At 67.3% G+C, this 112,340-nt stretch carries 105 protein-coding genes, 1 tRNA gene and 1 other RNA gene (2 of these 107 running past the window's edge); 60 read left to right on the forward strand and 47 right to left on the reverse strand.

Going from position 1 to position 112,340, the window contains the following annotated elements:
• Positions 1 to 598, reverse strand: partial view of a DUF7064 domain-containing protein gene (locus tag ACSUZC_RS02035; protein WP_439031277.1) — the 5' portion only. It extends 371 nt beyond the left edge of the window; 598 of the gene's 969 nt are visible here — the first part of the coding sequence; the start codon lies at positions 596 to 598; its stop codon lies beyond the left edge, outside the window.
• Between the two features lie 184 nt (positions 599 to 782).
• Between ACSUZC_RS02035 and ACSUZC_RS02040 the strand changes: the two genes are divergently transcribed.
• Positions 783 to 2,507: a PEP-utilizing enzyme gene (locus ACSUZC_RS02040; protein WP_439031278.1), complete on the forward strand. Its 1,725-nt coding sequence runs from the start codon at positions 783 to 785 to the stop codon at positions 2,505 to 2,507.
• A gap of 47 nt (positions 2,508 to 2,554) precedes the next feature.
• Here the strand turns inward: ACSUZC_RS02040 and ACSUZC_RS02045 are convergent, their stop codons facing one another.
• The 8 genes from ACSUZC_RS02045 to ACSUZC_RS02080 form a co-directional block, all read right to left on the reverse strand.
• The gene (locus ACSUZC_RS02045) at positions 2,555 to 3,169 is read right to left on the reverse strand and encodes a histidine phosphatase family protein (RefSeq protein ID WP_439031279.1); all 615 of its coding nucleotides are present in this window, start codon (positions 3,167 to 3,169) and stop codon (positions 2,555 to 2,557) included.
• Between the two features lie 13 nt (positions 3,170 to 3,182).
• Entirely contained in the window at positions 3,183 to 4,439 is a 1,257-nt protein-coding gene (locus ACSUZC_RS02050; RefSeq protein WP_439031280.1) for a response regulator transcription factor, read from the reverse strand.
• Positions 4,440 to 4,586: 147 nt separating this feature from the next.
• The gene (locus ACSUZC_RS02055; RefSeq protein WP_439031281.1) at positions 4,587 to 5,492 is read right to left on the reverse strand and encodes a DUF7064 domain-containing protein; all 906 of its coding nucleotides are present in this window, start codon (positions 5,490 to 5,492) and stop codon (positions 4,587 to 4,589) included.
• 29 nt (positions 5,493 to 5,521) lie between these two features.
• The gene (locus tag ACSUZC_RS02060) at positions 5,522 to 6,295 is read right to left on the reverse strand and encodes a FadR/GntR family transcriptional regulator (protein ID WP_439031282.1); all 774 of its coding nucleotides are present in this window, start codon (positions 6,293 to 6,295) and stop codon (positions 5,522 to 5,524) included.
• Position 6,296: 1 nt separating this feature from the next.
• Positions 6,297 to 8,021: a PEP-utilizing enzyme gene (locus ACSUZC_RS02065; RefSeq protein WP_439031283.1), complete on the reverse strand. Its 1,725-nt coding sequence runs from the start codon at positions 8,019 to 8,021 to the stop codon at positions 6,297 to 6,299.
• Between the two features lie 224 nt (positions 8,022 to 8,245).
• Positions 8,246 to 9,355 carry an NAD(P)-dependent alcohol dehydrogenase gene (locus ACSUZC_RS02070; protein WP_439031284.1) on the reverse strand — a complete coding sequence of 370 codons (1,110 nt, stop codon included), beginning with the start codon at positions 9,353 to 9,355 and terminating at the stop codon, positions 8,246 to 8,248.
• A gap of 32 nt (positions 9,356 to 9,387) precedes the next feature.
• Positions 9,388 to 10,629, reverse strand: a complete 1,242-nt coding sequence (locus ACSUZC_RS02075; RefSeq protein WP_439031285.1) for an NAD(P)/FAD-dependent oxidoreductase — start codon at positions 10,627 to 10,629, stop codon at positions 9,388 to 9,390.
• Positions 10,626 to 11,957, reverse strand: a complete 1,332-nt coding sequence (locus ACSUZC_RS02080) for a cytochrome P450 (RefSeq protein WP_439031286.1) — start codon at positions 11,955 to 11,957, stop codon at positions 10,626 to 10,628. Before ACSUZC_RS02080 ends, ACSUZC_RS02075 begins: the two co-directional genes overlap by 4 nt.
• Before the next feature lie 276 nt (positions 11,958 to 12,233).
• Here ACSUZC_RS02080 and ACSUZC_RS02085 point away from each other — a divergent pair, with 276 nt between their 5' ends.
• Positions 12,234 to 12,551: a 2Fe-2S iron-sulfur cluster-binding protein gene (locus tag ACSUZC_RS02085; RefSeq protein WP_439031287.1), complete on the forward strand. Its 318-nt coding sequence runs from the start codon at positions 12,234 to 12,236 to the stop codon at positions 12,549 to 12,551.
• A 5-nt stretch (positions 12,552 to 12,556) separates the two neighbouring features.
• Here ACSUZC_RS02085 and ACSUZC_RS02090 read toward each other — a convergent pair whose 3' ends face one another.
• The 3 genes from ACSUZC_RS02090 to ACSUZC_RS02100 form a co-directional block, all read right to left on the reverse strand.
• Positions 12,557 to 13,270, reverse strand: a complete 714-nt coding sequence (locus ACSUZC_RS02090) for a response regulator transcription factor (protein ID WP_439031288.1) — start codon at positions 13,268 to 13,270, stop codon at positions 12,557 to 12,559.
• Entirely contained in the window at positions 13,267 to 14,142 is an 876-nt protein-coding gene (locus ACSUZC_RS02095; RefSeq protein WP_439031289.1) for a response regulator transcription factor, read from the reverse strand. The genes ACSUZC_RS02090 and ACSUZC_RS02095 overlap by 4 nt, the downstream gene beginning before the upstream one ends.
• Before the next feature lie 68 nt (positions 14,143 to 14,210).
• The gene (locus ACSUZC_RS02100) at positions 14,211 to 15,665 is read right to left on the reverse strand and encodes an aldehyde dehydrogenase (protein WP_439031290.1); all 1,455 of its coding nucleotides are present in this window, start codon (positions 15,663 to 15,665) and stop codon (positions 14,211 to 14,213) included.
• Positions 15,666 to 15,943: 278 nt separating this feature from the next.
• Between ACSUZC_RS02100 and ACSUZC_RS02105 the strand changes: the two genes are divergently transcribed.
• The 3 genes from ACSUZC_RS02105 to ACSUZC_RS02115 are packed head-to-tail and all read left to right on the forward strand — an operon-like array spanning position 15,944 to position 19,410.
• The gene (locus tag ACSUZC_RS02105; protein WP_439031291.1) at positions 15,944 to 17,638 is read left to right on the forward strand and encodes an AMP-binding protein; all 1,695 of its coding nucleotides are present in this window, start codon (positions 15,944 to 15,946) and stop codon (positions 17,636 to 17,638) included.
• Between the two features lie 32 nt (positions 17,639 to 17,670).
• On the forward strand, positions 17,671 to 18,429 hold the full coding sequence (locus ACSUZC_RS02110) for a PaaI family thioesterase (protein ID WP_439031292.1): 759 nt from the start codon (positions 17,671 to 17,673) through the stop codon (positions 18,427 to 18,429).
• A gap of 3 nt (positions 18,430 to 18,432) precedes the next feature.
• Positions 18,433 to 19,410 carry a quinone oxidoreductase family protein gene (locus ACSUZC_RS02115; RefSeq protein WP_439031293.1) on the forward strand — a complete coding sequence of 326 codons (978 nt, stop codon included), beginning with the start codon at positions 18,433 to 18,435 and terminating at the stop codon, positions 19,408 to 19,410.
• 91 nt (positions 19,411 to 19,501) lie between these two features.
• On the opposite strand, the gene ACSUZC_RS02120 is transcribed toward ACSUZC_RS02115, so the two are convergent.
• On the reverse strand, positions 19,502 to 19,924 hold the full coding sequence (locus ACSUZC_RS02120; RefSeq protein WP_439031294.1) for a MaoC/PaaZ C-terminal domain-containing protein: 423 nt from the start codon (positions 19,922 to 19,924) through the stop codon (positions 19,502 to 19,504).
• Positions 19,921 to 20,382: an FAS1-like dehydratase domain-containing protein gene (locus ACSUZC_RS02125; RefSeq protein WP_439031295.1), complete on the reverse strand. Its 462-nt coding sequence runs from the start codon at positions 20,380 to 20,382 to the stop codon at positions 19,921 to 19,923. The genes ACSUZC_RS02120 and ACSUZC_RS02125 overlap by 4 nt, the downstream gene beginning before the upstream one ends.
• Before the next feature lie 67 nt (positions 20,383 to 20,449).
• Between ACSUZC_RS02125 and ACSUZC_RS02130 the strand changes: the two genes are divergently transcribed.
• From ACSUZC_RS02130 to ACSUZC_RS02175, 10 genes are all read left to right on the forward strand, one after another.
• A complete protein-coding gene (locus ACSUZC_RS02130) occupies positions 20,450 to 21,631 on the forward strand; it encodes an acyl-CoA dehydrogenase family protein (RefSeq protein ID WP_439031296.1) in 1,182 nt (393 codons plus the stop codon).
• A gap of 13 nt (positions 21,632 to 21,644) precedes the next feature.
• Positions 21,645 to 23,597 carry an AMP-binding protein gene (locus ACSUZC_RS02135; RefSeq protein WP_439031297.1) on the forward strand — a complete coding sequence of 651 codons (1,953 nt, stop codon included), beginning with the start codon at positions 21,645 to 21,647 and terminating at the stop codon, positions 23,595 to 23,597.
• An 11-nt stretch (positions 23,598 to 23,608) separates the two neighbouring features.
• Positions 23,609 to 24,664, forward strand: a complete 1,056-nt coding sequence (locus ACSUZC_RS02140) for an acyl-CoA dehydrogenase family protein (protein ID WP_439031298.1) — start codon at positions 23,609 to 23,611, stop codon at positions 24,662 to 24,664.
• Positions 24,665 to 24,739: 75 nt separating this feature from the next.
• On the forward strand, positions 24,740 to 25,906 hold the full coding sequence (locus ACSUZC_RS02145) for an acyl-CoA dehydrogenase family protein (RefSeq protein WP_439031299.1): 1,167 nt from the start codon (positions 24,740 to 24,742) through the stop codon (positions 25,904 to 25,906).
• Positions 25,906 to 26,709, forward strand: coding sequence for an SDR family NAD(P)-dependent oxidoreductase (locus ACSUZC_RS02150; protein ID WP_439031300.1), 804 nt, complete (start codon positions 25,906 to 25,908; stop codon positions 26,707 to 26,709). The genes ACSUZC_RS02145 and ACSUZC_RS02150 overlap by 1 nt, the downstream gene beginning before the upstream one ends.
• Positions 26,709 to 27,908 carry a thiolase family protein gene (locus tag ACSUZC_RS02155; protein WP_439031301.1) on the forward strand — a complete coding sequence of 400 codons (1,200 nt, stop codon included), beginning with the start codon at positions 26,709 to 26,711 and terminating at the stop codon, positions 27,906 to 27,908. Before ACSUZC_RS02150 ends, ACSUZC_RS02155 begins: the two co-directional genes overlap by 1 nt.
• The gene (locus ACSUZC_RS02160) at positions 27,908 to 29,137 is read left to right on the forward strand and encodes an acetyl-CoA hydrolase/transferase family protein (RefSeq protein ID WP_439031302.1); all 1,230 of its coding nucleotides are present in this window, start codon (positions 27,908 to 27,910) and stop codon (positions 29,135 to 29,137) included. Before ACSUZC_RS02155 ends, ACSUZC_RS02160 begins: the two co-directional genes overlap by 1 nt.
• Positions 29,138 to 29,175: 38 nt before the next feature.
• The gene (locus tag ACSUZC_RS02165) at positions 29,176 to 29,934 is read left to right on the forward strand and encodes an SDR family NAD(P)-dependent oxidoreductase (protein ID WP_439031303.1); all 759 of its coding nucleotides are present in this window, start codon (positions 29,176 to 29,178) and stop codon (positions 29,932 to 29,934) included.
• A gap of 6 nt (positions 29,935 to 29,940) precedes the next feature.
• A complete protein-coding gene (gene menB / locus ACSUZC_RS02170) occupies positions 29,941 to 30,798 on the forward strand; it encodes a 1,4-dihydroxy-2-naphthoyl-CoA synthase (protein WP_439031304.1) in 858 nt (285 codons plus the stop codon).
• 25 nt (positions 30,799 to 30,823) lie between these two features.
• Positions 30,824 to 31,870: an LLM class flavin-dependent oxidoreductase gene (locus ACSUZC_RS02175; RefSeq protein WP_439031305.1), complete on the forward strand. Its 1,047-nt coding sequence runs from the start codon at positions 30,824 to 30,826 to the stop codon at positions 31,868 to 31,870.
• A gap of 49 nt (positions 31,871 to 31,919) precedes the next feature.
• Here ACSUZC_RS02175 and ACSUZC_RS02180 read toward each other — a convergent pair whose 3' ends face one another.
• Positions 31,920 to 32,696 carry a FadR/GntR family transcriptional regulator gene (locus ACSUZC_RS02180; protein ID WP_439031306.1) on the reverse strand — a complete coding sequence of 259 codons (777 nt, stop codon included), beginning with the start codon at positions 32,694 to 32,696 and terminating at the stop codon, positions 31,920 to 31,922.
• 201 nt (positions 32,697 to 32,897) lie between these two features.
• On the opposite strand from ACSUZC_RS02180, the gene ACSUZC_RS02185 reads away from it, so the two are divergent.
• The 5 genes from ACSUZC_RS02185 (at position 32,898) to ACSUZC_RS02205 (ending at position 37,567) form a co-directional block, all read left to right on the forward strand.
• Positions 32,898 to 33,680 carry an enoyl-CoA hydratase/isomerase family protein gene (locus ACSUZC_RS02185; protein ID WP_439031307.1) on the forward strand — a complete coding sequence of 261 codons (783 nt, stop codon included), beginning with the start codon at positions 32,898 to 32,900 and terminating at the stop codon, positions 33,678 to 33,680.
• A 70-nt stretch (positions 33,681 to 33,750) separates the two neighbouring features.
• Positions 33,751 to 34,560 (forward strand): enoyl-CoA hydratase/isomerase family protein, encoded by an 810-nt coding sequence (locus ACSUZC_RS02190; protein WP_439031308.1) that lies wholly within the window; start codon positions 33,751 to 33,753, stop codon positions 34,558 to 34,560.
• A 64-nt stretch (positions 34,561 to 34,624) separates the two neighbouring features.
• The gene (locus ACSUZC_RS02195; protein WP_439031309.1) at positions 34,625 to 35,437 is read left to right on the forward strand and encodes an enoyl-CoA hydratase/isomerase family protein; all 813 of its coding nucleotides are present in this window, start codon (positions 34,625 to 34,627) and stop codon (positions 35,435 to 35,437) included.
• Between the two features lie 5 nt (positions 35,438 to 35,442).
• Complete coding sequence (locus ACSUZC_RS02200) at positions 35,443 to 36,498, forward strand: phosphotransferase family protein (protein ID WP_439031310.1); 1,056 nt, start codon at positions 35,443 to 35,445, stop codon at positions 36,496 to 36,498.
• Between the two features lie 43 nt (positions 36,499 to 36,541).
• Entirely contained in the window at positions 36,542 to 37,567 is a 1,026-nt protein-coding gene (locus ACSUZC_RS02205; RefSeq protein WP_439031311.1) for a hypothetical protein, read from the forward strand.
• Positions 37,568 to 37,666: 99 nt separating this feature from the next.
• Here the strand turns inward: ACSUZC_RS02205 and ACSUZC_RS02210 are convergent, their stop codons facing one another.
• The 3 genes from ACSUZC_RS02210 to ACSUZC_RS02220 are packed head-to-tail and all read right to left on the reverse strand — an operon-like array spanning position 37,667 to position 40,544.
• Complete coding sequence (locus ACSUZC_RS02210; RefSeq protein WP_439031312.1) at positions 37,667 to 38,569, reverse strand: SDR family oxidoreductase; 903 nt, start codon at positions 38,567 to 38,569, stop codon at positions 37,667 to 37,669.
• A 43-nt stretch (positions 38,570 to 38,612) separates the two neighbouring features.
• A complete protein-coding gene (locus tag ACSUZC_RS02215) occupies positions 38,613 to 39,749 on the reverse strand; it encodes an acyl-CoA dehydrogenase family protein (RefSeq protein ID WP_439031313.1) in 1,137 nt (378 codons plus the stop codon).
• Positions 39,750 to 40,544 carry an enoyl-CoA hydratase-related protein gene (locus tag ACSUZC_RS02220; protein ID WP_439031314.1) on the reverse strand — a complete coding sequence of 265 codons (795 nt, stop codon included), beginning with the start codon at positions 40,542 to 40,544 and terminating at the stop codon, positions 39,750 to 39,752.
• A gap of 231 nt (positions 40,545 to 40,775) precedes the next feature.
• Between ACSUZC_RS02220 and ACSUZC_RS02225 the strand changes: the two genes are divergently transcribed.
• From ACSUZC_RS02225 to ACSUZC_RS02235, 3 genes are all read left to right on the forward strand, one after another.
• Positions 40,776 to 42,068, forward strand: coding sequence for an MFS transporter (locus tag ACSUZC_RS02225; RefSeq protein ID WP_439031315.1), 1,293 nt, complete (start codon positions 40,776 to 40,778; stop codon positions 42,066 to 42,068).
• Complete coding sequence (locus tag ACSUZC_RS02230; RefSeq protein WP_439031316.1) at positions 42,055 to 42,285, forward strand: hypothetical protein; 231 nt, start codon at positions 42,055 to 42,057, stop codon at positions 42,283 to 42,285. Before ACSUZC_RS02225 ends, ACSUZC_RS02230 begins: the two co-directional genes overlap by 14 nt.
• Positions 42,286 to 42,451: 166 nt before the next feature.
• Complete coding sequence (locus ACSUZC_RS02235; protein WP_439031317.1) at positions 42,452 to 43,825, forward strand: PLP-dependent aminotransferase family protein; 1,374 nt, start codon at positions 42,452 to 42,454, stop codon at positions 43,823 to 43,825.
• Between the two features lie 9 nt (positions 43,826 to 43,834).
• Here the strand turns inward: ACSUZC_RS02235 and ACSUZC_RS02240 are convergent, their stop codons facing one another.
• The 4 genes from ACSUZC_RS02240 to ACSUZC_RS02255 are packed head-to-tail and all read right to left on the reverse strand — an operon-like array spanning position 43,835 to position 47,800.
• A complete protein-coding gene (locus ACSUZC_RS02240) occupies positions 43,835 to 44,377 on the reverse strand; it encodes a hypothetical protein (protein WP_439031318.1) in 543 nt (180 codons plus the stop codon).
• A 2-nt stretch (positions 44,378 to 44,379) separates the two neighbouring features.
• Positions 44,380 to 45,585 carry a phosphotransferase family protein gene (locus ACSUZC_RS02245; protein WP_439031319.1) on the reverse strand — a complete coding sequence of 402 codons (1,206 nt, stop codon included), beginning with the start codon at positions 45,583 to 45,585 and terminating at the stop codon, positions 44,380 to 44,382.
• Between the two features lie 47 nt (positions 45,586 to 45,632).
• Positions 45,633 to 46,649: a DUF7064 domain-containing protein gene (locus ACSUZC_RS02250; RefSeq protein WP_439031320.1), complete on the reverse strand. Its 1,017-nt coding sequence runs from the start codon at positions 46,647 to 46,649 to the stop codon at positions 45,633 to 45,635.
• A gap of 44 nt (positions 46,650 to 46,693) precedes the next feature.
• The gene (locus tag ACSUZC_RS02255) at positions 46,694 to 47,800 is read right to left on the reverse strand and encodes an NAD(P)-dependent alcohol dehydrogenase (RefSeq protein ID WP_439031321.1); all 1,107 of its coding nucleotides are present in this window, start codon (positions 47,798 to 47,800) and stop codon (positions 46,694 to 46,696) included.
• 390 nt (positions 47,801 to 48,190) lie between these two features.
• On the opposite strand from ACSUZC_RS02255, the gene ACSUZC_RS02260 reads away from it, so the two are divergent.
• Positions 48,191 to 49,627 (forward strand): hemolysin family protein, encoded by a 1,437-nt coding sequence (locus ACSUZC_RS02260; RefSeq protein WP_439031322.1) that lies wholly within the window; start codon positions 48,191 to 48,193, stop codon positions 49,625 to 49,627.
• Complete coding sequence (locus tag ACSUZC_RS02265; protein WP_439031323.1) at positions 49,620 to 50,633, forward strand: hemolysin family protein; 1,014 nt, start codon at positions 49,620 to 49,622, stop codon at positions 50,631 to 50,633. The genes ACSUZC_RS02260 and ACSUZC_RS02265 overlap by 8 nt, the downstream gene beginning before the upstream one ends.
• A gap of 184 nt (positions 50,634 to 50,817) precedes the next feature.
• Here the strand turns inward: ACSUZC_RS02265 and gluQRS are convergent, their stop codons facing one another.
• A complete protein-coding gene (gene gluQRS / locus ACSUZC_RS02270; protein WP_439031324.1) occupies positions 50,818 to 51,729 on the reverse strand; it encodes a tRNA glutamyl-Q(34) synthetase GluQRS in 912 nt (303 codons plus the stop codon).
• Positions 51,730 to 51,870: 141 nt separating this feature from the next.
• Between gluQRS and ACSUZC_RS02275 the strand changes: the two genes are divergently transcribed.
• Both ACSUZC_RS02275 and ACSUZC_RS02280 read left to right on the forward strand, forming a co-directional pair.
• Positions 51,871 to 52,923, forward strand: coding sequence for an ATP-dependent DNA ligase (locus tag ACSUZC_RS02275; protein ID WP_439033239.1), 1,053 nt, complete (start codon positions 51,871 to 51,873; stop codon positions 52,921 to 52,923).
• Positions 52,924 to 52,926: 3 nt separating this feature from the next.
• Positions 52,927 to 54,012 (forward strand): DNA polymerase domain-containing protein, encoded by a 1,086-nt coding sequence (locus ACSUZC_RS02280; protein ID WP_439031325.1) that lies wholly within the window; start codon positions 52,927 to 52,929, stop codon positions 54,010 to 54,012.
• A gap of 78 nt (positions 54,013 to 54,090) precedes the next feature.
• Here the strand turns inward: ACSUZC_RS02280 and ACSUZC_RS02285 are convergent, their stop codons facing one another.
• Complete coding sequence (locus tag ACSUZC_RS02285; protein ID WP_439031326.1) at positions 54,091 to 54,939, reverse strand: NmrA/HSCARG family protein; 849 nt, start codon at positions 54,937 to 54,939, stop codon at positions 54,091 to 54,093.
• Positions 54,940 to 55,018: 79 nt separating this feature from the next.
• Between ACSUZC_RS02285 and ACSUZC_RS02290 the strand changes: the two genes are divergently transcribed.
• The 5 genes from ACSUZC_RS02290 to ACSUZC_RS02310 all read left to right on the forward strand — a co-directional run bounded on the left by ACSUZC_RS02290 (position 55,019) and on the right by ACSUZC_RS02310 (position 60,905).
• Positions 55,019 to 55,107, forward strand: a tRNA-Ser gene (locus ACSUZC_RS02290).
• Between the two features lie 130 nt (positions 55,108 to 55,237).
• Positions 55,238 to 55,332, forward strand: an RNA gene (ffs, locus tag ACSUZC_RS02295) — signal recognition particle sRNA small type.
• Positions 55,333 to 55,402: 70 nt separating this feature from the next.
• Positions 55,403 to 56,677 (forward strand): aminotransferase class I/II-fold pyridoxal phosphate-dependent enzyme, encoded by a 1,275-nt coding sequence (locus ACSUZC_RS02300; protein WP_439031327.1) that lies wholly within the window; start codon positions 55,403 to 55,405, stop codon positions 56,675 to 56,677.
• A gap of 135 nt (positions 56,678 to 56,812) precedes the next feature.
• Complete coding sequence (locus ACSUZC_RS02305) at positions 56,813 to 58,330, forward strand: glycosyltransferase 87 family protein (RefSeq protein ID WP_439031328.1); 1,518 nt, start codon at positions 56,813 to 56,815, stop codon at positions 58,328 to 58,330.
• 43 nt (positions 58,331 to 58,373) lie between these two features.
• Positions 58,374 to 60,905: a DNA polymerase III subunit gamma and tau gene (locus ACSUZC_RS02310; protein WP_439031329.1), complete on the forward strand. Its 2,532-nt coding sequence runs from the start codon at positions 58,374 to 58,376 to the stop codon at positions 60,903 to 60,905.
• A 27-nt stretch (positions 60,906 to 60,932) separates the two neighbouring features.
• On the opposite strand, the gene ACSUZC_RS02315 is transcribed toward ACSUZC_RS02310, so the two are convergent.
• On the reverse strand, positions 60,933 to 62,255 hold the full coding sequence (locus ACSUZC_RS02315; RefSeq protein ID WP_439031330.1) for a class I SAM-dependent methyltransferase: 1,323 nt from the start codon (positions 62,253 to 62,255) through the stop codon (positions 60,933 to 60,935).
• Positions 62,252 to 63,634: an FAD-binding oxidoreductase gene (locus tag ACSUZC_RS02320; RefSeq protein ID WP_439032964.1), complete on the reverse strand. Its 1,383-nt coding sequence runs from the start codon at positions 63,632 to 63,634 to the stop codon at positions 62,252 to 62,254. The genes ACSUZC_RS02315 and ACSUZC_RS02320 overlap by 4 nt, the downstream gene beginning before the upstream one ends.
• Before the next feature lie 80 nt (positions 63,635 to 63,714).
• On the opposite strand from ACSUZC_RS02320, the gene ACSUZC_RS02325 reads away from it, so the two are divergent.
• Genes ACSUZC_RS02325 through ACSUZC_RS02360 form a run of 8 tightly spaced genes read left to right on the forward strand, consistent with a single transcriptional unit; the run spans position 63,715 to position 69,573 of the window.
• Positions 63,715 to 64,152 (forward strand): SRPBCC family protein, encoded by a 438-nt coding sequence (locus tag ACSUZC_RS02325; RefSeq protein WP_439031331.1) that lies wholly within the window; start codon positions 63,715 to 63,717, stop codon positions 64,150 to 64,152.
• Positions 64,153 to 64,170: 18 nt separating this feature from the next.
• Positions 64,171 to 65,145 carry a pseudouridine synthase gene (locus ACSUZC_RS02330; protein WP_439031332.1) on the forward strand — a complete coding sequence of 325 codons (975 nt, stop codon included), beginning with the start codon at positions 64,171 to 64,173 and terminating at the stop codon, positions 65,143 to 65,145.
• Positions 65,146 to 65,169: 24 nt separating this feature from the next.
• Positions 65,170 to 65,499, forward strand: a complete 330-nt coding sequence (locus ACSUZC_RS02335) for a hypothetical protein (protein WP_439031333.1) — start codon at positions 65,170 to 65,172, stop codon at positions 65,497 to 65,499.
• Entirely contained in the window at positions 65,477 to 65,893 is a 417-nt protein-coding gene (locus ACSUZC_RS02340) for a YbaB/EbfC family nucleoid-associated protein (RefSeq protein WP_439031334.1), read from the forward strand. The genes ACSUZC_RS02335 and ACSUZC_RS02340 overlap by 23 nt, the downstream gene beginning before the upstream one ends.
• A 50-nt stretch (positions 65,894 to 65,943) precedes the next feature.
• Positions 65,944 to 66,555 (forward strand): recombination mediator RecR, encoded by a 612-nt coding sequence (gene recR / locus ACSUZC_RS02345; protein WP_439031335.1) that lies wholly within the window; start codon positions 65,944 to 65,946, stop codon positions 66,553 to 66,555.
• Positions 66,556 to 66,601: 46 nt separating this feature from the next.
• On the forward strand, positions 66,602 to 68,233 hold the full coding sequence (locus ACSUZC_RS02350; protein ID WP_439031336.1) for an alpha/beta fold hydrolase: 1,632 nt from the start codon (positions 66,602 to 66,604) through the stop codon (positions 68,231 to 68,233).
• A gap of 14 nt (positions 68,234 to 68,247) precedes the next feature.
• Positions 68,248 to 68,799, forward strand: coding sequence for a uridine kinase family protein (locus tag ACSUZC_RS02355; protein WP_439032965.1), 552 nt, complete (start codon positions 68,248 to 68,250; stop codon positions 68,797 to 68,799).
• Between the two features lie 51 nt (positions 68,800 to 68,850).
• Positions 68,851 to 69,573 (forward strand): uracil-DNA glycosylase, encoded by a 723-nt coding sequence (locus ACSUZC_RS02360; protein WP_439031337.1) that lies wholly within the window; start codon positions 68,851 to 68,853, stop codon positions 69,571 to 69,573.
• 128 nt (positions 69,574 to 69,701) lie between these two features.
• On the opposite strand, the gene ACSUZC_RS02365 is transcribed toward ACSUZC_RS02360, so the two are convergent.
• Together ACSUZC_RS02365 and ACSUZC_RS02370 are read right to left on the reverse strand one after the other, a co-directional pair.
• Positions 69,702 to 70,424, reverse strand: coding sequence for a type 1 glutamine amidotransferase (locus tag ACSUZC_RS02365; protein ID WP_439031338.1), 723 nt, complete (start codon positions 70,422 to 70,424; stop codon positions 69,702 to 69,704).
• Positions 70,421 to 71,722 (reverse strand): MurT ligase domain-containing protein, encoded by a 1,302-nt coding sequence (locus ACSUZC_RS02370; protein ID WP_439031339.1) that lies wholly within the window; start codon positions 71,720 to 71,722, stop codon positions 70,421 to 70,423. Before ACSUZC_RS02370 ends, ACSUZC_RS02365 begins: the two co-directional genes overlap by 4 nt.
• Before the next feature lie 75 nt (positions 71,723 to 71,797).
• Between ACSUZC_RS02370 and ACSUZC_RS02375 the strand changes: the two genes are divergently transcribed.
• Complete coding sequence (locus ACSUZC_RS02375) at positions 71,798 to 72,889, forward strand: alpha/beta hydrolase (protein WP_439031340.1); 1,092 nt, start codon at positions 71,798 to 71,800, stop codon at positions 72,887 to 72,889.
• Here the strand turns inward: ACSUZC_RS02375 and ACSUZC_RS02380 are convergent.
• From ACSUZC_RS02380 to ACSUZC_RS02390, 3 genes are all read right to left on the reverse strand, one after another.
• On the reverse strand, positions 72,878 to 73,870 hold the full coding sequence (locus tag ACSUZC_RS02380; protein ID WP_439031341.1) for an EamA family transporter: 993 nt from the start codon (positions 73,868 to 73,870) through the stop codon (positions 72,878 to 72,880). The genes ACSUZC_RS02375 and ACSUZC_RS02380 overlap by 12 nt on opposite strands.
• 83 nt (positions 73,871 to 73,953) lie before the next feature.
• Positions 73,954 to 74,316 (reverse strand): thioredoxin, encoded by a 363-nt coding sequence (gene trxA / locus ACSUZC_RS02385; protein ID WP_238422822.1) that lies wholly within the window; start codon positions 74,314 to 74,316, stop codon positions 73,954 to 73,956.
• Positions 74,317 to 74,618: 302 nt separating this feature from the next.
• Complete coding sequence (locus tag ACSUZC_RS02390) at positions 74,619 to 75,197, reverse strand: TetR/AcrR family transcriptional regulator (RefSeq protein ID WP_439031342.1); 579 nt, start codon at positions 75,195 to 75,197, stop codon at positions 74,619 to 74,621.
• A gap of 231 nt (positions 75,198 to 75,428) precedes the next feature.
• On the opposite strand from ACSUZC_RS02390, the gene ACSUZC_RS02395 reads away from it, so the two are divergent.
• On the forward strand, positions 75,429 to 76,313 hold the full coding sequence (locus ACSUZC_RS02395) for an oxygenase MpaB family protein (RefSeq protein WP_439031343.1): 885 nt from the start codon (positions 75,429 to 75,431) through the stop codon (positions 76,311 to 76,313).
• Between the two features lie 17 nt (positions 76,314 to 76,330).
• Here the strand turns inward: ACSUZC_RS02395 and ACSUZC_RS02400 are convergent, their stop codons facing one another.
• Entirely contained in the window at positions 76,331 to 76,690 is a 360-nt protein-coding gene (locus ACSUZC_RS02400; protein WP_439031344.1) for a histone-like nucleoid-structuring protein Lsr2, read from the reverse strand.
• 384 nt (positions 76,691 to 77,074) lie between these two features.
• On the opposite strand from ACSUZC_RS02400, the gene ACSUZC_RS02405 reads away from it, so the two are divergent.
• Positions 77,075 to 77,677 carry a sigma-70 family RNA polymerase sigma factor gene (locus ACSUZC_RS02405; RefSeq protein WP_439031345.1) on the forward strand — a complete coding sequence of 201 codons (603 nt, stop codon included), beginning with the start codon at positions 77,075 to 77,077 and terminating at the stop codon, positions 77,675 to 77,677.
• Between the two features lie 572 nt (positions 77,678 to 78,249).
• On the opposite strand, the gene ACSUZC_RS02410 is transcribed toward ACSUZC_RS02405, so the two are convergent.
• Entirely contained in the window at positions 78,250 to 78,492 is a 243-nt protein-coding gene (locus ACSUZC_RS02410) for a hypothetical protein (RefSeq protein ID WP_439032966.1), read from the reverse strand.
• Between the two features lie 62 nt (positions 78,493 to 78,554).
• Here ACSUZC_RS02410 and ACSUZC_RS02415 point away from each other — a divergent pair, with 62 nt between their 5' ends.
• On the forward strand, positions 78,555 to 78,908 hold the full coding sequence (locus ACSUZC_RS02415; RefSeq protein WP_439031346.1) for a hypothetical protein: 354 nt from the start codon (positions 78,555 to 78,557) through the stop codon (positions 78,906 to 78,908).
• 88 nt (positions 78,909 to 78,996) lie between these two features.
• The gene (locus ACSUZC_RS02420; protein ID WP_388056279.1) at positions 78,997 to 79,878 is read left to right on the forward strand and encodes a LysR family transcriptional regulator; all 882 of its coding nucleotides are present in this window, start codon (positions 78,997 to 78,999) and stop codon (positions 79,876 to 79,878) included.
• A gap of 72 nt (positions 79,879 to 79,950) precedes the next feature.
• Here ACSUZC_RS02420 and ACSUZC_RS02425 read toward each other — a convergent pair whose 3' ends face one another.
• The 6 genes from ACSUZC_RS02425 to leuA form a co-directional block, all read right to left on the reverse strand.
• The gene (locus ACSUZC_RS02425) at positions 79,951 to 81,102 is read right to left on the reverse strand and encodes an acyl-CoA dehydrogenase family protein (protein WP_439031347.1); all 1,152 of its coding nucleotides are present in this window, start codon (positions 81,100 to 81,102) and stop codon (positions 79,951 to 79,953) included.
• A gap of 67 nt (positions 81,103 to 81,169) precedes the next feature.
• Complete coding sequence (locus ACSUZC_RS02430) at positions 81,170 to 81,841, reverse strand: TetR/AcrR family transcriptional regulator (protein ID WP_439031348.1); 672 nt, start codon at positions 81,839 to 81,841, stop codon at positions 81,170 to 81,172.
• Entirely contained in the window at positions 81,834 to 83,027 is a 1,194-nt protein-coding gene (locus tag ACSUZC_RS02435; protein ID WP_439031349.1) for a thiolase family protein, read from the reverse strand. The genes ACSUZC_RS02430 and ACSUZC_RS02435 overlap by 8 nt, the downstream gene beginning before the upstream one ends.
• A 180-nt stretch (positions 83,028 to 83,207) precedes the next feature.
• On the reverse strand, positions 83,208 to 83,528 hold the full coding sequence (locus ACSUZC_RS02440) for a putative quinol monooxygenase (RefSeq protein ID WP_439031350.1): 321 nt from the start codon (positions 83,526 to 83,528) through the stop codon (positions 83,208 to 83,210).
• A gap of 127 nt (positions 83,529 to 83,655) precedes the next feature.
• Positions 83,656 to 84,675: an LLM class flavin-dependent oxidoreductase gene (locus tag ACSUZC_RS02445; protein WP_439031351.1), complete on the reverse strand. Its 1,020-nt coding sequence runs from the start codon at positions 84,673 to 84,675 to the stop codon at positions 83,656 to 83,658.
• A gap of 106 nt (positions 84,676 to 84,781) precedes the next feature.
• On the reverse strand, positions 84,782 to 86,632 hold the full coding sequence (gene leuA / locus ACSUZC_RS02450; protein ID WP_439031352.1) for a 2-isopropylmalate synthase: 1,851 nt from the start codon (positions 86,630 to 86,632) through the stop codon (positions 84,782 to 84,784).
• Positions 86,633 to 86,988: 356 nt separating this feature from the next.
• On the opposite strand from leuA, the gene ACSUZC_RS02455 reads away from it, so the two are divergent.
• Positions 86,989 to 88,392: an MFS transporter gene (locus ACSUZC_RS02455; RefSeq protein ID WP_439031353.1), complete on the forward strand. Its 1,404-nt coding sequence runs from the start codon at positions 86,989 to 86,991 to the stop codon at positions 88,390 to 88,392.
• A 226-nt stretch (positions 88,393 to 88,618) separates the two neighbouring features.
• Here the strand turns inward: ACSUZC_RS02455 and ACSUZC_RS02460 are convergent, their stop codons facing one another.
• The 3 genes from ACSUZC_RS02460 to ACSUZC_RS02470 are packed head-to-tail and all read right to left on the reverse strand — an operon-like array spanning position 88,619 to position 91,767.
• Positions 88,619 to 89,509: a glycoside hydrolase family 16 protein gene (locus ACSUZC_RS02460; protein WP_439031354.1), complete on the reverse strand. Its 891-nt coding sequence runs from the start codon at positions 89,507 to 89,509 to the stop codon at positions 88,619 to 88,621.
• A gap of 58 nt (positions 89,510 to 89,567) precedes the next feature.
• Positions 89,568 to 90,146 (reverse strand): nitroreductase family protein, encoded by a 579-nt coding sequence (locus ACSUZC_RS02465; RefSeq protein WP_439031355.1) that lies wholly within the window; start codon positions 90,144 to 90,146, stop codon positions 89,568 to 89,570.
• Between the two features lie 43 nt (positions 90,147 to 90,189).
• Entirely contained in the window at positions 90,190 to 91,767 is a 1,578-nt protein-coding gene (locus ACSUZC_RS02470; RefSeq protein WP_439031356.1) for an MFS transporter, read from the reverse strand.
• A gap of 159 nt (positions 91,768 to 91,926) precedes the next feature.
• Between ACSUZC_RS02470 and ACSUZC_RS02475 the strand changes: the two genes are divergently transcribed.
• Positions 91,927 to 92,589: a TetR/AcrR family transcriptional regulator gene (locus ACSUZC_RS02475; protein ID WP_439031357.1), complete on the forward strand. Its 663-nt coding sequence runs from the start codon at positions 91,927 to 91,929 to the stop codon at positions 92,587 to 92,589.
• A 52-nt stretch (positions 92,590 to 92,641) separates the two neighbouring features.
• Here the strand turns inward: ACSUZC_RS02475 and ACSUZC_RS02480 are convergent, their stop codons facing one another.
• A complete protein-coding gene (locus ACSUZC_RS02480; RefSeq protein WP_439032967.1) occupies positions 92,642 to 93,892 on the reverse strand; it encodes a hypothetical protein in 1,251 nt (416 codons plus the stop codon).
• Between the two features lie 310 nt (positions 93,893 to 94,202).
• Between ACSUZC_RS02480 and ACSUZC_RS02485 the strand changes: the two genes are divergently transcribed.
• Together ACSUZC_RS02485 and ACSUZC_RS02490 are read left to right on the forward strand one after the other, a co-directional pair.
• The gene (locus ACSUZC_RS02485) at positions 94,203 to 95,468 is read left to right on the forward strand and encodes an aspartate kinase (protein WP_439031358.1); all 1,266 of its coding nucleotides are present in this window, start codon (positions 94,203 to 94,205) and stop codon (positions 95,466 to 95,468) included.
• Between the two features lie 2 nt (positions 95,469 to 95,470).
• Positions 95,471 to 96,496 (forward strand): aspartate-semialdehyde dehydrogenase, encoded by a 1,026-nt coding sequence (locus ACSUZC_RS02490; protein ID WP_439031359.1) that lies wholly within the window; start codon positions 95,471 to 95,473, stop codon positions 96,494 to 96,496.
• Here the strand turns inward: ACSUZC_RS02490 and ACSUZC_RS02495 are convergent.
• The gene (locus ACSUZC_RS02495) at positions 96,493 to 97,221 is read right to left on the reverse strand and encodes a FadR/GntR family transcriptional regulator (protein ID WP_439031360.1); all 729 of its coding nucleotides are present in this window, start codon (positions 97,219 to 97,221) and stop codon (positions 96,493 to 96,495) included. The two genes, ACSUZC_RS02490 and ACSUZC_RS02495, sit on opposite strands and share 4 nt — an antisense overlap.
• 124 nt (positions 97,222 to 97,345) lie before the next feature.
• Here ACSUZC_RS02495 and ACSUZC_RS02500 point away from each other — a divergent pair, with 124 nt between their 5' ends.
• A complete protein-coding gene (locus ACSUZC_RS02500) occupies positions 97,346 to 97,849 on the forward strand; it encodes a gluconokinase (protein ID WP_388056230.1) in 504 nt (167 codons plus the stop codon).
• The gene (locus ACSUZC_RS02505) at positions 97,849 to 99,243 is read left to right on the forward strand and encodes a GntP family permease (protein ID WP_439032968.1); all 1,395 of its coding nucleotides are present in this window, start codon (positions 97,849 to 97,851) and stop codon (positions 99,241 to 99,243) included. Before ACSUZC_RS02500 ends, ACSUZC_RS02505 begins: the two co-directional genes overlap by 1 nt.
• Positions 99,244 to 99,265: 22 nt before the next feature.
• Here ACSUZC_RS02505 and ACSUZC_RS02510 read toward each other — a convergent pair whose 3' ends face one another.
• Positions 99,266 to 99,631 (reverse strand): MerR family transcriptional regulator, encoded by a 366-nt coding sequence (locus ACSUZC_RS02510; protein WP_439031361.1) that lies wholly within the window; start codon positions 99,629 to 99,631, stop codon positions 99,266 to 99,268.
• 65 nt (positions 99,632 to 99,696) lie between these two features.
• Between ACSUZC_RS02510 and ACSUZC_RS02515 the strand changes: the two genes are divergently transcribed.
• The 6 genes from ACSUZC_RS02515 to ACSUZC_RS02540 all read left to right on the forward strand — a co-directional run bounded on the left by ACSUZC_RS02515 (position 99,697) and on the right by ACSUZC_RS02540 (position 106,305).
• Positions 99,697 to 100,506: an alpha/beta fold hydrolase gene (locus ACSUZC_RS02515; protein WP_439031362.1), complete on the forward strand. Its 810-nt coding sequence runs from the start codon at positions 99,697 to 99,699 to the stop codon at positions 100,504 to 100,506.
• On the forward strand, positions 100,503 to 101,612 hold the full coding sequence (locus tag ACSUZC_RS02520) for an MFS transporter (protein WP_439031363.1): 1,110 nt from the start codon (positions 100,503 to 100,505) through the stop codon (positions 101,610 to 101,612). The genes ACSUZC_RS02515 and ACSUZC_RS02520 overlap by 4 nt, the downstream gene beginning before the upstream one ends.
• Positions 101,613 to 101,853: 241 nt before the next feature.
• Complete coding sequence (locus ACSUZC_RS02525; RefSeq protein ID WP_439032969.1) at positions 101,854 to 103,266, forward strand: hypothetical protein; 1,413 nt, start codon at positions 101,854 to 101,856, stop codon at positions 103,264 to 103,266.
• 290 nt (positions 103,267 to 103,556) lie between these two features.
• Entirely contained in the window at positions 103,557 to 104,792 is a 1,236-nt protein-coding gene (locus tag ACSUZC_RS02530; RefSeq protein ID WP_439031364.1) for a lipase family protein, read from the forward strand.
• 49 nt (positions 104,793 to 104,841) lie between these two features.
• Positions 104,842 to 105,531 (forward strand): hypothetical protein, encoded by a 690-nt coding sequence (locus tag ACSUZC_RS02535; RefSeq protein WP_439031365.1) that lies wholly within the window; start codon positions 104,842 to 104,844, stop codon positions 105,529 to 105,531.
• 297 nt (positions 105,532 to 105,828) lie between these two features.
• A complete protein-coding gene (locus ACSUZC_RS02540) occupies positions 105,829 to 106,305 on the forward strand; it encodes a Dps family protein (RefSeq protein ID WP_439031366.1) in 477 nt (158 codons plus the stop codon).
• Between the two features lie 80 nt (positions 106,306 to 106,385).
• On the opposite strand, the gene ACSUZC_RS02545 is transcribed toward ACSUZC_RS02540, so the two are convergent.
• Positions 106,386 to 106,895 carry a hypothetical protein gene (locus ACSUZC_RS02545; protein ID WP_439031367.1) on the reverse strand — a complete coding sequence of 170 codons (510 nt, stop codon included), beginning with the start codon at positions 106,893 to 106,895 and terminating at the stop codon, positions 106,386 to 106,388.
• Positions 106,896 to 107,047: 152 nt separating this feature from the next.
• Between ACSUZC_RS02545 and ACSUZC_RS02550 the strand changes: the two genes are divergently transcribed.
• The 3 genes from ACSUZC_RS02550 to ACSUZC_RS02560 all read left to right on the forward strand — a co-directional run bounded on the left by ACSUZC_RS02550 (position 107,048) and on the right by ACSUZC_RS02560 (position 111,472).
• Positions 107,048 to 108,520, forward strand: coding sequence for a hypothetical protein (locus tag ACSUZC_RS02550; RefSeq protein WP_439031368.1), 1,473 nt, complete (start codon positions 107,048 to 107,050; stop codon positions 108,518 to 108,520).
• A gap of 142 nt (positions 108,521 to 108,662) precedes the next feature.
• Positions 108,663 to 110,039: a DUF2252 domain-containing protein gene (locus ACSUZC_RS02555; protein WP_439031369.1), complete on the forward strand. Its 1,377-nt coding sequence runs from the start codon at positions 108,663 to 108,665 to the stop codon at positions 110,037 to 110,039.
• 53 nt (positions 110,040 to 110,092) lie between these two features.
• Entirely contained in the window at positions 110,093 to 111,472 is a 1,380-nt protein-coding gene (locus tag ACSUZC_RS02560; RefSeq protein WP_439031370.1) for a dipeptidase, read from the forward strand.
• On the opposite strand, the gene ACSUZC_RS02565 is transcribed toward ACSUZC_RS02560, so the two are convergent.
• Positions 111,469 to 112,340, reverse strand: partial view of an acyl-CoA dehydrogenase family protein gene (locus ACSUZC_RS02565; RefSeq protein WP_439032970.1) — the 3' portion only. Its footprint extends 211 nt past the window's final position; the window shows 872 of its 1,083 coding nt (coding positions 212-1,083); its start codon lies beyond the right edge, outside the window; it ends in the stop codon at positions 111,469 to 111,471. The two genes, ACSUZC_RS02560 and ACSUZC_RS02565, sit on opposite strands and share 4 nt — an antisense overlap.

Below are 112,340 nucleotides of genomic sequence, written 5' to 3' on the forward strand. Positions count from 1 at the left end.
GTGCCTGCAGCCAGGTCATGGTGCCGAGCTGCTTCTCTTCCCGCACGCCCCAGCTGTGGTCCATGGTCGACATCGAGTCCACCGCGTGGGTGACACCGTTGAGAGTCACCTCCCCGGTGACCTTTCCGGTCATGTCGAAGTGGCCGGCGTAGGCGGCACTGCCGGACAGGTCTCCCACCGACTGCTTGGCCCGTGGGTCCATCGCCGGATCGTGGATGTCGAAACCCTCCATCAGGGCCTCGTACCGGACGTCGACACGGAGGGATTCGCCGTTGTCATAGTGGAGGTCCCACACCTTGTTCGGCTCCAGACACGTGATGGACAACCCGTTGTCCAACGAGAAGTCCAGCAGGCTACCGGATTCGGGCATCGGCAGGTACGCCCGGCTGTCCCAGAAATCGATCTCCCAGGCCGACGTCACGCGGCGTGAGTTGACGAACACCGCGGAGTTCACCACGCCCAGGTTGGGGCGGAACAGCGCATACAAGCCGATGTGAAGCGGCACCTCCGGGATCTCGAACCCGAAGTAGTTCGTTTCGGTCCACATGCGCGCGTCGGTCGTCGGGGGATGGAACTCGGCGTCTTCTGCTCTGATCATGGACGCCAGTTTCGGCGGCATCGAACCCGTCCGACACCACCGGAGCCGACGTTGCCTCTTAAGAGGTAACGCAGATCACAACAAGAGGGCCGGAGTGTGGTGAGCCATACGCTGCTGCGTACCGACCCGTTGCCCGCCACGGTCCATCCACGGTGACGGTCGCAGACGAATGCGAGGAGCTGACATGACAATTCAATGGCCATGTGACGACGAACCGAGCCAGCGGTTTCCGATCTTCACCCGGGCGAACACCGGTGAGGTGTTCAGCGACGCGGCGACCCCACTCACGTGGAGTGCGTTCGGTCGCGGCGTCTACGACGCCGGCTATCGCGACGGTCTGTACCAGATCGGCGTGTTCACCCCCGAGGACTTCCGTCCCGAGGGGGAGTGCGAGGTCGTCGGCTGCTTCGGCGGTTACGTGTACATCAACGTGTCGATCTCCCGCGTGCTGGCCGTGCGCACTCCGGGGATGACCGCGGAGGCCATCGACCGATCGCTCTTCGGTGAACATCCCGACGTGCGGCCGTACGCGCCGCACCCGGCGGACGAGAACGAACAGGCGTCCGAGCGAATGGTCGCGTGGATGGAGTCCCTGTTCGGAGCCACCGAGGTTCCGGAACTGGCCGAGCATCGCGCCCGGATCGACACCGTGATCGCGCAGCGGCCGGACCTGTCCCGACTGAGCGATCAGGAACTCTTGGACCGCTACCGCAGTCTCGTCCCCGAGATGCGCCCGGTCTTCGCGACGCACATCGTCCACCTCTACGCCAGCAACATCATCACCGGGCTCATCGCGCAGGTGGGCGACGCCGTCGGAGAGTCTCAGCTGGTTTCCAAGACGACGTCGGGCCTGGGCGATGTCGATTCGGCACAGCAGTCGTTCGACCTGTGGGATCTGTCCCGGCTGGTCAGGAACAGCGCGGAACTCTCGGCCGCGTTCGACGCCGGGATCGACGTCGTGCGCGGGCTCGTCGACTCCCCGGACTCGCACGCGACCCGTGAGTTCGTCGACGGGTGGACGGCGTTCCTGGACAACTGGGGTTTTCTGGGCCCGAGTGTCTGGGAGGGTCGATCACCCACGTACCGGTCGAACCCCGAGATCCCGCTGCGGATGCTCGATCACGCGAGGCGGGTCGGTGACGAGCAGTCCCCGTATGCGCGCACCGCCCATTCGGCATCCGAGCGGGACGCGGCAGTGGCGGCGATCGCCGAAAAACTCGATCCCGAGACCCGTGCGCAGTTCGAGGCGGCGGCGCACGCGGCGACGGTCTTCCTGCCCGCCAGAGAGGCGACCAAAGTCCAATGCACGCGGCTGTGCGAAGAGGCGCGGATGACGATGCGCGAACTCGGCGGCAGGCTCGTCTCGCGAGGAGTGCTCGTGCGCTGGGAGGACGTGCTGCTGGTCATGGACGACGAAGCCGATGCCTTCCTCGACGATCCAGCCGCGTTCGACTCGGTGGTCGCCGAGCGCAAGCACACCCTGGAGGTCCTCGAGCGCAAGTGGCCCCCGTTCATCCTGGAGGGTGCGCCGCCGCCGATCGAAGAGTTCGACGACCGCGACAACGCGATCGTCGATGCGGTACGGAGCGGGGACATCATCGGTGGTCTGGGCGTCGCGCCCGGCATCCACACCGGACCTGCTCGCGTCGTCCACTCCCTACTCGACGATGTCGAGCTCGGACCGGGTGACGTACTGGTGGCGATGACCACCGACTCGTCGTGGGGGCCCCTGTTCCTCTCGGCCGGCGCCGTGGTCTGCCAGACCGGGGCCGCCATCTCCCACGCCGCGATCGTCGCACGCGAACTGGGCATCCCGGCAGCGGTGTCGGTACAGGACTGTACGACGCGCATCCCGGACGGAACGATAGTGACCGTCGACGGCAGCAGCGGGAAGGTCACCGTCAACTAGGTCGGTCGGGATGCGCCGGTCCGGTGGATCGGCGCATCCCGGCTCGATCAGACGAGTGCGCGTTCGATGTGGTTGGTCTCGTTCACCGACACCACCTCGCGATAACCGTCACCGTCGGTCACGAGTCGCGTCACGGAAGTGTAGGAGACGTCGACGAAGAACATCTTCGTCGTGCCGAGGACATGGGACAGGAACGTGCTGATCACCCCGCCGTGGCAGACGACGGCGACGACCGAATCCGGTGCCGCGTTGTCGATCACGGTATCGAAACCACTGACGACCCGATCGCGAAAGGCGCCCAGGTCGAACGTGTTTCCGCCGAACCGCCCCGAGTTCAGATCTTCCCAGCCGGCACGCCTACTGGGGTACTGGTCGATCGCCGTTCCGTAGTTCTTCCACCCGGAGTCGACCTCGACGATCCGGTCCTCGAGCGTCACCGGCAATCCGAGGGCCTTCTGCAAGGGCTGGGCGGTCTCTCTCGCGCGCCGCATCGTGCTGCTCACCAGCCCGCTCACCTCTCCGTACGGTCTGCGCGACAGGTAGTCGGCCAGAAGTTGCGCCTGGGCGACCCCCTCGTCGGTCAGCCCTGGATCGGCGCCGGCCGGATCGTGGGTGACGGCGTGCGGGCGCGCGTGCCTGATCAGCAGCAGTTCGGTCGTCATACACGTGAGCCTTTCATCCGGTCGCCTGCGGCTGCGAATTGAACCAATTCGCCACCGCCTCAGCTCGATTGGCCGAGCTGGTCTTCTTCAGTATTCGTTTGACGTGGGATTTGACGGTTCCCTCGGTGATCGTGAGGCGGCGGCCGATCTGCGCATTGGTCAAACCTTCCGCCATCAGCCGTACCACCTGGATCTCACGGCCGGAGAGCACGGTCCGGAAGTCGCAACCGGCCGTGTCGTCCACGACGTGCAGGCGGCCGCGATCTGCCACCGAGCGGGAGACCTCGCGCGTCTGGTCGATCACCTCCGCGATGCCGATGGGCCCGTGCGCGTGCTGGTCTGTCTTCCGCGGGGGACCGGCTCTCAGGCTCTCGCGAACGATGAGACCGGAGATTCGGCGGCAGTAGTCTTCGAGCGCTTCGATCTCGGCACGCGTCGGAAGGTGTTCGGACTGGTGGCAGTCCGCGTGGATCATGGCCACCACACGATTCGCGTCGACGACGGGGACCATCCAGAACGTCTTCGACCGGGAGCGCTTCCAGAGACGGAACCCGGCTTCGGGCTCGGACCGGCGGAGCATGGTCGGGGCGTCGACTCTCACGGTGTGCCGGTGTGTCGCCGCGCTGGGAAGACTGAAGACGATCGTGGGATCGGTCAGGTATCCGTTGGCCCACTCCGCTCCGTCGCGGCAGTACACCGATTGCGGATGCCAGGTGCCCGAGCACACCGTGGAGAACAGGACCCGGTCGAAACCGAGTCGTGCGGCCTGTTCGGGTATCGCGCGGAACAGCTCGGCCACAGACGAACTGCGCGAGACGACCCCGAGTGCATCGGCGGCGCGGCGATGGAGGTCGAGTGTGGTGGCCCGCCGTTGGGCCACGGTCGCGGCCTCGAGGTCGCGCAGCCGGGTCAGCACGGCGACGAGACCTGCGATCGCGCCCGCGGGCAGGTTCCCGGGGCGGTCGAGCAAAGCGATGCACTCTGCCCACGACCGCGCGATGAACTGCTCGACGTCATCGACGTCGAACAGCCGCTGCGAACGCAGCCACGCCGGCGCCCCCGGGACGCTCGGCGACCCGGCGGAGAGTCGCAAGGTCACCATCCGGTAGGTGTCCAACGCCTGGACGACGAGATCGTCGGTGAGGCGCTCTGACCCGTACCGCCGGTGGACTCGTGGCCGAAATGCGGGCCGTACGTCGGCTCGCGCGTGATTGGCGGGGGTAGGTGCGATTTCGGCAAGGCACAGCATGATGGGGATCCGTTCGCTCACTGGCGTGGCAGGCCCGGAGGCCGCGGGAGTGGTCCTATCACTCTAAATATCAACCATAGAATGGTGTGACCAAAACCGCAAGGGTCTGCACGCAGAGACGCGGATCACCCCCGGGCCTTCCTGGGACCCGGAGGACGACGTCGAGGTTCACGCAGTGGCGTAGGGGGCCCTCGTGAGCAGATGATCGAGATATGCCCGCGGCCAGGTGTATTGGATGTAGGCACTCACGGGTCCGCCGGCGAGTGTTCCCGACATGCCCGTGTCGGTGAAGTTGAAAGTGGGCGATATGTCCCACCGGGCCGTTGCGTAGTGGTCGGGAAACTCGATGGCGGTCGTCCGTCCGGCCTCGTCGACGACCTCGGCGACGATCGCCTGCTGGAAGTAGTCGTCGTCATATTTGGTGTCGACCTTCGCAGAGACGACTGGCGAGAGTTGTCCGTCCACGAACACATAGCCGTTGTAGATGGTCTCGCCCTCCACGAGTGCGACCATGATGTTCGCCGCCCGGTCCGCGCCGACAATGGACAGCCACTTGTAGTGATGGATCGCGTCCCAGTCGCGCCGCCCCCACGAGTGGTCGCGGTGACCCGGTACCTCGAATGCGCTGGTCTTCCCATCCCGGGTGAGTTCCCCGCGGATCAACCCGGATTGTTCGTACCGATTGGTCGCCTGGTACCGCGGGCAACCCCCGATGTTCGAGTCGTAGTCGAAGGGCTCGTGGAAGGCTTCGAACTCCATCGAGATGGCCACGTCCGCACCGCTGTAAGCGGCTGTTGCCGTGGTGAAATCGTCGCCGACATGCACCTCGAGGTTCCCGATTCGGAAGTCGTCGAAATTCTGACCGCGCGCCGGAATCCCTTCCTCGCGCACGAAGAGCGACGGCTCGGGTCCGTCCTCGTAGATCGCGAATGCGTATCCGGCGACGTCCTCGCCCGACACCCACGTGTACAGCAGGTAGATGGCCTCACCGGGAACGATGGCGCAGTAAGCGAGGCTTTCGCGGGCGAACCCGCCGGAGATGTCGTGACGGAGCCGGTCGTTGAGCTCGAGCATGGGAGTCCCCTCGTGGTGGCGTGCTGTCGTCACGCCGGGCGCCGGGGCCACGACGTGCAGTAATCAGAATCCGACGACTCGGAGTCCTCGGTGGATTGGATGAGCGGCGGTGTGTGTGCGTGTCTGGTCATCAGCTGATGGGCGAGTGTGGAGTCGCCGGCTTCGATGGCCGCGGTCACCTCGCGGTGCGATTGCAGTGACCGCTCCATCGCCGCCGGGTCGCGGTGGGCCTCGGTGTCGGTCTGACGCAGGATCGCTCGCGAGACCGCCTCCATGAACGTGGACAGGAGGTCGTTGTGGCCTGCGGTGGCGAGCGCGGTGTGCCACCGGATCTTGCAGTCGATGAACGCCGAGAGGTCCGACATGCTCTGAGCGGATTCGTCATTGATGCGTTCGAGCGCGGCGATGTCGCGGTCGGTGCGCCGCTCGGCGGCGAAGTAGGCGCACCAGGGCTCGATGACCTGCCGTGATTCGAAGAGCATCTGCGTTCCGGGTGCCCAGCCCTGGAGGTGGAGATCGACCGAACTCATGAAGGCCGACGCGGTGGGCCGCGACACGATCGAGCCGCCGCCTCGACCCGGTCGGGTCACGAGCAACCCCTGCCTTTGCAACCGGGCGAGGGCCTCCCGGACGGTCGACCGCGTGAGACCGCTCTCCTGCACCAGGATTCGCTCCGGTGGCAATTGTGTGCCGACCGGGAGATCTCCGTCGACGATCTTGTCGCGGATGAGGTCGGCGAAGACATCGGCGGGCCGGGGAACCTCGATTCTGCCGATGTCGAGCCGTGCTCGTTGCTCGTTCATGTCAGTGGACGAGCACGGTTCCGTCGTCACCGTTGACCGTGACGATGGTGCCGTCCGGTATGAGCGATGACGCACGCGCCACCGACACGGCGGAGGGCAGGCCGAGTTCGCGCGAGACGATCGCGGCGTGGGAGATCGCGGCCCCGGTCTCGCACACGATTGCTCCCGCGGTGAGGAAGAGGGGTCCCCAGGACGAATCGGTGGTCCTCGCGACGAGTACGTCGCCGGGCTCGAAGTCGCCCTCGTCGTCAAGCGACGTGATGACACGTGCCGGGCCGGTGTAGGTGCCCGGAGAGGCGCCGATCCCGGTGAGCACCGTGCCCTGGGCTGCGGCAGAGTCCGAGCGTGAGCTGTTCGGCGTGAACTCGTCGAGAGTCGGTGGTCGACCGGTGAAGACGAAAGGCGGAGTGAGTGATTCGAGCAGGGTGAGCTTCTCCTTGCGCTCGGCGACGATGTCCTTCCACTGCGCCGGGTCCCGCAGGAACTCGTCGATCTCGTCGTTCATGAGCAGCAGGACGTCCTGCCAGCGGTCGAGGGTTCCGTCGACGACGAGTCGACCGCCCAACTCGCGCATCGTCTTGCGTGCTTCCTCGATCATGCGGGTGCACTGAACCTTGATCGCCTCACGTGCCGGCATGTAGACCGGCACGACGTTCGCCGCCGCGACGAAGGCGTCGTGCAGTTCGGTCCCCGCGAGACGTTCGGACACCAGAGCCACGGCCTTGGCCCGCTCGGACTCGAGTTCGCGGGCCCGTGACTCCGGAGAGTTCTCGTCGGCGACTCCCCGTGCGCGATCGATCATCCGGAGCGGGATCTCGGGATTCTGCTCGTAGGTCGGGGACCGGAGCTCCCAGATGCTGGGTCCCAGGAACCCCCAGCGGTCGAGGAAGCGGCGCCATGCGGAGAGGAAGGCTTCGGCGTCGGGGTGGCCGAGGGCCTCCAGGCGACCGATCACCCCGTCGACACCCTTGTCGAATTCGGCTGCCACGGCGGACTTCCCGGCAAGACGCGACAGCTTCCAGATGTCGATGGACTGGACGACCGAGTCGACGTTCCCCACTCCGGCGGTGAGACCGGAGATCAGCTCGGGGGCTCCCGCGGCAGTGGCGCCCTGAGCGATGGCGCCGGTGACGATGTTGGAACTGTAGGTCTGCACCATGTGGGTGGCGAAGATCTCTCGCATCCGGGGAACGAGCCACCGGAAGCGCTCGATCAGCTGGGCGGCGCTCAATGCGCCGAGATCGGGACGTTCGGCGATGATCTGATCGATCTGTCGTCGATGCTCGTCGATCTCGGGTACCGAGGTCGCGCCGAACAGGGAATTCATCCAAGCGCCCATCCGCTCGGTGCACGCCTCGTTCTCGTCGAGGGGATGCGGCTGGTAAGGAGGCACATCGGGCTGGTCGCCGAAGAAGGACTGATCGATTGCCTCCCAGGTCATCCCGGGGGCGCGGACGGCAAGTACCCGCGACGCGGACACGTTGATGTAGACGTAACCGCCGAAACAACCGACCATCTCGCCTTCCCATTCGGGGCGGAAGTCGTCGGGCGTGAACGCGCCGATGCGGCACAGCGCGTCGCGGTAACCGTTCTCGTACACGCCTCGGCCGTAGAGACTCCAGGTCAGCGGCGTCGCCGCATCGACGAACACCTCCCCGGTGTTGGCGCGGGTGAAGATGGGGAAGCGGTCACTCGCCTCGTCGTCGCACGGCCAGATCTTGGTCATTCGAATCTCCCTTGTACCGTTCGGCCAACCGTAGGCACCCGGCGAGCCCGTAATCGCTTCTGCCGCGGCGATTACCCCTTTCGAGGGATGTCCCGCAGTGCAGGCATGTCTCGGGCGGGGGTGGGGACAGGGCCGGATCGAACGGAACTGGAAGGTACCTGACCCCGCGGAAAGTGAAGGGGCGTCGCGGGGTCAGGTACCGGTTCAGGGTGCGGCCGGACGTGTCACCGTTCCTCGAAGACGAGCACCGGTTTGACGACGTCGCCGTCGTGCTGGGCGGCCACCGCCCGGTTGATCTCGGCGAACTCGAACGTGGTGACGAGCTTCTCGAGCGGGAGACGCCCGGTGCGGTACAGCTCGACGAGTTCAGGGATGAAATCATCCGGCACGCTGTCACCCTCGATGATACCTGTAATGGTCAGACCAAGGGTGAGTGCGGTGATGATGTTCAGGTCGACGCCGGCGGCGGGATCGGAGGGCACCCCGATGAGACCGACGGTTCCGCGCACGGCCACTGCGCCGATGAGGCTGTTGATCACGGAAGGGATGCCGGTGGTGTCGACGACGTGGTCGACACCCCTGGGCACGATCTGGCGGATCTGCTCCGCGACGTCACCGCCCGCCGGATCGACCGCGTGGGTGGCCCCGAGGTCGAGGGCCAGGTCGCGACGTTTCTGATTCGGTTCGACGACGATGACGATCGCGCACTCCCGGATCACCGCTCCGAGCACCGCAGACAGACCCACCGAGCCGCCGCCGGCGATCGCGATGGCCGACCCCTTCTGTGCGTTCAGGGACCTGGTCACGGCGCCGACGCCCGTCTGGACACCGCACCCGAGCGGAGCAAGCAGTGAGAACGGGATGTCGTCGTCGATCTTGACGACGTTGCGCTCATTGGCGAGCGCGTGCCGAGCGAACGACGATTGGCCGAAGAACAATCCGCCGACGGTGCTGCCGTCACGACTCAGCGGCTTGCTGCCGTCGGCACGTACACCGCCGTAGTTGACCTCGTTGAAGCGTTCACAGTACGACTGCCGGCCGGTGGTGCAGGTGGTGCACCGGCCGCAACTGTTGAAGGTGACGCCGACCTTGTCGCCGACCGCGACCTTCGTGACATCGTCGCCGACGGCAACTACCCGGCCGGCACCTTCGTGGCCGACGACAGCGGGGAACTCGACCGGCAGCACGCCGTCGCGAGCGGCGAGGTCGGTGTGGCAGATCCCGACCGCCTCGATCTGGACCAGGACCTCACCGGCGCGCGGTCCGTCGATGTCGATCTCGGCCACGGTGAAATCGCTGCCCAGTCCGGTGAGCAGCGCCGCTTGTGTTTTCATCGTTCTCTCCTGTGGTGGTGATGGGGTCCGTGTCACGATCCGACCGGCAGGGCCCGGCTGACATCGCGCAGCGACACCGACGGGTCGCCGAGGCGGGCGGGGGACACGGGCGAGCGTTGTGCGATCAACTTCTTGCCTGCGATGAAGTCGCCGGGTGAGTTCGCTGTCTCGACCGCACAGACGGTGTCGTCGCCGGCGACGTGGTAGATCGCGAACGAGCCCTCCTTCGTGCCCGGTCGGGTGACCACCCGGCTGCCCGGCGCGATCAGACCCGCGATCTTCAGCTTCAGGTCGAACTGATCGGACCAGAACCAGGGCACCTCGGCATCTGGTGGCGGCTCGCCGACGACCACCGCGGCAACCTGTCGTGCCTGTTCGGTCGCATTGGGGATCGACTCGAGTCGGACCAGACCGTCCACGCCGTGGACGGGCCGGCGTGCGACGTCTCCGATCGCGAATACCGAAGGGTCGCTGGTCCGTCCGCACTCGTCGACGATCACCCCGGTGTCGCACGCCAACCCGGCGTCGTGGGCGAGGCGGTCGTTCGGGACGGCCCCGACTCCGACCAGCACGGTGTCGGCCTCGACGAGCGAACCGTCGTCGAGTTCCACACCGCCGACGCGTCCCTCGCGCTCCCGGATCGCGGTCGCCACGGCGGAGACATTTATATGGGTGCCACGCGAACGGTGGTAGTCGGTCAGGCGTCGGGAGAGTTCCGGGCTCGCGACCCGGGCGAGGACACGGTCCTCGCGCTCGATGATCGTCACGGGTACGTCCCTCGACCGGGCGACCGCGGCGACCTCCATGCCGACATAACCGCCGCCGACGATGGCGAGTCCGGCGCGGCGGTCGAGTGCATGTCCGAGTGCGCCGGCGTTCTCGATCGTCCGAAGCGTCAACACACCGGGTGTGTCGGCGCCGGGCACCCAGAGCCGTCGGGGGGTTGATCCGGTGGCCAGGACGAGTGACGAGTACGCGAGCCGGTCCCCGGTCGACAGCTGCACGTACTTGTCGAGCCGGTCGATCCCGGTGACCGTCGTAGCCGTCCGCAGTTCGATGGCGTTGTCGGCGTAGAACTCCGGAGGTCGCAGCGGCTGGCACACCTGCGGACCGCCGAACTTCTTCGACAGCGGTGGCCGATGGTAGGGCGGGTGCGGCTCGGAACCGATCATCACGACAGGTCGGTCGAAACCGGACTGCCGGAGCAGTGCGGCGAGCGTTGTGCCGCCATGGCCGGCGCCGACGATGACGATCGGTCGGTCGGTCGGACTCATCGGCCGGAGAACTCGAGTTCGACAGGGAGGTTCTTCAGTCCGCCGACGAAGTTGGTCTGGATGAACCTGGGGTCCCCGGTGAGGTGAACGGCGTCCAGATGCGGCAGCAGTATCTCGAACATGATCCGCAACTCGATTTTCGCGAGGTGCTGGCCGATGCACATGTGCGGACCGTAGCCGAACGCGATGTGCCTGTTGGGGCGGCGGTCGATGTCGAAGACATCCGGCGCGTCGAACACATCGGCGTCACGGTTGCCGGACTGGTAGAGCAGCATGAACCGGTCTCCGGGTTCGATGGCGCGACCGCTCAGCTCATACGGTTCGAGTGCGGTCCGCATGAAGTGCTTGACCGGCGAGGCCCAACGGAGCGACTCGTTGACGAGGTTGGGTACGAGGGAAAGGTCGGACTTCACCCTGGCCAGCAACTCCGGGCTCTGGGACAGAGCGTGGATCGCCCCGGCCATCGTCGACGAGGTGGTGTCGTGCCCGGCGGTCGCGATCGCGATGAAGTAGCCGTAGGCGACCTCCTTCGGGAAGTACTCGCCATCGGGATTCTTGGCGACGGCGATGATCGAGGCGAGGTCGTCTGTCGGGTTCGTGCGGCGGTCCATGAGCAGCCCGTCGAAGTAGGCGTAGAAATCCTGGATCGTCGCGACCCACTGTTTGGCGGCGGCGTCCGGAGTGAGCGGCTCGACATCGTCGCGCGCGGCGTCGGGATCGGCGGTCCCGAAGAACTCCTGCGTCAGTGACATCATCCGGGGTTCGTCGGACTCGGGGACGCCGAACAGGCTCATGATCACGTGCAGCGGGTACTGCAGTGCGAAGTCCTTGACGAAGTCGATCTTCCCGTCCCCGGCCAGAAGCCGATCCACCGACTCACTGGCGAGTTGGCGGATCGTGTCTTCCCACTGCTTCAGATTTCCCGGGCGGAACCAGTCTGCGGCGATGTCCTTGACGACAGTGTGCTCAGGCGGGTCGAGATAGGTGAGAGTCTCCAGGATCCGCAGGCTGCCGTTGTTGATCGACTTGGTGAACTCGTCGCCGGCCTGATTGGCGAGAATCGGGTTGAAAGCGCCCTTGTTCTCCCCGCCCGCACTGGTGAACACGTGTGGTTGACGTTCGATCTCCATGATGTCGGCGTGCTTGCTGACGAGGTAGATCGGGTCGTACCCGTCGACGCGGGCGACGCCGAGGGGATTGTTCTCCCGGAGCCAGCGGTAGGCCTCGAAGAGGCGAGCGTCGTCCCGGTGCCCGTCGGGCAGGACGATCTGTCGGGCGATGTCGTCCGGGATGGTCACATCGGCCGGGGACTGCGCGGTGGAGGTCATTCGGATGTCCAATCTGGTGCGGTCACGATGAGCTGTGTGACCCAAGTCTGTTGGCCACGTCACACGCGCCGCATCACCCTGAGGTGGTATCCGCGATGTCCGCGGAGTGATTCGAGGACGACGCCTGGGGCCGCCGGGTCCACGTGCAGGGTCGTGTACCTCTGTCGGACAACCGATCACACCCGTCGGGGGGACGCCGAGACATGCCGAAAGAGTGACAATCGTGCTGGGGGCAGCCCGAGCCCCGTTCGACGGAGACACACCAGGAGGCCGAACATGGCGCGAGTCGTCTACCACCTGCCCGACGGCAGTGAACAGTCCGTGGAGGTGCCGGCAGGCCGCAGCGTCATGGACGGATCAGTCCGCAACAACCTGCCCGGAATTGTCGCCGAGTGCGGTGGGAGTTGTTCGTGCGCAACGTGTCACGTCTTCTTGAACGACGAGTCCTCGGCGATGTTCGACCCGCCGACCGACGAGGAGAAAGAACTCGTCGAGTTCCTGGACGGTGCCCGTTCGTCCTCACGGTTGTCCTGTCAGCTGATCATCTCCGATCAGGACGAGGTTCATGTGGAGGTCGCCGATTCCTCCTCGTGACAGCGTCATCCTGATCTCGAGATCAGCTCCGCACGGTTGGCGGCACCCATCTTCCGCAGTATGTGCTTCACGTGGGTCTTGACCGTCTCGATGGAGAGGGTGAAGGTCTCGGCGATGGTCGCGTTTGACGCCCCATCGAGCAGCTGCTCCAGAATATCTCGCTCGCGATCGGTGAGAAGTGATGCCGCTGAGGCGAACTCCGACGCTCTGGTTCCGTCGTGAAACTCGCGCGGCTGGGAGTGTAGTTCGCTGATGTCGTCGCTCAACGCGCGTAACCGAGTCCGGTGAGCGCGCACCATGTCCTCGCTCTCGAGACGGTCGAGGGTGGCGACGGTGAGGTCGACGAGAAGTCCGCACACATCGGCCTCCCACGTGGGGAGTGTCCGTGGGATGACCACAACCGCACGGTGCCCCGATGTGGGTACATCGACGAGCGACCATGTCCGTCCGTCGGCGGCCTTCACCACATCGCGCACCGCGGGTGTCAGCGACGGTTCGACCGGAGGTGAACTGTCGAGCCCGGGGCGGTCGAGCGTCTCGTGACGGGCGATCTCACGGACGTCAGTGGTTCCGATCTCCACCAGGATCACGCACTCGGTGTGGACCACCTCCGCGACGGCCTCGCACAACCGTCGGCCGAGCTCGGTGCGGTCGCGCGCATCGAGTATGGCTGCGACTGCGTGGTCGGGGAGTCCGCTGAGGCCTGGTCCGGTGTTCACCGCTCCGCTGCCGTACCGATGCGGGACTCGCGATGAAACGCGGCCGCCTGCGCTCGCGAATCGATGCCGAGTTTCCGGAAGATATGGCGTACATGGGATTTGACGGTTCCCTCGGAAATGAACATGTCAGCTGCGATCTGCCTGTTGGTTGCCCCGGTGGCCAGAAGTCGGAGAACCGCCTGCTCGCGGTCGCTGAGCTGTGGGGCCGGATCGTCGGCAAGACGGAAAGTGTGGCCGTCGTCTGTTGTGGCGGCACCGAAGGCGCCCACGCGGGTCGGACGGGTCGGATTGAGGACCCCGTCGAACAGCCGCTGAAGGGTGTCGGCGTCACGGCGGAGGAGGCGCCTGTTCTCGGCAGTGGTGATGACCGAACCGCAGATGCGGGTGGCCAGCAGGAGCAGCTGGAGATCGTTGTCCGTGATCGGCCTGCGGTCGCGATCCACATGAAGGATCGCGACCGTGCGGCCGTTGGCGATGATCGGGGCCGCGGCATAGGCGGCCGGATCGGACAGATCGATGAGCGGGCGGTACGCATCGCGGTGATAGCCGCCTCGCTCCAGCACGTATGGCCGGCGATACCTCACCAGGTCTGCCTCCCGCGGTGCACGCATCAACGGCACCGACGTGCCGTCCACCGCGGTGCGCAGCGCGTCGAACTCGTCGCCGACGTCGGGGCCCACGAACACGTGTTCCGGTGTCCACGAGGATCCCTCGACCCAGGAGAACATCGCCTTGGAGAAACCGAGGGAAGCGCAGGCCTCGCGACACGCGACCACGCCGGTCGCCTCATCGCCGGCACTTTGCAGGCGGGTCAGATAGCGGCGCAACCCATTGGTTGTCGTGCGGCCTGTACCCGGGTTCTCGACCATCATCGACCATGAGCTCCTCACCGAACTGTGACGCAGGGCACAGTCTACAGGTGCCCTGCGTCGAGACCGTCTCAGCCGACGGGCGGCAGGTACACGGTGTGCAGGTGCTGGAAGGTGTGGAGACCCTCGGGCCCGAGCTCGCGTCCCATTCCGCTGTTCTTGATCCCGCCGAAGGGAGCGACCGGATCGTTGGTGTAATGATTCACCCCGACCGTGCCGGACTTCACCCGACCGGCGACTGTCGCGGCGCGCTCGACGTCTGCGGACCACACCGACCCGCCGAGCCCGTACTCGCTGTCGTTGGCGATCGCGAGTGCCTCGGTCTCGTCGGCGAAGGGAATGACGCTGAGCACGGGACCGAAGATCTCCTCCCGCGAGATGGTGGCGTTGTTGTCGAGGTCGGCGAAGACCGTCGGCTCCACGAAATATCCCTGGTCGATCCCGGCGGGACGGCCACCACCGGTGGTGAGGCGCGCTCCTTCGCTCTTGCCCTTGGCGATGTATCCCTCGACCCGTTCACGCTGGCGCGCCGACACCAGCGGCCCGATCTTCGTCGCCGGGTCGAGCGGGTCGCCGACCTTGAGGGACTCGGCGAGGCCGGTGAGGGCATCCACCACCTCGGAGTATCGCGACTGCGGCGCCAACACCCGGGTGTTGAGCCAGCAGATCTGGCCGTTGTTCAGGAAGGTGACACCGAACAGCGACTCCAGCGAGGCGTCGAGATCGACGTCATCGAGGAGGATCGCTGCCGACTTGCCGCCGAGTTCCAGGGTGACCGGCCGCAGCAGTCGGCCACAGACCTCCGCGATCGTGCGTCCGGCGACCGTGGAACCGGTGAAAGACACCTTGTCGACCCCCGGGTGTTCGACGAGGTGGGCGCCGATGTCACGGCCACCGGGCACCACGTTGAGGACGCCCGCAGGCAGGCCGGCCGCGGCAGCCGCCTCGGCCATGAGAAAGGCGTCGAGGACGGTCTCCTCGGCGGGTTTGAGCACCACGGTGCACCCGGCCGCCAGTGCCGGCGCGAGCTTGAGGAACGAGATCGCCTGTGGCACATTCCACGGCACGATCGCCGCGACGACGCCGATGGGGTGCCGGGTGACCCGCGCGGTGCCCCCGAGGAACCCTGCGCGCTCGTCGACCGCCGGGGCGTCGACCATCATCTGGCTGAAGTAGCGCAGGAGTACGGCCGGGAAGCCGCCCTCGAACTGTTCGGCGAGCCAGATGGGCATCCCGTTCTGCAGCGCGACGCGACGCGACGTCTCCGAGGCGCGCGCCTCGAGTTCGGTGGCGAAGCGGTCCAGGACCTCCGCACGCTGCTTGGGGTGCCAGGTCGCCCATCCGTCGGGCGCGTCGAAGGCCGCCCGTGCCGCCGCCACCGCTCGGTCGATGTCAGCGGTAGAAGCGGCCGGCACGCTGCCGATCGTGTTCTCGGTCGTGGGGGACCGCACGTCCAGCAGGCCCGGGCCGGTGGGGCTCTGCCAGCCGCCGTCGATGTAGAACTCGCGGTAGTCGATGGTTGTCATCTCGCTCCTCGGTAGCAGCCGGCCGACATGTCGCTCGGCCGTGTGAACGGCGTCACGACCAGAATCAGGCAGTTCGCCGTGATTTGCAATGGTTAGTTAGGTCAGACCATAAAATCACCCTCATGCCCCACGCGATACCTCCTTCGGGGGATATTCACGCGTTCCGCACGCTAGGGAGGATTGCAGGCGTTCTCCTTGTCTGGCAGACGCTTGCGCATATGGTCCAACCATTCTAACCTTTGGACGATGTGTGCGACTGACCAACGGAGGATGGCGTCATGACGAGCGAGCACTACCTCGGCCGATACACCCAGGCACAGGTCGATGAGTTCTACGCGGGCGGTCAATGGACCGATCAGAACTTCACCGAGCTCTTGCGCTCCCGCGCGGAAGCCAATCCCGACAAGGTTTTCGTCACCGACGGCACCCATACGCTGACCTATGCCGAGTTCTACGACACGTCCCAGCGACTTGCCCTCGGACTGAAACGTCGTGGCCTCGCGGCGGGAGACCGGGTCGCGGTCCAGCTCCCGAACTGGGCGGCCTTCGTCGTCATCGCCGCTGCCCTCGCACGGGTCGGCGCGGTCATGGTGCCGATCATGCCGATCTACCGCAAAGACGAAGTGTCGCATGTGGTCTCGGATGCGCGAATCAAGTTCGCGATCGCTCCGGTGTCCTTCAGGGGATTCGACTACGTGTCGATGTTCGAGGAGATCCGCCGGGAGGGCGGGACCCTGGAATCCATCGTCGCGGTGCGAGCGACGCAGGAGGACCTCGGGGCTCTCGCCGAGCGCGGGGTGTCGGTGCTCGAAGACATCGTCGTCTCCGATGTCGCCGCCGAGGACATCGACGCCGAGATCGACTTCCGCGTGCACCCTGACGAGCCCTTCGTGATCGTCTACACCTCGGGAACCACGTCCCGCCCCAAGGGTTGTCTGCACACGTTCAACACCTATGCGTCCGGGGCCCGGGCACTGACGGTCGCATTCGGTCACACCGAGGCCGACGTCCAGTTCGGCCCGTCCCCGATCACCCACACCACCGGCCTGGTGACCAGCGTCCTCATCCCGCTGCTCGCCGGTGCGTCCACCCACGTCATGGCGGAATGGAACCCGGTGCAGGGGCTCGCCGAGATCGAGAAGTACGGCTGCACGGCGGCGGTCACCGCCACGACCTTCCTGCAGACGCTGATGGCGGCGGCGGAGGAGCACCCGGAGGCGGATCTGTCGTCGCTACGGGTGTGGACCTGCGCGGGCTCCCCGATCCCGGCCGCGGTGGTAGAGAACGCCGCGGCCAAGTTGCCGACCGCGAGCATCCTCTCCCTCTACGGGCGGAGCGAGAACCTGTCGACCACGACCTGCACCATCGAGGACGACCCACAGCGTGCGGTGTCCTCGGACGGAGCCGCGCTGCCGGGTGCAGAGGTCAGGATCGTCGGCGAAGACGGCTACGAGGTGCCCCGGGGAAGCGAGGGCGACATCGCATATCGCGGACCGTCGCACATGATCGAGTACCTGAACCGTCCCGACGAGACCGCGGAACTGTTCACCCCGGAAGGGTTCTCGCGATCCGGCGATGTCGGTGTGATGACCGAGGACGGGTTCGTGCGGGTCACCGGGCGCACCAAGGACATCGTCATCCGTGGCGGGATGAACATCAGCGTGCGCGAGGTCGAGGACAAGCTCGCCGATCACCCCGACCTGGTTGCGCTCGCGGTCGTCGGCATGCCGGACGAGAAGCTCGGCGAAAAGGTCTGCTGCTATGTCGTTCCCCGGGAGGGACACCAGGCGCCGACGGTCGAGGAGCTCCGGACGTATCTCACCGACCGTGGGGTGGCGATCCAGAAGACTCCCGAACGGGTCATCCCGATCGCCGAGCTGCCGATGACCGCGACCGGAAAGATCCAGAAGCACGTGCTGCGCAAGCGCGTCGCCGATGAGCTCGACCAACCGTCGGCGGCGGGTGCGCTCTGAACCGGACGCCCATCCCTGTCACCGACTTCGTCGTGGCGGGCGCCGAGACGCTGCTCGACATCTCCGCCATCGCGATGTCGACGGAAGTGGCGGAACTCGCGATGGCCGCCACGTCACGACTCGCCGACCCCCGCGCCGGGGTGGCCCGCGGAGCACTGGGGGTGCCGCTCGACGACGCCACCGGATATGTCATCGCCGCCGCCACGCCGGTGGGGAAATGGCCTGTCAGCCTGGGCATCCGGATGGACTTTCTCGCGGATCCGCCGCTGGGGGGCAACCCGCTCGCGGTGGTCGGCGAACTCATCGGCCGCGACGACCGCGGCGGCACCACCCGAGGTGAGGTCCGCGACGACACGGGCCGTGTCGTCGCGCTCATCACGCAGCGTTCACATCTGATCCCGTTGCCGCACCGCCCGACCGGCGGGACACTTGCGCGCGAGGTACCGCCTGCCGGGGTAACCGTCCGTGACGCCCTGGGTGTCCGCGAGTCGGGGCCGGGGGTCGTCGACTTGCGGCCGAATCCACTGGCGGCCAACGGGATGGGGAACGTCCACGGCGGCATCCTGATCTGCGGGGCGGAGTTCGCCGCCATGTCCGCGGTCGACGCGCGCGGTGACCTTCGCACCACCAGCATCGACATCGCCTATCTGCGGCCCGCGGATTCCGCGGGCACCACCACATTCCGGTCCGAGGTCCAGCATCGCGGCAGGTCACTGGCTGTGGTCGCGGTGACGGCGCAGAACTCGGCGGGCAAACCCTGTGCGGTCGCCACCGTGATCATCCAGAGTTGACGTATGAGAGCGGTGGTGATGAACGCGTACGGTCCGGCCGATGAGTTGGTGCTCCGGGAGGTTGACCAGCCCCGTCCGCCGGCGGGGTGGGTGACCGTCCGGCTGCATGCGAGTGCGCTCAACTGGCACGATGTCCTGGTCCGCCGCGGGCAGTATCACTCACCGCTGCCGCACGTACCGGGGGCCGACGGCGCAGGAGTCCGCACAGACACCGGCGAGGAGGTCGTGATCCTTCCGTCGCTGTTCTGGGGTGACCGCACCGATGCCCCTTCCGCAGACTTCGACATCATCGGCGACAACGTGTGGGGCACCTACGCGGAGTTCGTGAACGTTCCCGAGGAGTGTCTCGCGCCCAAACCCGCCGGTTACTCGTGGGAGGAGGCCGCCGCCCTGCCGCTCGTCGGCGTGACCGCATTCCGTGCGCTGATCACCAGAGCCGCCCTCGAGGAGGGTGAGTCCCTGCTGATCGTCGGGTCAGGCGGCGGGGTCGCGACGATGGCGCTCGAAGTGGCCTCGGCGGTGGGCGCGCACGTGTACGTCACGGCCTCGTCGGCGTCGAAGCTGCACCGTGCGCGCGAGGCCGGTGCGGTGTCGGGTGTCCTGCACTCCGATCCCGACTGGCCCGACCAGGCTACCGAGATATCCCCTGGCGGTGTCGGTTTCGATGTGGTGCTGGACCCGGTGGGCCTCTGGTCACGGTCTGTGCGCGCGCTGCGTCCGGGTGGGAGACTCGTCGTCCTCGGCGCCAACGTGGCGGAGACGGCCGACATGAACGTCCGATCGTTCTTCTTCGGCCAGTACAACCTGCTCGGTACCACCATGGGTGGCCTCGAGGATTTCCGCGGTCTGCTCGAACTCGTGGGGCAGGGGCGTCTGCGGCCACCGGCCATCGCTCGTTCCTTCGACCTCGAGGAGGCGGCGGCCGCTCATCGACTCCTCGAAGAGGGCACGCAGTTCGGGAAGATCGTCCTCCGCCAGTAGGTCGACCCGGCGATGTGTCGGAACATGTCCGTCGCGCCGCCGGTACCCGGGAGTCGACGACCGATGTTCGCCGGGTACCGGGACGCGAGGACTATGGTGCGGCGGTCCGGACGCGCGCGGTGCCCGAGACGACTATGCGATCCCCGGCGTTGGCGGCGAGCGCGATCTCGGCGATGCCCTCCTCGACCGACTCGACCGTGCCCTGCAGGACAAGGGTTTCGCCGATGGCCAGCGGGGACGCGAACCGAACCGAGTACCTGAGCAGGTGCTCGACCAGTGCGAGGTCGGCGACCCACGCGGCCAGCATGCCCGCCTGCATCTGTCCCATCGAGATCACGCCGGGCAGTCCGGCGGCTCGCGCGTATGGCTCGTCGTGGTGCAGGGGATTGAAATCGCCACCGGCGCCGGCGAAACGGACGATGTCGGTCTGAGTGATCGGCCCGATGGTCCGCGGCGGCAGACTCTGTCCGACCGTCCAGGTCCGCGGATCGCGTGTGGTTTCCGTGCGAGTCACTGTGCGTCCCTCTCGATCAGGACTTCCCGCTGAACGATGACGGTGTCCCCGGCGTCGTCGGTCCACGTCGTTTCCAGCGTCACAAGCCGCATCGTCCCGCCTCTCTTGCCCTCTCGCGTCGTGTCGTCGACCACGCGGCGGGTCCCGACGACATGGTCACCCGCCACCAGTGGTCGCGTGTACTCCCACTCCACCGAACCGACCACGACACGTTCGATGGCGAGGCCCAATCTCGCCACGAATTCCGCCTGATTGCGGTGATGTCCGGCGACCACGACATGGGTCGGCGTCGCCGGTACGTGCGTGAACCCGGCCGTCGCCGCGGCCTCTGTGTCCACGTACACCGGGTCTTCGGAATGAGTCGCGCGGGCGAATTCGCGGATCTTCCCCGACTCGACGTCGAAGGAGACCTCGTCGAGGACCCTGTCGGCCTCGTCTCGCTGGGCGAGGATTCCCATCAGAACCTCCCTTGGTTTTTTGGTCTGACCTATTGTAGCGTTGGTCCGTAACGATGTGGAGGTTCCGATGGATCTGAGCGATTCGCCCGACGAGGCCCGGTTCCGGACGCGGGTACGTGACTGGCTGACCGAGACGCTGCCGACCCTTCCGTGGCCGGAGCCGATGCGGCTCGAGGACAAACGTGAATTCTGGTCCGCCTGGCAGCAGAAGCTCTACGACGCCGGATTCGCCGGCCTGTCCTGGCCGGCCGAATACGGTGGCGCAGGCGCGGACGCGAAGATCAAGGCCATATTCAACGAGGAGATGGACCGAGCCGGGGCACCCGAGCGGCTCAACATCATCGGCGAGGACTTCGCGGGCCCGACGATCGTGGCGTTCGGCAACGACGACCAGAAACAGCGCTATCTGGAACCGATCCTGAAGGGTGAGGAGATCTGGTGCCAGCTGTTCTCCGAACCGGAGTCGGGTTCGGACCTGGCGTCGCTGCGCACGAAGGCGACGAAGGTCGACGGCGGATGGTCCATCCAGGGACAGAAGATCTGGACGTCGCGCGCCCAGATCGCCGACAACGCGATTCTGCTCGCCCGCACCGGCGGTGGAGATCGACACAAGGGCATCACCTACTTCCTGCTGCCGATGTCCGCGGACGGCGTCACCGTGCGCCCCCTCGAGCACATGCTCGGTGAGGCGGAGTTCAACGAGGTCTTCCTCGACGAGGTGTTCGTACCGGACTCCGCCGTCCTCGGTGAGGTCGACGGCGGCTGGAAGGTGGCGATGGGGACGCTCGCCTTCGAGCGGGTGGGGATCGCGACCGGACGCGTCAACACGACGCGCGCCGTGCGCGACCTCATCGAGCAGGTGAAGTCGACGACCGGCGAGAACGGCGAACCGCTGGCCTCCGACACCGTTGTGCGACAGACCATCGCGGATCTGTACGGACGCGCACTCACCCACTACCTCATCGGTCAGCGGGTCATCACGGGCGCTGCGTCGGGTCAACCACCGGGCCCGGTCACCTCCATCGGCAAGCTGTACTTCTGTCCGCTGGTGGAGGACATCGCCGACTTCGGTCTGGCGATCGGGGAACTCGGTGGCCAGTTCGGACTCTCGACGGACGATCCGGACTCACCTCAGCAACGGTGGCTGCGGCTCGCATACCAGGCACGCGGCACCGCCATCGCCGGAGGTTCGACATTCATCCAACGCAACATCGCGGCCGAGCGCGTTCTCGGCATGCCGCGGAGCTGAGAGAGGCGACGTCATGAGCTCCTATGTGTGGAATCCGACCGCTGAGCACCTCGCACGCGCGAATGTGTTGCGGCTGGCCCGAACCCACGGAATCGACTCGATCGACGAGCTGCGCCGCCGATCGACCGCGGATGTGTCCTGGTACTGGGACGCGGCGATCAAGGACCTCGGAATTCCGTTCCCGACGCCCTACGACGAGGTTCTCGACATCTCGAACGGCCTGCAGTTCCCCGACTGGTTCACCGGGGGCACGTTCAACGCCGTGGACGCGTGCATCACGCGGTGGCTCGCCGACGGGGCCGACCGGCCGGCGATCGTGCACGAGGCCGAGGACGGGACCGTACGCACGCTGACCTACGGCGAGCTCGCCGACCAGGTGGGGCTGGTGGCTTCCGGTCTGACCGAGCTGGGTATCGGTGAGGGCGACGCCGTCGCCATCTACATGCCGATGGTTCCCGAGGCGGTCGTGGCCTGCTACGCGGCCGCCGGTATCGGCGCGATCCTGGTGCCCCTGTTCTCCGGGTTCGCCGCCCCGGCCATCGCCTCGCGACTGAACGACGCGGAGGTGGCGGCCGTCGTCGTCGCCGACGGCACGGTCCGTCGCGGCCGAACCGTGGGTATGGCAAGCGAATTGGACAAGGCCCTGGCCCAGACCCCCTCGGTGCGGTCGGTCATCGTCGTCGACAACGTCGGCGGCGCCACCATCACCGCCGGCGGGGCGATCACGGTGACGCCCTGGGCGACACTGCTCGCCGACGGGCGCACATCGCATGAGTTCCGGCCGTTCCCGGCGATGCAGACCCTCATGCTCGGATACACCTCCGGCACGACCGGTCGGCCCAAGGGCGCGGTGCACACGCACGCCGGCTTCACCGTCAAGGTCGCGACCGAGGTCGCGTACTCCTTCGACATCTCGGCCGGCGAGAAGTTCTGCTGGATAACCGACATGGGATGGGTGATGGGTCCGCTGGCGGCGTTCGGCACCCATGCCAACGGGGCGACCCTGGTCCTGTACGAGGGTTCGCCCGACGTGCCCGACGCATGCCGGCTGTGGGACATGGTCGAGCGTCACCAGATCACGATGCTCGGGGTCTCGCCCACACTGATCCGCGCACTTAAATCCACGCCGCTCGAGGACATCGCAACGCGTGACCTGAGTTCGGTGCGTGTCCTGGGTTCCACCGGTGAGCCCTGGGACCCGGATTCCTACGATTGGCTGGCCGCCGAGGTCTTCGGCGGTCGGGTTCCGGTCATCAACTTCTCCGGCGGCACCGAGGTCGGCGGTTCGTTCCTGGCCCCGTACCCGGTGGAGTCGATCCCGAGCTGTTCGCTCGGCGGACCGTCGCTCGGTATGGACGTCGACGTCGTGGACGACGACGGGGCACCATTGCGCGGTTCGATCGGAGAGCTGGTCTGCCGCCAGCCCTGGCCTGCGATGACCAGGGGGGTCTGGCGGGACCGTGAGCGCTATCTCGAGTCCTACTGGTCGACATTCGACGGCATGTGGTGTCACGGAGATTTCGCGCTCGTCGACGACGACGGACGCTGGTACATCCTGGGCCGGTCGGACGACGTCATGAACGTGGCCGGGAAGCGGCTCGCGCCCGCCGAGGTCGAGTCGGTGCTGACCACTCATCCCGCGGTCGCCGAGGCCGCCGCGGTCGGGATCCCCGATCCCAAGAAGGGCGAGACGGTGTGGGCCTTCTGGGTGCCGCGCCCCGGTATCGACACCGCTGGTGTGTCGGACGAACTCCGGCAGATCGTGGCCGAAGGTCTCGGCAAACCCTTCGCGCCGTCGAAGGTGTGGATCGTGAGTGCCCTGCCCAAGACCAGATCGGCCAAGATCCTGCGCCGTGCCATACGTGCGGCGGCGGTCGGGGCCGACCCCGGCGACCTGTCGAGTGCGGAGAACCCGGACGCGGTGGATGCCATTCGAGACGTCGTGCACGGCACGTCGGTGAGCTGAGGAGAGACGGCATGCACTGGGAATTGTCCGACGAGCAGGACTTGTTCGCGTCCTCGCTCCGCGAGTGGATCTCGGCGAAGTTCCCCACCGACACGGTTCGTGAACTGCAGTCGACAGGCGATCCTGCGGCCTTCACCGCTGCGCTGATCAGCGAGGGGTGGTGGGGTGTCGGGTACGCGGAGGAATCGGGCGGTCAGGGCGGCGGCGTGCTCGAACTGGCGCTCGCCTCCCGCGAGTTCGGCCGCGCGGCGGTCCCGAACACGCGGTGGACCGCGGCCGCACTCGTGGCGCCGTTGCTCACGCAGGAGGAACTGGCCGCGCAGCTGGCGGGCGAGACCCGATACACCATCGCGATCCCGGCTGATCGCATCCCGGGTGCCGCGCCGTCGGTCACGGTCGACGGCTCCCGTCTCGACGGGGCGGTGGGCCATGTCCTGGGTGCCACCGACACCGACGTGTTCCTGGTCCCGGTGACCGTCCCCGGCGGCCGCGGAATCGCGCGCGTCGCCGCGTCGGACGCGGTGGTCTCCGCTGACGACGTGCTCGATCGCTCGCGTGCGGTCGGCAGTGTCGACCTCACCGGCGCACCCGCCGGCGAGATCGTCGAGGGTGATGACCTGATGGAGGTCGCGAGCGTGGCGGCCGTCCTCGTGGCGTCCGATGCACTGGGCAGCGCCGAGCGGATGCTCGAACTCGCCGTCGGTTACAGCAAGCAACGCAAACAGTTCGGACAACTCATCGGCTCCTTCCAGGCGGTGAAACACGCTGCGGCGCAGATGCTGGTGACCGTGGAGGCATCGTTCTCCACCGCCCTGTATGCGGCCGCCGCGGTCGACGCGAGACTCGACGACGCCGCGGTCATCGCCGCTGTCGCCAAGGCCCAGGTGACCAAGACGGTCGCCGATCTGGCCGACTCGGCACTCACCGTGCACGGGGCCATCGGCTACACGTGGGAGCACGACCTCCACCTGTTCTACAAGCGCGCCAAGCTCGATCGGACGCTGTTCGGCGCCCCGGCGGTGTGGAACGAGCGGATCGCCGCATCGCTCTTGGACGAGGCGGTATGAGGTGGTGAGTACGAGTACTTGTTTTTGGTCAGTCCATTGGTATAGTTGCGAAGACGCGAGAGACGGAGGATCGACGTGGATTTCGAGCTGACAGACGACCAGGCCACGATCCGTGACGCGGTGGCCGAGCTGGCCGCCAAGTTCGACGATCAGTACTGGGCGGAAAAGGATGCGGCGCACGAGTTCCCTCGTGAGTTCTACGACGCCTTCGCCGAGGGCGGCTGGCTCGGCATCACGACTCCCGAGGAGTACGGCGGCCACGGATACGGGATCACCGAGGCGTCGATCCTGCTCGAGCAGGTGGCCGCCTCCGGCGCGGGGATGAACGGTGCGAGCTCGATGCACCTGTCGATCTTCGGCATGCACCCGGTGATCGTCCACGGCAGTGAGGAACTCAAGCAGCGCACGCTCCCGCGGATCGTGAACGGCGATCTGCATGTGTGCTTCGGGGTCACCGAGCCGGGTGCCGGTCTCGACACCACCAAGATCACCACGTTCGCCAAGCGCGAGGGCGACAAGTACATCGTCAACGGGCGAAAGGTGTGGATCTCCAAGGCCGTTGAGTCCGAGAAGATCCTGCTGCTGACGCGCACCCAGAAGTTCGACGAGTCGCCCCGCAAGACCGACGGGATGACCTTGTTCCTCACGGACCTGGACCGCGACAAGGTCGACATCCGTCCGATCAAGAAGATGGGCCGCAACGCGGTCACCTCGAACGAACTGTTCATCGACGGTCTCGAGATCCCGGTCGAGGACCGCGTCGGCGAAGAAGGCCAGGGATTCAAGTACATCCTCGACGGCCTGAACCCGGAGCGCTGCCTCGTCGCTGCCGAGGCTCTCGGGATCGGGCGGGCCGCGTTGCGTGCCGCCGTCCGATACGGCAACGACCGTGAGGTCTTCGGTCGGCCCATCGGCAAGAACCAGGGCATCCAATTCCCGCTGGCCGATTCGCTGGCACGGCTCGACGCCGCGGAACTCATGCTGCGCAAGGCCACCTGGCTCTACGACAACGGCAAGCCCTGCGGGCGCGAGGCCAACACGGCCAAGTACCTGTGCGCGGATGCGGGTTTCGACGCGGCCGATCGGGCACTGCAGACGCACGGCGGAATGGGCTACTCGGAGGAGTACAACGTGTCGCGCTACTTCCGTGAGGCCCGGCTCACCCGCATCGCGCCCATCAGTCAGGAGATGGTCCTGAACTACCTCGGGTCGCATGTCCTCGGACTTCCCAGGAGCTACTGATGACCACAGCAGACGACACGGACCTCGACGCCGCCTACTCCGCCGGGCTGGGAGTCTTCGGTTTGACCGGGCGCACGGCGCTCGTCACCGGCGCGGGCGGCGGAGTGGGTGCTGCGGTGGCCGAGGCCTTCGCCGCCGCGGGCGCCGCGGTCCTGGTGACCGACATCGACAAAGACGCGGCGGCGCAGGTGAGTCAGCGGATCGTCGCACGCGGTGGCACCGCTGAGCCGTTCGCGCTCGACGTCTGCGACGCCGACAACGCGCGCGACGCGGCCGCGGCCGCTGCCCGACTCGGGAACGGGACTCTCCACATCCTGGTCAACAACGCGGGAGTCATCGCACCGGCGATGTTCGCCAACATGGACGAGACGAAGTTCCGCAGGGTCCTCGACACCCATCTGATGGGCAGCTATCACTGCAGCCGCGCCGCGCTCGACCATCTGCCGGATGACGGCACCGGTCGCATCATCAACGTCACGTCGGCGGCCGGCCTCACCGGCACCATCGGTCAGGCCAACTACGGCGCGGCCAAGGCCGCGATCATCGGCCTGACGAAATCTCTGGCCCGTGAACTCGCGAGGCAGTCCGTCACGGTCAACGCGGTGGCGCCGCTGGCGGCCACGGCCATGACCGAGAACATCCGTTCCAACGAGAAGTTGGCCGCCAAGACACTCGCTCGTATCCCGCTGGGACGATGGGCATATCCCGGCGAGATCGCGCCCACCTTCGTCTTCCTCGCGTCGGCTGCGGCCGGGTACATCACGGGTCAGATCCTCCCCGTCGACGGCGGAACGGTGATCTGATGACCACACGCATCTCCGGACCGTTCGTCAGCTCAGGACGAGAGGTCGTCATCGCGGAGGCGGTACGCACCCCGATCGGGAAGTCACATCCCGAGAAGGGCTGGTTCCGCGACACCCACCCCAACGCCATGCTCGCGGCCTGTTATCAGGACCTGGTGTCGCGCACCGGTATCGATCCGGGTGTGGTGGACGATCTGGTGATCGGTTGCACCGCACCGTTCGGTGAGCAGTCCCGCAACATCGGCCGCAACGCCTGGCTGCAGGCCGGATTCCCCGCGGAGGTTCCGGCCACCACCCTCGACCGCCGATGCGGTTCGGCGCAGACGGCGGTGAACTTCGCTGCCGCACTGATCGCCTCGGGTGTACACGATGTGATCATCGCCGGTGGTGTCGAGCACATGGGCCACGTCCCGATGAACTCGCCGGCCAAGATCAGCGAACTCTACGGGGAACCGTGGCCCGCCGAACTGCGCGAGCGGTACGACTTCGTGACGCAGGGTGAGAGCGCCGAACTCATCGCCGAACGCTGGGACATCAGCCGCGAGGAGATGGACGCGTTCGCGGTGCGATCGCACGAGCTCGCCACCGCCGCCATCGCTGCCGGGCGTTTCACCGACGAGATGGTGAAGATGGAGCTCGACGGCGAGGTCCGCACCGGCGACCAAACGGTGCGTCCGGGCACGTCCATGGAGTCACTGGCCGGCCTCAAGACCGTGTTCCGGTCGGAGAACGGTCGCGTCACCGCGGGAACGTCCAGTCCGATCTGTGACAGTGCGGCCACCGTGCTCCTCTGCTCCCGTGAGGCCGCCGAACGCCACGGACTCCGCATCCGGGCGCGCATCGCCGATCAGACGACCGTCGGCGTCGACCCGATCATCATGCTGACCGGTCCGATTCCCGCGACCCGAAAGCTGTTGCAACGCAACTCGATCTCGGTGGACGACATCGACCTGTTCGAGGTCAACGAGGCATTCTCCTCGGTCGTGCTCGCCTGGCAGCGCGAACTCCAGCCGGACATGGAGCGCGTCAACGTCAACGGCGGAGCCATCGCACTCGGCCATGCCGTCGGCGCGACCGGCGCACGCCTGATCGCCGGCCTCCTGTACGAGATGGAGCGTCGGGACGATCACCTCGGACTGGTGACCATGTGCTGCGGCGGCGGACTGGGAACAGGAACCCTGATCGAACGGGTCGACTGATGGTCGCCTTCGGTGAGTGGCTGCGGCCCGGGATGGGTGTGTGGTGGAGCCAGGCCGCCGCCGAGCCGCGACCGCTCGTCGACCAGCTCCTCGATCAGGCCCCGCGGCTCGGGCCGCTGCGGTTGTTCACCGGTCTCAGCTGGAATGATCAGCTGGCACACTCGATCTCACCGACGGACATGATGGTGTCCTACGGTGGCCTGGGTGCGCTCCGCGATCTGGGCGCAACCGACCAGCTCGACGTCGTGCCCTGTCACTACTCGGCGCTTCCGCGGATGTTCGCCGAACACCGGCTCCCGTGCGACGCGGGCCTGTTGCAGGTGTCGCCACCCGACCGCGACGGAATGTGTTCCCTCGGGATCGGTGTCGACTACATGGCGGACGCGATCGAACACACTTCGCTCCTCTTCGCCGAGGTCAACCGGCAGATGCCGGTGGTGGCCGGTTCGCCGCGGGTGCCCCTGAGCCGCTTCGCCGCGACGATCGAGACCGACCGCCCACTGCAAGAGGAGGATCGGCGCCCCTCGGGTGACCTGGACCGCTCCATCGCGGCGCACATCGCGACCCTCATCGACGACGGCGACACCATCCAGGTGGGGATCGGCTCCACCGGCTCGGCGGTCTTCGACGCGTTGACCGGGCACAAGGACCTGGGTGTCCACACCGGGATGATCACCGACGGAGTGTTGCGACTGATCGACAAGGGAGTCGTGACGGGGGCGCGCAAGCAGATCGATGTCGGCCTCTCGGTCGCGGGCACTGCGCTCGGCTCGGCGGATCTGTACTCACGTATCGGTGAACTGCCCGTACTGTTCGCGCCCACCAGCTACACCCACACGCCCCCGGTGCTGTCCCGCCTGTCGTCGCTCGTCGCGGTGAACTTCGCGATCGAGGTGGACCTGACCGGTCAGGTCGGGGCCGAGATGAGCCGTGGCACATACCTCGGCGCGATCGGCGGACAGGTCGACTTCGCCCGCGCGGCCGCGCTCACCGGAAAGCGGTCGATCGTCGCTCTCCGCTCGACGATGCGGGGACGATCGTCCATCAAGTTCACGCTCGACGAAGGTGTCGTCACCACCGCTCGGGCCGACGTCGACTGCGTCGTCACCGAACACGGCATCGCGCACCTGCGCGGTCAACCGCTCGCCGAACGGCAGCGTCGCCTGATCGACATCGCGGCCCCGGAATTCCGCGACGAACTCGCCGGTGCGGTGCGCTCCGCATCGTAGGTCGCCGGTCCCGAGAACACCCACCCGAAAGGAAAACCATGAGTAATCGAGTCGCACTTGTCACCGGCGGAGCCCAGGGCATCGGGGAGGGTATCTCCCGCAAGCTCGGCGCGGCCGGATTCCGGGTCGCGGTCGCCGACCTCAATCTCGAGGCCGCCCAGCAGACCGCCAAGGAGATCGTCGCAGCGGGCGGAGAGGCCATCGCCGTGCCGATCGACGTGACGGACACCTCCTCGGTGAACGCCGCCGTGGAGAAGATCACCCAGGAACTCGGTCCGATCGAGATCGCGGTGAACAACGCCGGCTGGGACGATTTCATGAAGTTCGTCGACACCGACGAGGACTTCTGGGACAAGATCCTCGACATCAACTTCAAGGGCTCGCTCCGGGTGAACCACGCGGTGGTCCCCGGGATGGTCGAGCGTGGGTTCGGGCGCATCATCAACATCGGTTCGGATGCCGGCCGGGTGGGCTCCTCGCTGGAGGCTGTCTACTCGGGTGCGAAGGGCGGGACGATCGCGTTCACGAAGACCCTGGCTCGCGAGGTCGCGACAAAGGGTGTGACCGCCAACAGCGTGTGCCCGGGTCCGACCGACACCCCCGCACTCCGCAAGTTCGCCGACAACTCGGGTCAGGACGCGGACAAGGTCCTCGGCGGGATGACGAGGTCGGTCCCGATGAAGCGACTCGCCCAGCCGTCCGACATCGCGGCAGCGGTGGCCTTTTTCGCCTCTGACGAGGCCGGCTACATCACCGGTCAGACGCTGTCGGTCAGCGGCGGCCTGACGATGGCCTAGGCGCTCATGCCCAGAGTCGAGCACGACGAGCAGGTCGTGGAGTGGTCGGTGGTCCGCCGATACGAGGACGTCGACTACTCCCGTACCGCCGATGGGATCGCGAAGATCACGATCTGCAGACCCGAGGTACACAACGCATTTCGGCCGCAGACGCTTGTGGAGATCGGCGACGCCCTCACCCATGCGCGAGAAGACCCCTCCATCGGGGTGATCGTCCTGACCGGGGAAGGCGACAAGGCGTTCTGCTCGGGTGGGGATCAGCGGGTGCGCGGCGACACCGGCTACCTGTCCGAGCCGGATCAACCCGACGCGGTAGGGCGGTTCCACGTCACCGACCTCCAGGTGCAGATCCGCCGGCTGCCCAAGCCGGTGGTGGCGATGGTCGCCGGATACGCCATCGGCGGGGGACATGTTCTGCAGATCGTGTGCGATCTGACGATCGCCGCGGACAACGCGCGACTGGGACAGGTCGGTCCGCGGGTCGGATCGTTCGACGGCGGGTTCGGCGCCGGGCTGCTGTCGAACATCGTCGGGGCGCGCAAGGCCAAGGAGATCTGGTTCCTGTGCCGCCAGTACGACGCGGCGGAGGCACTCGAGATGGGACTGGTCAACACTGTGGTCCCGCTCGCCGACCTCGAGGCCGAGACGGTTGCGTGGTGCCGTCGGATGCTCGAATTGTCCCCGCTGGCACTGCGATTGATGAAAGCCAGTTTCCACGCGGCCGAGGACGGTCTCGCCGGCGTCCAGCAGCTCGCGCACGACACCAATCTGCTGTTCTACGCCAGTGAGGAAGCGAAGGAGGGCCGCGAGGCCTTCAAGGAGAAGCGGGCACCCGACTTCGGCCGCTTCCCCCGACGTGCTTGATCAGACACACGAGAGGACGACGCAGATGACGACGTTCGGCATCAACGCCTTCGGAATCGGTTCGGGCCCCGGGCGATTCGCTTCGATGGTCGAGCTGGCCCGCCAGGCCGAGGAGATCGGCTGCGCGGCGATCTGGACGAGCGAGCTCTACAGCAGGTCCGCCACGATCCCGATGTCGGCCCTCGCCGGTGGGACGAGCACGATCAGCATCGGATCGAACATCGCCTACGGCGTCGGCCGCAGCCCGCTGATCTGGGCCGCCGAGGCCCGCGACCTCGACGAGCTCTCGGGCGGCCGGATCATCCTGGGCCTCGGCAACGGCACCCCGAAGATGATGGAGGCCTGGCACGGCGTGACGGGTGAGGCCCCTGCGGCACGGATGGCCGAGCTCCTGGCGGTCCTCAAATCGCTGTGGCATCTGCACGAGGCGCCGGTCCATCATGACGGCCGCTTCTACCACGTCCATGTCGTCCCGACTGCGGACGTCCCGGAGCCGGTACGCCCCGAGATCCCGATCTGGATCGCCGGCGTCAACAAGCACATGCTGCGGACCGCGGGTCAGCACGCCGACGGGTTGGTCGGGCACCCGATGTTCACGACGGAATACGTCCGGGGCCCGGTCGCGCAGGAGATCGCGGTCGGTGCGGAGAGGGCCGGACGCCAACCATCGGATGTCACGATCATGGGCATCCGGATGTGCGCCGTCGACGAGGATGTCGAACTCGCGCGACGACAGGCGGCTTACGCCATCGGCCAGTACGCCGCGTCACGCGTCTATGACCGGCTCTTCGAGCTCCACGGCTGGACCGCCCAGCAGCAGGTGATCCGCCAGGCCGCCCGCGATCGCGACGACGAGGCCCTGGTGCGGGCCGTCACCGACGACATGATCGATACGATCACGATCGCGTGCGCACCCGGTGATCTCGCGGATGCTCTCGCGCGGATACCGGACGGTTTCGACCATCTCGACCTGATCGCGCCGCCATGGGGTCTGACCGACGAGCAGACGCGTGCGACGACCGCGGCGATCCTCGACGGACTGCGGACGCACCTGTCGGCCGCGGCGGTCTGAACCCCGCGAGGCGGCCCGCGGGTCCTCCGCTGCCGCGGACGTTCTCGACTCAGGCGTCGGCAGCCAGATCGATCTCGGTACGCTCCTCGACCTGGACGACAGCCTCGGCATAACCGTGGACGTGCTTGGTCATGCGACGCATCGCGGCCGCGGAATCGCCGGCCCGGATCGCATCGGTGATGTTCTTGTGGGCGCGGTGTGTGGTCTTGCGGACCTCGTCGTCGACGAAGGCGGTGTTCTCCGTCGAGCTGTAGATCGCCCTGGAGAGCGCGCTCATGAAGCCGGTCAGCAGTTCGTTGTGACTCGCCGCGGCCACCGCCAGGTGCCAGTCGACGTTCGCCTGCAGGAACGACTCGAGAGGCAGCGACGCGTCGCCTACGGCGGTGTTCGCAGCGTCGAGGGCGACGAGGTCATCGTCGGTGCGGTATTTCGCGGCCAGGCTCGCGCAGGCCGGCTCGATGGCCTCACGCGTCTCGAGCAAGGCGGTGAGGCGTAATTGCTGGCCGCGGATCAACAGGCTCACCGAGGTGGCAACGGAATCTCCGCCGGGCTGCTGGACGAACGCGCCTCCGGAGCGGCCGGTCTTGATGACGACCAGCCCCTGCACCTCCAGGATGCGCAGGGCTTCGCGGACGGTGGTACGGCTCATCCGCGTCTGGGTGACGAGCTCGCGTTCGGGTGGAAGCGCGGTACCGGAGGGGAAGTCCCCGCGCAGGATTCGTTCGCGGAGGTCGTTGGCCAGCACGTCGGATGCTTTGGGAACCTGCATCGGTTGGAGCTGGACGGGATGACGTGCAACCGTGCTCGACGAGGACGACTCGGGCATGGCACCTGCTTTCTGTGCTTTTGGTCGTACCTAATCTATCAGTACGGCGCGGCCTCAGGCGACTTCTAGCTGCACGGGTCCTGTCTTGGTTATTTGGTAGGACCAAAATAATGGTTGACTTGATGGCAGGCGTCTCGTTAAGTTCGGAGGTAGTTCTCGTCGCCGAGCGGTGACGACTTATGGGCCGATTGCGAGGATCACATGGCAGAGCGAGCCGAAGACGTCGTCACCTGGAACACCGTGAAGCCGGGGATCACCTCGGTGGTGGTGAACCGACCACCGGCGAACGCACTGGGGATCCCCCTACTCGACGGTGTCCACCTGGCGATCGACGCCGCAGAGAAGGCCGGTGACGTCAAGGTCATGGTCATCTCCTCTGCATTGCCCGGTTTCTTCGCGGCCGGAGCGGACATCAAGCACCTGTCCTCGATCGACGCCCAGACGTTCACCGCCTACGGCGACAAGATGCGTGAGGTCAACGATCGGTTGGCGGCGGCGCCCTGGCTCTCGATCGCCGCGGTCGACGGCGTGGCCCTCGGCGGGGGACTCGAACTCGCCATGGCCTGCACCCTGCGCGTCGCCGGTAGCAAGGGCCGATTCGGGCTCCCCGAGGTGAAGCTCGGACTGATCCCGGGCGCCGGTGGAACCCAGCGGTTGCCCCGGTTGGTCGGACGTGGCCGGGCGCTCGACATCATGCTCACCGCTCGCCAGGTGCCCGCCGACGAGGCGTACCGCATCGGATTGGTCGACCGGTTGACCGACGGCGATGTCACCGAGGCTGCGCTGGCATTCGCTGACGAGCTCGTCGGCCCGTCGCTGCCGGCTCAGCTCTCGGTTGTCCGCACCGTCGACGCCGCATCGGATCTCCCGCTCGCCGAGGGCGCCGACTTCGAGGTCGCCGAGATCCAGTCGCTGTTCGAGAACGGTGAGGCGGCCGAGGGCATCTCGGCCTTCGTCGACAAGCGCGCCCCCGACTTTCGCTGAACGACCGTCAACACCAGCTGCCGCCCGGTCCGGTGACTGCAGCACGAACAAGCCCAAGAGGAGCTCGGTCATGAAGACACTGGAAGAGAAGTTCGAGACACTGCTGACCGAAGAGGTGAAGCCCGGGGTTGTCCTCGTCACGCTGAACCGCCCGGACCGCTACAACGCCATGACGAACACGATGTTCATCGAACTCGAGCGGCTCGCATGGGGTCTGGAGACCGAGGACGAGTGTCGCGTCGTCATCCTGACCGGTGCCGGTAAGGCATTCTGTTCGGGCTACGACCTGGCTGACGCCGACGAACTCCCCCACCTCGGCGCACTCGGCATGCTCGACCAGCAGGAGCGCGCGGCCCGGGCGCTCACCGCGATCCGATCGCTGCGCGTACCTGTGATCGCCGCCGTCAACGGAGCCGCGGCCGGTGGTGGACTGGCGCTGGCACTGGCTGCCGACATCCGGCTCGCCGGGACCTCGGCGAAGTTCAACGCCGCCTTCGTCCGTATCGGCCTGTCGGCCGGTGACCTCGGGACCTCGTGGCTGCTGACCAGACTGATCGGCCCGGCGAAGACCAGCGAGATCTGTTTCACGGGACGGGTCGTGGAGTCGGCGGAGGCCGCCGACCTCGGTCTGGTGAACTCCGTGAGCACCGACGACGTCGTGGCCGATGCTCTCGCCCTCGCGGAGCAGATCGTGGCCAACTCGCCGGGAGGCGTGCAACTCTCCAAGCGTGCGCTGCAGGCCAACCTGGAAGTCGGCTCGTATGCCGCGGCGATCGAGCTGGAGAACCGGGGCCAGGCGCTCCTAACCCGGAGCCCGGACATGGCCGAGGCGTTGACTGCCTTCAAGGAGAAGCGCACCCCGGTCTTCCGGGGCCGCTGAAATCCGGGTCCCCGAACCGGGACACGTCCCAACGCACGCCCATCGACGTCAAGGCAGGCTGAGCATGACCTTCAACTTTCCCGAACTCGAGACCCTGACGTTCGAGGAATCCGAACCGGGAATCGGTGTCCTCAGGATCAACCGTCCGGACCGGATGAACTCGCAGACGGTCGCGATGTTCCACGAGTACCTCCAGGCCGGCCGGGCACTGCGGGACAGCGGTCTGCGCGCCCTCATCCTGACCGGCAGTGGCGAGCGCGCATTCTGTGCGGGCTTCGATCTCGACGAGATCCATGTGATCACCGAGATGGGGGTGCGTGAGTTCCTCAAGTTCCAGGAGACCGCGACCGGAGGCATCCAGTCCATCCGGCACCTGCCGTTCCCGGTGATCGCGGCCATCCACGGACCGGCCACCGGCGGCGGAATGGCTCTCGCCCTCGCCGCCGACATCCGGCTGGCCGCACCGACGCTGAAGATGAGCGCGGCTTTCGTCAAGGTCGGACTCTCGATGGGTGAGCTGGGGACGTCCTACAACCTGGCTCGCCTCGTCGGTCCCGCACACGCGGCGGAGATCGGTTACACGGCACGGATCGTCGAAGCAGACGAAGCTCTCCGGATCGGACTGGTCAATCACGTCCATCCGTCCGAGTCGCTGTTCGACGAGGCGATGGCGATGGCGCGCCAGATCGCGCAGAACTCGCCGGGTGGGGTGCGGATGTCGAAGAGGGCCATCCAGCGCAACACCGAGATCGGGTCGTACGAAGCCGCCCTCGAACTCGAGAACCGCGGCCAGGCGCTGCTCACGCGGACCGAGGACATGCCAGAGGCATTGGCGGCCTTCAAGGCCAAGCGCGCTCCGGTGTTCACGGGGCGGTGACAGGTATGGCCTGGGACTGGGACACCGAGACCCTGAGCGCCCTGCGAGAGTTCCTGGAGTCGCGTGGCGTGCTGTCGGGTCCGATCACGGCCACCCCGATCGGGGACGGTCATTCGAATCTGACCTTCCTCGTGAGCAACGGTTCCGACAGCGTCGTCGTGCGTCGGCCGCCGCCGCCGCCGACCCCGCCGGGTGCGAACGACATGATGCGCGAGGCGACTCTGCTCACCGCGCTGCACCCGACGGCCGTGCCGGTTCCGGAAGTGCTCGCGGTGGCCCGCGAGGGAGAGGTGCTCGACGTCCCCTTCTACGTGATGGGTTTCGCCGCCGGTCACGTCGTCACCACCACGACTCCGGCGCCGCTCGACAACCCCGGCGACCGGCGATCGATAGGCTACGGCCTGGTCGACACCCTGGCGGATCTCCACGAGGTGGACTGGCGTGCCGCCGGTCTCGAGAAAATGGGCCGCCCTGAGGGATTCAACGCTCGGCACCTCCAACGGATGCGCCGGCTGATCGCAGACGGCGACGGGAACGCACCCGCCGACTTCGCGGACGTCGATGCGTGGTTGCGCTCGAACACGCCGGCGGAGTCGGGAGCCGCGTTGATCCACTGCGACTTCCGCATCGGAAACGTCGTGCTCGCACCGCAGGCGCCGGGTCGGATCGCGGCGGTCCTCGACTGGGAGCTCGCCACGATCGGTGACCCCCTGCTCGATCTCGGGTACCTCCTCGCGACGGTCCCGGCTCCGGGATCGCCGCGAAATCCCACGGCAGAGCTGAGCGCGGCGCTGCTCGAGGACGGTTATCCGTCGAAACACGAACTGGCACGGCGTTATCAGGAACGAACGGGACGCGACGTCGAGAACCTGGCCTGGTACACGGCGTTCGCGTTGTGGAAGCTGGCGGTGCTCTACGAGTACAGCCGCCGCCGCGTCGTCGACGGAATCGGCGACCCGTACTACGAGGATCCCGCACTCGTTCAGAGTTTTCTCGCGGACGCGCGCCGCGCGGCGGGGTTGCCGGCGAACTCCGGTCCCGCGATGACCACGCACCGATGACGGCGGCGTCAGCGACTTCCGACCATGACAGCTAGGAGCCCAGATGGCGAAGCAAGGCGGTACGACGACATTTCACGACCGACTGGTCGACCCGGAGACGCAGGACCTCCCGAAGGGCTTCTTCGACCGGTTGATGTTCAACATGCACCCCACCGACGACCTGTCGCCGTCGGTGATCATGGGTTTCGGGATGTACCCGCCGGCCGGGACCGTCGACGGGTTCGTCGTCGTGACCGGCCCCGATGAGCAACGCAATCTCCGATACTCCAGCCTTCTCGAGGCGACCGGCGGCGACGGTGCCGGACCGTTCCGGTTCGAGGTGGTCGAGCCCAATGAGGTGTGGCGCCTGCGGCTCGGCCCGAATCCGATCGGTGCCGAGTTCGACGTGACCTGGCGATCACGCACCCCAGCGTGGTTCGGCGAGGTCGCGGTGGAGAATACGACGGCCGCCCGCACGTCTTTCGACCACCTCTTCCAGTCCGGGCGGTATGAGGGAAGCCTTCGGATCGATGACCGCGAGTACGACGTCGACGGCTGGTACGGGCAGCGCGACCGGTCCCGAGGGGTCCGGACGATGTCGGGCGGACAGGGCCTGCACATCTGGTACCAGGCCCAGTTCCCCAGCCACTCCATCGGTTTCCTGCTCGTCGAAACCCGGGCGCATGAACGACTGCTGCTCGAGGGTGCGGTGATGCACGAGGACGGGCGAGTCGACCCGATCGTCGACGTCCGTCACGCGTTGGTGTTCGACGACGAGCAGGATCTCGTCGAGGGCGATGTGGCGGTCACGACGGCGGCGGGGGAGCGGTACCGGGTGCATGCCGACGCACGCGCCGGCGGAGGCTTCATGGCGGGTGCGGGATACGGCGGCCACCACGGGGAGTCGCACGGCGTCGATCATGTCGAGTCCGACCGGTATCCGCTCGACGGGTCGGTGTCCCCGCGCACGCTGGACTCGGCCCTCACCGACCGTCTGTGCGCCTTCGAGATCGACGGCGTGCGCGGCTCGGGCATCTTCGAGTTCGCACTGACCCGCAGCCGCAAGTACGAATACCGTCCGTCGCTGTAGGGCATCCGCCGGCCGGTCCGGTCGACACCACCGGGTACACAGACGAGAAGGGGCGCACCCTCCCGGATGCGCCCCTTCTCTCGTGTCCGACCCCGCGGGTCACACGCTGCGTTGGGCCTTGCTGGACTCGGATGCTGCTTTGCTGCTCTCCTTGATCTGCTGCCAGTCCGAATCGCTCAGACTCGTCAGTCCCGCGAAAGTGCCCGGTCCGGCCAGCATCTGGCCGCCGTCCATCGCGATGGTCTGCCCGGTCAGGTAGTCGCAGGCGTCTGAAAGGAGGAACATCGTGAGGTTCGCGAGCTCGTCGATCGTTCCCGTACGTCCGGCGGGGATCTGATCGGCCTGAGTGGCGCCGACAGAACTCTTGTCGGTGGGATTGAGCATCTCCCACGCATAGTCGGTCGGAATCGGCCCGGGGGCGAGTGCGTTCAGCCGGATACCGTACTTGGCCCATTCGACGGCCAGCGACATCGTCATCGAGTGGACCGCCGCCTTGGCCATAGCCGAGGGGACCACGAATGCCGAGCCCGTCCACACCCAGGTGGTCAGGGTGGAGAGCACGCTACCCGGCAGTCCGTCGGCGATCCAGCGCTTCCCGGCAGCGTGCGTCGTGTGGAACGAGCCGTTCATGACGGTGCTCGTGATGGCCGAGAAAGCGCGCGGGCTCAGGTCTTTGGTCTGCGCGATGAAGTTCGCGGCGGCGTTGTTCACCACACCGGTCAACGGCCCGTGATCGTTCCAGATGCGGTCCATCGTCTGGTCGACGTTGTCGTAGTCGCGAACGTCGACCGTGTGGAAGTGAGCATTGCCGGGACGGGATACGGATGCCTCCTCCGCGGCTCCGGCGAGGACGGCTTCGCGCCGTCCCCACAGGTGCACCTCGGCGCCGTGGTCGATGAGATGCCGCGCAACCCCACGGCCCAGACCCGTGCCGCCGCCGGTGATCAGAATTCTCTTGCCGGACAGAAGGTCCGGCGAGAATGTCGTCGTCTTCTCGGTCATCGTATTTCCTCACTGTTGCGTGGTCGGGTGCGCGCCGGGCCTGTCACAGGCCGACCGCCTTGGCGATGATCTCGCGCTGTATCTCGTTGGTACCGCCGTAGATCGGGGGTGCCAGCGCCCGGCGCACCTGGCCTTCCATCCCGTACTCGCGGGCGTAGCCGGCGCCACCCATCATCTGCATGGCCTCGAGGGTGGCGTTCTTGGCGACCTCGGTGCAGCGCATCTTGGCCATTGCACTCTCCCGCGCGAGGTCGTCTTCGAGGCCGGCGTCGATCTTCGCCGCCACGTCGTAGACGAAGACGCGGGCCATCTCGACGTCGGTGGCCAGGTCGGCGATCCGGTGCCGCAGCGCCTGGAACGACGCGATCGACGTGCCAAACTGCTCACGGTTGCCGGTGTAGGCGATCAGGTCGTCCAGCGCACGTTGCGCTGCACCCACACTCATCGCCGCGATGATGAGGCGTTCGACGCTGAGGCCTCGCATCAGTTGTCTCCACCCGTCCCGCGGCGTCCCGACGACTGCGGACGAGGGGACCTTCACGTCGGTGAAGAAGACGTCGTTGCAGGTGTGGGCTTCCATGGTCTCGATCCCGCGGATCGTGAGCCCGTCCGAGGTGGTGGGCACCATCAACAGCGTCATACCCTGATGTCTGGTACCCGAAGTGTCTTCGCGTGCGAGCACCAGGATGTGCTCGGCGACATGTGCGGCCGAGATCCAGGTCTTCTGGCCGTTGAGGACATAGCTGTCGCCGTCCCTGCGGGCGCTCAGACGGATGCCTGCGAGGTCGGAACCGGCGCCGGGTTCGCTGAGAGCTATCGCCTCGAGCCGGCCGGCGGCAAGGTTGCTGACCACGGTCTTCTTCTGGGATCCACTGCCCCAGCGCAGGTATGTCTGTGCCGCCGTCAGACCGGTGGAGTACCCGGTGATCGGCGCGAGGCCACGGCTGGACTCCTCGAGGAAGACACATTCGTCGACGAAACCGGCTCCACCCCCGCCGAATTCCTCGGGGAGGGAGACCCCGAGCCAGCCGTTTCGAGCCATCGTCTCGAGGACTCCCGGGCTGTTCGAGAGCGTGCCCCCGTCGGTCACCGCGTCTCGTTGCGCGACAGTTGCGAGTTCGCGACGGCAGTAGTCCCGCACTGCCGCCGCGAACTCGCGCTGCTCCGGAGAGAGCAGCACTCACTTGCCCCGGTAAGGCGAGAAGTCGGGCTTGCGCTTCTCGTTGAACGCGGTGATACCTTCCTGTGCCTCGGGGGTCTCGCCGAAGATCTCGAGGGTGGAGTAGGCCATGGTGCCGATGCTGACGAAGTGCTCGGTGTCGGTGTTCATCGACTGCTTGAGCACCTTGAGTGCGGTGGGGGAGAAGTCGAGCATCTGGTCTGCCCAGGCGCGGACCTCGTTGCGCAGCTCGGCGGCCGGCACGACCCGGTTCACCAGACCCCAGTCCAGTGCCTCCTCGGCCGACAGGCGCCGGAGCATGAACCAGATCTCGCGGGCTCGCTTCTCACCGACGACGCGGGCGAGGTAGCCCGAGCCGAGGCCGGCGTCGAAGGAGCCGACGCGGGGACCGTTCTGTCCGAATTGGGCCGTGTCGGCGGCGATGGTGAGATCGCACAGCACGTGCAGGACGTGCCCGCCGCCGATCGCGAGCCCGTTCACCGCGGCGATGACGGGTTTCGGTGCGTCGCGGATGACACGATGCAGCGCTTCCACCTCGAACAGTCCGCTGGCCGACGGTCCGTAGTCACCGGTCTCCATCCGCTGCTTCTGGTCGCCTCCGGCGCAGAAAGCCTTGTCGCCGGCACCAGTGAGCGCGATGACACCGACTTCGCTACTGGCCCAAGCCTTCTTGAAGGCGAGGACGAGCTCGTCGACCGTCTGTGCGCGGAAGGCGTTGTATCGCTCGGGCCGGTTGATCGTGATCCATGCCAACCCGTTGTCGACTTCGTAGGTGATGTCGCTGAACTCGGCCATCAGACTTCGGTGTCCTTTCGTGTGGTGGGCATCCGCCCAACGTTGTGGTCATTAGGACTGACCATTTGCAGATCACACTAACGCTTGTGCGGCAGTGGGGCAATAGAGGGCGGAGGTTGGTGGATCGCACCGCAGTCTGGTCCGATATTTACATTTGGACAGTCCATATGTTACCCATGGTGTGACTCGCCACACATCGGGCGAGGGCGGGTGAGAGAGAGGGAAGAGTCGATGACAGCGACCGCAGGCGCGACCGGGGCATCAGGACGCCAGCTCATCCGGTGGTGGTACGCCGCCACCGGATTCGTGACACTCCTGTTCGGCAGCAGCACGGTCAACGTGCTGTTCAACGTGCTGGGCAAGGAGATCGCCGACGACTTCGGGTGGAACCGCAGCGTCATCACCAACGGCTTCTCGGTGGAGACGATCCTGACGGGCATCAGCATCGTCGTCCTGGGTATTCTGGTCGACCGCCACGGCCCGCGGATTCCCGCGATCCCGATGACACTCGGTTTCGGTATCGGGTTGATGCTGATGGCCGCTCTGCCCAACAGTCAGGTGGTCTTCTATCTGCTGTGCATACTGATCGGTGCCTGTGCCGGTGCACTCAACCCGGTCGCCCACGCCACGGTCGTCAGTGCGTGGTTCGCCGACCGACGGGGACTCGCCCTCGGCCTGCTGATGGCCGGCATGGGCGCATGCGGAGTGCTCATCCCGTACCTCGCGAACTGGGTGCTCGGCATGGTCGGGTGGCGTGGCACGTTCCTCGTCGTCGGCGCGTTGTGCACCGTGATTCCCACCGCCGTATACGTGTTCGTCACCCGCATGCCCGCGTCGTACGACGCGGAACGGGAGCAAGCGCGCGCGAGCGGGCAGGAGGCCGGCGAACCGCTCCTCTCGATCGCGCGGCGATACCGCCAGTTCTGGCTCCTGAGCGCAGCGATCTTCCTGGTCTCCACGGCAACATTCGGTCTGATGTCACAGGTCGTGCCCATGACGACCGACAAGGGAGTCGACCAATCACTCGCCGTCGCGGTGCTCTCGGTCCTGAGCCTCTCGTCGGTCTTCGCCCGACTGGTCGTCGGCTACCTGCTCGATCGCGCGTTCGCACCGTTCATCGGGGCGGTCCTCTTCGCCCTGTGTGCCGTCGGCGTAGTCCTCCTCATCTCCTCCACCGGCGCCCCGTTGCTCTTCGCCGGAGCGGTGCTCGTGGGGCTCGCGCTCGGTGCCGAGGGTGACATGGCGGCATACATGACGAGCCGATACTTCCCGAAGCACTCCTACGGTCGCGTTCTCGGCTTCGTGTACTTCCTCTTCGCCATGGGATCGGCGGCGGGCGTCTTCCTCCTCGGGCAGATCTACGGGCTCACCGGCTCCTACAGTGCCGGCGTCGTACCGATCGTCATCATGGTTGCGTTGGCGATCGCTTGCCTGCTCGGCATGGGTTCTTACCGGTACTCGTTGCATCACGAGGTGATCGACGAGACGGCCCGCAAGGAGGACGCCGCCGATGTCACGGCATGAGTGTTTCCGGCCGGGATCACAGTCGCCCGCGACGGTGCTGACCCAGTCGCCCGCGACGGTACCGACCCAGTCGCCGGCCATGGTGACGAGCAGCGTTCGTCCGGCACTCGGCGCCTGTCGGACGGTGTGCGGTGTCATCGTGACCCCGCTGGTGTTCCTGCTGGCGGTCGTCGTTCTGGTCGTCGTCGCGCTCGTGGGGCTTCTGCTGCGACCGTGACCGATAGATGAATCACGGTCAGCCGCAAGCGTCCACGACGTGTTGCCGTTGCCGTGACGTCGGGCCGCGCCACTGACCGCGAAGGGCGAGCAGTGTCCCGGCGGCGCGCCGGGGTCCGCTCGGGCGGACGCCGATCAGGGCGCCCGGGGTGTGGAAGGATCGGGACATGCCTGATCTCGGTTCGCAGCTCTCGGCTCGGGAGCTGTCTGCCGTTCTCGGATCATGGCGGACCAACGACGGCACGCTGAGCATCGGACTCGCCACCGCGATCGCGCATCTCATCGAGTCCGAAGAGGTCATCACCGGGATGCGGCTTCCCGCACAGCGATCCCTCGCCACCGAACTCGGTGTGTCACGCGGGACAGTGACGACGGCCTACGAGATCCTGGCCGGCGGCGGTTATGTCACAGCCGAAGTCGGGCGCGGATCGACGGTGTCGATGAACAGACGCCGCCTTCGGCAGCCGGGCGCGGCGCGTGTGCCCGACGGGGCGCCCCCGGTCACGGCCGATCTCTCGATCCAGTCACTCCCGGCCGATGGATCGCTGACATCTGTGCTGGAGAGCGTCACGCAGAGATCGTTGCGCTCGCATCTCGGGACCGACGGGCACACCGCGTACGGGTTGCCCGAGACGAGGGCGGCAGTCGCCCGTCACCTGACCTCGACCGGTGTGGTCACCAGCCCCGACGAGATCCTGATCACCGCCGGGGCACAGCAGGCGTTGTGGCTCATCGTGTTCGCCATGACGGACGCCGGCAGCAGGATTCTCGTCGAGGAACCGACCTACCGCGGATTGCTCGCGGTGCTCGTCAGCGTCCGCCGGTCATTGCGGATCGACGGTTATCCGGCAGGTTCAGCCGAGCTGACGGTCGGTGCGGGACCCCGCCCCGACGCCGTGTACGTGCAGTCCTCCGTGCACAGTCCGACGGGGCAGGTCAGGACGTCGGAGATGCTGAGCCGGTTCGCATCCGTGGTCAACGCCCACGACCTGTTCGTGATCGACGACCGCAGCGCCGCCGATCTCGTCTACGACCCCGACACCCAGAACGCAGGCCTGAGTGGTCTCGTCGCGCCCGAGCGCCTGGTCACCGTGGGGACGATGTCGAAGCTCGTCTGGGGTGGTCTCCGGGTCGGGTGGATTCGGGGCCACCCGCACACCCTCGCGCGGCTGGCCGATCTCAAACAAACCGTGGACGTGACCACCTCGGTGATCGACCAGTGCGTCGCCGCCGAGCTCCTCGACAATGCGCACTCGGTGATCGACCGTCGACGTGAGTTCCTGATAGCCCACCGGGACAGGACGATCGGTGTGATCGACGAGTCCCGCACGGATTGGGACGTGACCATGCCGAGTGGCGGAAGTGGGTTGTGGATCGATATCCGTTCCGATGCGATCGACTACGCCGTGAAGGCGCAATCCGAAGGAATCAGGATCGCCGACGGACCGTCCTTCTCCGTGTCACACGGATTCAGCACCCACATCCGCCTACCCGTCTGGAACGACACCGACGCCCTCCGGCGTGCACTTCACCTCATCTGAAGGGACCGGTCACGACGCGGACACTCCTTGACCCAGCAGAGTGCGCAGATCGGCGACGGTCGACGGTTCCGGGTCGAAGCCCATCGGCAGCAGCCACGCCCGGTCGAGTTCGAGGCGTTGCAGTGCATGGTCGAGAACCAGCCGTTCGATCGTCGACCGGTCCTGGTCACCCGCTCGGTCGGCGACCTCGAGCATCGAGGTGAGTTCGTCGCCGAGTTCTCTGATCAGCGCCGCGTAGCGTTCGGCGGTCGTCTCCGGATCGGCAACCACCGCGAGCGACTCGTCGTGGATGCGGTGAAGTCGATCCGCCGTCCCCACCTCGTGTGCGACATCGAGATCGGCCAGCCGGCCGATCAGGCCGATGAGGTCGAGTGCCTCGGTGCGACGTCGTTCGCCGATGAGATCGACCCGATCTCGTGCGAATCGGATCGCATCCCACACGAGGTGGGCCTGTTCGACAGCTTGACGCTGGCCCGAGGCCGCGAGTGCCGGTATGACCGCGTCCTCCATGGCCTTTGCCGCCGCGTTCAATGTGATCGTGGTGAAATCCATGGTCAGATGACCTCCCTCAGTTGACGTCCGAGCTGCCCCAGCAGGATCGGAACCGTGCCCTCCAGCCGGGCCAGGAGCACGTCCTGGTGTGACCGGCCCAGCTGCGCGATACGCATCGATGTGGCGAGTGTTTTAACGGTCGAGGAGAAACCGGAATAGATCGAGTACCAGCGCAACCGCTCGCGGTCGACACTCAGACCCGATGCCTGCTCGTATCGTTCGAAGAACTCGTCGCGGGGAATCAAGCCGGAGACCAGGAACTTCTCACCCGATTCGTCATAGTGTCCGAAGAGATCCTGCGAGCAATACGCGAGATCGTAGTGGCGATCGCCGAGATGCGCAGACTCCCAGTCGAGCCATGCGGTCACGGTCTCGGTGCTCTCGTCGAAAAGGAAATTGCCGCTTCGGAAATCGCCGTGGACCACGCTGACCCGGTCGAGCACCGGTAGGTTGCGCGCCAGCCAGTTCGCGGCGAGTTCCATGACGGGCGACGCGTCGAGCTTGTCCAGAGCCCATAGCTGCCGGTCGAAGTTGAGGCGCGACAACGCGCTCTCGGTGGTTCCGACGGTGGGAAGCGTCAGCGCGTCGGACGCCCACGAGGTGGGATCGACGGTGTGAAGTGCCGCGAGGTGGTCGATCAGTTGAGTGCCGAGGGGCGCACGCAGAGCCTTGCCGAAGTTCGTGCCGAGTCCGCTCACCTGACCCGAGGATGCCCGGGTCGGCTTGGTGACACCGTCCACGAAACCGCAGATGAGGCCGGGTTCGGGTAGATGACGGGCGTCGTCGTCGACCCAGAGGACCTCCGGTGTCGGTATGACGCCGCGTACGCCGCGGAGAACGTCGAACTCGCTCGATTTGATGGTGGCGTTGAGGGACTCAGGGGGATCCATCCGCAGGAGAAGTGGCGTGGGCTCCTGGGATTCGTCGGTGACGAGCTCGAAGGCCATCTGGATCTTGGACGCGCCACCGGTCAACCACGAGGGGTTGCGTATCTCGACGTTCGTGCCGGCGCCGACCTGCGAGGTGACGAGGCGTCGAACCGCGTCCACGAGTTCGTCCAGGGTCAGCGGAGTCCACCCCGGGCCCTCACGACGGGCGATCTTTCGGTCGATGGCACGCTGGCCGGCGGGGTCGGTGGGGAACCTGTCGCGAACCGAGGTGACGAATTCGGTCGCCGGTGTGGCGGGTTGGGAGAGGGTCTGGGTCATGGTCTTTCCTGATCGGTGTTCCTGATCGGTCCGGTGCGAGGCGGGAACTAGATGCCGGGACCGAAGGACTCGGCGGTGAGGCTCCCGTGCCGGGAGGTGCGGTCGGCGAGGAATTCGATGCCATATACATCGGCCTGTAATCCGAAGGCGTGCTTGCCGTTCAGTTCGTAATGCATCAACGATTGAAAGGTCGCGTAGGCGGGGCTGAACGTGTACCAGGGGGCGCTGGCGATGGCTGAACCGCGCACCGTGATCGTCCTCCCCGTCTGGTCGGTGACCGTGATCTCGTTCTGGAAGGGACTGAGCCCCTGCTGATGTCCCGTGACCGAGGCCTCGGTGAGGCCGAGAACCTTGTCGCGGTCGTGGATGTATCCGAAACGCAGTGGGCCGTAGACGACCTCGCCACCGACGAGGTCGGCGCCGGTCACCAGATGGATCCCGAGGTCCTCGTCGAACGGGATGTGTATGTAGGAGATGGCGGTGGTGCCCAGCTCGTTGCGCGTTCCCCAGCTGCGGTCCATACCGCCCATGGCGTCGATCTCGTATCGCCTGCCGCGCAGGGTCAGCTCGCCGCGGACGCGTCCGACGAAGTCGAGATGACCGCCCGCCCAGGCATCCCCGAGTCCGAGATCCTCGTGGTCACCGTCGGGTGCGGACAGCAGTGGGTTCTCCGCGGGATCGGTGGCATCCCATGCCGGCATCGCGCCGGTCAGCTGCATGTCGAACGAGCATGTGCCCGCGAGGTTCTCGTATCGGAAGTGGTAGTCGGTGGGCGGTCCGGTCACATCGACCTCCAGGCCGCTCTGCAAAGAGAAATTGAGCATGGAGTCCGGGCAGGGGCAGTGCATCTGCGGATCCGTCATGTCGACGGTGAAGGGGTATCTGTTGATGCCCTGCACCACGTTGATCGACGAGATCGCGGCGCCCACGTTGGGGCGGGCGAGGACATACACGTTCCCGTAGATCTGCTCTTCGGGGATGGCGAACCAGAACCCGATCGTCTCGGTCCAGGTCGTCAGCGACGGGTCAACGGGGTGCAGTTCTGCGTCTTCGGGGCGGATCATGAAAGGCCTTCCTGGCGTCGTGATGGGTGAGTGGTGCGCTCGGATCAGGCGTCGGGAACGAGCACCAGCTTCGTCACCTCGCCGCGCTCCTGTGCCGCGACCGCGTCGTTGATCTGTGAGAACGGATATGTCGTGATCAGCGAGTCGAACGGGAACCGGCCCGCGGCGTGGTGCTCGAGCAGCTCGGGGATGAAGGTCTGCGGGTCGCTGTCGCCCTCGACGATCCCGCGGATGGTGAGACCCCGTTGCATCGCGCCGACGATGTTGACCGGGAGGTCGACGGAGAAGTCGGACGGTACGCCGACGAGGCCGACGGTCGCATTCTGTGCAGCCGCCGCCACCGCCGCGTTGATCACGTCGACCCGTCCGGTGGTGTCGAAGACGTAGTCGACGCCCTCCTCGGCGATCGCGGAGAGCTCGGCGGTCAGATCGGCGCCGACCGGATCGATGACATGTGTCGCGCCGAGCTCGGTGGCGATGTCCCGGCGGGCCGCGAGCGGCTCGACGACGACGATGGTCGAGCACTCCCGGAGTACCGCGCCCATGACGGCGGCGAGACCGACGGGACCACCGCCGAGCACCACCAGTGCGCTACCGGCTGTGCACGCCATCGACCGCATGACGGCTCCGGCTCCGGTCTGGATTCCGCACCCGAGTGGGCCGACCAGCGAGATGTCGAGATCGGTGTCGACCTTGACCGCGTTGCTCTCGCGGACTAGGGCGTGGGACGCGAACGAGCTCTGACCGAAGAAGTGTCCGTGTACGACCGAGTCCCCGTCGGAGATCGTCGACGACCCGTCCGGCCTGCTCCCGATGTAGTTCTCCGCCGTGAACTCGGCGCAATAGGCGGGAAGGCCATTCGAGCAGGGCCGGCACCGGCCGCAACTGCTGAAGGACACGGCGACCTCGTCGCCGGCGGACAGGGACGTGACATCGGAGCCGACCTCGACGACGACGCCGCTGCCCTCGTGCCCGAGGACGAGGGGGTAGGGCAACCCGTACACGCCGTCGCGTGCGGCGATGTCGGTGTGGCAGAGACCCACCCCTCTGATCTCGACCACGACCTCGTCTGCCCGTGGCTGGGCGAGATCGACGTTCGTGAGGGCGAACTCCTCGTTGGGGCCGTGAGCGACGGCGGCGGTGATCTGCACGGTGCACCTTCCTTCATTGGCTGGGCCAATTAAGAGTTGAATCATTCGGTCTGCAAATGGTTGGGCCAAAGGCTACGCCATAGTGGTCTACGACACAATGGGGTGCGGACTGTGAATCGGACGAGGCCACACACCACGCGCTCGAGACGGGGTGCCGCCTCTCGGTGCCGTGCTGTGGAACCCTGGACACATTCGGTACGTTGGGTCGACATACCGGACATTTACGCACACGCCCCGACGCTCGGCACCCGGTATGAACAGTCGAGCACCAGCGAGAGAGACGATGAGACGCGGAAAGCGCCGAAAACGCCGACGACGACACCAGTCGGCCCCCTGTTGTGAATCGATCCACCCGGGTATTCCGCCCGGTGCCGGCCCCGGGCCAGTCACATGCTGACGCTCCTCGGGATCGGACTCGGAATTCTGGTGGTCTTTCTGATCACCGCCCTGACCGGCTACTTCGTGGCCCAGGAATTCGGCTACATGGCGGTCGACCGTTCCCGCCTGAAATCCCGTGCCGAGGCCGGTGACGCCGCCGCGAAACGCGCACTCACCGTCACCCGCCGCACGTCGTTCATGCTCTCCGGCGCTCAGCTGGGCATCACCGTCACCGGTCTGCTCGTCGGTTACGTCGCCGAACCGCTGATCGGTTCCGGCGTCGGCGAACTGCTCGGCGAGGTCGGCATCCCGGTGGGCGTCGGCGTGGCCATCGGCACGATCATCGCGATCCTTTTCTCCACTGTCGTGCAGATGGTGTTCGGCGAGCTGTTCCCGAAGAACCTCGCGATCGCGCGGCCCGAGCCGGTGGCCCTGTGGCTCTCGCGGTCGACCACCATCTACCTGGCGGTCTTCGGCTGGCTGATCTCCCTCTTCGACAAGGCTTCCAACCTGTTACTGAAGGCGTTGCGCATCGAGCCGGTCCACGACGTCGAGCACTCTGCGTCGGTGCGGGACCTCGAACACATAGTCGCGGAGTCCCGGGACGCAGGCGAATTGCCCGACGAGCTGTCGGTGCTGCTCGACCGCGTCCTCGAATTCCCTACGCGGACCGCCGAACACGCGATGATCGCACGTCCCAACACCGACCACGTCGACGCGACGTTGCCGGCCGGTGACGTCCTCGCGCTGATGAGCACCGGACACACCCGCTACCCGGTGCTGGCCGGTGGCGACGACGAGGTGCGCGGTGTGGTCCACCTCCAGGATCTCCTCGAGTGGACCTACGCCCTGAAACAGTCGCCGCCACAAGCTGATCCGTCGGCAACCGCGCTCGACCTGTGTCGTCGCGCGGTCGTGGTGCCCTCGACGCTGCCACTGCCCGAGGTGTTGGAGAACCTCGCCGACGCACACGACGAGATGGCGGTCGTCATCGATGAATACGGCGGTTTCGCCGGCGTCGTCACCGCCGAGGACATCGCGGAGGAACTCGTCGGTGAGATCGACGACGAGCATGACCCCGAGGCGTCGGTGGCGATCGAGGAGACCGCCGACGGATGGCGTGTGCGAGGTGACGCACACGTCGACGAGGTCTCCCGAACCATCGGCTGGGAACTCCCCGAAGGCGACTACGAGACGATGGCCGGCCTGGTGATCGCCGAGTTCGTCGGGCTACCCGAAGTAGGCGACAGCGTGGTCATCCACATCGAACCCGACCCGGCCGACCTGCTCGAGGACGACGAGTCACCACCACGCACGGTGCGCGCGACGGTGCTGGAGGTGGACAAGCGTGTCCCCGCGCTGTTGTCGATGACCGTCGTCGACGACGCCTCGGACATCGGCACCGAGGGCTCGGGCGGCACGACCGGACAGGAGGGCGACCATGGATGACCCGTTGATCGTCGGAGTGGTGACCGTGGCCCTGATCGCGGCGAGTGCGTTCTTCGTCGCGGTCGAGTTCGCGCTGATCGCGGCCCGCAGGCACCGCCTCGAGGACGCGGCCGCCTCCAGTGGCAGCGCCCGCGCCGCGCTCCGCAGCGCCTCGGAACTGTCGGTGCTGCTCGCCGGTTCCCAGCTCGGGATCACGGTGTGCACCCTGGCGCTCGGTTCGGTCACCAAACCGGCTGTGCACCACTGGCTCACACCGCTCTTCGTCGACTGGGGGCTGCCGTACTGGTCGGCCGACGTGGTGGGCTTCGTGCTGGCGCTCATCATCGTCACCTTCCTGCACCTGGTGGTCGGTGAGATGGCACCCAAATCGTGGGCCATCGCACATCCCGAACGGTCGGCGATCATGCTGGCCCTGCCGATGCGTGCCTTCATGTGGGTGACCCGGCCGCTCATCGTGCAGCTCAACCACCTGGCCAACTGGTGCCTCAAGCGCGTCGGCGTCGAGCCGGTGGACCAGGTGGCCACCGGTCAGGACAGCGACGCGCTGCGCCACCTCGTGGAACACTCGGCAACGGTCGGGACCCTGGACGAGCGGTATCACGCGCACCTGACGAGCGCGCTGGAGTTGGAATCGCTGACGGTGCGAGACGTGGTGACCCCCAACGACCACCTCGGCGTCGTGGGTCCGACCGCCGGCACCGACGAGATCCAGACGGCCGGAAGGACATCGGGCCATCTCCGTCTGCTGGTGCGCGACGACGCCACCGGGTCGCCGGTGCGCGGTGTCGTCCATGTGCGGGACAGCCTGAGTGCGCCGCCCGGGACGACGGCCGCCGACCTCATGCGGCCGGTCCTGGTCATCGAGGCGGCCCAGCCGGTGTACGAGGCGCTCACGTCCATGCGGGAGCAGCGCGCCCACCTCGCGCTCGTCACCGACGACGGACGCGCGGTGGGGCTGATCACGATCAACGACGTGCTCCAGCGCCTGCTGTCGACCACGGCGTAGACGGCGGGCGAGCGTGCGTCGCCGACCCTTCGCGGCTCGTCGCTAACGCTCCTCGCACCTCAGGGAGCGGAGGGTGATGTGCCAGTGCTCCTCGCACCTCAGGGAACAGAGGCCCTGTTCCCTGAGGTGCGAGCGAGGCCGCCCCAGTTCCCTGAGGTGCGAGCGGAGCGAGCCACGAAGGGCGCTACGCCCACTCGTCGGCCGTGAGAATCCAGGGTTGCCGCGGCAGCGCTGCCGGATCGAAACGGTCGGCGAGCAGGGAGAGGTCCACCGGCTCGTCCCGACCACCGAGCCCCAGCGAGTGCGCGATCCGCGACAGCACGGTCGACGACGGGACCCCCTCGGTGGCGAGGTCGGCGAGCGTCACGGCGCCGTCCCGCTTGCTGAGGCGGACTCCTGCGGAGTTGAGCACCATCGGAACGTGCGCGTAGATCGGTGGCGGGGTTCCGAGCAGCGTCGCCAGGTAGGCCTGTCGCGGCGCCGAGGACAACAGGTCGTCGCCGCGCACCACCTGATCGATGCCCTGGGCGGCATCGTCGACGACGACGGCCAGGTTGTACGCCGGTGTGCCGTCGTTGCGCTGGATCACGAAGTCGTCGACCACACCGGTGTAGGTGCCGTGTAGCACATCGTTGACCTCGAACTCGGCGACGTCGGCGCGGATACGGATGGCCGGGGGCCGGTGCGCGCGGCGTTCGTCGCGCTGAGCCCCGGTGAGATCGCGGCATGTCCCCGGGTAGGCGCCCTGCGGCGCGTGGGGCGCGGACGGGGCCTCGAGGATCTCGCGTCGGGTGCAGAAGCACTCGAACGTCCGGCCCTGGTCGTGCAATCGGCCGATGATGTCGCGGTAGGTGTTCCGGCGGTCGCTCTGCCGGACCACCGGCGGATCCCAGTCGATGCCGAGCGCGCCCAGATCGGCCAGCTGACGGGCATCGGACCCGGCGACGGCTCGATCCAGATCTTCCATCCGGATGAGGAAGCGACGCCCGGTCGTGCGGGCGAAGAGCCATGCGAGGACCGCGGTGCGGAGATTGCCGACGTGGAGGTCGCCCGACGGGGAGGGCGCGTAGCGGCCCGCGGGTGCGTGTGTCGACATCGCGTCGAGGTTACCGCCCACACCCATGAGAACCGGGGCCGAGCCGGGTCTGTCCTGGGGTCCGGCGCCGCGTGCAGCCGCCGGTGACCCAGCGGCGCGGGGCGTTGCGGTCTCGTCGAGAAGTGAGGAACGATGACGTCCATGGATCTCCCGGTCATGCCGCCCGTCGCGCCGATGCTGGCCAAGGCGGTGACCAGCGTGCCGCCGCAACCCGACGGCTCGCCGGACTGGTCGTACGAGCCGAAGTGGGATGGCTTCCGGGCCCTGATCTTCCGGGACGGCGATGAGGTCTCGATCGGTTCGCGCGGCGGCAAGGACCTGGCCCGGTACTTTCCCGAGATCGTCGCCGCAGCCAAGGATGAGTTGCCGGAGAAGGTGGTCCTCGACGGCGAGCTCGGGGTGCCTGCCCTCATCGGAGACACCCACCGACTGGATTGGGACTCACTGGCGCAACGGATACATCCCGCCGAGTCGCGGGTGAACATGCTCGCCGAGAAGACCCCGGCGATCTTCATCGGCTTCGACGCCCTCGCGCTGGAGTCGACGAGTGTGAAGGACGAACCGTTCGAGGTCCGGCGGGAGGCACTTCTGCGCGCCGTCGGACCGGGCGGTCGCGACCGTCGGATGCACGTCAGCCGGGTCACCGCCGATCCCGCTGTCGCCGAGGACTGGTTCTCGGCCTTCGAGGGGGCGGGACTCGACGGGGTGGTCGCGAAGCGACTTTCCGGTGTCTACGTGGAGAACAAGCGCGAGATGCTGAAGGTCAAGCACAAGCGGACAGCGGACTGCGTGATCTTCGGGTACCGGATTCACAAGTCCGGCACCGGAATCGGATCGATGCTGCTCGGCCTGTACGGCGACGACGGGGAGTTGCGGATGGTCGGGGGAGCGGGGGCGTTCTCCGACGCCAAACGCGTCGAGTTGCAGGAGATGTTCGAGCCGATGCGGCTCGACCCGGAGAAGGCGTCGCCCGGCGAACCGACGCGGTGGCGCTCGGAGAAGTCGGGGGAGTGGATCCCCATCCGGCCCGAGTTGGTCGCCGAGTTCGCCTACGACCAGATGGAGAACCAGCGGTTCCGGCACACCGTGAAGTTCCTGCGGTGGCGCCCCGACCGGGATCCGGAGAGCTGCGGCTACGACCAGCTCGAGGTCCCCCTCACCTACGACCTCCACGACGTACTCGAAGGGCAGTGACCCATGGCAACTCGTTCTCCCGCAGAAGAACTCGACGTCGACGGGGTCGCCGTCCGATTGAGCAACCCGGACAAGATCTACTTCCCCGAGCTCGGTGAGAACGGCGGCCGCAAGCGCGACCTCGTGGGGTACTACCGCACCGTGGCGCTCGGGGTCGGCGACGACAGTGAGGGGCCGTTGATGCGTGCGGCCCGCGACCGGCCGACGTTCCTGCAGCGCTTCCCCGACGGTGTCGAGGGCGAGGAGATCTATCAGAAGCACATCGCGAAGAAGCGTCCCGAGCATGTGCAGTCGACCCCGATCGTGTTCCCCTCCAAGCGAACCGGTGACGCGATCCGGCCGACGGTGCCCGCCGACCTGGTGTGGGGCGCCAACCTGGGGACCGTCACATTTCACACCTGGCCGACGCTGCATCCCGACAACGATCACCCCGACCAGCTCCGCATCGACCTCGATCCGCAGCCCGGCACGACCTTCGACGACGTTCGGCGTGTGGCGATCGAGGGACTGAAACCGTTGCTCGACGAGCTCGGGTTCACCGGTTTCGTCAAGACCTCGGGTGGTCGCGGAGTCCATGTCTACGTGCCCGTCGAACCGCTCTGGGACTTCATCGCGACCCGGCGATGTGTCATCGCCCTCGCCCGCGAACTCGAACGCCGCGATCCCGACGCGGTCACCACCTCGTGGTGGAAAGAGGAACGCGGAGAACGCATCTTCATCGACTACAACCAGAACGCCCGGGACCGGACGATGGCGTCACCGTATTCGGTTCGACGCAGCGCTCGCGGTCGGGTGTCGACGCCGGTGACGTGGGCCGAACTCGCCGACGTCGACCCCGACGACTGCACGATGGCCACGGTCCCGAAGCTCCTCGCCGAACGTGGCGACCCGTGGGCCGACATCGCTGACCACCGCCGGGGCGTCGAGAAGCTCCTCGAGATGGTGCAGGAGGACGACGCGAACGGACTGGGGGACATGCCCTATCCGCCCAGTTACCCCAAGATGCCGGGTGAACCGCCACGCGTGCAGCCGAGCAAGAAGGTCGCCGAGCACTGGGACGAGAAGGGCAACCGCCGATCCGACGGATGAGGGACCGGCGCCATCCGTATGACGTCGAGTCCGGAATCCGGGTGCAACGTCATACGGATCCCCGTCAGGGGCCTCCGGTCAGGAAGGCAGTGCCTCGGCAGCCCAGTTCGCGAAGCTCTGCCACCCGACGTCGGGGAATCGACGATGCAGCGTCGGGATGTCGACCTCGTACCCGCGGCCGCCCAGGAAGGTGAACATCGCACGCATGTCGTCGGACGAGATGCGTTCGGGGTCATAGGATTCGGCCGTGACCGTGGTCCCGAGGACCTCGCTGATGATCCGCGCCATCTCGTTGGGGGTCGGCTGGTCGGATGCCAGGTCGATGCGTTGGCCGATGTGGACATCCGGAGCTGCGAACAGCTCGGCGACCAGTCGGCCGAGGTCGCGTCGGGAGAGCTGCTGCAGCGGTTTGTCCGCGGGCATCGCGATGGGCATGACCCCGGCGGCCAGGGCGTCGGCGCCCCCGAGGAGGTTGTCGAAGAAGTAGGCCGGGCCGACGATCGTGTGCGGGATGTCGGTGGCTGCGAGCATCTTCTCGACCTCGAACTTCGAGTCGAAGTGGGGAACACCGCTCTGCCGGTCGGCCGAGGCCACCGACGAGAACACGAGGTAGGGGATCGACGCCGACGTCGCCGCCTGGATCAGCGCGGTGCCCTGAGCGATCTCCGCCTCGACTCCGGACTCGAACGGCGTCGTGAGCGCGAAGACACCCGCGGAACCGGCGAACGCGTCGGCGAGTCCCACACCACTCACGATGTCCCCGACCGCGAGTTCGACGCCGCGATCGGCGAGACGCGCAGCCTTCGTCGAGACCGCGTCTCGGACCACGGCGCGGACCGGGAAACCGGCGTCGAGCAGCGCATCGAGCACGGCGCCGCCCTGCCCTCCGGTGGCTCCGACAACGACGATGGGAGAGGAATCGGGCATGTCCGCAACCCTAGCGTCCGTCGCTGCGTGACCGAACGGTTTGGGTGTGCGCGCGCCTGGCGGCTATCATCTCGACGTTGGAGGATTCGCCTAGTGGCCTATGGCGCTCGCCTGGAACGCGGGTTGGGTTAACAGCCCTCAGGGGTTCGAATCCCCTATCCTCCGCCACCGAAGGTCCGCAGTGACACCCGCACGCCGGGTGCACGGCGGACCTTCGTCGTTCCCGGTGTCGGCGCCGGCCGGACCGCACTATCGAGGACCCCGGCTGAACCCGCCGGAACCCCTCGCTACACTGGACGACGGATCCCGCGCGGCGTGCATCCTGTGAACTCCCCCAGGGCCGGAAGGCAGCAAGGGTCAACGGGCTCTCTCGGGTGCGCGGGGTCCCCTATATCCGATACACATTTTCTAGGTCTGCGGCGTCGGCCACCCGCACCGGCGTCGAGCCGCGAGAGGGCCCACGTTGAACTTCCACTCGATGAGTGCCGACCAGCTCCGCGACACCCAGGCGGATCTGACCGAGCAGTACGAGTCACTGCGCGCTCTGGGCCTGAAGCTCGACCTCACCCGCGGCAAGCCGGCTCCCGAGCAGCTCGACCTGTCCAACGGCCTGCTGTCCCTTCCGGGCGAGGAGTACCGCGACGGTGCGGGTACGGACACGCGCAACTACGGCGGGCTCAACGGGCTGCCCGAGTTGCGCGGCATCTTCGGTGAACTCCTCGCGGTCGAACCCGACAACCTCATCGCACTGGGCAACTCGAGCCTCGAGATCATGCACGACCTGACGGTGTTCGGGCTGCTGCACGGCACCGCCGACTCCGACGAGCCGTGGGGACGGCAGCCGATCAAGTTCCTGTGCCCCGCCCCGGGCTACGACCGGCATTTCGCGATCACCGAGAGCTTCGGGATCGAGATGATCCCGGTGCCGATGCTGCCGGACGGTCCGGACGTACGGGTTTGTGCCGAACTCGTCGCCAACGACCCGAGCATCAAGGGCATGTGGGCCGTCCCGACCTACTCCAACCCGACCGGCGTCACCTTCTCCGAAGAGGTCACCCGCGGCCTGCTGGAGATGCCCGCGGCCCCCGATTTCCGGATCTACTGGGACAACGCCTACGTGGTGCACACCCTGGTGGAGAATCCGCCCGCCGCGCTGCCGATCCTCGAGATGGCCGCAGCCGCCGGGCACCCCAACCGCGTGTACGTCCTCGGCTCGACGTCGAAGATCACCTTCGCCGGGGCGGGCGTCTCGTTCTTCGGATCGTCGGACGAGAACCTCGCCTGGTTCAGCAAGTACCTGTCGCTCAAGACCATCGGTCCGGACAAGGTCAACCAGCTGCGCCACCTGAAGTTCTTCGGCGACGCCGACGGCGTGCGGGCGCACATGGCCCGGCACCGCGAGATCCTCGCCCCGAAGTTCCGGCTCGTCCTCGACATCCTCGAGGACCGCCTCGCCGAGTCGAAGGTCGCGTCGTGGTCGGAGCCCGAGGGCGGCTACTTCATCAGCCTCGACGTCGTCGACGGTGCGGCGCGACGCACCATCGAGCTGGCCAAAGAGGCCGGCATCGCGCTGACCGGTGCCGGTTCGGCCTTCCCGTACAAGACCGATCCGCACGACCAGAACATCCGTCTGGCCCCGACGTTCCCCGACACCGACGACCTGCGGGCCGCCATGGACGGGGTGTCGACGTGCGTGTTGCTCGCGTCGGCGGAAACGCTGCTCGCGCGGCACAGCTGACCGACCGCACCCACCCGTGCCGGGCCCCGGCGCCCCCCCGACACACCGGGGCGCGCGGGGTCGTGGCGTTAGATTGCTCTCATTCCTCGGCGAGTGCGCTGGTAAGCACGCTCTGATGTGACAGGCTTTGAAATCGTGAATCTGCCCAGGCCGGTTCTTCTCGCAACCGGTTTCGCCGTCGTGGGGGTCATCGCTCTGGCGCTCCAGGACGTCGTCGTACCCTTGGGCGCTCAATTCTGGGGACTTCTCCACAACCAGATCGACCTCGCCGTCTACCAGGCGGGCGCCCGGTCGGTGACCGGTGGCGTCAGCCTCTACGACGTCAAGATGGTCGACGACCTCGACTACACCTACTCGCCGTTCTCGGCGCTGCTGTTCAGTCCGCTGGCATGGCTGTCGTTCGACCTCGCGCGCCCGCTGTGGACCGCGGGCATCGTCGCCGCGCTGTATCTGGTGATCATGCTGAGCTTCCGAAGTCTCGGCCGTCCGGTGACCTGGCCGCTACGCGTGATCGCGATGTCGCTCGTGGCGGTGGCCATGCTGTTCGAGCCGGTGCGCACGACGATCTGGTACGGCCAGATCAACGTGTTCCTGATGCTGGTCATCCTGGCCGACCTGACCCGTCCGGACGGCGGCAGGCGCGGTGGCCGGTTGAAGGGCTTCGGGACCGGGGTCGCGGCCGGGATCAAGCTCACGCCGCTGATCTTCGCCGGCTACTTCGCGGTCCAACGGAAGTGGCGCGCCTTCTTCGGTGTGCTCGCAGGCTTCGCGACGACCATGCTCATCGGGTTCGCCGTCCTGCCGCGGGACTCGTGGTCGTACTGGACGGGCAAACTCTTCGAATCCGACCGCGTCGGATCGGCGCAGTTGCGTGGAAACCAGTCCATCCGCGGGATGCTGGCCAACCACCTCGACACCGACAACCCGCCGACCCTGCTGTGGCTGGCGCTGGTCCTCATCGCGCTCGCGATCGGTTTCGCGGTGGCGACCTACGCGCACCGCAAGGGCCAGGAACTGCTCGCGATCAGCATCGTCGGCATGACGGCCTGCGTGGTGTCGCCGATGTCGTGGGGGCACCACTGGGTCTGGTTCGTGCCGATCCTCGTCATCGGGGTCCACTTGGCCCTCGACACGAGACGTGCCGCGTCGGCGCGGGTGTGGGCCGGCGCGGGCGTGACGGCTCTCGTCCTGCTCGCATTCGTCTGGCCGACTCATGTGCCCGCACTCATCCCCGACGGTTACTACACCGGTCTGTACGTCAAGACCGGCATCCCGTGGCTCAACTGGTTCACCGTCAGCCCCTACCTCTGGGCCTACCTGGGTGTGCTGGCCGCGACCGTCATCGGACTCCGGATGGTCGGCAGCAGGCCCGCGACTCCGACGATCGAACCCGTCATCCCGCCCGGGGTCGCGGCGGCGGTGATCGCCGACGGCGGGCTGCCCACGGGCGACATCGGCGCCGGCGGGTCCGGAGACGAGCACCGGGATCCGGGGCCCGGCGCCGCGGGCCGCGGCGGCGCCGAGTCAGAGGACAGGTCCGGGCGCATCTCCGCGGGCGCTGATCGACTCGCCGAGATGGCCGATGACCTGGTCGGAACCGACGGGGAACCCGTCGGTGAGACACCCGATCAGGGGTCCGCCCGCACAGTGTGAGGCAGGGTCATCGGATGTCGTGCCTCGCCGGTAGTCTCGACGCGTGGCTCTGTATCGCACCTATCGCCCGGCTACCTTCGCCGACGTCGTGGGTCAGGAGCACGTCACCGATCCGCTGAGCCACGCGCTCGATTCCGGCCGCATCAACCACGCGTATCTGTTCTCGGGTCCGCGTGGGTGTGGCAAGACGTCGTCGGCCCGAATCCTGGCCCGGTCGCTGAACTGTGTCGAGGGGCCGACGTCGCGACCGTGCGGCAAGTGCGGATCCTGTGTGGCGCTCGCCCCGGGCGGTCCCGGCAACCTCGACGTGATCGAACTCGACGCCGCGAGTCACGGCGGCGTGGACGACACCCGCGAACTGCGCGACCGGGCGTTCTACGCACCGGCCGAGTCGCGCTACCGCGTGTTCATCGTCGACGAGGCGCACATGGTGACCAACGCCGGCTTCAACGCGCTGCTCAAGATCGTGGAGGAGCCGCCCGAGCACCTCATCTTCGTCTTCGCGACCACCGAGCCCGAGAAGGTGCTGCCCACCATCCGGTCGCGCACCCACCACTACCCGTTCCGGCTGCTCGCGCCGCCGGTGATGCGCGGACTGCTGGAAAAGATCTGCGAACGCGAGGGCGTCACGGTCGCACCCGAGGTCTACCCGCTGGTGATCCGCGCGGGCGGTGGTTCGCCCCGCGACTCGCTCTCCATCCTCGACCAGCTGCTCGCCGGTGCCGACGACGACGGCGTCGCCTACGAGCGTGCGCTGGCGCTCCTCGGTGTCACCGACGTCGCGCTCATCGACACCGCCGTCGACGCCTTGGCCGACGCCGACGGGTCGGCCCTGTTCGGGACGGTCGAGCGGGTCGTCGACGCCGGGCACGATCCCCGGCGGTTTGCCGTCGACCTCCTCGAACGATTGCGTGATCTGATTCTGCTGCAAGCGGTTCCGGACGCCGCGGATCGCGGTCTGGTCGAAGCGCCGGGAGACCAGCTCACGCGTATGCGTGCGCAGATCGAGACCCTCGGACCGGCGTCGCTGACGCGTTTCGCCGAGATCGTGCACGACGCACTCGGCGAGATGCGCGGCACCACCTCGCCCCGACTCCTGCTCGAGGTCATGTGCGCGCGGATGCTGCTGCCCGCGGTGTCCGCCGACGACGCAGCGCTGCTGCAGCGGCTCGAGCGATTGGAGTCGGGGATCGGGACCACCTCGATCCCGATCCCCGGGGCACCGGCCGAGCCCGAACCCGAACCGAAGTTCGTCCGCCCCTCACAGCGCAAGGCGATGGAAGAGGCCAAGGCGGCCGAGGAAGCCGAACGCGCCGCGGCCGAGGTCGCCGAGGCCGACGCCGCACCGGCACCGTCCGCACAGCCACAACCGGTCGAGCAGCCGGTGGCCGCGGCCGCGGTGGAGCAACCGTCGCGCGCGGAACCCGCTGCAGTGGAGGCACCTGCTCCGGTCGAGGCACCTGCTGTGGTCGAGACGCCGCCGGTCGTCGAGACGCCGCCGGTCGTCGAACCCGTCGTCGAGACCCCGGAGACCGCTGCGGCAGTCGACGCGCCGACCGTCGATGACGCGCCAGCCGAGTCCTCTCTCGACGCCGATGCTCCCGACGCCGGTGCTCTCGAAATCGACGACGACACCGAGTCGATGTTCGACGAGCTGGTCGTCGAACAGGCGGCGACGTCGTCGGCGGTGGAGGACGCGGCGGTCGAGGCCGGCGCAGCCGAACCGGTCGCCGAGCAACCCGTCGGGGACGAGCCGTCGGCAGATCAGGCCACGTTGCAGGCCGTGGCCGACCCGCAGCCCGTCACCGGTCCGCGGACGCCGACAGCGCCCGAGCCACCCTCACGTCCGACGCCGGCGCAGGCTTCCGAACCGGGATCGTCGATGCCGTACGACGACGTCCCGCTGCCCGACGAACCCGTCGACGAGTACGAGGTGCCGCCGCCGGACGCGATGCCGACACGGGTCCGCGCGCCCGAGCCGACGCCGGAACCGGAACCGGAACCCGAGCCCACCGGCGGGCTGGACGTCGACGCCGTCCGCAAGAGGTACCAGGACATCCGGTCCGCGGTCCGGGAGCGGTCGAAGAGCATAGAGCCGATGTTGTCGGCCGCGGTCATCGCCGACGTCGACGGTTCGACGGTCGTCCTGTCCCATCCGGTCGAGGTCCTTGTCGGCCGGTTGTCGGCCCCGCATGCGGTGACGATCATCCGGGAGGCCCTCACCGAGGTGTTCGGCACCGAACTCGATGTCCGGACCGTCCACCAAGCGCCGGGTGCACCCGCCCCGGCCGGCGGTTCCAGCGCCGCACCGGGCAAACAGCAGGGCAAGGCCCGTCAGTCGTATTCGCGGCCGAGCCGCGCACGCGATCAGGGTGCGGCACCGGCTCCGGCACCCGAACCGGTCGCGGAGCCGGAGGAGCCCGAACCGCCCCGGGCCGACGAGGACATCCCCCCCGACGAACGTGCGGAGATGGTCGCCGACGCGCGCACCGGCAGTCCCGAACAGCGCCTCGATCCCGATCAGGTGGCGCTGGAGTTGCTCAAGTCCGAACTCGGGGCACGACCGCTGGAGTAGCGCGGTCGCACCCCGGTGGGGCGTCGGTCAGGCGTCCCACCACGGCCGCAGCGGCACCTGGTGCGAGCCGTCCTCGTCGAGCTTGGTCGCGAGGACATGGTGGAGCTGGATGATGTTGCGGTCGAAGCCGATTCGACACCCTGCCATGTAGAGGCCCCATAGGCGGGCCGTCCCCTCGCCGACTTCGGCGACGGCCTCGTCCCAATGCTCGACGAGGTTGATGTTCCAGTCGCGCAGCGTCATTGCGTAGTGCTCGCGGAAGTTCTCCTCGTGGATGACTTCCATGCCACCGATGTCCTGCAGTTTGGAGATGATCTTGCCGGAGCCGGTGAGCTCGCCATCGGGGAACACGTAACGGTCGATGAACGAGCCGGCCTTGGTGCGGCTCGCGTTGTCGGGCCGGGTGATGCAGTGGTTCAGCAGCATGCCGCCCGGGCGGAGCTTGTCACGCATGAACCCGAAGTAGGCGGGGTAGTTGTGGACGCCGATGTGTTCGGTGAGGCCGATCGACGACACCGCGTCGAAACCGCTCTCGGGGACGTCGCGATAGTCACTGTGGCGCACCTCGGCGAAGTCGCCGAGGCCTTCGTCGGCGATGGCCTTCTGTGCCCATTCGGCCTGCTCGGCGGAGAGTGTCGCGCCGATGGTGTGCACGCCGCGGCGTGCGGCGTACCGGACCATTCCGCCCCAGCCGCAACCGATGTCGAGGAGGCGGTCACCGGGTTTGAGGCGCAGCTTCTCGAAGATCAGCCGGTACTTGTTCTCCTGCGCGGCTTCGAGCGACGCCTCCCGTTCGGGGTAGACGGCACAGGTGTAGGTCATCGACGGTCCGAGTACCCACTCGTAGAAGGTGTTCGACACGTCGTAGTGGTAGTGGATGACCTCGGCGTCACGAGACTTGCTGTGCCGCAAGCCTTCGGCGAACCGGCGCCAGCGGGGGACGGCCTCCTGGGGCGGCGGCGCGATCGGTTTGAAGTGCTCGATCCCCAGGGACCGGGCGATCTGGGCGAGCGCCAGCGGGGACGGGCGGTGGAACTGCAGATTGCTGGCGAGCGCCTTGAGTGCCGGGTACGGATCGCCGGGGTGGGCGCCGATGAGTTCGAGATCGCCTGCGATGTAGGCGCGGGCCAGTCCGAGATCGCCGGGGGCGGTGACGAGGTACGTCGTACCGCGAGGGGTCTTGAGGTTGAGACCGTACTGGGCGTCGGCGGGGCCGGCCGAGCTGCCGTCGTAGGCCGAGATCCGGATCGACAGGTTGCCGCCCAGAAGGGTTTCGAAGATCTCGGCGAGAGTCATTCTGCCGGGGTGGGAATCCACACTCGACGGTGTGCTGTCCTTGAAGGTGGTCATTGGCGTTTCACCGCTTTCGCATAGAGGTCCAGCAGTCGGCCGCGGGGGTCGTACCGCTTCTTGAGGAGCCGATAACTCTCCCCGCCGTAAAGTTCGTCGAACTCCTCGGGCGGGTAGAAACTCTCTGAGTACAGCGACTTGTGGCCGTCGAGTTCGGCGACCTTGCGTTCGATGATCTTGTTGGTGTGACCCGGATCGCCGGGGGTGACCGGCACGGCCGACCAGAAGCCCACATTGACGTAGGTACGGTGCGGGGCAAGCGGATACAGCGGCCACGGGCGGATCGCATCGGCGCCGGGAAGAGCGGGGTCGCGAAGTCGGAGCGGGCACAACCAGATCGGTTCGATGGGGATGTTCGCCAGGAACCACTCGACGTACTCGGTGGTCCGCTCGATCGGGACCTCGATGTCCTGCACCACGCGTTCGCCCGGGGGGAGGCCCTTGCGAGCGTTGAGCCGGTCGCCGATGTCGAACCGCTGGTCGAGACCGATCAGCTTCCAGTAGAAGCTGCTGCGCAGGAGGCGTTTGGGCCACCAGCGGCGGATCTTCGGGTTCTGGGCTCCGAACGCCCGCGAACACCAGAACCAGTCGGTGTCCCAGCGCCAGAGGTAATCGTGGATGGTGAGCCGGTCGGTCTCTCGCTGCTGGATGGAACGGTAGAAGATGTCCATCCCGGTGTAGTCGCTGACCGGGCCCGGCTCGTCGGTCTGACGGCCGAGCGTGAGATAGGACTCGTCGGCGGAGAACACGACGCCGTCGAGGTAGTCGACCTGCTCGCCGTCATGGGTCCTGGTGGTGACGATCGCTTCCATCGTCGACTGCAGCTCGGCGATCGTCGAGAAGCGGATGTGGCGCAGCGCCACGTAGGGCTGCACGGGTTCGAGCTCGATGCGCAGGCGGACCGAATAGCCGAGCGTGCCATAGGAGTTCGGGAACCCGTAGAAGAGATCGGCGTGCTCGTTGGTCGGGGTCGCGGTGAGGATCTCGCCATCGCCGGTGAGGATGTCGATCTCGAGGACCGACTCATGCGGCAGGCCGGACCGGTACGAGGTGCTCTCGATGCCGAGTCCGGTGACCGCGCCGCCGAGCGTGATGGTCTTGAGTTGCGGGACCACAAGTGGCGCCAGTCCGTACGGCAGGGTCGCGGCGACCAGGTTCTCGTACGTGCACATTCCGGCGACATCGGCGGTGCGTGCTTCCGGATCCACCGAGATCACCCGATCGAGTCCGGACACATCCAATCCCGGATGCGGGTTGACGGCGCGCTTGCGAAAGAGGTTGGAAGTCTTCTTCGCCAGGCGGACCGTCGCGTGCGGAGGAATGGCGCGGTAGCTGGCCAGAAGGGTGGACACCCCTCGGTCGAATGCCGCGGCCCCCATCTCCAAGCCATTGCTCACCCGGTTAGCCTAGGACTCGATCAGTTCAGTCGCCAATCGTTTCGTCCCGAGGAGTGTCCATCGTGGGTCAGGTTTCCGCTTCGCAGTCGATCGACATCGCCGCCGCACCGGATGCCGTCGTCGCTGCCCTCTCCGATTACGAGACCACGCGGCCGGCGATCCTGCCCGAGCAGTACCGCGACTACAAGGTCATCAGCGGCGGCAAGGGCGACGGCACCGTCGTGCATTGGATTCTGCAGGCGACGTCGAAGCGTCAGCGTGACGTACAGGCGACCGTCAGCGTCACCCCGGACACCGTGACCGAGCGCGACGCCAACTCCACGATGGTGACCACGTATCGCGTCGCCGCGGCGGGCAGCGGCTCGCGCGTCACGACCACCACCACCTGGAAGGGCGCCGGCGGCGTCGGCGGCTTCTTCGAGAAGACGTTCGCGCCGAAGGGCTTGCAGCGCATCCAGGCCGAGGTGCTCGGCAACCTGAAGAAGCGCATCGAGGGCTGACGCGTCCCGGCCGGACCGATGGACGATGCGGGGCGCTCGGATCATGTCCGACGCCGCCGCGGCCGCGCCCGGCCCTCGCCGCTCCCGATCCGGGACGGCGTGGACGCGACGCGCGTGGTGTTGCGGTCCGGGCCCGAGCTGACGGTCGGCGAGGCGCTGCTGGCGTCGTCGAGTCTGGCGGGTCTGACACGGCGCGACCTCGACCTTCGCGCCGCGGCCGGCGACATCGTCGATGCCGACGGCCGGCCCGTCGAGCTCGACGCGCCGTCGCGGGTGAACATCTCGCTGTATCTGTACCGGGATCTGCCCGACGAGGTCACGATCCCGTTCGACCTCCCGGTGCTGTACCGCGACGAGAACATCGTCGTCGTCGACAAGCCGCACTTCCTCGCGACGATGCCGCGCGGCCGGCACGTCACCCAGACCGCGCTGGTGCGGCTGCGCCGGGAGCTGGGCTCCGACACCGTCTCGCCTGCGCATCGGCTCGATCGGTTGACGGCGGGGGTGTTGCTGTTCACCCTGCGTCCCCAGGTACGGGCGTCCTACCAGGAACTGTTCGCGGCACGGATCGCGCGCAAGGAGTATCGCGCGCTGGCACCCGTCGACGAGACCCTCGCCGACCCGGTCACCGTCCGCGACCGGATCGAGAAGACCGCGGGCGACCTGCGCGCCCGGGTGGTCGAGGGACCGGTGAACGCCGTCAGCGAGATCACCCTTCTCGACCAGATCGCCGGACAGGGCGTCTATCGGTTACGACCCCAGACCGGCCGGACGCATCAGTTGCGCCTGCACATGGCGTCGATCGGCGTGCCCATCGTCGACGACCCGCTCTATCCCGACGTGCGGCCCGAACTCGCCGAGCGTCCCGACCGCGGCGACTTCTCGGCGCCGCTGCGGCTGATCGCGCATGTCCTGGAGTTCGACGACCCGCTCACCGGTGAGGAACGCCGCTTCGAGAGCCGGCGGACGGTGTTCGACCGGCACCCTGCCTGACCCGCGACGATCTACGCTGGCCGCATGACCATCCGAGCGTCGTATGAGCGGCATACCGACCTGGGCTGCGAAGCCGTGGTCTTCATCGACGACGAGTCGCTGGCGTGTTTCCAGATCCAGCGAGACCTGACCGGTGGCCCGCGTGCCGACGAGTACTGCGTCACCACCGGCGCCAGCGCCCCCGTGTACAGCGGGATCACGCAGTGGCGTCGGGTCGACGACCGTTTCGAGTTCGCGCTGACCCCGCGGGCCGGCAGGTTGTTCGGCGACGAGGTGCTGTCGTTCGAGATCAGCCCGTCCGACGAGTCGACCGTCGAGGACATCGCCGCGCATGTCGATCGGTTGCTGCGCTGACGCTGCGACTACCCTGGACCGGGTGACGCAACCATTCGATCCCAGCGCACTGTTCGGCGGCGGCCAGGGTGGAGAGAACCCCATGGCAGGCCTGCTGGCCCAGGCGCAGCAGATGCAGGAGAAGCTCCTGTCCGCGCAGAACGAGATCGCCGCGGCGGAGGTCGTCGGAACTGCGGGCAACGGCCTGGTCACCGTGACCGGCAACGGCACCGGCGAGGTGACCGCGGTGTCCATCGATCCCAAGGTCGTCGACCCCGATGACGTCGACACCCTGCAGGACCTGTTGCTCGGCGCCCTCGCCGACCTCTCGGAGAAGCGCGAGCAGCTCGCGAGCGAGAAGATGGGCCCGCTGGCCGGCGGACTCGGCGGCGGCATCCCCGGGCTCGGCGGCTGACGCGCTGCGCGCGCCACCTCCCGAGCGACGAGTAGAGATCCAGGCACTCCATGTATGAAGGACCGATCCAGGACCTGATCGACGAGCTGGCCAAACAGCCCGGTCTCGGTCCGAAGGGTGCGCAGCGGATCGCGTTCCATCTGCTCGCCGGGGAGAAGCCCGACATCGACCGGTTGATCGCGGCTCTCGGTCGGGTGCGCGACGACGTCGTGTTCTGCGCCGAATGCGGCAATGTCTCGGCGAATCGGTTGTGCCGCATCTGCTCCGACTCGCGCCGGGACGCGACGAAGATCTGCGTCGTCGAAGAGCCCAAGGACGTCCACGCGATCGAGCGGACCAAGGAGTTCACCGGTCGCTATCACGTGCTGGGCGGTGCGCTGGACCCGTTGTCGGGTATCGGCCCCGACCAGTTGCGCATACGAGAGTTGTTGCGGCGCCTGGCCAATCAGGCGGATGGCGTCGATGTCTCCGAGGTGATCGTCGCGACCGACCCGAACACCGAGGGTGAGGCGACCGCCACGTATCTCCAGCGGATGCTGAAGGACTTCCCCGGATTGTCGGTGACCCGTCTGGCGTCGGGGCTGCCGATGGGTGGCGACCTGGAGTTCGCCGACGAATTGACCCTCGGCCGAGCACTGTCGGGGCGTCGCATCCTGGCCTGAGGTTCGCGCCCGACGTGAGCCCGGCAAACCGGACGGCTACTGTCAGGTGGTGATTTCGCTGAAGCGGGGGCGCCGTCGTATCCGGGGTGTGGCTGCAGGTCTGGCGGCGGTGACCGTCGCGGCCCTGGTGGGTACGGGGACGGGTGCTCTCGCGCCGTCCGCGGGCGCTGCACCCGACGACCTGGAGTGGACCGCGTGTCCGGCGGTGCACGGCGTGGCGCCCGAGGTCCGCTGCGCGACCGTCGAAGTCCCACTGGACTACAGCAAGCCCGACGGCAAGACGATCGAGATCGGTGTCAGCCGCATGGCCGCGCGCGATCAGTCCCGGCGCCGCGGCGTGATCATGGGCAACCCCGGCGGTCCGGGCGGCGACGGCATCGCGATGTTCAGCCAGGTCCGCCCGCCCGCGGCGATGCTCGACGAATGGGACCTGGTCGCGGTGCAGCCGCGCGGACTCGTCTCGGGTACCGCACTGCGGTGCGACCCGATCACCGGCGACGAGCCGGAACTGATGACGGCGCTGGGGAAGGTCAACCGCGATCGGTGCGAGCGACGGACCCCCGGGCTGGGCGCGTCGCTGACCACCGAGAACACCGCCCGAGACATGGAGGTCGTCCGCCGGCTCCTCGGGGAGCAGAAGGTCAGCCTCTACGGCATCTCCTACGGCACGTTGCTGATGTCGACCTACGCGACGCTGTTCCCGCAGCGCGTCGACCGTATGGTGCTCGACTCCGGATTCGATCCGGGTCTGGTTTGGAACAGCCTGCTCGCCGCGCAGACGCCCGGTTACAAAACCCGGGTGCACGAGATGATGGCGTGGATCGCACGCCACGATTCCGTGTATCACCTGGGGAAGACGCCGCTGGCCGTCTACCGCGAGTGGAGCGACCGGGTCAGTGCCGAGGCGGGGGTTCCGCCGTCGCTGCTGGGCCCGCCCGCGCAGGTCGGCGACGTCCCGCCAGGCCTGCGGGCGTTCGCCAGGCAGTACATCGCCGGCACCGACCTGACCGCGGATGCCCGCGCCAGATTCGAGAACTTCGTGGCCACGCTGCTGCGGCCCGGCTCGTTGCAGCTGACGTCGACGCTGCTTGCGCTCACCCGGGCGTTCGCTCCCGACCGCAACTCGTGGCCCACCATCGCGTTGATGACGGCCGACCCCGGCCGCAAGCTGCCGAAACCTTCACCCGAGGCACTCGCGGCGGCCCAGGTCTCGCAGGACATGCAGGCCGCGGTGTTGTGCAACGAGAACCGGGTGCCCGCCCAGCCGTCGCTGGGCTTCGAGGCGTTCATCGCCAACTACGTCACGGGCGACCCGTTCGACGCACCCGGTCTCGCCTACCGGTCGGGCATCGCCTGCGCCGGCGCGCCGGCACTGACCCGGCCGGTGGACATCGGTAACCGTGGACTCGCGGTGCGGCCCTTGCAGATCCAGAGCATCGGTGACCCGCAGACCCCGTATCGGGGATCGCTGGTGATGCGGCAGCAGATGGGTAGTCACCTCATCACGGTCGGGGGCGGCGATCACGCCCAGCTGGGCCGGGCGAACGCGCCGCTCGAGGCTGCGATCGTCGAGTATCTGCGGACCGGGCGCACCGGGGTCACCCGCGTCGAGCAGGCGCCGATCACCGCACCGCTCACCCGCATGCCGAGTATGAACGCGGGCGCATCCGCGTGGTGACCACGCCCGGTGTCGTGACGTCGGAGATCCGCACGCGGCTCACCGAGCTCGCGGATCGTCTGGACGCAGGCATCGTGGCGATCGACGGGCCGTCGGGTGCGGGCAAGTCGACGGTTGCCGATCTGCTCGTCGCCGAACTGCGCGCCCGGGGCGTCGGCGTGACCCTCGTGCGCACAGACGATTTCGCCACGTGGGACGACCCCGTCGGATGGTGGCCCGAACTCGAGTCGGATGTGCTGCATCCCTTCGGGCGACGACGCGACTACCGCTACCGGCCGCGCGTGTGGCGCGACGGCACCCCCACGCCCGGACCCCGCGTGTGGATCGAATGGCAACCGCTGTTGATCATCGAGGGAGTGTCCTCGGCGCGGCGCCGGATCGCCGACCGCCTGGGACACGCACTCTGGCTCGACGGGGGGACCGCCGCCGACCGGCTCGCGCGGACCGTCGCCCGTGACGGTGAGGGCGAACGGGAGCATCTCGAGGGATGGCAACAGTTCGAAGCGGGCTGGTTCGCGGTCGACGGCACGCGAGACCGGTGCATCGTGCTCGACGAGCTGGCCTAGGAGCGCTCGGCCCGGATCAGCGGCTGCCTGAACGGCGGTTAGTGTCGGGGGATGGGCACCCGACGACGCTTCCGCGACCTCGCGGAGCTGGACGCGCATCTGATCGACTGTCGCGCCTGCCCGCGGCTGGTCGCCTGGCGCGAACTCGTCGCCGTCGAGAAGCGTCGTGCCTTCGCCGACGAGGAGTACTGGGGCCGACCGGTGGCCGGTATCGGCCCGGCGGACGCGCGACTGCTCATCGTGGGTCTCGCACCGGCGGCGCACGGCGGTAATCGCACCGGCCGGATGTTCACCGGTGACCGCAGCGGTGACGTGCTGTTTGCCGCACTCCACCTGGCCGGCCTGGCGAATCAGCCGCATTCGGTCGCCATCGGCGACGGCCTGGAACTCTTCGACACCCGTATCACCGCGCCGGTCCACTGCGCGCCGCCCCAGAACAAGCCGACCGTCGAGGAACGGGACACATGTTCGTTCTGGCTGCACGCCGAACTCGAGTTGCTCGCGCCGACCGTCCGGTCGGTGGTCACCCTCGGTGGATTCGGCTGGCAGTCGACGCTGCGGACGTTCGCGAAGCTGGGATGGACCGTGCCGAAACCGCTGCCGAAGTTCGGCCACGGGGTCTCGACGACACTCGTCCGCGACGGCACCGAGCTCGAGGTGTTCGGGTGCTATCACGTCAGTCAGCAGAACACCTTCACCGGGAGATTGACGATACCGATGGTCGTCGACGTCCTCACCGCCGCAGCAACATCGGCGGGGATCCAGGGTGGGTGAGCTCTACCTGACCCTGCACTGCCGCTCACTGATTCCGCTCCCGCTCACCAGATTTCGGTGAGCGGTAACGGATCCGGTGAGCGGGAACGAGTGGGCACTGACGCTGCTCGCCTCGGGGAGGGGGAGGATTACCGGCGGCGACCCGCCGCGAGACGCTCCTTGCGCAACCGGTCGACCTCGGGGAGTTCCAGTGGTGCAAGGGTTTCCACGCCCACCGCGGTGGCGAGAAGGTGGTCGGCGAGCTCGGGGTTGCGCGCCAGCGCGGGACCGTGCATGTAGGTACCGAGGACGCTGCCCTGGACCACACCCTCGGTGCCGTCGCCCACACCGTTGCCCACGCCGTGGCGCACGCGGCCCAGCGGCGCGGCGTCGGGGCCGAGAGTTGTTCCGCCGCGGTGGTTCTCGAAACCGGTGAGAGTCTGGGTCAACCCGGGCAGCGACGGTTCGACGAGCAGTTCGCCGATGCTGCGCTTGGTCTGCGGCGCCGTCGTGAGGTCGAACAGCGAGATCCCGTCGACGCGTTCGCCCGCAGACGTCTCGTACCAGTGGCCGAGCACCTGGATGGCGGCGCAGATCGCCAGCACCGGGCGTCCGGCGGCGGCCGCCTTCTGCAGTCCGGGGTAGCGGGTGAGGTGCCGGGTCGCGAGTCGCTGGGCGTAATCCTCGGCGCCGCCGAGGGTGTAGACATCGAGCGAGTCGGGGACCGCGTCGTCGAGCGTGATGTGGATGACCTCGGCGTCGATGCCGCGCATGAGTGCCCGCCGTTTGAGGACGAGGGCGTTGCCGCCGTCACCGTAGGTGCCCATCACGTCGGGGAGGACGAGGCCGATGCGCAGGGTCGATTCGCTCACTGCTCCGCCTTTCGCGAACGTGCGGCGCGTTCCAGTGCGATTCCGAGGTCGCGGAACGCGGTGTAGTTGGCCAACACCTCGACACGTCCGGGCGGACAGGAGGCGATGGCCGCCATGGGATCGGGGATGGTGGTGTGTTCTGCACCCGCATACAGCAATCGGACCGAGAGATCGGCGGCCCGTTCGCCTGCCGCGACCACCTGCATGGTCTCGAACGCCTCGAACCGCACATCCCACAGCCACGACAGGTCCTCACCGTCGGGGACCTGACCGTTGACCGCGATGACCAGTCCGTCGGCGTCCTGGTCGATCATCGACAGCGCCTCTTGCCATCCGGCCGGGTTCTTGGCGAGAAGTGTTCGGACCGAGTGATTTCCGATCTGATGGATGCCGTACCGGCCGGCGACCTCGCCGACCGTGCCGACCGCGGCCACTGCGGCCGCCGGATCGGCGCCCATCGCGACGGCCGCGGCCACCGCCTGGGTCGCGTTGCCGCGGTTGGCCTTACCCGGGACGGCGAGTTTCAGCGGCGCGCTGAATCCGCCCGGGCCGTAGATGTTCTCGTCGTCGAACCACCACTGCGGATCGGGGCGCCGGAAGTTCTCGTCACCGGTGGACTGCCAGCCTGCGTCGGTGCGGATGATCGGCTCCCCGGTGCGGGGGCAGCTGACGGAGTCGCCGACCCAGCCGGCCCCTGCCGCGACCCAGACGACGTTCGGCGCGTCGAAGGCGGCGGAGGTGACGAGAACGTCGTCGCAGTTGGCGACGACGGTCGTCTCGGGGTGACGCGCGATGCCCTCGCGGAGGCGGCGCTCGATCATGTTGATCTCACCGACACGGTCGAGCTGGTCGCGGGACAGGTTCAGCAGGACCAGGACCTCGGGGTCGACGGCGTCACTGACATGGGGGACGTGCAGTTCGTCGACCTCCAGCGCACAGAACGGAGCGGTACGGCTGAGGGTGAGTGTCGCGATGATGCCGGCGTCCATGTTGGCGCCGTCGGCCTGGGTGGCGACATCGCCCAACTCGGCCATCGCGGCGGCGGTCATCCGCGTGGTCGTCGATTTACCGTTGGTTCCGGTGACGATCGCGGTCCGCTTGCCTGCGGCGAGGCGCCGCATGATCTGAGGATCGATCTTGGCGGCGACCAACCCGCCGATCATCGACCCCTTGCCCCGGCCCGCGGTCCGTGACGCCCAGCGGGCGGCGGCCGCAGCGCCCAGTGCCACGGACGTCCGGGCGGGAACTCGTGCGTTGCTGCGGGTTGCGGAACCGGTGGAAGAGACTCGGTCGGGCATGCGCACGAGTGTGTCACAGGCTGTTCCGGCGAGGATGGTCGTGCCGCTCGTCTGCGACGCGTAGGCTCTGCGGCTGTGAGCCGCGACACCTACATGCGCCTGTCCTTGCCCGCCCGAATCCAGCGCGGGGTGTTGCTCGCCACTGCGAGGATCCCCGAGGGAGTCCTGGCCGTTCTTGGCCGCCGCGCTCCGGTCAACTCCGACGGCGAGCGAGTGGCACCCGAACTCGCGGCGATCGGCTGGGCGAACGACAACGTCCCCGGGCTCAATCCGTTCCAGGGCGAGGTGGCGCAGTCCCGGTTGCAGACCGACGAAAGCGGCGTCTCCATGGCCGAGGTCCTGCCGCCGCTGGCGGTCGAGGAGGACCTCGTCATCGACGGCCCGGGCGGACCGATCCCGGCGACGCGCTACCGCTCGTCGACCGAGTCGTCGGGGCTGCTTCTCTACTTCCACGGGGGTGGCTTCGTCACCGGCAGCCGGATCAGTCACGACGCCTTCGTTCGACGTCTCGCGCACGGCACGGGGCTCGACGTCCTGTCTGTCGAGTACCGTCTCGCCCCCGAGAATCCCTTCCCCGCGGCTGTCGAGGACGCGGTCGCGGCATGGCGCTTCGCCGTCGACGTCGCCCCGCGATGGGGTCTCGATCCGCAGCGCATCGTCGTCGCGGGTGACAGTGCCGGTGGCAACCTCGCCACCGTGGTCTCCCTCCAGGTTCGCGGAGAGTCGGTGACCCCGGCATTCCAGCTCCTCATCTACCCGGTGACCGACCAGTCGGCCGACACCCCGTCGAGGCGAGAGTTCGCGACCGGGTACTTCCTCACCGCGGCCGGCATCGGATGGTTCTCCGACCGTTACGTGCCGGATGCTGCGCAACGCAAGGACCCCCGCTGTTCGCCGCTGCTCGCCGACGACCTGAGTGGTCTCCCACCGGCACACGTCGTCGTCGCGGGGTTCGATCCGCTGCGTGACGAAGGTCTCGCCTATGCGCGGCGGCTCGAAGAGGCCGGGGTACCAGTCACGGTGCGGCGCGAGGGGTCGATGATCCACGCCTTCGTCAACATGACGCTCATCAGTCCCGGGGCGCGCGCCGCGGTCGACCGTATGTGCGTGGCGGTCCGTGAGGCGATGAAGGCAGTCCCGCAGGGCGGTCCGACCTCAGGCGCCTGAGCGGACCCCGTTCGCGGCGCACACCGGCTCGGGTTGGGCGTCGGCTGTCGAGACGTTCGTCGTCTGCGCGGAGACCGGCGATCGACGCCGCGCGGACGATCTCGGTCGGGCCATCACCCCGGCAGCGCATCCGGCGACCACGATGACGGCACCGACTATCTCACCGACGGTCGGGACCTCGCCGAGGAACACGAAGGCCGCCGAGATGCCGACCACCGGCACGAGCAGGGACATCGGCGACACACGGCTCGCGTCGTTGCGTCCGAGGAGCGTCGTCCAGAGGCCCGCCCCGATCACGGTGCCGAAGATCGCGAGGTAGGCGAGTCCACCGAGTGCGAGCAGCCCGGTCTCGGTGTTCAGGGTGGTCAGGGACTCGAAACCGGCGGCGGGTCCCTCGATGACGAGGCTGGCCAGGTAGAGCGGGGGAGTGGCGACGACGGCCATCCAGAGTGTCATCCGCAAGGAATCGTCCGGGCGTGCCAGACGTCCGCCGATGTTGCCGGCGGCCCAGCTGAGTCCACCGAGAACGGTGAGGCCGATCGGGAGCAGGGCGGCGACGCCGAGGTCGGTGCCGTGCACCCGATCGACTGCGATGAGCACCATTCCCCCGAGGGCGATGACAAGGCCGATCACCTGGCCGGCGGTCATGCGCTCGCGCAGGAACAACACACCGAGCACCACGGTGAACGGGGCGGATGTCTGCAACACCAGGGACGCGAGCCCGGTGGGCATGCCCAGTTCCATCGCGAGGAACAGCATCATGAACTGCACCGTCCCGAAACCGGTGGCATACAACAAGAACCACTTCACGCGGACCTTCGGAAACCGCACGAACACCATCACGGGTATCGCCATGACGGCGAACCGCAGGGCGGCGAGGAAGAACGGCGGGAAGTGGTCCAACCCGAGTCGGATCGCGATGAAGTTCAATCCCCAGAGGAAGACGACGAACAGCGCGAGTAACCGATCACGAGTGGACATGAACCCATCGTCAGCGCGTGCGAAGTGAAGAACAATCGAATTTAGACGGATGGACTATTCAGTTTTGCTGAATGTTGCCGGGGTCACTCCTGCGCGGCGGCGACCTTCGCGCGAACGTCCTCCATGTCGAGACCCTCGACCGCGCCGATGAGCTCCTCGAGCTGGGCGGCGGGAAGAGCGCCGGGCTGGTTGAAGACCAGGATGCCGTCGCGGAACGCCATGAGGGTCGGGATCGAACGGATGCCGAGGCTGCCTGCGAGCTGCTGCTCGGCCTCGGTGTCGATCTTGCCGAAGGTGATGTCCGAATGGGCTTCGGAGGCCTTCTCGAAAACCGGTGCGAACTGTCGGCACGGACCGCACCAGCCGGCCCAGAAGTCGAGCAGGACGATGCCGTCCGAGGCGATGGTGTCCTCGAAGGTCTCCAGGGTGATGTCTTGTGATGCCATGCCTCCCACAACGGCGCAAGAGGGCCAGACATTCCGGACTCACCTCGGGGGATGGATCTGTATCCTGCTGTCAGTGCTGTGCGCACAGCCACCCGAGCCGGCGAGGCACCCGCGTTGTCTACGAGGCGCTGACGGGCAAGGTCCCCAGGATCTGCGCGATCTGGCCGGTCACGAATTCAGTGCGGCAATCGACGCGGGCGTCGCACGGAATGGGAACGAGCATGACCAGGCGTAGAGCGCCCACATGCGCAGCTGTTCGCCGCGGCGGGAGTCGAACTCGGTGGAACGGTTCGTCTAGACGTTCAAGGGCGGGCCTGAGCCGCGAGGCTGGCAGTGAGGTCGATACTGCTCTGAAGCGTGGCGGTGATGATCTCGGAGAGATGGTCGAGATCGGTCTCGAGTTCGCCGCGGAACCACCCACCCGAAAGTTCGATTGCGCCGGCAACTATTGCGAATGCGGCCATCTCGGCGTCGGGTGTGGGTGGCGCATCTGCGCCGAGCAGCTTCCGGATCATTTCTGCCATGACCGTCGCGATGGCGCGGACGCTTGCGGTCCGAGCCTGCTGGAGGACGGTTGACGTTGGCGCGTTCAGCAAGAGCGCAGCTCGGCGAGGATCGATACGGAGGAAATCGATCCCTGCGGCAACAGCCGCCCGGATTTGGTGACGAAGACCAGGCGCCGGCGCCATTGCGGCTCTGACGAGGACATCCAGGAACGCTGCGGTGGTGTCGTCGGCGAGCTGAGTGAGCAAGGCGTCTCGGTCGTCGAAGTGCTCGTAGAAGTAGCGGTCGTTCAGGCGAGCCCGGCCACACACCGATCGCTTAGTCACCGCGGCCGCGCCTCCCTCATTGAGCAGGTCAAGCGTGGCCTCGAAGAGCATTGCGCGCCGACGAGCTCGACGTTGTCCCTCGCTCTCGCCCCCATAGCTGCGTTTCGAAGTGCTCACAGGGACATTGTGGCGCATTCTCTTGACCCTGGGAGTCATCTGGTGCACTCTGACACCAGAGATTCTGGTGCCATCCGGCACGGAACTTGCGGAAGGGGCCAGATCGTGAGCTGTCCAGTGCGCGTGCCTACTGACTCGGCGCTTCTGAGCGGGCAGAACGAAGACGTGCCTGCCGTCGTCGAGCGCATGAACGAGGTAGCCGGCACGGTTTTTGTTGCGCTGTTCGCCGCGGGGTTGTTCGATCAGACGCTGCTACCGGAGGTCTCGGCTGCTCTGGTCGAAACCGGGCGGATCCGAGACGACACCTGGGGGCGGGGGATGCGCAGTGCCGCCTCCGACCAGCTCGTATTTCTCGGCGAGGAAGCCGAGCAGCGACGCGAGATGGACCGACTGATCAGTCTGCATCGCGACGTCAAGGGCGTCGGCCCCGACGGTCTACGCTATAGCGCTCTCAAACCTGAGAACTGGAATTGGATTCTGTACAGCACGTTCTTCGTTTATCGCGGGACCTACATCGCCGTGACCAGAGCAAAGCCAAGCGCTGAAGAGGATCAGGCTATATGGGACTACTTCCGCCAGAAGGGTGAGGGGCTCCAGCTTCCGGGTAAAGCTCGGCTTCTTCAGGACTTTGGTGAGGTTCAGGCCTACTACGACTTCATGGTGGCGGAAAAGCTGGAAGTCACTCAGACCACATTGGATGCATGCGCCCGACTGCGGCGGCTACCCCGTCCGCCCTTTCTGCCTGCGGTCCTCGATCCATTGTGGCGACTGATCCGCCCCATCGGTGGCCACCTCGCCGAAGTGCTTGGGTTCGGCATCATGCATCCCGGTGTCCGCGCACTCATGCCGATGATGTGGACCCGTCGCCATGACGTCGAGTTTGCGGTGGTGGTCCAGATGCTTCGTATCGCCTACCGATGCCTCCCGACATGGGTCACAGACACGCCGCTGGCCCGCAATCGCCGTCAGTATCGCCGACTCGTCGCCGGATATCAGGGCCTCGGGCTTGCCTCGTTCAGACCTGACACGCCTGCAGGCAAGCCAACGTAGTCCGACGCCGTTCAGCGCTACTGGCGTTCGTTGAACGCATCGATAATCGCCTGTGGGATACGCCCTCGCGTGGACACCTCGTAGCCGTTCTGCAGGGCCCATTCTCGAATGAATCGTGTCCGCTCAGCGGCGGTCGCCGATGCAGGCAACACCCGACCCGACGCTGAACTCGCGGCACGGACCGGGGCAGCTTTTTCCAGGTACTTTCCGAGGTCTTTTTCAAACTTCGCCACGTTCGACGGGCGCAGATCAAGCACATACCGGATTCCCCTCCGCCCGGGAAACTTGACTTCGAATTCCACCCGCTGACATTCATCAGCATCGACCGGCTTGCCATCGAGATCGTCAACCCACTCGACGCGAGCAATTCTTCCCACAACACACCCTCTCTGGTCACGACACGTTTCCTCAATTAACGATCCTAAATACGACAGTAGATCAATGGATCGGGACGTGGCGCCGACGCGGCCCAGCACCGACCCCACCAGGGGCCGAGATGTGACTGTGCCATCGACGGGCATCTGCGTTGCGCTACACCTGGCCGTGAGTTGTAACGAACTGCCGCGGGTCGAACGAACTAATGTCCGACCGCCGCGCTGTCGAGAGGAACATGGATGGTGTTCGAGGACCCCGCCCGTATGTCGTTGCGAATGTGTTGCCGTTGACATGGCGCCCAGATCGAGGGTGTTGTCGGTCGGCACCGTGAACGAGGCCAGTGCCGGCACGAACCCGTCCACCGGCTCGGTGGCGACCGGTTGAGAGTGGGATCAGTGGAAACCAGCAGGAGCCCTGACGGCGGCGACAGCGAGTCACAACTGCTGCGTGAGCTCGTCGCCTCGGTGGCTGCGCAGGATCGGGCGGCATTCACCCGCCTCTACGATCTGACGAGCTCACGCATCTACGGCCTTGCTGTACGGGTGGTGCGCGACCGTCAATACGCCGAAGAAATCGTGCAAGAAGCGTATCTGCAGTACTGGGTGCACGCGGGGGACTACGACCCGGCTCGTGGGTCGGTGATCACCTGGATGATGACGATCGCCCATCGCAGGGCGGTGGATCGCGTCCGCACCGAGGGTATGCAGACCGAACGAATCTCCGAATACGGCGTGCGCAATGCCGAGCCCGAAGTTCCGAGCAACATTCCGCTGGAAGTGGTTGTGCAGGCGGCGCAGAGAAACACCCTGCACACGTGCTTGGGGCAACTCACCGATCTGCAGCGAGGCAGCATCGAGATGTCGTACTTTGCCGGCCTCAGTTATCCCGAAGTGGCGCAGCGCACCGCAACACCGCTACCCACCACCAAATCGCGCATCCGAGACGGGTTGCGCCGCCTCAAAACGTGCATGGACTCTCAGGACAACTGACAGACGCGGACCTGCCGAACAGCGAGGGTATCTCGTGGCCAACTCCGACCGTGCCGGCGCCTTGATCATGAACTGCATTTACACAGTGGTGGCGCAGTTGGTGTAGCCCCAACCCAGTGCAGCAGTGGCCATTTGAGGCGAAGGTATAATTCCTAGCCAAGCGAGGTCGGAGCAAACTTCGCCCGCGAATTTGGCTTGTGCCCCCGCCGGGGTTACTTCGACGAATCTGCGATGCAGAGTGAACTCGGCTGCCGCACGCTGGGCCGGGGTGAACGGCGAGTACACCGGTTCGGCTTGCAAGTACTTGAGTCGTGCGAGCCTGTAGTCTTCCGCGGACTTATCGGCAGCGAGCCTGGCGTCAGCACACCGACTGTCAGTAGCGTTGCCGGCGTTCGACTCAGCGGCACCTCCACCGGTCGCTTCCTCGCTGCCGCCGCATGCAATCATCAACGACGCGAGAGTTGTCAGACCGATTCCGAGCACGCTGCGTCGCATCACCTAGACCACCACCGAGACCCAGCGCCGCTCCACAAACAAAGAGGGGTCAGGTGTGGCGGCGTCGGCGCTGCATCTCAGCCTCGCGACGTTGCTCTTCCGCGCTGGCGGCACTGCCGCAAGAACTCGGCATCAGCGGCCGGGTCCTGCGGAACAAACCGGCCCGGCCGGTCATACTCCGGAAATTCTGATACCACCGCCCGCGACGGGAGACGCTCACCACGGTCACGTCGAGCTCTGCTCGCACGCCGAGCACGGGGACGGCCGAAGATCAGCCACGTCACCGTTCCGACGATCGGCACCGCGATAACTACCAGCAGCCATCCCCACCGCGGGAGCGGCCGAGGAACGCATTGCGCGTACGTTCGCGCATACCCATGGGATGTCGTACCGCGCCGCCTTGTCGACCGTCCGGGCGAGTCGGCGTGGAGACGTGCTGCCCTATGTCCAGCGGCTCCTGATCGAGGCGGTCGAGGGCTGCGGTGTCCGACACTGGGCGCGGATCGACGAATGGGACGGCGTGGGGTCCGTGGTCATCACCGACATCGGCGGAGAGGTCTACCGACTGACGGCCGAATCCCTGGCGCCCGTGGTGAGCACCTACATCGACGAAGGCACGATCAGCGAACCCCTCGACGTGGACAGCTATCTCGCCGATGACATCATCCAATCGGCGCTGTTCGGTTGCGTGATCTACCGTCACGAGGTTCGACACCGGCCGGTGATGGTGGCCTGAGGGCCGCGTCACTGAGTCGCTCGAGGGCGTCGTCACGGAGTCTGCGACACCTCCGTTGGTATCGGGATTCGATGAGTACCGTTGCTGCATGGAGGTCCGTCGCCTGAGGCTGCTGCGTGAGTTCGCCGATCGCGAGTCCATCGGGGCGGTCGCCGACGCGATGCACATGACACCGTCGGCGGTGTCGCAGCAACTGAAGGTGTTGGCCGACGAGGCGGGTGTCGCACTGTTCGAGCCGGACGGGCGTCGAATCCGGCTGACCGAGGCGGGACGCGCACTCGTGTTGCGGGCCGACGATGTCATCGCTGCGGTGGATCGCGCGCACGAGGAGATGTCGTCGTATCGGTCCGGCAAGGCGCGGGTGCGGCTGGCGATGTTCCCGTCGGGGTCGACACTGCTGTTGCCGTCGGTCCTGGACATGGCGGCCGAGTCGGGCATCGACGTACACGCGGTGCATCTGGACGTCGGATATCACGACGCCGCACCGGCTCTCGCCGATTTCGACGTCGTCGTCACGCATCGGGACGAGCGCACCCCGGCGGTCAATGTGCCGCGCGTGCGGGTGACCGAGCTGATGCGCGAACCCGTCGACGTCATCGTCGCCGACGACAACGAACTGGCGACCCGCGACGAGGTCGCGGTGACCGAGCTGGCCGAACACGACTGGATCAGTGTCGAGGGCGGATTCCCCGTCGACGATGTGCTGCAGTCGATCTCGGCGGTGACGGGCGTCGCACCCCGGGTCACCCAGCGGATGCTGGACTTCACCACCATCGAAGCGCTCGTGGCCGGCGGTCACGGGATCGCACTGATGCCGAGGTTCGCGGTACGCCACCCCGGGGTGAAACGGTTGGTGATCAAGGGTGTTCGCGCCGCACGCGTCTACGAGGCGCTGTCCCGGCCACGGTCACGCTCGGCGGTGCAGCGGGTCGTCGAGCATCTCCAGACCGCGAGCGACGGCCGGGGTTGACCGCCGGACGCCGACAGCCCGGGGCGAAATGCTCGCCCCGGGCTGTCGTCCGGCTGTCTCAGGCGCTGGTGGTCAGACGCCCAGGCTCTTGCCGACGATGTCCTTCATGATCTCGGTGGTGCCGCCGAAGATCGTCTGGATACGCGCATCGGTGTACGCGCGGGCGACCCGGTACTCGTTCATGTAGCCGTAGCCGCCGTGCAGCTGCAGGCAGCTGTCGATGACGCGCTTGGCCAACTCGGTACACCACCACTTGTTCTTGGAGGCGTCCACGGCGTTCAGCTCGCCGTCGAGAACGCCCTGGAGGCAGCGGTCGATGTAGACCTCGGCGATGTCGAGCTCGGTGGCCATCTCGGCGAGAGTGAAGCGGTTGGCCTGGAAGGTGCCGATCGGACGACCGAAAGCCTTGCGGTCCTTGGTGTACTGCAGCGTCTCGTCGAAGATCGCACGGGCACCGGCGATGGCACCGATACCGATCGACAGACGCTCCGACGGCAGGTTCTGCATGAGGTGGTAGAAGCCCATGCCCTCCTGGCCGAGCAGGTTCTCGACCGGCACGCGCACGTCGTTGAAGTGCAGCTCGGCGGTGTCCTGCGCCTTGAGGCCCATCTTGTCGAGCTTGCGGCCGCGCTCGAAGCCCTCCATGCCGCGCTCGACGACGAGGAGCGAGAACGCCTTGTGGCCGGCCTCGGGGTCCGGGTTGGTGCGGCACACCACGACGACGAGGTCGGAGTTGATGCCGGAGGAGATGAAGGTCTTGTTGCCGTTGAGGACGTAGTGATCGCCCTCGAGCTTCGCCGACGTCTTGATGCCGGCCAGGTCCGAACCGGCGCCCGGCTCGGTCATGGCGACGGCCAGGATGGTCTCACCGGTGGCGATGCCCGGCATCCAGCGCTTCTTCTGCTCGTCGTTGGCCAGGTGCACGAAATACGGTGCGACGACGTCGTTCTGCAGGCTCAGGCCGGGAGCGGCGCCGTCGAACTTGGCGAATTCCTCGACCACGACCGCGTTGAACCGGAAGTCGTCCATCGCGCCGCCGCCGCCGAACTCCTCGGGGATGTTGAAGCCGAGGAGACCGGCCTCGCCGGCCTTCTTGAACGCGTCGCGGTCGACCTGACCGGCGCGCGTCCACTCCTCGGTGTACGGGGCGCATTCACGCTGCAGGAACTGGCGCGCGGTGTCCCGCAAGGCCTCGTGCTCGGCTTCGAAGATGGTGCGTTTCATGGGCTTTGCCTTTCGTGAGTCTGTCCCGGTGGTGCAGAGAGTCGGTGGTGTGGAAGGTGCAGGTCGGTCAGTTGTCGTTCTCGGTGGAGTCCCGCGCGCCCACGACGCGCAGGGAGATCAGCGCGTACGACGCGGCGACCTCGGCGGGTGTGCGAGCACCCGACGGTCGATACCAGGTGGTGACCGCCTGGCACGCGCCGAAGAGATACCGGAGGACATCCTTGATGTCCTCCTCGAAGTGGAACTCGCCCGACTCGACGCCGCGCGCGATGACGTCGGCGAGCAGGTCCTCGGTCTCGGTCCGCATCGCGACATAGGGTTCGCGGCGCGGGTCCTCGACATCCAGATGGCGGAATTCGCTTGCCACGCTGGCGAGTTCGAGGTCGCTGGTCATGTGCAGGACGATCGACTCGATGGCATTGGACAACTGCTCGCTCGGCGTGCGGCCCGATTCGATGGCCGCGCCCACCCACGCCAGCACCGACGTCATCGCCGCCTCGAGCAGCTCGACGAGGATGCCGAGCTTGTTGTCGTGGTGGTAGTACAGCGTCGGCAGCGAAACCCCGGCGCGCGAGGCGATGTCGCGGATCGAGGTGCCGTGGTAACCGCGTTCGTAGAAGGCGTGTTTGGCCGCGACGAGGGTGGCCGGCAGCGGCACGGGCTCGCGCCGCCGCCAGTCCAGGCCCTCGGTGTCGATCGTGAGCTTCCGCGCGGGAGCCGTCTTGGCCGCGTCAGACACGTTCGATGATGGTGGCGTTGGCCATACCCGCGCCCTCGCACATTGTCTGTAGGCCGTAGCGCCCGCCGGTGGCCTCGAGATGGTTGACCAGCGTTCCGAGCAGGCGGGTGCCCGACGATCCGAGTGCGTGGCCCAGCGCGATGGCACCACCGCGCGGGTTCAGCTTGGCGGGATCGGCGCCGAACTCGTGTGCCCAGGCCATCGGCACCGACGCGAAGGCCTCGTTGACCTCGTAGGCGTCGAGATCGTCGATGGACAGCCCCGAACGTTCGAGGATCTTGTGCGTGGCGGGGATCGGGGCGGTCAGCATGAAGATCGGGTCGTCGCCGGCCACGGAGAACGAGTGGAACCGTGCTCGCGGGGTGAGGCCGAGCTTGGAGGCCATGGTGTCGCTCATGATGAGGGCGCCCGATGCGCCGTCGGTGAGCGGCGACGAGTTGCCGGGCGTGATGTGCCAGTTGATCTCCGGGAACCGCTGGGCGAAGTCCTCGGTGTAGAACGACGGCTTGAGGCCCGACAGGCCCTCGGGCGTGGTGGACGCGCGGACGGTCTCGTCGGCCGAGTGGGTGAAGGTCTTACCATCGGCGTCGGCGACCTCGATGGGCAGGATCTCCCGGTCGAAGAAGCCGTCGGCGGCCGCCGCCGCGGCCCGCTGATGGGACTGCGCGGCGAACGCGTCGAGCGCATCGCGGTCGAACTTCCACTTCGCTGCGACCAGCTCCGCCGAGATGCCCTGGCCGACGAGGCCGTCGGGGTAGCGGGCGGCGATGCTCGGCCCATACGGGCTGCGGCCGGCGGTGGTGAAGCCCATGGGGACGCGACTCATCGACTCGACCCCGGCGGCGATCACCACGTCGTAGGCGCCGGCGATGATGCCCTGCGCGGCGAAGTGGGCGGCCTGCTGGCTCGAACCGCACTGGCGGTCGACGGTCGTGGCGGGCACCGATTCCGGGAAGCCGGCCGACAGCAACGCCGTCCGCGAGATGTTGAGTGCCTGTTCGCCGGCCTGGCCGACGCAACCGCCGATGACGTCGTCGACGATCGCCGGATCGATGTCGTTGCGCTCGACCAGCGACCGCAGGACGGAAGCGAGCAACTCGACGGGCTTGGTCTCCGACAGCGCGCCGCCGGGTTTGCCCTTTCCGGAGGCGAGGCGGACGACGTCGACGATGACGGCTTCGGGCATGAGGGGTTCCTCTCGGGCGTGGCGTACGTCGGATCGACGCGCGGCATGGCGCGCATCACTTTATCTAACGATCGTTATACCGGTGTAGCACGCTCGTGTGCGAGGAATCAACCAGGTGGAAAGAATTCGGGCACGACGAAGTCCTCGCCCAGACGGTCCGGGCGAGGAGTTCGGCGTGCGTCAGATGGCGCCCTTGTCGGCGTCGCCGGCGGGAACCGGGGTGAAGGTCTTCACGTCGAGGGGTCCGGCCAGCAGGCCGCCGATCGCCTTGCCGAGTTCGGTGAGTGCCGGGGCACCGCCGTGGGTGGCCAGGGCCTCCATCGACTCCCAGCGCTCGATCATCACGAGGTCGGTCGAGTCGCCGGTGGCCTCGTTCAGCGCGTACTTGACGCAACCCGGCTCGGCATGGACCTGCGGGATCGCGGTGAGCACGGCGTCACGAACCGCCTGCTCCTCGCCGGGCTTGGGCGAGATGGTGGCGACGACGATGACTTCGGACATGCGGCTTGCTCCGTTCGCGGGGGTCGAGAGAGTCGGGGCCTGTGCTGATGCCGGCCGACGACACCGGACACCCCGGTGACGTTAGATCAGCCGGTCGTCTCGATGTGGCGGTTTCGTGCGCGCGCCGTCATCGCCACCCGAGGGCGGGTGCCACGTGGGTGAGGATCGACTCCAGGACATGCGCGTTGTAGTCGACGCCCAGCTGATTGGGAACGGTGAGCAGCAGGGTGTCGGCGGCGGCGATCGCTTCGTCCTCGCGCAGCTGCTCGATCAACTTGTCCGGCTCGTCGGCGTAGCTGCGGCCGAACCGGGCAGTGGTGTTGTCGATGACACCCACCTGATCCGATTCCGAACCGCCGCGCCCGAAGTAGGCGCGATCGCGGTCGTCGACGATCGCGAAGATGCTGCGGCTGACCGAGACCCGAGGCTCACGCGGATGCCCGGCATCGGCCCACGCCTTGCGGAACCGCTGAATCTGTTCGGCCTGCAGCTGATGGAAGGGCACGCCGGTGTCCTCGGTCAGCAGCGTCGAACTCATGAGGTTCATGCCCTGTTGCGCCGTCCACTCCGCGGTTGCCCGCGAACCGGCACCCCACCAGATCCGGTCACGCAGACCGGGTGACTGCGGCTCGATGGGCAGCAGGCCCGGGGGATTGGGGAACATCGGGCGGGGGTTGGGCGTGGCGAAGCCGCCACCTTCGATGACCCGCAGGAACACCTCGGTGTGCTGGCGCGCCATGTCGGCGTCGGTCGAGCCTTCCTGCGGGACGTACCCGAAATACTTGTAGCCGTCGATGACCTGCTCGGGCGATCCCCGGCTGATGCCGAGCTGGAGCCTGCCCTCCGAGATCAGATCGGCGGACCCGGCATCCTCGGCCATGTACAGCGGGTTCTCATAACGCATGTCGATGACGCCGGTACCGATCTCGATCAGACTGGTCTTCGCGCCGATCGCCGCCAGCAGAGGGAACGGCGAGGCGAGCTGACGCGCGAAGTGGTGGACACGGAAGTAGGCGCCGTCGGCACCGAGCTCCTCGGCCGCGACCGCGAGGTCGATCGACTGCAGCAACGTGTCCGCGCCGGTGCGGACCGCAGAACCGTACGCGTCCGACCAGTGGCCAAACGACAGGAAACCGATGTTCTTCATGATCGGTAAATGATACCCGGGTCCGTTTTGTTCCGGGTTGCTGTCACCTCCCCGCTGATCGGTCTGATCAGCGGGGAGGGACCGGCTCAGGGACAGCGCCGGGAGCTCAGGGCGCCCAGGTGCCGGGTGCTGCTTCTTCGTCGGCGGGGGCGGTCGAGGTGACGCGGTACGCGCGGTTCACCGCCGACACCACGGCACGCAGGCTCGCGGTGGTGATAGACGATGCGACGCCGACGCCCCACACGGTCTCACCGTTGACCTCGGTCTCCACGTATGCCGCCGCGCTGGCGTCGCCGCCCGCGGTCAGTGCGTGCTCGCTGTAGTCGAGCACCCGGACCTCGTACCCGACACTGCCCAGCGCGTCGACGAATGCCGCGAGCGGACCATTGCCCGATCCCGCGATCTCACGCTCGTTGCCCTCGACCTTCACGACCGCGGTGATGTGGTCGTCCCCGCCGTCGACCTCGGCCGCGTCGACCTTCTGGCGGATTCGCTCCAGCGGCCAGACCGGGTGAAGGTAGTTCTCCGCGAAGACATCCCACATCTCCTTGGGATTGACCTCGCCGCCCTCGCCGTCGGTGATCTTCTGGATCTCGCGGCTGAACTCGATCTGCAGGCGTCGCGGCAGATTCATGCCGTGATCGGCCTTCATGATGTAGGCGACGCCGCCCTTGCCGGACTGGCTGTTCACGCGGATGACGGCCTCGTAGTTGCGGCCGACGTCCTTGGGGTCGATCGGCAGATACGGGACAGCCCAGAGCATGTCGTCGACGTCGGTGTCGGAGCTGTCGGCGTCGACCTTCATCTGGTCGAGACCCTTGTTGATCGCGTCCTGATGGCTGCCCGAGAACGCGGTGTACACCAGGTCACCACCGTAGGGGTGACGCTCCGGCACGTTGAGCTGGTTGCAGTACTCGACCGTGCGCCGGATCTCGTCGATGTCGGAGAAGCTGATCTGCGGATCGACGCCGCGGCTGAACATGTTCATGCCCAGGGTCACCAAGCAGACGTTGCCGGTGCGCTCGCCGTTGCCGAACAAGCATCCCTCGATGCGGTCGGCGCCCGCCTGGTAGCCGAGTTCGGCTGCGGCAACCGCGGTCCCGCGGTCGTTGTGGGGGTGCAGGCTGAGGATGATCGAGTCGCGACGAGCCAGGTTGCGGTGCATCCACTCGATCGAGTCGGCGTAGACGTTGGGGGTGGCCATCTCGACGGTCGCCGGCAGGTTGAGGATCATCGGCCGCTCGGGAGTGGGGGCGATGATCTCGGTGACCGCGTCGCACACCTCCTTGGCGAAGCTCAGCTCGGTGCCCGTGTACGACTCGGGCGAGTACTCGTATCGCCAGTTGGTGTCGGGGTAGTCCTTCTGCACCTCGAGGACCTTGTGTGCGGCGTCGGTGGCGATCTTGGTGATCGCTGCCTTGTCGGCGCGGAAGACCACGCGACGCTGCAGGACCGAGGTGGAGTTGTAGAAGTGCACGATGACGTTCGACGCACCGCGGCAGGCGTCGAAGGTGCGCTCGATCAGCTCGTCCCGGCACTGGGTGAGGACCTGGATCGTCACGTCGTCGGGGATCGCGCCGTCCTCGATGATCTCGCGGACGAAGTCGTAATCGGTCTGGCTGGCCGACGGGAAACCGACCTCGATCTCCTTGTAGCCCATCCGGACCAGGAGATCGAACATGCGGCGCTTGCGCGCGGGACTCATCGGGTCGATCAGTGCCTGGTTGCCGTCGCGGAGGTCCACCGCGCACCACATCGGTGCCTTGGTGATGACCTTGTCGGGCCAGGTGCGGTCGGGAACCGAGATGGTCTCGACCTCATCGGCGAACTGGCGATATCGGTGGACGGGCATCGCCGAACTGCGCTGGGGATTCCATGTGGGCTGCCCGGCGGGAATCGGGCCGGCGGGCTCGACGATTCGGCTAGCGCCGGAGGTGAAGGTGTCTGCTGGTGCCATCGGTGGTCATTCTCCGTGTCTGGAAGGAAAGTGACCGGCGCGTGATTGGGCCCCGCGACGGAGGGCCGGTCGGTTCAGACCCCGCCGCGGCAACCGAGAAGGAGTGCGCGCTGCATGCGCCTGACTGTACTCCCCGGCGACGAAGTGACCAAAGCTGCAGGTCCGGGGGTAAATCGCGACCCCCCTCTTCGGGGGGTGCCGCGTATGCGACCCGACTCCCAGACTGTGAGATGCCTCTCAGTCGACCGTCGTGGTGACTTCCGTCATCCCGACGACGGCCGAGGTATCGGGACATGTGCCCGAGCACGACGAGCCGCCCACCCCACGCGGCCGCATGCAGAAAGGGATCAACACCAGTGACGACCATCCCCGCCGAGCCGCCGGTCATCGAACCGCCCGAACACAAGCGCACGAGTCTCCACCGTGTGGCGGCCGCGAGCTCGATCGGCACGACCATCGAGTTCTACGACTTCTTCATCTACGGCACCGCGGCCGCCCTGGTGTTCCCCACCGTGTTCTTCCCCGCAGCCGACGAGGTGACCGGCACGATCGCCTCGTTCGCGACCTTCGCGGTGGCCTTCTTCGCCCGCCCGGTCGGCGCGATGCTGTTCGGCCACTTCGGTGACCGGATCGGCCGCAAACGAACCCTCGTCTGGACCCTGCTGATCATGGGCCTCGCGACCGTGGCCATCGGCCTGCTCCCGGGCTACGAGACGGGCGTGTTCGGGTTCGCCGAGTCGGGCATCGGTGTCGCGGCACCCATCGCGCTCGTGTGCCTGCGATTCCTGCAGGGCTTCGCCGTCGGTGGCGAATGGGCCGGCGCGACGTTGCTCACCGCGGAGTACGCGCCGGCGGGCAAACGCGGCCTGTACGCGATGTTCCCGCAACTCGGTCCCGCCTTCGCCTTCTTCCTGTCGAGCCTGACGTTCCTCATCGCGAGTCTGACGCTGGGTGAGACCAGTTCGGCGTTCCTCGACTACGGCTGGCGGATTCCGTTCATCCTCTCCTTCGCTCTCGTCGCGGTCGGCCTGTGGGTGCGCCTCGCCGTCGCCGAAACCCCTGTCTTCGAAGAGGTGAAGCGGCACAGCGGTGCCGACTCCGGGACCGAGAACGGCCCGGCGCTGCCGTTCCTCGACGCGTTCCGCCACCAGTGGCGGGAGATCCTGATCGCCGGAGGCGCGCTCGCGAGCCTGTTCTCGCTCTTCTACATGGGCACCGCGTTCCTCACCAACTACGGCACGAAGTCGCTCGAGCTGTCCCGCACCTTCGTGCTGACCGCCGGGATGTGTGCCGCCGTCGTCTTCGGTCTGTCGACCGCGGCATCGGCGGTGTGGTCGGACCGGGTCGGCCGACGCCGCGTCATCCTCACGTCCTGCGCCATCGCCATTCCGTGGTCGCTGCTGCTGTTCCCGATTCTCGAGATCGGCGGCGGTTTCGCGTTCATCGTCGGACTCATCGGGACGCTGCTCATCTTCGGGATCGCCTACGGCCCGGCAGGCGCGCTCCTGCCCGAACTCTTCGAGGCGCGCTATCGCTACACCGGCGCCGGCATGGGCTACAACCTCGCCGGCATCTTCGGCGGAGCGATCCCGCCGCTGATCGCCGCACCGCTGATCGCCGGCCCCGGCGCCATCTGGGTGGGCGTACTGCTCGCCGGATTGTCGGCGGTCAGTGTCGTGTGCACGATCCTCATCGTCGAGACGAAAGACAAGACGATGCGTGCGTCGGTCACCGACGACGAGAAGGTGTTGGCCACGTAAACGTCTGTCCCGCAACCCCACACGCAACTTCGCCCCGGGCCTGTCGGCTCGGGGCGAAGTGGGTGCGGGACGTCGGTCGCGACGGCGCGTGAACGCACGGTCGACGGAATTCGATGCACGGTCGACGGAATTCGATGCACAGTCGACGGGATACGATGCACGGTCGACGGAATTGGACGCACAGTCGACGGGATCGTTCGGCGTCACCTCAGCGGGAGTCGCCCGCTCACGGGGTGTAGCGCAACCAGTCGACGGTCATGGTCGCCGGGCTCGGGGTCGTCGACGACGGGGGGCCGGGCCAGTTCCCGCCGACCGCGACATTGAGCAGTGCGTACATGGGCTTGTCGAAGACCCAGCGTTCGTCTCCGGTGAGTGAGGATCGGTTGATGGTGTGGACCGCGTTGCCGTCGATGGTGAACCGGATCTGAGACGACGTCTTGGTCACCGCATACACATGGAAGTCGCCGGGGTCGATGCCGGTGAGGTCGTGACCGCGTTCCCAGCGGCCGGCCAGCGGTCCCGGCAGCGGGAATCCGGGAATCAGGTCGGCGAGCGAGATGCCGAGCGAGCCGGTGGCGGTACCGAGGGTCGTCGGACCGTGGGCTCCCACGCGCACCCAGTCCGCGGTGTTGATCGTCTCCGCGATGTCGACCTCGCCGACGGCCGGATATCCGGCGGAGTCGATGTCGCTGCCCAACAGCCAGAACGCCGGGTGCAGTCCGCGACCCTGCGGCAGAGATATCCGCGCGGAGATCGTGCCGTAGGTGAACTCGAAACTGTCCTTCGTGGTGAGCCGGGCCGAGGTCCAACCGCCCGTCGCGGCCCGACGCGCCTCGATGAGCAGGTTGCCGTTGCCGTCGAGTCGCGAGTTGAGCCTGTCGGCGGTGTAGTTCTGCACCTCGTTGTTGCCCCACCCGCCGGCGCCGGTCTCGTGGTTCAGCGCCGACGGCATCGTGCCTGCCGCGCCGTCGAATTCGAGGCTGAAAGGGTCGTCGGCATGTGCGGGCGCCGGGCCGGACAGCATCGTCGTCGCGGTCAGCGCCGCGACGGCGACGGCGGCGGCGAGGTGTGTCCTCGGCCGGCGGCGGAAACCTCGTAGGAGGGGTGAGGCAGTCATGCAGAAGAAGTACCACAAGTCGCTTCTGCCACATAAACCTCTTTGGTCACACCAGTATCTACATGGCCGGTAGCTCCGGGAAGGCCGACGTTCCCCATCGCCGGGCAAAAGCGACCTCGTCGAGAGGCAGACGGGTTCGGGGTTTCTCGTCGCGGGCGCGGATGTCCTCGGGTAGCGACGACGGTTCTGCCAGCGCTCCGATGCCGAGCAGGACCAGCGGCCGCTTGTCGGCGGGGATGCCGAAGGCGTCGCGCGCGGTCTCGGCGTCGAACCCGGCCATCGGATGCGCGTTGAAACCCAGTGCCTGCGCCTGCAGGATCATCTGCCCGACGGCCAGACCGCAGTCCACCGCCGCGTAGGTGTGCGCTGTGGCGTCGTCGGGATCGTCGGTGGTGCACACCAGGATCAGCGCGGCGGAGCGAGGTGCCCAACCGGCGTTACCCCGGGTCAGTACGCCGGTCAGGGCGGCGAAGGTCGGATCGTCGCGTCGGCCGACGACGAATCGCACCGGCTGCACGCGGCCCCACGTCGGAGCCCACCGGCCGGCGTCGACGATGGTCGCCACGTCCTCGACGGAGATGGACGCGGTCGGGTCGTAGCCGCGTGCGCTCCACCGGCCCGAGATCAGTTCGTGCATCAGCCCGAGGGTAGCCGCGGCCGCCGAACCCGGCGGGTGAGCGTCAGTCGGCGCGAGCCGGTGCGGCTGCCTCGGCGTCGGGCACGCGCACCTCGGCGACCTGGGCATCGGGGTCCGCCGGGGCATCGCGCAGAACGACGAGGAGGACCACCGCGAGGGCCAGGAGGGCGATCCCGGTCGCGAGCGAGGCCGCATGCATACCGTCGACGAACGCCTGCTTGGCCGCCGTGGCCAGGCCCTCCCCGGCCGGTCCCATGTCGGTCGAGCGGTGCAGTGTCTCGCCGAGGGTGTCGCCGAACGACCAGCCGTCGTTGCCGGCGCGGAACACCAGCGTCGCGAGCGAGCCCAGCAGGGCGAGTCCCATCGCGGTGCCGAGTTCGAAGCTGGTCTCCGAGATGCCCGAGGCGGCGCCCGACCGCTCCGGCGGAACCGATCCGACGACCACGACCGACACCAGGCTGAACTGGATGCCGTAGCCGACGCCGGCGATCGTGGTGCACAGGATGTACACCCACACCGGTGACGACGTGCCGAGCGCGAGCAATCCGAGGTTGCCCGCCGCCGCGAGGGCGATCGAACTCAGGAAGGCCAGGCGCGTTCCCACGATCGAGGCCACCTTGGTGGCGCCGACCGAGAACACCGCAACCGCAACGGCCATGGGCAGGCCCGCGATCGCCGCGGCGAGCACGTCGTGGCCCATCACCGACTGCAGGTAGACGCCGGTGAGGTAGGACATCCCGCCCAGGGCCATCATGCCGATGAGCGCCACACCGACCGCCGCGCTGAACTGGGTGTTGGCGAACAACTTGAGGTCGAGAAGCGGTGCCGCGATGCGTCGCTGGTGGAGCAGGAACGCGACGAGGAGGGCCGCGCCCACCACCCCTGCGGCGATGACGCCGGCGCTGGCGCCCTCACTGGCGACCGTCTTCACCGCATAGACCAGCGGGAGGATTCCGGCCATCGACAGCACGACGCCGAGCACGTCGAACGGCTCACTCGAGGCTGCCCGGTACTCCGGGATCAGACGGGGTCCGAACACGAACAGCATCACGAGGACCGGCACGTTGATCAGGAACACCACACCCCACCAGAAGTGGTGCAACAGCACGCCTCCGATGACCGGCCCGACCGCGCTGCCGCCGGCGAACGCCGCTGTCCACACGCCGATGGCCCGGCCACGGTCGCGGGCATCGGGGAACATGTTGGCGATCAGGGACAGGCTGGACGGCAGAAGGGTCGCTCCGCCCACGCCCATCAGCGCACGCGCCGCGATCAGCACACCGGCAGACGGGGCGAAGGCGGCGATCACCGAGGCGACGCCGAACAGGCCCGCACCGGCGAGGAGTATGCGCCGGCGGCCGACGCGGTCGCCGACGTTGCCCATCGTGATCAGCAGACCTGCGATGAGGAAGCCGTAGATGTCGAGGATCCACAACTGCTCGGACGCCGACGGTGCGAGCGCGTCGGTGATGGACGGGATGGCCAGGTACAGCACCGAGACGTCCATCGAGACCAGGAACACCGGCAGGGTGAGTACGGCCAGGCCCAGCCACGTACGTCGGTCGGCGGAACCCGGTGTGCTCGGGTGGAGCCGATTCGACGGGTCGAGCTGGGCGGACATGATCTCCTCCTTCAACGGCAGGCTCGTGCCTGGCGGACTTCTACGGCAGCCGCAGGCGCGGCACGGCGTACGGTGTACGGTGTACGCGGGTCAGGGTACGGGTGTGAGTACGCTGTACGCAATCGCAATATTCCCGCCCTGAGCAGGAGGAACTCGAAAGTGACGTCCGACACCTCGAAGCTGTCGCCGGCGACCATCGTCGATGCCGCGATCGCAGTTGCCGACGAGGACGGGCTCGGTTCGCTGTCGATGAGGCGGGTCGCCGACCGGCTCGGGGTCGGTGCGATGTCGCTGTACCGACACGTGGCCGACAAAGACGCGCTGCTGCAGGCGATGTCCTCCGAGGTCGGTCGCCGTTTTCCGTACCCCGTCGACACCGCCCCGGGATGGCGCGACCGGGTCCAGGCCGCCGTCGACATCGAGTGGCAGCTGTATACGCGCCACCCGTGGGTCGTGCTGGCCTACTCATCACTCCGCCACAGTTACGGGGAGGATTCGCTCACCAGTCTGGACTGGCTCGCGGCCGGGTTCCTCGACCTCGGCGTGGATATCGAACGTGCCACCGACATGGCGTTGTCGGTGTGGAGTTTCGTCCACGGCGTCGCGATCGTCGCGGTCAGCGACCAGTTGCTCCACGACGACGCGCTGCTGCCGTCCGCCGGACTCGCCGAGGTGATCTCGGGCGAATCGGAGGTCGGGGTCCCGTCGCATCTCGCCCGCCTCGCCGGGCGACGCGACGCCGCACGTCTCCTCGATCCCCGAGCCCGGCTCGACGTCGGCATCGACTACCTCTGCCGGGGGTTCGCCGCCTCGGCCGAGTGACGGCCCGCCCCCGCTCCTCGCACGTCGGGAAGCACGGACTCGGGCGGGCAGGTCACATGGCGTGCGGGAACACCGTGAGCATGTGGGCGCCGAACCACGAGCTGCCGACGACGATCGGCACGACGACGAGGCCGGCGACCGCGGGCCGCATCCGGGCCAGCGCCATCGCGAGCGGGATCAGCAGAACGAAGGCGGGGAGCAGCAACCGCGGCCGGCTCATCATCAGCCCGCTCGAGAGCACGATCTGGGCGACCAGCAGCGAGCCGTACAGCAGGACCGGCCACGGCAATCGTGCCCAGACCGCGACGCCCAGCATGGCGATCGTGCTGAGGACGATCCACGACGTCGCCACCGGCGCGATCTCGGCGGAGTGCACGAGCATCTCGTTGACGAACCGGAGAGCGGCGGCACCCCCGTCGAACTCGGTGTCCCACCCCTCGGTCTGGATGCGGAACCAGCCGGTCGGTGATCCGGTGTGCGCCCAGACCACCCCGAGGTAGGCGAGGTATCCGAGGGGGCTGATGACCATCGCGACCGCCGCATGGGCGCGAGTGCGGCGGGTGACGGAGTCACCGGACCGCCACAGGAACAGGATCGCCGCGAGGATCACGACTCCGATGACGACCGCGGCTGTCGGTCGGCAGAGTCCGCTGACCGCGGCCATCGTGCCGGCGAGAAGCCATCGCCGCTCGAGAACGCCGACCAGTGCCCACACGGCGAGCGCACAGAACAGCGCCTCGGTGTAGGCCATGTTCAACACGATCGACATGGGTGTCGCGGCGAACAGCACCACCAGGAACAGCCCGGTTCCGCGTTCGGGTGCCGGGCCGATGGGCGACCGCCGGGCCGAGAACCATCCGGTGCCGCGCTCGGATGCCGATCCGAGGAGTGACCGTCGGGCCATCACACGGGCGCACACCATGCCCAGGCGGGCGGCGCCGACGGCGGCCACGCATCCCAGGACGAGGTTGACCGAGATCGCGGCGCCGAACGGACTGATGCCGGGGAGCTTCGCGATCGCGCCGACGAGGTACGGGTAGCCGGGAAAGAAGGCATAGGCGGTGTCGACGGTGTGGATGCCGCGCGCATCGGTGAGCGCGTAGGGCACCCCGTCGTAGCCATGTGTGGCGATGGCCAGCATCCACTGTCCGTCCCACACGGTGAGCGACGCGCCGAGCGTCGTGTCCCGTAGGTCGGCGAACCGGGCGAGCGTGAGTATCCCGATGGCGCGGATCACCAGGAACACGACGAGGGCGTCGATCCACCAGCGGTGGCGCCGGAAGAGGGTCGACGATGAGGTCAACGGACCGAAGAGCGCCGTCCTCGCCGATGAGAGCCGACCGGTTGTGCCGGCCCCGGACCGCCGGACTCCCGGCGGGGACTCGGCGGGCGACGCGGCCTCGACACCGGAACGGCGTCCCGTGTCGCCGACGTCGGTAGAGGAGGCCACGCGAGAGATCCTAGAGCGGAACGGGTCGCCGCGGCCCAGATGGGTTCGCTACGGCGGGTGCGCACAGAGACCAGGTCAGGGCATCCTCAGACTCCCCGGTAAGGTTGTCCCGGCAAGTTGACGTCTATCGACCGGCACTCTGGCCGGCGGGAGGTAACTCGACGTGGCCCTCGTGGTGCAGAAGTACGGCGGATCCTCGGTCGCAACGGCCGAACGCATCCGTCGCGTCGCCGAGCGCATCGTCGAGACCAAGAAGCAGGGCAACGACGTCGTTGTGGTCGTGTCGGCGATGGGAGACACCACCGACGAGTTGCTCGACCTCGCCCAGCAGGTCAACCCGGCGCCGCCGGCTCGCGAGATGGACATGCTGCTGACCTCCGGTGAGCGGATCTCGAACTCGCTCGTCGCGATGGCGATCAGCTCGATGGGTGCGCAGGCGCAGTCGTTCACGGGCTCGCAGGCCGGCGTGATCACAACCAGCAGCCACGGCAAGGCCAAGATCATCGACGTGACCCCGAGCCGGGTCCGCAGCGCCCTCGACGAGGGAAAGATCGTGCTGGTGGCCGGATTCCAGGGCGTCTCGCAGGACACCAAGGACGTCACCACCCTCGGTCGCGGCGGGTCGGACACCACCGCGGTCGCGCTCGCCGCGGCACTCGAGGCGGATGTCTGCGAGATCTACACCGACGTCGACGGCGTCTACTCCGCGGACCCGCGCATCGTGCCCGACGCACGCAGGCTGGACACCGTCAGCTTCGAGGAGATGCTCGAGCTGGCCGCCTGTGGCGCCAAGGTGCTGATGCTGCGCTGCGTCGAATACGCCCGCCGCTACAACGTTCCCGTTCACGTGCGCTCGTCGTACTCGACCAAACCCGGCACCGTGGTGACCGGATCGATGGAGGACATTCCCGTGGAAGAAGCCATTCTCACCGGCGTCGCACATGATCGCAGCGAGGCCAAGATCACCGTCGTCGGGCTCGACGACAAGCCCGGTTACGCCGCGCGGGTGTTCCGCGCCGTCGCCGACGCGGAGATCAACATCGACATGGTGCTGCAGAACGTCTCCAAGATCGACACCGGCAAGACCGACATCACCTTCACCCTCCCGCGCGAGCTCGGACCTCTCGGGGTGGAGAAGCTCACCAAGCTGCAGCAGGAGATCGGCTTCACCGATCTTCTCTACGACGACCACATCGGCAAGGTGTCGCTGGTCGGAGCGGGTATGAAGTCGCACCCGGGCGTGACCGCCACGTTCTGTGAGGCACTCAGCGAGGCCGGCGTCAACATCGAGCTGATCTCCACCTCGGAGATCCGTATCTCGGTGCTGTGCCGCGACACCGAACTCGACGACGCGGTGCGCGCTCTGCATGCCGCGTTCGATCTCGGCGGCGAAGAAGAAGCCGTCGTCTACGCCGGAACGGGGCGATAACAGTGGGCGTACGTATCGGAGTCGTGGGCGCGACCGGTCAGGTCGGCGCCGTCATGCGAACCCTGTTGGCCGAGCGCAACTTCCCGGCCGACGAGGTGCGGTTCTTCGCGTCGTCGCGTTCGGCGGGCAAGAAGCTGCCGTGGGGCGACGGCGAGATCGTCGTCGAAGACGCCTCGACCGCCGACCCGTCGGGTCTGGACATCGCGCTGTTCTCCGCGGGCGCCACGATGTCGCGCGAGCAGGCACCGCGGTTCGCCGCAGCCGGGGTCACCGTCATCGACAACTCGTCGGCGTGGCGCAAGGATCCCGATGTGCCGCTGGTGGTCTCGGAGGTCAACGGCGAACTGGCGAAGAACCCGCCGAAGGGCATCATCGCCAACCCCAACTGCACCACCATGGCCGCCATGCCGGTGCTCAAGCCGCTGCACGACGAAGCCGGCCTGCAGCGCCTCATCGTCTCCAGCTACCAGGCGGTCTCGGGCAGCGGTCTGGCCGGCGTCGAGGAGCTCGCCGGTCAGGTGCGTGCGGTTGCCGGTGAGGCCGAGAAGCTGGTCCATGACGGATCGGCTGTCGACTTCCCCGCGCCGAACAAGTACGTCGCGCCGATCGCTTTCAACGTGCTGCCCCTGGCCGGTTCGCTCGTCGACGACGGTTCGGGGGAGACCGACGAGGATCAGAAGCTGCGCAACGAATCTCGCAAGATCCTCGGCCTCCCGGAACTGCTCGTGAGCGGTACCTGCGTGCGCGTGCCCGTGTTCACCGGACACTCGTTGTCGATCAACGCCGAGTTCGCGAATCCGCTGTCGGTGACGCGCGCCCAGGAGATCCTCGGTGCGGCAACCGGTGTGGAGCTCGCCGACGTGCCGACGCCGCTGGCCGCCGCGGGCAAGGATGTATCGCTGGTCGGCCGGATCCGCCAGGACCCGAGTGTGCCCGAGGGCCGTGGGCTCGCGCTCTTCGTCTCGGGGGACAACCTTCGAAAGGGCGCAGCGCTCAACACCATTCAGATCGCCGAGCTGTTGGTCTAGAGTCCCTCAGGCTGCACGGAGGTCTCCTCGGAGACCGCCGCCGCCGCCTCGAGGATGATCGCCCGCATCGACGCCTCCGCGACCTCCGGGTCGCGGAGGCGTATTGCTCTGGCCACGTCGTCGTGCAACGCGATCGCCGACGGATTCGGCGTCGCGGGCATCATTCCGTGATGGGTGCGCCCGGCGAGCACCTCGTTGACCACGCCGGTCAGCGAACGGAACATCTCGTTGCCGCTCGCCTCGAGTAGGGTTCGGTGGAACACCTTGTCGGCCAACAGGTATGACTCGAGGTCGCCGGTGCGGCCGTGTACCGACATGTCCGACACCGCCGCGGCGAGGATGCGGCACTGGTGCTCGTTCGCGCGCTCGGCGGCCAGCGCCGCCGCCACCGGCTCGAACCCGCGGCGCAGCTCCGACAGGGTGGCCAGGAACTCGGCGCGATCGGAGTCGTCGAGACGCCACCGGATGAGCCGGGGATCGAACACGCTCCACCGGGTGCGCGGCTGGATGGTGATCCCGACGCGTCGTCTCGAGGCGACGAGGCCCATCGACTCGAGGACCCGGATCACCTCCCGCGCCACCGTCCGGGAGACCCCGTGGGTCGCGCAGATCGAGTCGAGGGTCAGCACGCTGCCCGCGGGCTGCGCGCCCGAGACGATGCGCCGACCTATGGCGGCGAGGATCTCGTCGTGCCGCTCTCCGATCCCTGGTGTGCCCTGACTCACCGGTTCATCTTCTCATTACCGCCTCGCGAGCACATACATGTGCTGATTTACGCAGAATACTTGCAAAAGTATGACTATTAAGGCAGCCTACGTGATCAGCAGCACACAGGAGTGAGGAGTGGACATGCGATCACCGATGGTCGTCATGGGGGTCTCGGGTTCCGGGAAATCCACGGTCGGAGCCGCGCTGGCCCAACGATTGCGCGTGCCCTTCGCTGACGCGGACGACTTCCATTCGGCGGCGAACATCGCCAAGATGTCGGCCGGACAACCGCTCGACGACGACGATCGCCGACCCTGGCTCGAGTCGATCGGCACCTGGCTGGCCGAGCACGACCATGGCGGGGTGATGAGTTGTTCCGCACTCAAGCGCGAGTATCGCGACCGGCTGCGCGACCAGGCTCCCACCGCGGTCTTCGCACACCTGGCCGGCTCGGTCGAAGTGATCGCGCGCAGGCAGGCGTCGAGGCCGGGGCATTTCATGCCGCCGGCTCTCCTGACGTCGCAGTTCGAGACGTTGGAACCACTTGGCGCTGATGAGCGCGGGTTCGCGATCGACGTGGACCAGAGCGTCGACGAGATCGTCGATGCAGCGGTCGACGCGCTCGCCGGGGAGGACATCCGATGATGCCGTCGACCACCTCGATCCTCGCCGCCGGTGCGGATCTGCCCCAACCCGTAGCTCCCGGTTGGCAACTCGTCGTCGCGGCGCTGGCCGGTGTCGCCGTCATCGTCGTCGCCATCACCGTGGCGAAGGTGCATCCGTTTCTCGCGCTGATCGGCGGCGGCGCCACCGTCGGCATCGTCGCGGGCGAGTCCATCCCGACGGTGCTCGAGTCCTTCACCGCCGGATTCGGAACCACCGCAGCGGGAGTCGGCATCCTGATCGCCCTCGGCGCGATGTTCGCGAAGCTGCTCGCCGATTCGGGCGGTGCCGACGAAATCGTCGACACCATCGTCGGACACGCATCTCCGCGCATGCTGCCGTGGGCGATGGCCCTCGTCGGTGCCATCATCGGTCTGCCGATGTTCTTCGAGATCGGCCTCGTGCTGCTCATGCCGGTGATCTACCTCGTCGCACGGCGATCCGGCCTCGGTCTGATACCGATCGGCATCCCCGCACTCGCCGGACTGTCGGCGATGCACGGATTCGTTCCGCCGCACCCGGGTCCGCTCGTGGCGATCGACGCCCTCGGCGCCGACCTGGGTCTGACGCTCGCACTCGGTGTGGCAGTGGCGATTCCGACGATCATCGTCTCTGGTCCGCTATTCGGCACCCTTGCCGGACGGTGGGTGACGGTGGAAGCACCGACGACGTTCGACCTCGACCCGGACGACGGGCAGACGACACGGCGGCCGTCCTTCGCCGTCACCATGTTCAGCGTGCTGCTCCCCGTCGTCCTGATGTTGGGGAAGGCGCTCGCCGAGATCTTCGTCTCCGACGAGGGTCAGCCCGTGCGTCGGGTTCTCGACATCCTCGGCACGCCGCTGATCGCACTGCTCATCGCGGTGATCGTCGCCATGTTCACGCTGGGCCGTGGGTCCGGGATGGATCGCGAGACGATCGCGAAGTGCACGGGTGCGGCTCTACCCGCCATCGCGGGCATCCTCCTGATCGTGGCCGCAGGCGGCGGTTTCAAGGAGGTGCTCGTCGACACCGGCATCGGCACCCTCCTCGCCGACTGGGCGACGGGTGCGAACGTCCCGGTCCTCCTGCTCGCGTGGACTCTCGCCGCGCTGATTCGGCTCGCGACCGGGTCGGCCACGGTCGCGACCATCACCGCGTCCTCGCTGATCCTGGGGCTCGTCGACGGCCTGAGTTCGGGCCAGGTCTCGCTGGTCGTACTCGCGATCGGTGCCGGATCGGTGTTCCTCTCCCACGTCAACGACGCAGGCTTCTGGCTGGTCAAGGAGTACTTCGGGATGACGGTCGGGCAGACCTTCAAAACCTGGTCGATGATGGAGACGATCCTCTCGGTGACCGGATTGATCGTGGTGCTGGCTCTGGGCCTGGTCATCTGACAGAGCAGTGGGCAGGAACCGGCTACTCGGTGGCGATGCTCGCGTCCCTCGGGGACAGCAGTCGCCGGATCGAGCCGCGTTGTCGATCGAGGTCGGCGAGCTGGGCCTCGACCCTCGCGAGTACCTGTGTCATCTCGGCGGCCACACTCGGACACAGCTGGATCTCTGGTGATCTCCCGACCGCGCAGGGGAGGAGTCGCGCAATCACCTCGGTCGAGAAGCCGGCGGCGAGGAGCCCGCGGATCTGGTGTACTCGCAGCTCCGCCTCGCCGCTGTATCGGCGGTAACCGTTCGGGTCCCGGTGCGGTATGAGCAGCGCATGCTCCTCGTAGTAGCGCAGCGCTCGTCGCGTCGTCCCGGTTCGCTGTGCCAGCTCGCCGATCAGCACCCTTGACCTCCTGCTTTCGCGGCGGGTTTGACATTCACCCCGGCGTCAACGCCTACGTTTCCGGCATGATTCCGCAGACAGAAGTCGCAGACATCCTCACCGGCGTCGACGTTGTCGAGTCGGGTGATGGCCCGGTGGTCGCCCTCGCCCACGGCGCGGGCGGCGGGGTACGGGAGAACTTCGCCGCGTTGATCGACCGGTCCCCGCGCGAGCACAAGTTCGTCGGACCCTATTACCCGGGTGCAGGCGACACGCCGCCCGTCGCCGGTCCGTTGGACATCGAGGTGCTTGCTGATCAGGTGGTCGCAGCCGGAATCCGTGCGGGTGGGGTGAGGTTTCCGATCGTGGGCCTGTCCCTCGGTGCAGCAGTCGCGGTGACCGCCGCGGCGCGACACCCCGAGAACGTGAGTGCTCTTGTCCTCACCGTGGGACTGGCGCACGCCGACGCCCAGTCCGACGCGTTCACCGCGGTGTGGCGGACACTCGCGGAGCACGAGGAGTGGGATGCCCTCGGCCGGTACCTCGTGTCGACCACACTCACACCGGATCTCCTAGGCGAACTGACGCTCGAGGAGTACGAGCGAGCTGTATCGGCCGTCGTCGATGGATATCCGGCAGGCGGGGCAGCGCACGCAGAGCTGGCGGGGCGGACCGACGTGACCGATCTGCTCGACCGGATCGAGGTGCCGTCGCTGGTCGTCGTCTCGGGACAGGATCGCATCATCGCGCCGTCGACGGCCCGCACCTTCGCGCGCATTCGGGGCGCGAAAGTGGTCGAGTATCCCGATACCGGACATATCTTCACTCCCGATGAGGCCGCGGTCTGGGCGGGCGAGGTCGCTCGCTTCCTCCGAGAGTCGTCATCGGTCCGGTGACGCTCCTGCGCTACGGCTCGCTCGGTGCAGCGCTGTTCGTCTATCTGACCGCCGAGCTGTTTCCGATCGGGGCGCAATCCGAGCTCGCCGCCGGTCTGGCCTGTCCACCAGCTCGCATCGGCCTCCTGCTGTCCGTCTACGCGGTGGTGGCAGGTGCTGTGACGTTGCCGTTGCTCGCTGTCACCCGGCGGTACGACCAGCGCACGGTGCTGGTGCTGTGTGTATCTGTGCTTGCGGTGTCGCAGGTGGGTTTCGTGTTCTCGGACGACTTCGCCTCTGCCGCTGCCTGGCGGGCGCCGGCGGCGGCCGTTCACGGGATCGTGTGGTCGCAGGCCACGGTGGTCGCGGCGCGGCTGAGTCCCCCGAACCGCGTCGCTCGCGCGAGCGCCGCGGTGTTCGTCGGATCAACCCTCGCGCTTGTCGCAGGCGCCCCGCTCACCGCGGCACTCGCGCATGTGATGGGTTGGCGGGCAACCTCGATGGTGATCGGAGCGGCAGCGGCAGTGTGTGCGGCTGCGCTGTGTGCGGTCTTGCCGTCGGTTCCGCCGCATCGGGCTTCCCCGGCGGCCACCGGAGGCGCCGGCGATGTCGGGCCGATTGCGCTCGTGGGCTCGATCACGGTGCTGATGGTGACCGGGCATTACGTCAGCTACGCATTCTTCGAACCCCTGGTCCTGCGCGGCGGGTACGGATACGCAGTCGTGTCACCGATGCTGGCGGCGTTCGGAATCGCAGGTCTGCTCGGCGTCTGCCTGGCGGGCCGCTGGCTCGATGCGCATCCAGGCCGGGTCCGGTTCGCGGTGGTCACCGGCCTGGTCTGTGCTCTGTGCGCGGTGGCGATCCCGCCGGTGATCCCGGTGGGGGTGGTCGTCTGGGGATGTGCCGCCGCGGCGATGCCGGTGGTGCTCAACACCGCCGCACTGCGGTCGAGTCGGCACCGCAAGGATGTGGCCTCGGCCGTGTACGTGGTGGCCTACCAGGCGGGAATTGCGGTCGGCTCAGCGACGGGTGCTGCGGTGCTGGACTTCGTCTCCGTCGCCGCTCTCCCGATTGTCTCGATCATGCTCATCGTCGCTTCTGCGGCACTACCGCTTCGCAACGGCTGAGTGTGTGTCGAGACTCCGGCGCGGCTCAGCCTTCCCGTCGAGCCCGACCGACCGACCGACGAACTGGCGTCGCGATGCATCTAGGTGGTCTTTCGCTTCGAAAGTGATTGTGCTTCATGCGGATTCCATCTCTGTGGGTGATCGGAGTGTTGTAACGTCGACTATCATCGAGCGGCCACCTCGTCAGACTGTTCGGTTCAGGGAGCAGGGACGTCCGGTAGCTTGACCACTCATGACGCAGATGAAGTGGGCCTGGCCGGCGGTGGTCACCGGGGTTCTCGCGATGGCGATCACGATCGCGTATCCCACTGCAGCGCAACCCGCCTCCCCGGGCGCGGGCCTCGGACCGGCCGATACCTCGCTCATGCACGGCGACCTCGCCTCGACCGACTCGACCCGGCATCGGGGGCCCGGCGCCGGCGCGCGCGTAGCCGCCTCCTCGGTCCCCGGTGGCGCCTGCGCGGCGACCTTTGTGGGGCGCGACGGTATGCCTGTCGCCCTGTGCACGCAGTTCATCGGGACCTCGCCGCCCGCGGCCGCGGCACCGACGGTAGTCCTCTTCGATCCCAGGACCGCGCAACCCCTGGCGTCCACGCAATTGACGAAGGGTGGACTGCTGGGCGGTGTGTACGGCTACCTCGACGACCGCGACCGGGTGGTCGTCGCAGACGGGTCGGGGTCGATTCTTCGTGTCGCGCATGCGAAGACGCCGCGGGGGTGGCGAGTCTTCGTCGACGATCGCGTCGACGTCGGGCATGTGATACCTGCGGGTGACGCGATCACCGGTCTCGCACCGGATTTCGATGACCGGGTGTGGTTCGCGACGACGCGCGGGGTGGTCGGGACGGTGGACCGGCACAACGCCGTCCGTTCGACCCGGCTGCCTGCCGGAGAGGAACTGGGCAACGGTCTGTCGATCCGGCGAACGGGGGCGTCGATCCTGACGACCCACGCACTGTACGAGATGCGGGCCGATCCGGGTGCGGCGCCACGGGTCGTCTGGCGTCACGCCTATGAACGAGGACCCGCACGCAAACCCGGACAGCTCACCTGGGGGTCGGGTACGACCCCTACGTATTTCGGTCCGGGAGGAGACGGCTGGGTGGCCATCGTCGACAATGCGGAGAAACCGCATCTCCTTGTCCTGCAGAGCAGTGACGGCTCTGAGGTCTGCCGGATTCCGGCCTTCTCGGCGTCGGGGCCGGGCACCGAGAACTCGCCGATGGCATGGGGTGACTCGTTGGTCATCCCCAGCACGTACGGCTATCAGTACCCGCCGATGGCTGTGCGCGGCGCATCCGTCCCGGCCGATGCCCCGTTCGTCGGCGGCGCGACCCGCATAGACGTCGATGCCGAAGGGTGCCGGCGAGTCTGGGAGAACGCCGATCGACTGGCGACGCTGCCCAAGCTGTCCCGCGCCGACGGACTCATCCATGCCCTCGGTTACGGCCGGCTGGTCGCGGGCCGCCCGCAGCAACTGGGCCCGATCGACTACATCGCAACGGACTTCGAGACCGGTCGCCGAGTCGCGACACACCGCGTCGGGACCGGGCCGGTCGACGAGCCGTTGGAACTGACCGGAACCATCACCGCGGACGGCTCACTCTGGCAGGCGACGCTGGGAAGGATGCTCAAGATCAGCCCGACCCGATGATCACGTCGGGCGCGTCAGCGATAGCCCTCCGGAGACGTCGACGAGGACTGGATTGATGCCTCCGGCACCGACCGCTCTTCTGCGGGTCGGCCCTCGGCCGGTGGGGAAGTGGTGGTGGTCGTCGTGTCGCTCTGACCATCTCCCGGGGGCCCCGGGGATCCGGCGCAGACGTGAGCCGGCGGCGACCCCAGTCACATGACTCAAGTTACTGTGGGGTAGGTTACTCGGTCATGAGTGGCAAGCGGGGAAACAGCAGGTCCGGATCATTCGGCGTCCGCCGAACGCGCGTGATGGCCGCAGTCGGAGTCTTGGTCACAGCGTGCGCGGCCTCGCTCGTGCCCGCGGCCGTCGGCGCGGCGGATGCCGCGGACTTCTACACGCCTCCGCGGTCCTATGCGGTCGATCCCGGATCGGTGATCCGTAGCCAGCCGAGCCCGTTGCTCCTGCAGATCCCGGGCATGCCCGGCCAGTGGCCGGGCACGGCGCGCAAGGTGATGTACACCTCGAGCCTGCAGGACGGAAAGCCCACCGCCGTCACCGGGACCGTCATCGAGCCGACCGCACCATGGCGTGGGAAGGGGCCGCGCCCGACCGTCGTCATCGGCCCGGGGACGATCGGGCAGGGCGATCAGTGCGCGGCGTCGAAGCTCATGGGATTCCCGCTGGCGGTGGACATCACGCAGCCGAGCATTTCCGTCAACTACACCGCGCCCGAGATGTACTACATGCTCGTCCACGGCGTCCGGGTGTTCATCACCGACTACATCGGCATGGGTACTCCCGGCGTCCACACCTACGTCGACCGGGCCGAGAGCGGGCACGCGATGCTCGACGGCGCGCGCGCCGCACTCGCTGTCTCCCGTGCACCTGCGAACGCGCCCGTCGGCTTCGCGGGGTACTCGCAGGGCGGCGGCGCGGCGGCCTCCGCGGCCGAGTTGGCCCAGACGTACGCACCCGAACTGAACGTGCGCGCGACCTACGCGGGTGCGCCGCCGGCCGACCTGGAGAAGGTCATCCCGGCCATCGACGGCAGCACGATCGCCGGCGCCATCGGGTTCGCCGTCAACGGCCTCACCGAGCGATACCCAGAGGTCGCCGACGTGGTCGACCGTGAGACCAATCCCGCAGGCAAAGCCGCGCTCGAGCAGCTCGCGACGAGCTGTATCGGCGACATCATCCCGGCCTTCGGGTTCCGGCGCGTCCAGACCTGGACGCGTACCGGCGAGACGCTGTCGTCGCTCATCTCACGAACGCCGGAGCTTGCGAAGGTGGTCGGAGACCAGCGGATCGGACGCCTCAAGCCCAACGCGCCGGTCTTCCTCGAGGGCGGACTCCACGACGACGTGATCCCCTACGGGCAGGTCGCGCAACTCGCCGCGGACTGGCGGGCCCAGGGCGCCGACGTCACGTTCGTCACCGATCCCACACCGCCGATCCTGACGAAGTCGATCGTGAATCACGTCGTCCCGATGCTGGGCACGTTCCTGCCCGGTATGGAGTTCGTCCTCGGCGAGTTCCGCAAGTAGCGCGGCCGGACCCTGTCGGGCACAGCGCTCGGATGAAAGGATCGGGGGCATGAACGATCCGCACGGGCCGGGCAGCAGCGCTTCCGGCGAGCCCGCCGACGGCGAACCCGAGCGCATCCCCACCCAGGCCGAACTCGACGCCGAAGACCTCGCCGCCCTCGAACGCTCGTCGCGTGATCGCGATCAGGCAGCGCTGTACCCGCCGCGGCCGACAGATCCGGGGACACCCCCGGCGGCGCTCGCGTTGCACGCACGGATCGCCTGGTGGGCCGCGGCCGTCATCGGGGTCGTCTTGGTGCTCTACGGGTTCTTCAGCCTGGGCACCATCACCGATGACCTGCGCGCGCGACTACTCGAGGGAGTGGCCGCCGACCCCGCCAATGCCGCGCCCGAGAACGAGGTGGACACCCTGGCGGGCTTCTTTCCGCCGTTCATGTTGGTGATGATCATCGTGGTCCTCGCCATCGAGTACGCCTGCCTCGTCGCCGCCGCCACCCACCACAGCCGGCACCTGCGTAATTTCTTTCTCGCCGCAGTGGTCGTCCACCTCCTCTGCATCCCGGTGGGAGTCGACCTCCTGTTCCGGTACCCGGATGTGTCGTCGATCATGGTCGTCCTGAGCTACCTGCAGTTCGGACTGCTCGTCGTGGCGGCACTCTGCACGCTGCGCCGCCCGGTCAACAGGTGGCTGCCGGATTCGACGCGGATGAAGCCGACCCGCATGATCCGCGGGCGCTAGGCCCGACCGAACCGCGTATTCCTCACACACCCCTCGCGTCACCCCGATGTTGTGACGATCACGTGCGCTCGACCATCGATTCCGGAATGTTCGGGGCGCGGGGTGGGTTGAACCGATCGTCGGCCCGACCCGGTACTGGCGTCCAGGTCGAAGGCCACCGAGGGCACCATCGATTCAGAGGTGGCAGGGACCGTCTGACCTAGAGGTTCGCTCTGAATCGTGGCCCAGGAGAACGTTTTGCCGCAGTAGCAGTCTCAGCCCGGACTGCACGGCACAGAAAGAAGGGAGTTCGTGATCATGACCATCACTCCGATTACCAGCACTCTCACCGATGAACAGCAGGCCGTCGCCGGGAAGGCGTTGCAGGACACTCTCGTCGACCTGATCGACCTGTCCCTCATCGCCAAGCAGGCCCACTGGAACGTGATCGGTAAGCAGTTCCGTTCGGTGCACCTCGACCTCGACGAGCTGGTCACGGTGTCCCGCGAGTTCACCGATGCGGCTGCCGAACGCGCGACCGCCATCGGCGTGAGCCCGGACGGTCGTGCCGAGACGGTGGCGAAGACCGCTCACACCAAGGGATTCGGCGAAGGCTGGACCAAGGACAGCGACGTGGTGGAAGCCGTGGTCGCCAACCTCAAGGCCGTTGTAGCCGGTCTTCGTGAGCGTATCGAGCTCACCGAGTCGGCCGACCCCGTCACCCAAGATCTGCTGATCTCGTTCGCGTCGAAACTCGAACAGCTGCACTGGATGTGGCAGGCGCAGGCCGTCTGATCGCCTTCGTCTGACCCTCTCACAGCAACGAACCCCGCCGATCCCGGCGGGGTTCGTTGTGGTTTGCGGGTGCGCCGGGATCAGTTGTCGGCGTGGCTCGGCGTCGAAGCCTCCGGCTCCGCGTCGTCCTCCTGTGCGGCGTAGGAGTCGCTGAACGAGACCCGGGGCGTCGTCGCCGAGTGATACAGCGCGACGCCGGCGCACACGAGCGCGGCGACCGCGAAGATCGCGCAGCCCGCGATGGCGGCGATCTGGCTGACCGTCGCGAACACGCCGTCGAGGGGTTCGACCGCGAGCGCCCCGGCACCGGTCAGGGTGGCTGCCAACAGCGCCCATGCCGCGCTGCGGATCCAGGGTGCCACCACGGAGGTGTAGAAAAGACGCTGGTAGATGGTCAGCGAGAACTCGTCGACCGCCGCGAGCCGCACCTCGTCCGTGCCCGCCAGCTCGCGCAGTTCGCGAGCCAGTTGAGTGTGCCGTTGCAGTGTCACGGCCTCCCGCTCGCGATAGCGCACGAAGGCGACCACGCCGACCGTCGCCGCCACGAGTCCCAACCCGACCATCACACCCCAGTAGTCCACGGCGTTCACGCTACAACTAGAACCTGTTGCAGTCGTGAAGCGGGTCACACGCAGGCGTCGTCGATGCCGGTCAGCGGACCCGCCGACGGCAGGCCGTCGAACCCCGCCGCGTGCGCTGCTAGGTTGGGCGACCGTCTGTGCCCCACGACGGAAGGACGCGCGTGAGAGCTCGAGTGATCGGGACGTCGATCGTCGGCGTGGTCGTCGCGCTCGTCGTCAGCGCATCGGCCACGGGCGAGCCCTCCGACGGCGTCGGCGCGATGTCGAGTCCCGCGCCGGGTGTCGAGGTGCTCGGCGGCGGAGAACCGCAATCCGTCCTGCTCAGCAGGGAGCTGTACGCGCGTTCCGACGAGGCGATCCTGCTGGGGGCCGGGGCCGCCGACGATCCGGCGGTGCGCGACCAGGCCGACCGCGCGGCGCGCGAGCGACATGTGCCGGTGCTGGCGGTGACACCGCGCACCGCGCCCGATGTGTCCCGCGAACTGCGTCGGCTCGGCGTGACCACCGAGGTCCGGCTCGGCCGTGTCGACGGCATCGACGACGGTCGTGCGACGGTCGATCTCGATTCTCTCCGCGGCAACGCGGCACGCCGGGGTCCCGATCCGTTGTTTATGATGACCCGCGATGCCCCTGTCGACGCCACGTTGACCGCACGATCGGCGGCGCGGGTCGTCGAACTGCCCGTTCCCGATCCGCGATCGACCGCCGAAGCCGTCGCCGCGCTGGATTCGGCCGCGCTCGATTCGGCCGCGCCCGGATCTGCGGCGATACGGGCGGTGGGGTCCGACTTCGGCAGCACCGCGGAGTTCACCCGTCGTGTCGAACAGGCCCGGAACACACCACAATTGCCCGGCGGTGGGCAGGTCGTGTTCCCCGGGCGCCGGATGGTCGCGCTGTACGGTTCGCCGGACGCGCCCGCACTGGGGCCGCTTGGCCGTCAGGACATCCCGGCCTCGATCGAACGCGCCCGACGCCTCGCCGCCGACTATCAGCGGGTGAGTGCCGAACCGGTGGTGCCTGCGTTCGAGATCATCGCGACGGTGGCCTCCGCAGAACCGGGTCCGGGTTCGGCCTACACGAACATGGTCGATCCCGAGACGCTCCGACCGTGGGTCGAGGCGGCCGGGCGCGCCGGGGTGTATGTGACCCTCGATCTCCAGCCGGGCCGCATGGACTTCCTGACGCAGGCGCGGCGGTATGCGGACCTGCTCGCGCAACCGCATGTGGGGTTGGCACTCGACCCGGAATGGCGGTTGAAGCCGGACCAGGTGCACCTGACGCAGATCGGATCGGTCGGTGCCGACGAGGTGAATCGGACGTCGGCATGGCTCGCCGAACTCGTTCGGAGCCGGAACCTGCCACAGAAACTGTTGGTGCTGCACCAGTTCGACGCCGGGATGCTCGTCGACCGGGGCCGCATCGTCACCGATCGCGACGAGTTGCAGGTCGTCGTGCACGCCGACGGGCACGGTGCCCCCGACGTGAAGATGGAAACGTGGCGCAGATTGATCACCGATCTCCCCATGGGGGTGTGGATGGGCTGGAAGAATTTCTACACGGAGGACAAGCCGACGTTCTCGCCGGAGACCACGCTGGCGGTGCGCCCCTCGCCCTGGTTCGTGTCGTATCAGTGATCGCGGTGGTGTCGGTTCGCCGGCGGCAGCGAACCGTAGGGACCCGGGCACCACGAGGCGAGACCTTCACCAGAACCGGGCTCCGGCCGGCGCCCGGGTCGATCGCGGCCCCGCGGGCCGCACCGATGTGAAGGAGCCTCTGGTGGCCACTCCCACGCAAACCCTCCCCGGCGCGGACGAACTCGCCGCGATCCCGGACCGTTCGGAGCGCAGGGATCCGCTCGACATCCTCGCCGTCCAGGCACAGAGCCGTGTCGCCGACCTCATCCCGGTGCGGCACGCCCGGATGTCGGCCACCCCCTTCACGTTCTACCGGGGTGCCGCGGCCGTGATGTCCGACGACCTGTCGCGCACACCGGACACGGGGATCATCACCCAGCTCTGTGGCGACGCCCATCTGAGCAATCTGGGCCTGTTCTTCAGTCCCGAGCGACGAATGGTGTTCGATCTCAACGACTTCGACGAGACGCATGTCGGACCGTTCGAGTGGGATGTCAAGCGGCTGGCTGCTAGTTTTGCGATCGCCGGTCGCAACAACGGATTCGACGACGGGATCAACCGCAAGGTCGCCAAGACCGTCGCCAAGGCATACCGCCGCACCATCATCCGCAGCGCCGGGCAGACAACGCTCGAATGCTGGTACGCGGGTATCGATGTCGACGACTTCATCCGTGAGTTCGGACCCAAACTGGACACCTCCATGAGCGAGCGCACGCAGAAGGCGCTCCAGAAGGCGCGGCACCGCGACAGCGCGCAGGCACTCGCGAAGCTCTGCGTGATCGACGACGCGGGGACCGCGCGCATCCGCAGCGACCCGCCGTTGCTCGTGCCGCTGCGTGAACGCTTCCCGGCCGAGACCGCCGATGTCGTCGCCGACCGGATCCGGGAACGGGTGGACAGCTACCGCGACACGTTGCCGCTGCACGTGCAGTCTCTCCTCGCGCAGTTCTCCATGGTCGACATCGCGTTCAAGGTGGTCGGCGTTGGTAGCGTCGGCACGCGCGCCTGGATCGTGTTGCTCACCGGCAAGAACATCGACGACCCGTTGTTCTTGCAGGTGAAGGAGGCGCAGCGGTCCGTTCTCGCCGACCACGTGCCCGCGTCCGGCTTCGACAATCAGGGACAGCGGGTGGTGGAGGGGCAGCGACTGCTCCAGGCCGCCAGCGACCTGTTCCTGGGCTGGTCGACGGGGATCGACGAGAACGGTGAGCGTCGCGACTTCTATGTGCGTCAGCTGCGCGACGGCAAGGGGTCCGTCGTGGTAGAGGCACTCGGCCCGGACGGGATGAAGCTGTACGCCCAGCTGTGCGGGATGGTTCTCGCCCAGGCCCACGCGCGTACCGCGAGCCGTTTCGAGATCGCCCGATACCTGGGTGCCACCAAGGGTTTCAGCGGTGCGATCGCCGAGTTCTCGCTCGGTTACGCCGACCTGAACGACGGCGACCACGCGAACATGATGGCCGCCATCGGCCGTGGCGACCTCGAGGTGTACGACTTGGCGGGGGAGGGAAAGCGCTGACCTGTCGGACCCGGTGATGATCGGCGGGTCCCGTGCGGTGCGAGAGGAGACGAATGGACGACGCGACGTTGCGGGGCCGGGTGGCCGAACTCATGCCCCGGGCGAAGGCCGACCTGGCGGAGATGGTGCGGTTCCGCTCGGTCCACGATGCGCAGCAGTTCCCGGCGGAGGAATGCGACGGGATGGTCGACTGGGTGGTTCGCGCCTTCCGCGAACTCGGCGTCGACGATGTGGCCGCGCACGTCACCAGTGACGGCAGCAAGGCCATCACCGGCAGCATCCCCGGTCCGGAGGGAGCGCCGACGGTCCTGCTGTACTTCCACCACGACGTGCAGCCACCGTTGGGTGAGGACGAATGGGATTCTCCGGTCTGGGAACTCACCGAACGCGACGGCCGCTGGTACGGACGTGGTGCCGCCGACTGCAAGGGCAACATCGCCGTGCACCTCACCGCACTGCGCGCTCTGGCCGGGCAAGCGGGTGTGACCGTGAAGATCGTCGGCGAGGGATCGGAGGAACAGGGGACCGGTGGCCTCGAGGATTTTGCCGTCCGCAACCCGGAACTGCTGCGCGCAGACGCGATCCTGATCGCCGACTCGGGCAACTTCGCGGCCGGTGCTCCGAGTCTCACCACGACGCTGCGCGGGATCGCCAACATCGACGTGACGGTCGAGACATTGTCATCGGCGATGCACTCGGGGATGTTCGGCGGCGCGGCTCCCGACGCGCTCGCGGCCCTCATCTCGATGCTGGCGACGCTGCGCGACGAGCACGGGAACACCACGATCACCGGTCTCGACGCCGATGCCGAATGGTCCGGTGTCGCCTATCCGCCCGAGCGTTTCCGTTCGGATGCGACGGTTCTCGACGGTGTCGACCTCGTGGGTTCGGGATCGGTCTCGGACATGGTGTGGGCCCGGCCCGCGGCCACCGTCCTCGGCATCGACTGTCCACCGGTGGTGGGATCGTCGGCGGCCGGCCAGCCGCGGGCATGGGCACGGATCAACCTGCGGGTCCCGCCGGGCATGGATGCCGTCTACGCCCAGGACGCGCTCATCGAACACCTGCGCAGCGTCACACCCTGGAACGCGCGCGTGAGTTTCGAACGCGAGGCGGTGGGTTCGCCGTTCGTCGGATCCACCAGCGGTCCCGCCTATGAGACGCTCACCGACGCCCTGCAGACGGCGTACGGCACCGACGTCCTGATCCAGGGCCAAGGCGGGTCGATCCCGCTGTGCAACGTCCTTCAGACCACCTTTCCCGAGGCCGAGATCATGCTGTTCGGTGTGGAAGAGCCCCAGTGTCTGATCCATGCGCCCAACGAGAGTGTCGACCCGTCGGAGATCGAGCGGATCGCGCTCGCCGAGGCGTTGTTCCTCCGTGACTTCGCCGCTCGCGCAACGACAACCGCCGGTGCGGCCGACACCGGCTAGCCGGAGTCGCTGAACCGTTGCAGCAGGGCGTCTTTGAGCTCCGGGCGGCTCGCGGCGACGAGGACGAACGCCGCCTCCCGGAACAACCGCTCGGAGTCGTTGCCGCGGACGAGCGCCCTCCCGCCGGCGGCGGCGACGAGCGCTGCCGCCGCATCGAGGGCGAGACCGGCCGCGTCGGCTCGCGCGGCAAGCAGGGCCGCGGCGTCGGGCAGGGCGTCGTCGAGTGCCAGCCGGGCGACGTCTGCCCGTTCGCGTAGCCGCCGCGCCTGCTGCGAATGGCCCGCGGTGTCGAGGACAGCGGTGCAGCGGCGGACCAGCCCCAGGGGAAGGGTGCCGTTCAGACGGATGCCCACGTTCTGGCCGGCGAAGAAGTCGACGAGGCCGATCCGGCTCACCACCCGTGTGTCCTCGACCGGCAACCCGTCGATGTGTAGGGAGATGGTGTTGGTGGCCGACGCGGCGGACAGGTCGATCGACTCCACGCGGATGTTCTCCCGAGGTGGGTCGGTGAGCTCGGCCATCGGCAGGATCACCGAAACGACGTCGTCCGTGTCGGTGTCGCGCGCGGAGATCTGCAGGAGGTCGACGACGCCCCAGCCGCTGACGAACGGCGCGTCGCCCGAGAAGACCCACCGGCCGTCGACCCGCGAGGCCCTCATGCGCGGCGGGGTGGGCACGGCCCCGGCGTAGGCGACCCCGGCACGCAGCCGGCCGGCGACGGTCGCGTCGAGCAGTTCGTCCCGTAGGCGGGTGTTGGCGGAGCGTGCCAGGGAGATGACGACGCCGTGGTGCTGCAGCCAGGTGAAAGCGGTTGCCAGACAACCGCTGAGGAGAACTTCGAGGATCTCGGTCACCTCGGCGAGGTCCA

The organism is Gordonia terrae, from assembly GCF_051789125.1.
In the GTDB taxonomy this organism is placed as follows: domain Bacteria; phylum Actinomycetota; class Actinomycetes; order Mycobacteriales; family Mycobacteriaceae; genus Gordonia; species Gordonia terrae_A.

Excerpts from the sequence above, each read along its gene's own strand:
- ACSUZC_RS02155 (WP_439031301.1), top strand. The coding sequence starts at position 26,709 with ATGACCACACGCATCTCCGGACCGTTCGTCAGCTCAGGACGAGAGGTC.
- ACSUZC_RS02070 (WP_439031284.1), bottom strand. The coding sequence starts at position 9,355 with ATGAAAACACAAGCGGCGCTGCTCACCGGACTGGGCAGCGATTTCACC.
- ACSUZC_RS02085 (WP_439031287.1), top strand. The coding sequence starts at position 12,234 with ATGGCGCGAGTCGTCTACCACCTGCCCGACGGCAGTGAACAGTCCGTG.
- ACSUZC_RS02435 (WP_439031349.1), bottom strand. The coding sequence starts at position 83,027 with ATGCCCGAAGCCGTCATCGTCGACGTCGTCCGCCTCGCCTCCGGAAAG.
- ACSUZC_RS02210 (WP_439031312.1), bottom strand. The coding sequence starts at position 38,569 with ATGACCGAGAAGACGACGACATTCTCGCCGGACCTTCTGTCCGGCAAG.
- ACSUZC_RS02505 (WP_439032968.1), top strand. The coding sequence starts at position 97,849 with ATGCCGTCGACCACCTCGATCCTCGCCGCCGGTGCGGATCTGCCCCAA.
- ACSUZC_RS02055 (WP_439031281.1), bottom strand. The coding sequence starts at position 5,492 with ATGCTCGAGCTCAACGACCGGCTCCGTCACGACATCTCCGGCGGGTTC.
- ACSUZC_RS02460 (WP_439031354.1), bottom strand. The coding sequence starts at position 89,509 with ATGACTGCCTCACCCCTCCTACGAGGTTTCCGCCGCCGGCCGAGGACA.
- ACSUZC_RS02515 (WP_439031362.1), top strand. The coding sequence starts at position 99,697 with ATGATTCCGCAGACAGAAGTCGCAGACATCCTCACCGGCGTCGACGTT.
- ACSUZC_RS02280 (WP_439031325.1), top strand. The coding sequence starts at position 52,927 with ATGGCAACTCGTTCTCCCGCAGAAGAACTCGACGTCGACGGGGTCGCC.
- ACSUZC_RS02320 (WP_439032964.1), bottom strand. The coding sequence starts at position 63,634 with ATGGGGGCCGCGGCATTCGACCGAGGGGTGTCCACCCTTCTGGCCAGC.
- ACSUZC_RS02150 (WP_439031300.1), top strand. The coding sequence starts at position 25,906 with ATGACCACAGCAGACGACACGGACCTCGACGCCGCCTACTCCGCCGGG.
- ACSUZC_RS02380 (WP_439031341.1), bottom strand. The coding sequence starts at position 73,870 with ATGTCCACTCGTGATCGGTTACTCGCGCTGTTCGTCGTCTTCCTCTGG.
- trxA (WP_238422822.1), bottom strand. The coding sequence starts at position 74,316 with ATGGCATCACAAGACATCACCCTGGAGACCTTCGAGGACACCATCGCC.
- ACSUZC_RS02530 (WP_439031364.1), top strand. The coding sequence starts at position 103,557 with ATGGCCGCAGTCGGAGTCTTGGTCACAGCGTGCGCGGCCTCGCTCGTG.
- ACSUZC_RS02425 (WP_439031347.1), bottom strand. The coding sequence starts at position 81,102 with ATGAAACGCACCATCTTCGAAGCCGAGCACGAGGCCTTGCGGGACACC.
- ACSUZC_RS02360 (WP_439031337.1), top strand. The coding sequence starts at position 68,851 with ATGGGCACCCGACGACGCTTCCGCGACCTCGCGGAGCTGGACGCGCAT.
- ACSUZC_RS02500 (WP_388056230.1), top strand. The coding sequence starts at position 97,346 with ATGCGATCACCGATGGTCGTCATGGGGGTCTCGGGTTCCGGGAAATCC.
- ACSUZC_RS02220 (WP_439031314.1), bottom strand. The coding sequence starts at position 40,544 with ATGGCCGAGTTCAGCGACATCACCTACGAAGTCGACAACGGGTTGGCA.
- ACSUZC_RS02065 (WP_439031283.1), bottom strand. The coding sequence starts at position 8,021 with ATGACCAAGATCTGGCCGTGCGACGACGAGGCGAGTGACCGCTTCCCC.
- ACSUZC_RS02415 (WP_439031346.1), top strand. The coding sequence starts at position 78,555 with ATGTCGTACCGCGCCGCCTTGTCGACCGTCCGGGCGAGTCGGCGTGGA.
- ACSUZC_RS02525 (WP_439032969.1), top strand. The coding sequence starts at position 101,854 with ATGAAGTGGGCCTGGCCGGCGGTGGTCACCGGGGTTCTCGCGATGGCG.
- gluQRS (WP_439031324.1), bottom strand. The coding sequence starts at position 51,729 with ATGTCGACACACGCACCCGCGGGCCGCTACGCGCCCTCCCCGTCGGGC.
- ACSUZC_RS02540 (WP_439031366.1), top strand. The coding sequence starts at position 105,829 with ATGACCATCACTCCGATTACCAGCACTCTCACCGATGAACAGCAGGCC.
- ACSUZC_RS02190 (WP_439031308.1), top strand. The coding sequence starts at position 33,751 with ATGAAGACACTGGAAGAGAAGTTCGAGACACTGCTGACCGAAGAGGTG.
- ACSUZC_RS02105 (WP_439031291.1), top strand. The coding sequence starts at position 15,944 with ATGACGAGCGAGCACTACCTCGGCCGATACACCCAGGCACAGGTCGAT.
- ACSUZC_RS02250 (WP_439031320.1), bottom strand. The coding sequence starts at position 46,649 with ATGATCCGCCCCGAAGACGCAGAACTGCACCCCGTTGACCCGTCGCTG.
- ACSUZC_RS02235 (WP_439031317.1), top strand. The coding sequence starts at position 42,452 with ATGCCTGATCTCGGTTCGCAGCTCTCGGCTCGGGAGCTGTCTGCCGTT.
- ACSUZC_RS02245 (WP_439031319.1), bottom strand. The coding sequence starts at position 45,585 with ATGACCCAGACCCTCTCCCAACCCGCCACACCGGCGACCGAATTCGTC.
- leuA (WP_439031352.1), bottom strand. The coding sequence starts at position 86,632 with ATGGCACCAGCAGACACCTTCACCTCCGGCGCTAGCCGAATCGTCGAG.
- ACSUZC_RS02240 (WP_439031318.1), bottom strand. The coding sequence starts at position 44,377 with ATGGATTTCACCACGATCACATTGAACGCGGCGGCAAAGGCCATGGAG.
- ACSUZC_RS02470 (WP_439031356.1), bottom strand. The coding sequence starts at position 91,767 with ATGTCCGCCCAGCTCGACCCGTCGAATCGGCTCCACCCGAGCACACCG.
- ACSUZC_RS02135 (WP_439031297.1), top strand. The coding sequence starts at position 21,645 with ATGAGCTCCTATGTGTGGAATCCGACCGCTGAGCACCTCGCACGCGCG.
- ACSUZC_RS02060 (WP_439031282.1), bottom strand. The coding sequence starts at position 6,295 with ATGAACGAGCAACGAGCACGGCTCGACATCGGCAGAATCGAGGTTCCC.
- ACSUZC_RS02115 (WP_439031293.1), top strand. The coding sequence starts at position 18,433 with ATGAGAGCGGTGGTGATGAACGCGTACGGTCCGGCCGATGAGTTGGTG.
- ACSUZC_RS02160 (WP_439031302.1), top strand. The coding sequence starts at position 27,908 with ATGGTCGCCTTCGGTGAGTGGCTGCGGCCCGGGATGGGTGTGTGGTGG.
- ACSUZC_RS02390 (WP_439031342.1), bottom strand. The coding sequence starts at position 75,197 with ATGCTCTTCGAGGCCACGCTTGACCTGCTCAATGAGGGAGGCGCGGCC.
- ACSUZC_RS02130 (WP_439031296.1), top strand. The coding sequence starts at position 20,450 with ATGGATCTGAGCGATTCGCCCGACGAGGCCCGGTTCCGGACGCGGGTA.
- ACSUZC_RS02180 (WP_439031306.1), bottom strand. The coding sequence starts at position 32,696 with ATGCCCGAGTCGTCCTCGTCGAGCACGGTTGCACGTCATCCCGTCCAG.
- ACSUZC_RS02465 (WP_439031355.1), bottom strand. The coding sequence starts at position 90,146 with ATGCACGAACTGATCTCGGGCCGGTGGAGCGCACGCGGCTACGACCCG.
- ACSUZC_RS02285 (WP_439031326.1), bottom strand. The coding sequence starts at position 54,939 with ATGCCCGATTCCTCTCCCATCGTCGTTGTCGGAGCCACCGGAGGGCAG.
- ACSUZC_RS02560 (WP_439031370.1), top strand. The coding sequence starts at position 110,093 with ATGGACGACGCGACGTTGCGGGGCCGGGTGGCCGAACTCATGCCCCGG.
- ACSUZC_RS02445 (WP_439031351.1), bottom strand. The coding sequence starts at position 84,675 with ATGAAGAACATCGGTTTCCTGTCGTTTGGCCACTGGTCGGACGCGTAC.
- ACSUZC_RS02165 (WP_439031303.1), top strand. The coding sequence starts at position 29,176 with ATGAGTAATCGAGTCGCACTTGTCACCGGCGGAGCCCAGGGCATCGGG.
- ACSUZC_RS02095 (WP_439031289.1), bottom strand. The coding sequence starts at position 14,142 with ATGATGGTCGAGAACCCGGGTACAGGCCGCACGACAACCAATGGGTTG.
- ACSUZC_RS02185 (WP_439031307.1), top strand. The coding sequence starts at position 32,898 with ATGGCAGAGCGAGCCGAAGACGTCGTCACCTGGAACACCGTGAAGCCG.
- ACSUZC_RS02370 (WP_439031339.1), bottom strand. The coding sequence starts at position 71,722 with ATGCCCGACCGAGTCTCTTCCACCGGTTCCGCAACCCGCAGCAACGCA.
- ACSUZC_RS02340 (WP_439031334.1), top strand. The coding sequence starts at position 65,477 with ATGTCGATCGGTTGCTGCGCTGACGCTGCGACTACCCTGGACCGGGTG.
- ACSUZC_RS02200 (WP_439031310.1), top strand. The coding sequence starts at position 35,443 with ATGGCCTGGGACTGGGACACCGAGACCCTGAGCGCCCTGCGAGAGTTC.
- ACSUZC_RS02075 (WP_439031285.1), bottom strand. The coding sequence starts at position 10,629 with ATGAGTCCGACCGACCGACCGATCGTCATCGTCGGCGCCGGCCATGGC.
- ACSUZC_RS02265 (WP_439031323.1), top strand. The coding sequence starts at position 49,620 with ATGGATGACCCGTTGATCGTCGGAGTGGTGACCGTGGCCCTGATCGCG.
- ACSUZC_RS02205 (WP_439031311.1), top strand. The coding sequence starts at position 36,542 with ATGGCGAAGCAAGGCGGTACGACGACATTTCACGACCGACTGGTCGAC.
- ACSUZC_RS02080 (WP_439031286.1), bottom strand. The coding sequence starts at position 11,957 with ATGACCTCCACCGCGCAGTCCCCGGCCGATGTGACCATCCCGGACGAC.
- ACSUZC_RS02195 (WP_439031309.1), top strand. The coding sequence starts at position 34,625 with ATGACCTTCAACTTTCCCGAACTCGAGACCCTGACGTTCGAGGAATCC.
- ACSUZC_RS02230 (WP_439031316.1), top strand. The coding sequence starts at position 42,055 with ATGTCACGGCATGAGTGTTTCCGGCCGGGATCACAGTCGCCCGCGACG.
- ACSUZC_RS02140 (WP_439031298.1), top strand. The coding sequence starts at position 23,609 with ATGCACTGGGAATTGTCCGACGAGCAGGACTTGTTCGCGTCCTCGCTC.
- ACSUZC_RS02040 (WP_439031278.1), top strand. The coding sequence starts at position 783 with ATGACAATTCAATGGCCATGTGACGACGAACCGAGCCAGCGGTTTCCG.
- menB (WP_439031304.1), top strand. The coding sequence starts at position 29,941 with ATGCCCAGAGTCGAGCACGACGAGCAGGTCGTGGAGTGGTCGGTGGTC.
- ACSUZC_RS02440 (WP_439031350.1), bottom strand. The coding sequence starts at position 83,528 with ATGTCCGAAGTCATCGTCGTCGCCACCATCTCGCCCAAGCCCGGCGAG.
- ACSUZC_RS02045 (WP_439031279.1), bottom strand. The coding sequence starts at position 3,169 with ATGACGACCGAACTGCTGCTGATCAGGCACGCGCGCCCGCACGCCGTC.
- recR (WP_439031335.1), top strand. The coding sequence starts at position 65,944 with ATGTATGAAGGACCGATCCAGGACCTGATCGACGAGCTGGCCAAACAG.
- ACSUZC_RS02330 (WP_439031332.1), top strand. The coding sequence starts at position 64,171 with ATGGACGATGCGGGGCGCTCGGATCATGTCCGACGCCGCCGCGGCCGC.
- ACSUZC_RS02175 (WP_439031305.1), top strand. The coding sequence starts at position 30,824 with ATGACGACGTTCGGCATCAACGCCTTCGGAATCGGTTCGGGCCCCGGG.
- ACSUZC_RS02275 (WP_439033239.1), top strand. The coding sequence starts at position 51,871 with ATGGATCTCCCGGTCATGCCGCCCGTCGCGCCGATGCTGGCCAAGGCG.
- ACSUZC_RS02260 (WP_439031322.1), top strand. The coding sequence starts at position 48,191 with ATGCTGACGCTCCTCGGGATCGGACTCGGAATTCTGGTGGTCTTTCTG.
- ACSUZC_RS02420 (WP_388056279.1), top strand. The coding sequence starts at position 78,997 with ATGGAGGTCCGTCGCCTGAGGCTGCTGCGTGAGTTCGCCGATCGCGAG.
- ACSUZC_RS02125 (WP_439031295.1), bottom strand. The coding sequence starts at position 20,382 with ATGGGAATCCTCGCCCAGCGAGACGAGGCCGACAGGGTCCTCGACGAG.
- ACSUZC_RS02100 (WP_439031290.1), bottom strand. The coding sequence starts at position 15,665 with ATGACAACCATCGACTACCGCGAGTTCTACATCGACGGCGGCTGGCAG.
- ACSUZC_RS02535 (WP_439031365.1), top strand. The coding sequence starts at position 104,842 with ATGAACGATCCGCACGGGCCGGGCAGCAGCGCTTCCGGCGAGCCCGCC.
- ACSUZC_RS02315 (WP_439031330.1), bottom strand. The coding sequence starts at position 62,255 with ATGACCACCTTCAAGGACAGCACACCGTCGAGTGTGGATTCCCACCCC.
- ACSUZC_RS02225 (WP_439031315.1), top strand. The coding sequence starts at position 40,776 with ATGACAGCGACCGCAGGCGCGACCGGGGCATCAGGACGCCAGCTCATC.
- ACSUZC_RS02335 (WP_439031333.1), top strand. The coding sequence starts at position 65,170 with ATGACCATCCGAGCGTCGTATGAGCGGCATACCGACCTGGGCTGCGAA.